Raw genomic sequence first — 114,220 nt, 5'->3', positions numbered from 1 at the left:
CTCGTTTTTGTTGGTCATCGGCAGGCCGAGGCTGGCCTGCGCCGAGGCGTTGATATCCAGGCTCAGGTTCCAGACGTTGCCGTTTTTCACCTTGTGGTCGATGGCCTTGTCCAGCATATCCATCGGCCTGAGCTGATTGGTGGTCAGCTGCTGCAGAAACTGCGGCAGCTCGTTATCGCTCAGGCTGAAGGTCATGCTGTTTTGCGACTGGCGCTGCAGGTTCAGCGGCAGCGACGCGCCGAAACGCACCACCGGCGACAGTTTGTGGTTGCCCTCCGGGCCGAAATTCAGGCTGTCCTCATTCAGGTGGCCGGTCAGCACGTTGACGCCGGCGGCGCCGAACACGTTCAGGCTGCCGCCGCCGTTGCGGGCGACGGTTACCGTCAGCCCGCTCTCCTCGCGGGTGAAGGCCAGGCTGTAGTCACGATCCAGATTCACCCGCGCGCCGACCGAACCGATAATCTGGTCGCCGGGCAGGGTGACGCTGGAGACAAAGCCGCTGTGGCCGTTGCCGAAGGTCAGCGCCTCGCCGTTTTTCAGCGCCAGCAGCTCCTCGCCGAGCCGCTGGGTCAGTTCCTCGCGGCTGCCGGTCTGGAACAGCGTGCTGGCGGTGACGTAGGTGCCGTGGTGCTGCTTGGAGAAGGCCTTGACCGTTCTTTTCATGCCGTCGTAATAGGCCTCAAGCTGGCGGGTGTTCTGGAAGCCCTGATCGGACAGTTTCTTCACCGGGTGCTGATCCCACTGTTCGTCACGCAGGCTGCGCACGGTGTCGCGCAGGGTGTTCAGGCGCTGCGGGTCGGACGCCGGAGCGGACTGACAGTCGCTCAGCGCCTGATGCAGCTTTTCCTGCGTCAGCAGATCGAGAAACAGGCGCGACTTCAGCAGGCCGATATCGTCGTGATAGTCGCGTTCGTCCTTCAGGTGGTTGATCACCACGCGGTGTTTCTCCATGGCGCTCAGGGTGTGCAGCGCGTCCTGCGCCGACTGCGAACCGTGGTTGTCCAGCAGGTGCCGCAGGGCGCCGGCCAGCTGCGGATCGCGCCGGCTGTGGCGGTTAAACTGGCCGCTGCGGGTGTGCAGCAGCTTGCTCGGGTTATCGATCACCCGGTTGTGCTCATCCACCACGCCGTAATGTTTGCCCACCGCGGCGCTGTGCAGGTTCAGGCTGCGCCCCAGCATTTCGCTGAAGCCGGCGATCTCTTTATGCAGCTGCTGGTGGCGGACGTCGTCGCTTTGCGCCAGCCCCAGCGCGCTGAGGCGGGTTTCCAGCGTTGACAGGCTGTTGAGCTCGGTGCCGCTGTCTGCGGGCGGCGTCGGTTTGGCGGCGATCTCGGCGGCCTTGGCGGTGATGTCGGCGGAGAGCTGCTGCTGGGCCTGATAGCAGGGTTTCAGCCCCTCGCGGCCGCTGGCGCGGTGGATAATTTCGTTGCCGAGGTTTTTCAGCGGACGCGGCATTTTGCCCTGGGGCTTAAACAAAAAGGCCTGCATGCGCTTTTTAAACGGGTTGTTCACCTGGCGGGTGTTATTGCCGCCGGCGCCGAACACCTCGAACTCGCGTTTATAGGTGATGCCGGTGCCGGGGATGCGGCCGCTCTTGCCGCTGGCGTCCAGCCGGTCGAAGGTCTGCTGCGAGGTGTCGCTGCGGTAGGAAACGGGCGCCGCCTCATCGGTGTCTTGCCAGCTGCCGTGGTGCCAGGTGGCGGAGCGGCCGGCGGCGTCCGCCGCCACCAGGCGGCCCTGCGCATCGTTGTGCAGGCTGGTCAGCGCGCCGAGATTCGGCGGCGGCGTCACCGGCTGCCAGGCGGCCGCCGCCTGGTCCTGCTGCCAGTTGCCCGAACGCAGCGCCGGCGGCAGCCAGCCGGCCGGCTCCAGGCAGAACAGCTGCCCGTTGCCGGTCAGGCCGAACAGCTGATGGCTGGCGTTGCCGGCCAGATCTTTCAGCCTGCCGGCCGGCGTTTGGGCGTCGGGCAGGCCTTCACGTTTGATGGGGAGCGGCGGCATGCGCTCGCGCCGCGCGCCGGGGATGATTTGGTGCAGCTGTACGCTGCCGTCTTCCCGCAGCGAGGCCAGACGCCCGTTGCCCAGCGCGGTGACGGTCTGGGTCCGGCTGTTCTTGTCCAGCCCGGTCAGGGCGAGATCGGCCTCCACGCTGTTGCGCACCCGCGTCAGATGAAACAGGTTGCCCTGGAGAGAGGCCTTGTTGCCGGCCTGATTGATCTTCAGCGGTTTGACTTCGCCGTCCTCCACTTTATACGCCTGGCCGTCCTGGCCGCGGATCAGGCGGTCAGCCTTTTCTTCGCTGGCCTCCCAGTGGCCGGTGACCTCATCGCGAAAGTGCACCTTGCCTTCAATCAGCGCCAGCTTGCCCAGCCGGCCCAGATCGACGACGTTGTGCGGCCGCGGCGCGCTGAGGCGCAGCCCCTTCTGATAGTCCATCACCATGCTGTCGGTCAGGTTCCAGCCGGGCGTGACGCCGGTGTCGCCCAGCTGGCAGCTGAATTCGTGATTGTGGCGGTTCTTCACCAGCGCGTGGATGCGATCGTCGCCGTCGTTCAGCAGCGCTGTCAGCTGTGCGTCAGGGTCGGAGAACAGATGGCGAATCTGGGTATCGCGGCCGTCCTGCTCCAGGTCCAGGGTCGGCGGCATGTCGCCGTCCGGCAGCGCGGCGCGGTGCAGGCGGCCGCCGTCGTCGAACGCCAGCAGTTCATTGCCGCGCAGGGCGATGGCGGCGGGGTAAAACGGCTGCGGCGTGCCGTTGCCTTCTCTATCCACCTGCAGTTGCAGCGGCCGGGGCGCGCCTTCCGCGCCCGCGGCGCGAAACAGCAGTTGCTGCTCGCCGGCGGCCTTGTCCGCCGTCAGCGCCAGCAGCGCGCCGTGGCGGTTGAGCGCATAGGCGGAGACTTTCTGGTTGAAGGTATGTTCGGTGCGGCCGCTGCTGAGGTTCAGCAGCCGTTTGTCGTCCTGCAGCGCAAACAGCTGGCCGTTGCCCTGGCGGCTGAGCTGGCTGAAGGGTTTGGCGTCGATATCGTGCATCAGCTGCCATTCGGCGGAGGTGTCGGGCGCATAGCGGTATAAGCGATCGCCGTGCAGGCGCAATGCCTGCTCGCCCTGACCGGTGCGGTAGATGCCGGTGAGTTTTTCCCGCAGCGCCTGCGCCGGCCTGTCGACCGTCTTGGGTTCGTCGCCGCCCCAGCTGACGCTGCCGTTATTGCCGGCGACGGGCGTCTGCTGCGGCGGCACCGACAGCCGGTGGCTGAAGGCGGTAAACGCCAGCGGATCTTCGTGCAGATTAATCAGCCGGTTCTGCCGATCGAGCAGCATATGGCCGTGTTCAGTACCGTTGTCATGCCAGCGGTAGCGCTGGTTATTGGCGTTGAGGGTGCTTTCCAGCAGCGGGCCCAAGGCTTCGCCGGCGTCGATATTCAGCGTGCCGTCGTCCCGGCGGCTTAGCCCCGTCAGCTGGGCGGCGGGCGTCTGGGACTGCCACTGGTGTTGGGTACTGCGTTCCATCTGGCGACGCTGCGTTTGCCTTTGCGTCAGCGCCGCCTGCTCCTCCGGCGTAAGGGCCGGCGGCTCTTCGGTTGCGCCGCCGATGTCGCCGAGCCGGCTGTTGAGCTGCATCGCCCAGTCGCCGGCCTCCGAGGACAGCGCGCCCAGCTGCGGCGCGGCGTTCGGGCGCTGGCGCAGGCCGGTCGGCGGGCGGGCTGATGTCGGCAGGGTGGGATGCTGCGTTGACGGGGCGCCGCTGCCGCGGACGGTGTTGCCGCTGCGGGCGGCGTTCTCGTCGCCGGTCCGCCGCACCCGATGGAACAAAGCGCCGATGCTGCCGCTGATGGATGTCGTCATAGCCTCTCCTTATCTCGCCGATAGCCGCCGCGTGCGGAGGACGGGCCTCCGCCGCCGCCGTCAGGGGTTAACCTGTACCCGGGTGTAGTCCGTCGGACCGTTGCGCAGGTCCGGCTGCCACCAGATGGTCAGGCTGTTGTCGCCGGACTGCGGCCGGCACTCGACGCTGGCGCAGCCAGGCGGCGCTTTCGGCGCGCAGGCGGCGAGCAGCATGGCCGCCAGCAGGGCGGCGATATAGCGGATAACCATAGTCTTCTCCTTAGCGGGCGCTGGCGATCAGGGAGGCGCGCCCCGGCCTGACCACGGCATTTTTTTCAAACGCGACGTACACCTCTACCGATTCGCCGGGACGCAGCTGCGAATGCGGCCAGGCGGCGACGGCGAGGGTGCGGTCGCTGCGGCAGGCGGCTTCATCAAAGCGCCGGGTGACGTTGCTGGTATTGGTGATCACCCCGACGGCGATTTGCACCGAACGGTTGCCGTACCACTGGTGGCGCTGCGCATCGTTGCTGAAGCCGGACGGGATGCGGCACAGCGTGCTCAGGGTCTGGCCGCTGCCGCCGGCCGTCATGCCGCTGGGCTGACGGTTTTCCGCCAGATCGCGCATTGCGGACTCCAGCATGCCCTTCATGTCGGTGTACTTGTGGCGGCGGTTGATCTCTCCCATGGCGCTGTTGAGCTGGTCGCGGTTTTCGCTGGCAATATAGCGGGAAGGATCCACCTGATCGCCCACCAGGTGCGGCGTGATGATAAACAGCCGCTCGCGCTGCGAGGTTTCATGCTGCGAGGTGGTGAACAGTTTGCCGATCAGCGGAATGCTGCCGAGGATCGGGATGCGCCGCTCATGATCGCCGCTCTCTTTGGTGTGGAAGCCGCCCATCACCAGCGAGCGTTTTGCCTGCACCAGCGCCTGGGTGCTGATGGCGCCGTTGCGGGTGCCTTCGGCGTCGCCGTCGTCGTTTTTGTTCAGTTTGCCGTCCTCAACGTCGACGATCAGCTGCACCGACGAGGTGGCGCTGCTTTTCCCGCCGATGGCGCGCGGCGTCACGCGCAGGCTGGTGCCGGCGGTGACCGCCTGGATATCCGCCACCCGCTCGCCGATGGCGCGCACAAAGGCGGTGTCGCTGAAGTCGATCACCGCCGGCTGGTTCTCCAACGTCATAATGGACGGGTTGGCGATAATCGACGCGGTGCCTTCGCCCTCCAGCGCCTGAATATCGGCGAAGAAGCGGCGAAAATCGGTGACGAACAGCGTGCTGGGGCCGGAGAGCAGCGTCGAACCGCCGGTAACGTTGCCGAACTGGCCGGCCCAGCTGCTCGACAGGCGCGCCATCTCGCTGCGGTCGATATCGACGATCAGCGCGTCGATCTCGATCAGTTTCTGCGGCACGTCGATCATGCTGACCAGCGACTGATAGGCGCTGCGGTACTCCGGCTTGTCGCGCACCAGCAGGGCGTTGTTGCGCACGTCCGCCGAGACCTTGCCGGCCAGGCCGCCGAGCGGATTTTTATCGCCGGCGCGGCCGTGGCTGGTGCCGCGCCCCACCAGTTGGCTGAGGATGCCCTGCGACTGGGCGCGCATCTGATCCATCTCGCTTTCGCCGCCCTGGCTGCTGTTCATGCCGCTGGCGCTCGGGCTGCTGCTTTGTCCCAGCAGTTCATTGAGGATGGTGGCCACCCCCGGCACCAGCAGGGTCTGATCGCGGTATTTGATGGTGCGGTCGGCCACCGAGGCGTACTTCAGCGGGAACGACATCATCTCTTTGTTATCGTCTTTGGGCTTTTCCGATTTTTTGGTGAAGTCGGCGATCATGGCGACATATTCCGGCGGCCCGGTGACCAGCACCACGCCTTCGTCCGGCAGTTCGCCCCAGCCGAAGCGCGGGTCGAGCAGGCCGACGCCCTTCAGCGCCTGTTTGATATCCGGCGCCGCGTCGGGCGAGATTTCCAGCCGCCGCGATACCTGCGCCGACTGCGCGCTGACGTAGAGCGTGTCGTTATAGACAAACCATTGAAAACGGTATTCCAGCGCCAGCCGGTTCAGAAATGCCTCCGGGCTGCCGGAGCGCAGTTTGCCGGTGATGTTGGCTTCGGGCAGCGAGCTGTCGTACAGCGTCACGCCGAAGCTATCGGCAAAATCTTCCAGGATGATGCTCAGCGGCGTGTTGTCGGCGGAATAGGCGTAAGCGCCGTTCTTCCACTCGCCGGGCGTAGCGGCCTGTACGGCGCCGATGCCGGCGCACAGCAGCAGCGCCGCCAGCGCCAGACGTCGCAGATGGGGTATCGCGGGCAGGGTTAGCACCACTCCTTACTCCTTGCTGTCCATGGTTGAGATGGGTTCAGACGATAAAAAAACGGCGGTTGATGACAAAGTGGTCTGTTAGCCCGAGATACCCGGGCCTAGCGTAACGAGGGGCGCTTCGGCGGCTAACGCCGCTACGACCCCATCGCCACGCTCTCCCTAATAACTGGCTTTGTCAGTTGTCTGACGGCAGCCTGGCGCTGCCGTGGGGCCGTTAGTTAATGGCGTCGATAATGGCTTTACGCATTCCGAACTTGAACTGCGTGTACTGCGAGCTGGCCCAGCTGGTGTTGGACATGTCCTGCAGCTGGTTCTGGAAGGCGTACATATCGCTGAGGCTGTAAGGCTCGCCCGACATCTCTTTGGCGAACTGATAGGTCTCGTTGTGGCTACGGTTGGCGGTGCTGGCCAGGCGGCGTTGTAATAAATCGTCGGAATACATAACGGGCTCCTCGGGATGAAAGGTTCCTCGTTGAGTGGCGTGCGTGGTGCGGCGGTTCCATCCGCAAAAAAAATTCTTCAGCCGGCCTCGGCGTCCGCCGCGCCCAGCGCCTGACGCAGCGCCTGCCAGCTGATATGCAGTTCGCCCTGTTCGGTGGTCAGCAGCAGGGTGTCCGGCGGCAGCGCGTCGTCGACCGCCGGCTGCCAGCGCAGCTCCGGCCGCTGCGTCAGCCAGTGCGTCGCCGCGGCGTGCCGCTCGCTATGGCAGTACAGCGTGGCGGCGACGGCGGACGGCTGTTTGGCGCGCAGCTGCGTCAGCAGGATATCCAGCTGCCCGGCCGGCGGCACCTGGTCCAGCAGGCGGCCGAGCGCCTGCGCCAGCAGCGCGTCGGCGGCGTCGAGCAACTGCTGCTGCTCGGCGCGGCGCTGTTGCTGCCAGTCGCTAAACAGTGTCTGGGCCTGCTGCCAGAAGGTCTCCTGCGCGCCCGCCAGCAGCGCGTCGCGCTCCGCTGCGGCCTGTTGGCGCAGCGCGTCGGCCTGCGCCCGGGCCTGGTCGAGCAGGGACTGTGCCTCGCGCTCGGCGTCGGCGATCAGCTGTTCGGCCTGACGGCTGACGGCCAGCGTGTCGCGGCCGAGCAACACGGCCTGCGGCGCCGGCGGCTGACGCAGGGGAATTTTTCTAAGTTGCCACATGCTGATGCTCCTCGCCGTTCTCCGCCAGCGCGCGCTGACACTGCCACAGCGCCGCTTCCCACAGCGGCTGCAACCGCCGTGGCTCCAGCGCCGGCGGCGACGGCGGACAGCGGCTGACGTCATCATGTTCAAACGCCATGCGCAGGCGCGGCCAGCAGTCGGGGTAGTGCGCCTGCAGCAGCGTCAGGCTGGTGATCGCCGGCGTCTGGCCGGCGGGCGGCGTCGGCAGCCAGCTTTCCGGGCGCAGTCCTTTGGCCAGCCGCCGGCACCAGATTTTCAGATCGCCGGGCAGCGCCGTCTCGCCGGTGCAGATTTCGGCGACCAGCGTCAGCAGCAGCGCGCGGGCGTCGGCGTCAAGGGTGAGCAGCGTCAGCAACTGCGGCTGCGGCCGGGGCAGCGGCGTATCCGTCACCCCAAGCCGCCGGCGCAGCGCCGCGCCGTGCACGCGCGCCAACGCGGCGGCCGGCTCGGGGAACGGCAGCGCTGGCCGCCAACTGGGGTGCGCGTCGCGCCAGAAGCCGCTGTGCCACCAGTTGAGCCAGCGCAGCGTGACGTCGGCGTCACTCATGAGGCTTTGCCCGCGTTCGCCGTTGCGCCTTTTTTCGCCGTGCGCCGCAGCGCAACGATGCCGAGGCCGATCAGCAGCAGCAGGCTCAGTACGCTGAACAGCGTCTTCACCAGCGAATACTGGCCGGGCGTCAGGGCGAAGGGGCCGAGATTGACCACCGGCGTCTGGTCGCGCCAGGCCTTGGCCGGCACGAAGACGATCGCCAGATCTTTATCTTCCCGCCCCACCAGGCCGGGAATGCTGGTGGCCACCAGACGGCGGATGCGCGGTTCGATGCTGTCGGGATCCAGCGAGTCGGCGTATTTGATAAACACCGAGGCGGAGGCCGGCTGCACCGGCTCCCCCGGCGCAATGCGCTCCGGCAGCACCACGTGCACCCGGGCGACCACCACGCCGTCAATCTGCGACAGCGTCGATTCCACCTCCTGCGACAGGGCGTAAATATAGCGGGCGCGCTCCTCCATCGGGCTGGAGATAACGCCGCTCTTCTGAAACACTTCGCCCAGGTTGGTGCGCGCCTTGCGCGGCAGGCCGGCGGCGTCGAGGATGTTTACCGAGCGCTCGATATCCGCCGCGGCGACCAGCACGGAAACGCCGCTCTTCTCCACGCGCTTGTCGGCGGCGATATGGTAGTGGTTCAGCGCCGCGACGATGTCGTTGGCGTCGCTCTCGGACAGGTTGCTGTTGAGCACGGTTTCATCACCGCAGCCGCTCAGCAGCAGGGCGCACAGCGCCGCCAGCAGGTATTTCACCAGAGGTTGTCCCATAGCCGTTACTGTAGGTTAGTGAGTTTATCCAGGGTTTGCGTGCCCTTGGCGATGATCTTGGCGTTCATCAGGCTCTGAATGTAGTAATCGGACAGGGCGGCGTTGGCCTGGCTGAAATCCGTCGGGTTGCTGGAGCGGGAGGCAACCTCCAGGTTGCGGAACGCCTGCTGCTGCGCGCGCTGATTATCGCTGATGGCGCCGCCGAGGCCGCTGAGCAGGTTCTCCTGGCCGTCGCCGGCCGGCGCATTGAGCGCGGCGCTGAAGGCGTGCATATCGTCCTGATTGGCGTCGGCGACGCCGCCGGCGGAAGTGGTGAGCGGAGCGCCGGCCAGTGACGGGCCGTTATGGGGTATTTTCATCGCAGATTCGCCTGTAACGAGGGGGAAAAGCAGGAGGACGCGGCTGCGCCCTCCCGGCGCGGCATCAGTACTGAATTTTGACCTGCGCGGCGGCGGAGCCCGCCTGAGCCGCACTGTCGGCGATGCCGTTGATGCGCTGGTTTTCCGCATCCAGTTTGGCCTTGTCGACCTGGTTTTGCTGCATTTCCGCCTGCACGCCCTGCATCTGGCTCATAAAGCTGCTGCCGCTGGTGGCGCCGGCAAGTTTCGTGGCGAAGCCGGCGCCGCCGGTGATGCCGTTGGCCAGGCTGGTGCCGATCGATGGTAATGACATAAATTTCATAACATTTCCTCTCATATCATAGGATGATAATGCGGGTACTTCGCTGATTGAGTGGCGGAGGAAAGGGGGCGGTTCCGGCGGCGAACGATTTTTTTTCGGCGACCCGCCGCGCGGCGGCGGCGTGGTTCGTCAGGCGTGTATATTGAGCTGCTTCAGGCGGTGGTAGAGCGTGCGGCGCGGGATGCCCAGTTCGTGCACCACGTCGTCGATGCGGTGGTCGTGGCGGTTCAGACAGTCGTGGATCAGGCTGCGTTCGATGCGTTTGAGACGCTCCTTCAGCAGCACCGCGCCGCTCTCCTGCGGCAGCGCCTGGTTGAGCGGCGGCAGGCCGAGGATAAAGCGTTCGGCCGCCGCCTTCAGCTCGCGCAGATTGCCGGGCCAGCAGTGCAGCAGCAGCGCCTCATCCAGCGCGGTGCTGCGCGGCGGGTGCGGCATGCCGAGCCGCAGCGCCGACTCGATGGCGAAGCGGCGGAACAGCGGGATAATCAGTTCGGGGCGCGAGCGCAGCGTGGGCGTCTCCAGCTTGATGGTGTTCAGGCGGAAGCAGAGATCGCGGCGGAAGCGGCCCGCCTCCACCAGTTGCTCCAGCGGCGTCTGCGCGGCGACGATCACCCGCAGGTTCAGGCTGATGGGTTTGGTGCTGCCGAGGCGCGTAATGGTGCGGGTTTCCAGCACGCGCAGCAGTTTAGCCTGCACCGTCAGCGGCATACTGTCGATTTCATCGAGGAACAAAATGCCGTTGTTCGCCGTTTCGAGATAGCCGGCGCGGGCGTGGCTGGCGCCGGTGTAGGCGCCGGCCTCGACGCCGAACAGCTCGCTTTCCGCCAGGCTTTCCGGGATGGCGCCGCAGTTGACGGGGACAAACGGCCCGTTGCCGCCGGAAAGTTCATAGATGCGCCGGGCCAGCGTGTCTTTGCCGGTGCCGGTTTCCCCTTCGAGCAGGACATCCACGTGCAGCGGGGCGACGATTTTGGTTAACTTATGCAGATAACCGTGGATATCGTCGGGCGGCGCTGCGTCTGAGGCAGACGCGTGTGAGGCGTGACGTTCCCTGGCGCAATCGGCCGGTGCCCGCACGGGCATTCTGGAATCAACAGGCTTAACCATAACTTCTCCGATTATTCTAAACCAGCACAGAGCCCGCAGGTTTATGCCGGTTTAATTGTTGAGCTTCCTGAATCTTTTCTGACGACGTAAGACTGACAAAACATTACAAACTATTAGCGTTTGGTTACTTTCCTCTATTGCCTTCCCTGTCAGCTATCAGTCCAGGATGATTGTTCGGTAGTCTTTTTCCTGCTTCTTGTAGTCATTTCCCTACAGCGGCGCGGCAAGGCCCGCTGGCGCGCCGCCTGCACGTACGCCCCGTCACCACTGCGCTGTCAGATGAATTTTTTATGTCTGCGCCCTGCGTCACGCCGAAATCCGGCAAAGATGGAACCTGAGCGGCGGTAATGACACTCAGCTAGCGAGCCTCAGCCCGTTGAACGTCATAAATGTCAGGAAATTGTAAGTATGTTCTGGCGGGGACAGCTCGATACTTTTGCAGCGTTAATGATTAACCGGAGGTCTTATGAACGCGAGGTTGACTGGCAGTATGGCTGGAGAACGGAACGTCCGCGCGCCCGCAACGGGCGGCGCCGGTTGGATGCAGAACAGAGGAGGGTAACCTGATGACACTCAATATATCCGGTTCAGGCGGTACTCCGCCGCTGGTGGGGCAGCTGATTGAAAACGCCAGTGAAAGCATAGAAAAACTTGAACAGGCCGTCTCGCTGCCGCAGCAAAACGGGGCGGTGAAATTCAGCAATGGCGGCAACGCGGAACTGATGCCGCAGATGACGGCGCGCGAGGGGGCGGCGCAGCCTGCGCAGCAGGACGGGCTGATGCAGAAGCTGCTGATGCTGCTCGGTCTGCAGCAGCTGTTGGGCGGCGGCCAGACGCAGCCGGCCGAACAGGCGTCACGCCAGCCGGAAAACAGCGCGCCGGCCGGGCAGTCGTCGTCATCGGGCGGCGTGGGCGGCGTGATCCAACAGGTGATGCAGATGATGCAGCAGCTGATGCAGATGATCCAGCAGGTGATGGGCGGTAAAGGCGCGCAGGGCGCTGACGGCGTGCAGAACGGCCAGAATGGGCAGCCGGCCACGTCGGCCCGCAGCCAGCCGGAGGCGCCGGTATCCGGCGGGCAGTCTCAGGGCGGCGTGAACGGCCTGGTCCAGCAGCTGATGCAGATGATGCAGCAACTGATGCAGATCATGCAGCAGCTGGCGGGCGGCGGGCAGAAGAGCGCGGCGTCGGGCGAGGGCGGCAATGCGGAATCTAACGGCGCCGCTCAGCCGGCACAGCAGCAGGGCGGCAACATGCTGAGTAAACTGCTGGGGCCGTTGCTGCAGATGGTCGGGCTGGACGCGCTGATGTCGAAACTGGGCGGCACGCAGAACAACGGAGGCTAACGTTATGGTGAGCAATATCTCCGGCCAGGGGGTGTTTCCCCGTCAGGCCGGCCAAACGCTGGAGAACCCGGCAGAGGGCCTGAGTGAAACGCTGCAGACGCCGCAGCTGCGCATCGGGACGGTGAATTTCGGCAATGCGCCGGCGCAGCAGGCGGAGCAGCCGGAAGAGATGCCGCAGAGCGGCGGCCTGTTCCAGCAGTTGCTGATGCTGATCGGGCTGCAGTCGCTGTTGCAAAGCCCGCAGGCGGATATGTCGGCGATGTTTGGCGGTCAGGAAGGCGTCAGCGAGACGGAAAAGGACACCAGCGTGCCGCCGACCGATGACAACCTGCAGGGGCGGCCGCCCGGCGATACCCGCAGCGCGCAGGAGATTATCGACGCTAACCCGGTGCTGAAGAACCTCGGCGACCAGAAGGATATCAAGCGCGACGAGCTGAAAAAGCGCTTTGGCGACTGGACCGAGGATAACCCGGATCCGGCCAGCCGGGCTGACGCCGCTTACAATATGGCGCGGGTGCTGAACAGCATCAAGGGGCTGAACAACCGCGAGGGCGGCTCGCGCGGAGATTTGGCGAATAATGGCAAGATTGACGGCATCACCAAAGACGGCGACGCCCGTCACGGCACCGAAGCCGGCGTATTGAAAGATATCGCCGAACAGGGGCTGAAGGCCTTGCCGAGCAACGGTAATCTGCCGCAGACCAACGACAGCCACGTCCGGCTGGACGGCACCAACAAGGATAACTTCCAGTGGGCGATGGGCGAGATCGGTAAGGCGCTGTCCAATATTCCGATCCTGAAATCCGTGCTGGCGCCGATGTTCAACAATATGGGCGAAGCCCGCAGTCTGGGAGATGTGTTTACCGGCGCGCTGAAGGGGATTGGTGAAGGGGCGATGAGCGCCGCCCGCGGCCCGGTCGGCTGGGCGGTGACGGCCGCGACGGATACCGCGCAGATCGTGATAGACAATGTGAAAAATAAGAAATAAGCCGTTAAGGCACCGGGGAAAGCGCCCCTGTACGGTAACGTGCAGGGGCTTTTTTTGGCGTGCGTCAGGCCGGCAGTTCGCCCTGACCGGTTTTGATGATATTGGCGAAGTTCAGCACCTTATCGACGTAGGTGGCGTCACCGGTGCCGGTTTTGGAGATATCGCTCAGATCGTTGAGGTTGACGTTGTTCGGGCCGGAGTTGTAGGCGCGCAGCGCCGCGCCCATATTGCCGTCAAAGGCGTTCAGCTGCTCCTTCATGTACAGCGCGCCGGCCATAATGTTATCCCGAGGGCTGTTCGGGTCGGCGTCCGGCCCCAGCAGATCGGGGTTTTTGCGCTGCAGATCGGCAAAGGTATTGCTGTTGACCTGCATCAGCCCGCTGTCCTGCAGGCCGTTGCCGCCGTTCACCGTGCTGGCGCCTAGGCTGCCGCGCGACTCCTGCCAGATTTGCGCCGCCAGCACCTCCGCCGGCACGCCGGTTTTATCGGCGGCATTCTGGATATCGTCTTGATACGGCTTCAGCGACTCAGGCAGATGCAGGCTGCCGGAAGCGCCGGAGGCGGACGTGGTGCTTTCCGTCGCGCCGGTTGCCGGTTGCTGGCTGGTTTGCTCCGGCGCGGTCTGCGGGGTAACGCCCGGCGTTGACGAGCTGCCCTGCTGCGGCGTCTGCGAGCCGCCGTTCTGGCCGTTGGACAGCAGCTGCTGCGCCAGCTGCATAAACGGCGGCACGATCTGGCTGAACAGCATTTGCAGCAGGGTGGCGGAAATGGCGCTTTGCAGCTGCTGCTGGATATCGCCGCCGCCGAGCAGGCTGTCCATGTCGGTGCCTTGGGCGCCGCCGTAGCTGATCGGCAGCGGCGCGCCGCCGTCTGAGGCGTTGAGCACGGATTTCTGCGACAGATTATCGCTCAGGTTGCTGAAGTCTCCGCTCTGCCCGAAGGGCTGCGGGACGGGGTTGGATGATACAGAGAGCATCGGTGTCTCCTTGCTGCGGGTGAGTATCGTGATTGAGTGGCCGCCGCGGGCGGCGGGTTCCTGCCCGGTGTCGCCTCAGGCCTTGCCGAAGGTGACGTCCAGCGTCATGGCGTCGGTATGGCGCATCGGGTTCTGGCCCTCCGGCAGCCGGTCATCGTCCGGGTGCATATAGGTCATACCGGTGCCGAGCGCGTCGGTCATAAACTGGCCGCCCTTGCGCATGGTGTCGCTGGAGCCGTCGTAGTAACCGGCAATGGTTTTATTGCCGGCGGAATCGGTGCTGACAATATCTGCCGGTGCGCGGTCGGCAATGCTCTGCCGATCGCCGATTTCAAACCCCTGATGGTCGGTGGCGTGAATGGCGGCGTTGCGGCCGTCGATATCGCTGGTATTGACGAAGCCGTTATAGAACTCCAGGCGGCTGGCGTCGTCCCGGTAGTTGCCGTCGGCGTCGGCCTGTTTCAGCAGGCCGGTAAAGTCGTTCTGATAACGCATCTGGCCGCTTTCCCCGGGGTTCAGGGTGATCTCGCCAACCAGCTGATTGTGCTGATCAAACTGGCCGATATTGATGTCGTGATCCTGCGTATTGGTGATATTGAAGGCGCGCGGCCCGCTGCCGGCCGACGGGCCGCCGGCTCCGTTGGTGGACGATGACTGCGTCACCGGCGTGGCGGCGTGGTCGTTATTCAGCGCCGCAGCGTCGTTGCCGGATGAGGGCGAGGTTGCGGAGGCGTTGGTATTGTGCTGCGTCGTTTCCTGCTCGCTGCCGCTCTGGCCCTGCATCATCCGCGACAGCTCCGCCATCAGCTGGTTTATCAGCGTGCTGACCAGCTGGCTGAGGGTATCGCCGGGGTTGGACTGCCCGTCGGTCGGCGTCGACGAGGCGCTGGTCAGTGGCGCGCCGAAATTGACGCTGTGCCCGGAACCCGGCGTGGCGAACTGCACCGCGCCGCCGGAAGCGGCCTGCTGGGAGAAGTCGGCGGAGGTCCAGGCATCATCCGCAGCCGGAGCGCCCGGCCATCCCGTGCCCGGGCGGTAGAGGGAAGAGATGTCGACAGACATGATGAGATCCTCGGGTTGGTAAATGGCCATAGTGAGTGGCGGCAAACCGGGGGCGGGTTCCCGAGGCGGGTTGAAACTGTGGGGAATATCTCAGGGCGACGCCGTGTCGGCGGGGAAGCGTGAGGCCGCAGAGCGTATCTGCGGCAGGATGGGCGCCGGGCCGATGCCGGCCGTGCGCTTAGGCGTTGATAAACTCGGCGATCGCCGCAGGCACGCTGGGGCGGCCGTTTTCCAGACAGGTGGCGACGAAGGTGGCGTCGGCATAGACCTGGCCGTTAACCCGGATCTGCTGCACAAAGTTCACCCGGTTGCGCTTATCGTTTTTCGCCAGTTCGCAGGTGACTTCCATCTTGTCGCCCTTGGTCAGGCTTTTGCGAAAGCGCAGGCTGTATTCCAGCACCATATACAGCCGTCCCTGCTTGAACTCCTCTTCGATATCGATGCCCAGCGCCTCTTTCATAAAGGCGTGGCGGGTCCACTCCATATAAAAGGGGTAGTAGAGGCCGTCAACCACGCCCTGAAAATCGATATGCGCTGCGTCAACCTCATAATTTTTTATATACATGGAATCGTCCCTTATGGTTGATGATGCTGATGATTTCACTCGAAATTAAATCACGATTAACCACCGGCGTTAAGTGAACTTCGCGATCTTCCGTGATATTGGCAGCAATGGGGCGGGGCGGCGTCAGCGCGGCGGAAAGCCGCGCGTCATGCCAGGTAAAGTGGGGCGTCAGCTTTTCTTCACAAACTCGGATTTCAGTTTCATCTGGCCGAAACCGTCAATTTTGCCGTCGACAGTGCAATCCTCTGTGAGCTGATGGGCGCTTTCCACGCAGGGTCTCTCCCGTCAGGATGAGCAGCCTGTCATTAAGCGTGAGCGCTATGTATTGATATTATTTGTCGCCAGCCGATGTTTTTGGTGGATTGTCAGCAGAAAACTCACCCATTATTTTTATATGTAACTTGCGCGTTAATTTTTATGCTCGCATGTGTCTGTGAGAAAAATTACCAATAAAGGGATTTTCTTGTGTTTATTGTTATTTGTCTAGGATTTTTCCTGTAATAGTGCTCGGCTTGTCACTCTTTTATCATTCTGTGATATTTTCAATTCCATTTTTAACCTGATTGATTTTTGGGGCGCTATGGCTCGCTGGTGCTTGGTTTGTCCCTATCTATGGTTTTTACGAACGGAAAGTCGGGTACGTAGCGATAATATTGAGTGTGCCAATTAGTTTTGTGGGTGCTATTTGTTTTTTAAATAACTTGTCTGTATGGAATGGGCGGTGCGGCCTTCCCAAATCATGCTGATGTTTTAGAACGCGATATATTTGAAAACCTGTCTTAGTCAGGTGTGCATAACAATGGTTTTAGCGACCTGATGGGCCTTGGTTGACGGTTATGGACGGTAGTTTTGTCAACTATAACAATGTAGCGGGGAGTGCGTCGGGTTGGCGGTTGAGGGGATTTGACCATGGCTTCGGTCGCGACCTGCTGATGTGGGCTTCTCCCCGGCATACCGATGTGCGCATTTATTTGGAGAGTGTATTTACCATGATGCCAGAATGAATGTGGTCAATATTCGTTATCAGCGCGTAGGAGTAACGTATCGCCGCAGCTGAAGGTCACCGTGCTTGATGGGATGCAGGCGCCATCATAATAAAAAATTAGCCGTAATATAGTACGTATTAAACGTGATATTACTCTCCCGCAATCAATAAACATAGTGATTGCCCATTGGGTTTAATGGACATTAATCCCGATAATATACCGAGAATGATTATGCAAAATAAAAATATTTATGTGACGCAACCCTATTTGCCGGACTTGAAAGAGTTTATCCCTTACATGGAAAGTATTTGGGACAATAAAATACTGACTAACGGTGGGCCGATGCATGAGCGTCTTGAAAAAGAATTATGCGATTACCTGGGGGTGAATGAGGTAGCGTTATTTAATAACGGAACGATCGCTCTCCTGACTGCGCTGCAGGCGTTAAGAATCACCGGTGAAGTGATTACTACACCCTACTCATTTGTCGCCACGGCACACTCGCTGTTGTGGAACGGCATAAAGCCTATTTTTGTTGATATTGACCCCGTTACGCTAAATATGGATCCGGATAGCATTGAGGCGGCGATCACTCCACAAACCACGGCCATTATGCCGGTGCACTGCTACGGTAATCCTTGCGATGTGGATAAGATTCAACGGATAGCGGATAATTATAATCTTCGGGTGATTTATGATGCTGCACACGCCTTTGGCGTTAATGATGCGGGGGGCAGCGTGTTACGTCACGGTGACCTGAGCACTATCAGCTTCCATGCGACAAAAGTGTTCAATACGTTTGAAGGCGGCGCAATTATCTGCCCGGATAAAAAGACCAAGACCCGGATTAATAATCTGAAGAACTTTGGCATTGTTGATGAGACTACCGTTGTTGCTCCGGGAATCAACGGAAAGATGAGTGAGATTAACGCCGCATTTGGGCTGCTGCAGCTCAAGCATGTTGATAGCGCGATTGCCAGAAGAAAAGAGATCGATATGTATTACCGGGAGGCGCTAACCGGGGTTGACGGTATTACTCTTATTGCACCGACCGGACAGTTACGCGCCAATTACTCATATTTTCCTATTTTGATTGAAGACGATTTCAGAATGGATCGTGAAGCACTTTACGCCTTCCTGAAGGCGCGGGATATTTTCTCTCGCCGTTATTTTTTCCCGTTGATCAGCGAGTTTCCGATGTATCGGGGAATGCCGTCATCGGCCAAAGAGAATTTGCCGGTGGCGAATAACGTGGCCAGACGTGTGTTATGTCTTCCTATTTATCCAGACTTAAGTCATAGCGATCAGACGCGAATCATCTCATTAATCAAGGGGTAAGGATGACAGGTTTAATCAATGGAGCGGGTGAGCAGTATGGAAAATCAGCGTAAAATCGTCCATCTGTGTCCTGACGATAAGTTTATTGATAATGCGATCAGGATGTTTGAGGACGCGTTCCCGCAAGAGAATATTGTCTGCGTTTATACGAAAGGGCGTCCGGCTAACTATGTCAAAAACGGTATAGACTATCACGTTGGCGTGAAGGACGTCCTGTTAGGCATTAATAATGGTGTGATGAACCATGCCCGGATCGTGGTGGTTCATTCGCTGAGTAGCGCATGGTATCGGACTCTTGAGCGCCTGGCCAAAAATGTCCCCATTATATGGTTGGGCTGGGGGGCGGATTACTATGATATTATTTCCCCTCATTGCGGGATGCTGCTCGATCAAACCGCTGAGCTTGAAGGCAGAATACGGGCAGGAAAAAATAAAACGATTAAGGCGTATATTCAGCTGTTGTTTGATTCGATGTACCGCAAGGTTAAAGTCATCGAGCGTATAAATTATTTTGTCCCGGTGATACCTAACGAGTACGCCACGTTAAAATCAGCGAGGAAGTGGAGGGCGTTTCCTGCTCAGGCTGATTGGAACTATAGTCCTACTGGTCAGGAACTGGCGGATTATGTCAAGGCTCATGGCGTGGCAGAAGAAATGGGGCGCGATATCCTGCTCGGCAATAGTGCCACCAGTTCTAATAATCATATTGAAGCATTTGATATTATTGATGTTTTTAATTTATCCAGGCGGAAGTTGGTGGTGCCGCTGAGCTACGGGGATGCGCAGTATGGACGTGAAATAAAGCATATTGGTGAGGCGCGCTTTGGTGAGGGGTTTGATGCGCTAATTGACTATATGCCCATTGATACTTACATGAAAAAGATAGCGCGATGCGGGTTTGTTGTTATGAACCACGTGCGGCAACAGGCCGTCGGTAATATTATCATTATGCTTTATATGGGGGCTAAAGTATTTCTGAGAGCCGAAAACCCGACGTATCGCTATTTCAAATCGATCGGCTTGACCCTGTTTTCTGTACAGGACATGGCAACAGATCCCTCTCATTTTGATACGCGGCTTACGTCAGAAGAGGTCATAAAAAATCGTATAATTCTCGACAGGTTTTGGTCAAATCACGCTTTGCTTGAAAAAACAAAGATATTGATAGCGACGGCTGCCGGCCCAGGGGCGATACGGTGAACGCTAAAAAAATCTCTGCATTTGCTGTGGGGCCCGTAGGCGCGGCGCTGCTTGGCGTTATTACACTGCCATTGATGACCTGGCTGTATTCGACGGAGGATATAGGACGAATCGGCATACTCAATATTGCCATATCATTTGTCGTGCTGCTGTTTGGTTTAGGGTTGGATCAAGCCTATGTCAGGCAGTACCATGAGGAAACGGTGAAGCCCGCGTTGCTAAAACTATCTCTGCTTCCTGGGCTGCTGCTTTTGTTGGCGATCTTCATTCTTTTATTTTTTACCCCGTTAAGCTTGTCTTCCGTTCTCTTTGACCTTCATGACCCTGCGGTTGGCACGCTCTGTGCGTTGATACTGCTGGCGTGTTTTGTCTCTCGCTTTTTATCACTGGTTTTGCGCATGCAGGAACGAGGGGGGGCCTACTCTCTCAGCCAGGTGCTGCCGAAGTTAATGATATTGATGGTTATCGGCTACTTTTCGCTGGCGTATCGCCTGCATGACTTTATTCAGCTGATGCTGGCCAATACCGTTGGATACTGCAGCGTCTTATTGATTTTACTCTGGTCGACCAGGCATGACTGGCTGCCGGCGATCAAAGAAAGGTTTGATTACGGCAAGTTGCTGGGGATGCTGAAGTTTGGATTTCCTCTGATTTTAGGCAGCCTGGCATTTTGGGGAATAACCGCCATGGATCGCGTTTTCCTCAGGGCATTTTCGACTTTTGAGCAACTGGCGGTATTTACCGTTGCCGCCAGTTTCTCCAGCGCGGCAAGTATTGTACAGAGCGTGTTTTCTACCGTTTGGGCGCCGATGGTTTATAAAATCGCCGATGATAAAACGCAGGGGGTAAACCTGGTAAATACCGTCTCTAAATATATGCTGATGGTCGTTGTCACTTTTTTCTGTCTTGGAGGGCTTTTCTCCTGGGTTGTGGATTGGTTTTTGCCTGAAAACTATCGGGAAGTTAAATATATTGTTATCGCCTGCCTGGGGTTTCCACTGCTATATACCCTGTCTGAGGTGACCGTCGTCGGCATCGGCATCAGTCGCAGAACGGTGTATTCAATGCTGGCCTCATTGTTGGCCCTGCTGGCTAACTTAGGGATCAATGCATATATGGTGCCCAGGTTTGGCGCCGCTGGCGCTGCCGTCAGTACGTGTTTTACCTTCTGGTTATTTTTAATCCTCCGGACCGAATTTTCTATCATTAGCTGGAATACATTCCCCAGAATGGAGATGTACCTGTTTAGCGGCTTGTGCGTGGTGGGCGCGTCTCTGGGCGCCCTGTTTGGCGATGCCATACGCAGCGAGTTGATTGGCTACTGGCTGCTGTTGCTGGTTTTATTCATGGCCAGAAATTGGCGTCTTATGGTGACTACGGTGAAAAAATACCACCTGATTTAAATCAGCGTCGGGTTTATTGTCGGGAAGATGACATTTTTAACTTCCCTTGGTCGGGATAAGCTTTTGGATATGGACGTAAGCATAAAAATGAAGAGTCAGACTTATAATATTGCCGCTACAAGGAAGTTTGAATTTTATCACGAGCTTTATATTGAGAGCATGCTGGCGAAATTCTACGAAAGGGTATACTTCGCCGTCATTACGCTGCAGCTTATTTTAGGCATCGTGATCATTTTCATTGGCCATCAGTCGGGGGCGGCCGGTATTTTGCTGCTTGCATTGGTCACAGTGATGATGGTCGTCAATCCACAGAGGAGATCGCTGAAGGCGAGACGCCGAGAAGCGCAGTATGTCGATATGATCGCCCTGATAGACACGTACAGTGATGATGAGCTAAGTGCCCATATTTGTGCGATTACCCGGGACAACGCCTGTGGGCGGGGGCTGGTTGAAAAAGCTGCCTATCTGCAGGCCGCCCACTACTTCGGGGCCATGGAGCTTGCCGCTGACGTTAAGAGGCAGCTTGGCTGCACCGATAAACTGGTTGCGTCACTTGCCGGCGGGCTTCCTTTATAGGTGGTGCGCATAGCAGTTGGTCAATGTGCGCATGCTAACGATGTTGTTACGCAGTACCGATGTAAACCGGCCTTTTATGGCCGGTTTTTTTTCGTCTGTTCAGCGGCATATCGGTGATTTTTACAGCCGTTAGTTTTTCTTCACAAACTCGGATTTCAGTTTCATCTGGCCGAAACCGTCAATTTTGCAGTCGATATTGTGGTCGCCTTCCACCAGGCGGATGCTTTTCACGCGGGTGCCGATTTTCAGCGTGGATGAGCTGCCTTTCACCTTCAGGTCTTTAATCACCGTTACCGCATCGCCGTCGGCCAGCAGATTGCCGTTGGCGTCTTTCACGACCAGCGCATCGTTATCGGCTGCGGGTTCGGCGTCGTTCCATTCGTGCGCGCATTCCGGGCAGACATACAGGCCGTTATCAACATAGGTGTATTCGGACTGACATTGCGGGCAGGCTGGGAGTTGCATAGTTATGGCCTCAATTTTGGTTAATAACAAGTCTAATCAAGATGTTAATCGGGGACTTCCCCTGCGCCGCCGCTATCGGCTTCGGCAGCGGGCGATAATGTGTCTGATGGTAACATTAAATGTGCATGACATTATAATGTTATTGGGATTATCATGCCCGATTGAGAGATAACCGAGAGCCAGACAACGTAATGACGGAACCTATCCGCCCGGCGGCGATTGCCCGGGTTTTACCGCATCGTTACCCCTTTCAACTGATCGATCTGGTGCTGTCGGACCCGCATGAAATGGCGCAGGGACGGGTGAGAGCGCTGAAAAATATCAGCGCCAACGATACCTTACTGCAGGGCGGCGCGCTGACCGCGGGCCGTTTTCCTTCCGTATTGCTGCTGGAGGCGCTGGCGCAGGCGGCGGGGATGCTGGTTCATCATCGCCTGACGCTGCTGGAAGCGGGGCAGCCCTGCTATTTCGCCGCGATCCGGCGCGCGCACTTTTACGCGGCGGCCCGGGCGGGCGATCGCCTGCATTTGGATGTTCGTCTGCTGCGCCAGCGCCGCAATATGGTGCGCTTTTCCGGCGTGGCGACGGTGGCGGGGAAACGTCTCTGCGTGGCTGAATTTACCTGCGCCAGCTGATGGGCGCGCATGATCAGGGGACCCCGTGACTCGCATTGTTGATGATATTTTGCAAACGCTGCTGGACAGGGATCCGCTGGGGCAGGAGATCCACCGTGAGGCGGATGAATACGGCGATATTATCGTCACCGAACACAAGCAGTATCGCATGCTGCGCTTTGACGAGCTGTATGAGCAGAGCAAGGTGAGCATGCGCGCGCCCGCCTCGCCGATACATCACTATATCAAAGCGATGCTGATGGCGATTGCCTGGCGGGAAGAGGGCGACGTGCTGCTGCTGGGGCTGGGCGGCGGCAGCCTGCTGCGGGCGCTGCACGCTTACGATCCCGAGCGGCGGCTTGATGTGGTGGAACTGCGCTCCCGCGTGCTGGCGGTGGCCCGCAGTTATTTCACGCTGCCGGAGGCCGGCTGCGTGAACTATCACATCGACGACGCCGGCCGCTATCTGCGGCGGGTGCCGATGCGCCGCTACGGGTTTATTTTTTCCGATCTCTATTCGGCGTTCAGCATGTCGCCGCAGCAGGGCACCGAAGCGTTTCTGGAACGCTGCCGCGACGCGCTATGCGACGGCGGCTGGCTGGTGCTCAACTATCTGGAAATGCCGCACAGCCAGACGCTGCTGTACCACGCCCTGTACCGGGTGTTTACCGACGTCTTTTTCTGCGAAACCGGCAGCGGCAACGTGGTGATCTACGCCAGTTACGCAACGAATGCCTACCGGCTGCAGGCGCTGCAGACGCAGGCGCTGCGGCTGAGCCGCGACGGCGTGGCGGAGGTGGGCCATCTGGCGCGCTATCTGACGCGGCTGTAGTTTTCTGGCGAAGTTCGGCAGGGATGGTATTATAATTGGATTATCATAATCAGGATGGTAACACCATGGAAAAGAAGACCGCGCGTTTAACCGTTTTGATCGATCCGGAGAAGAAGAAAGCTCTGGAGACGCTCTGCCAGCAGCAAGATGTTACCCCCTCGCAGGTGGTCCGGCAACTGATCCGGGATTATCTGCAAAAACATCACGTTGACTACCCTTCCCAGACCTCTCAGGCCAATCCCAAGGTCGAGACGCGCTGATTGCCAGGGCAACTACGCCGATTGGCCGGGGACGTTGCGTCCGCCTGCCGCTGTCGGCGCCGTTGCCCCTGCACGTTGTCTGATTATTCCTGCTATTTTCTCCTGATTCGCGTGCGATGGCCGCCGTTTGCCGTTTTTCCGGCACTATCTTCATACTGAAATTTGTTTAAGGATTTTCTTAAAAATCGTCGGGCGGGCCTCAGGCGTTGCGGAATGATTTCGTCTCGTAATATTATCATATTAGTTACATATCATTATAACGTCGTATCCGCTGTTCATCACGTCCCGACCCAAGGAGAGCAGGTTGCAGATAATCTCGCGTAATCGTCATGCCATCATGATCATGCTGTATTTGGCCCGGCATCCGGGACGGGCGGCGTCAACCACGGAGATCGGCGCCGAGCTCGGGATCTCCGTGTCCTATCTGGAACAGTTATTCACCGTGCTGCGGCGCGACGGGCTGGTGCGCAGCGTCCGCGGGCCGGGCGGCGGCTATCTGCTGGTTAAGCCGGCTGATGAAATCACCGTGGCGGAGCTGTTTGTGCCTTTCCGCAAAGACGCCGACGTCAAGCATGAGCTGTCCGCAGCCAGTGCGGAATTTGTCGCGCTGTGGGCGCAGTTCTGCCAGCAGGCCAACCAGTTTTTCAGCACGCTGACCCTGGCGCAGATTGCCGGCGTCGCGTCGGCGGATGGCCGGCTGCCGCATCCTGCCGGCGGCTAGCCGTCGCAGCCAGGAGCCGTGCGGGCGGCCAGCGCCTCCGGCAGCGTTGAGTAGAAGGCTAGCCGGCCGTCAATCGGCCGTATGCGCGCCCGCGCCAGCGTTTTCAGCGGCTGGAAGGGAATATCCGTCACGATCAGCTGCTTACCCGGCGGCAACGCATCAATAAAGCGCTGCAGGGCGCTCAGTCCGCCGGCGTCCAGCACCGGCACCGCATCCCACTGTAGGATCACCGTCTGATACGCGCCGCTGCGCGCCAGCACCTCATCAAACACCCGTTCGGCGGCGGCAAAAAACAGCGGGCCGTTCACGCGCAGCACCAGCGCATCCGCATCGTGGCTGAGCGTGCTCAGGCGCGTCATCCGCGCGATGCGGCGCATAAACAGCAGCGAGGCCAGTACGATGCCGATGGTAATGGCGATCACCATATCGAACAGCACCGTCAGCGCCATGCACAGCAGCATCACGATAATGTCATCCTTGGGCGCCCGGCGCAGCAGATCGACCACCTTATGGGCCTCGCTCATATTCCAGGCGACGAGCAGCAGCAGGGCGGCCATCGCGGCCAGCGGCAGAAAGGAGAGCCAGGGCGCCAGCAGCAGCAGGGCCAGCAGCACCAGCAGCGCGTGGATCACGGCGGCCAGCGGCGAGGTGGCGCCGGCGCGCACGTTGGCCGCCGAGCGGGCGATGGCGGCGGTGGCGGTAATGCCGCCAAAGAACGGCGCGATCAGGTTGCCCAGCCCCTGGCCGAGCAGCTCGCCGTTGGCGCTGTGTTTCTTGCCGGTCATGCCGTCCAGCACCACCGCGCACAGTAAGGATTCGATAGCGCCGAGCATCGCCATGGAGAAGGCGGCGGGAAGTAGGGCGGAAAGCGTCTGCCAGCTCAGCGTCATCGGCCGGCCGTCCGCTGCCGGCAGCGTCCACGGCAGCTGCAGCTGGGGCAAAATGGCGGGAATACCGGCGCCCTGGCTGCCGTCGGCCAGCTGATAGCTGAAGCTGGAGCCGATGGTGGCGACCTGATGGCCGGCCAGGCCAAGCAGCGCCATCACGGCGGCGCCGGCCGCCAACGCCGGCAGGTGGCCGGGCACGCGCAGCCCCAGCCGCGGCCAGACAATCAGCACCAGCAGCGTCACGGCGCCAATCAGCGTATCGCCGATATCCGCCGCGGGCAGCGCCTGCAGCAGGACGCCCAGCTTATCCACATAGCCGGCCGGCAGCGCCGTGAGCGGCAGGCCGAAAAAATCCTTCACCTGCAGCGTGGCGATGGTGATGGCGATCCCTGAGGTGAAGCCGAGCGTAACCGGCAGCGGAATATACTCAATCAGACGGCCGACGCGGGTCAGCCCCATCACCACCAAAAACGCGCCGGAGAGCAGGGTGGCCAGCAGCAGGCCGGCCAGGCCGAACTGCTGCGCCACCGGATACAGGATCACCACAAAGGCGGCCGTCGGCCCCGAGACGCTGTAGCGCGAGCCGCCGGTGACGGCGATCACGATGCCGGCAACCGCCGAGGTGTATAAGCCGTACTGCGGTGGTACGCCGCTGGCGATAGCCAGCGCCATGGCCAGCGGAATGGCGATAATGCCGACGGTGATGCCGGCAATGGCGTCTTTCAGCAGGCGCTGTCGTGAATAGGGTTCCTGCCAGCAGGCGGCGATGAGGGCGCTGAAGGGGCGTACGCGGTTGATCTTGTGTGTATTCATCTCAGGTAATAGCCAAATCAAAAAATAAAACGACATGGCGGGCCGGATGGGGTCCGTCTCGGTTACAGGCGATCGGGTAAATATTCTCCATAATGAAATTAATGTGTTAATTTCATTATAATGTTATTTGCATATTATGCTGCTATCATCAACCTAAGCAGGGGTGAAGTAAAGCGTGAAGCTCGCTCTTGATGCCTATGGACAGGGTAAATAAACCGCCAAGAGGGTCCGTTATTCCTAACTGAGGAAAATATATGGATTTTTTGCATGCGCAGTTACACCTGAAAACGGGCGACGTGGTGGAAGTGCATTGCGACCGCCCGTGCACCATCCTGCTGATGGATGACGCGGCGTTTGCGGGCTATACCCACGGGCAGCCGGGCCGTCACCACGGCGGCCATTGCGACGAACTGCCGGCGCGTTTCACCGCGCCTGCCGACGGCGTATGGCATGTCGTGATTGATGCGGGCCAGTTTAATTCCGCCCTCACCCACAGCATTAATATTTATCCGGTTAATTAGTCGTGCGCCTTCGCACCGCGAGGGCGCTTCCCTTTCCCGTTGCTCTGAGCGTCAGATAATGAAAATTGGTTACCTGTTCCCCGTGGCGATTATTATCGCCGCCGTTGTGTTACTGGCCTGGTTTATTCTCGGAGGGTATGCACTGCCGCAGCGCTGAGGCGGATTGATAATGATTTGTGGGGGAGTGAAGAGGGGATGGGGGGCCGGCTCTTACATATGGCCGGCTTGATGATCTATTGCGAACTGTCTTCGAGCTGTACCGAGACCTCTCTGAAGCCCTCGGGCTTTACTACGCTAACCCGATAGTGGGCGTTGGCAGACATCCAGCACTCACCGGCAACAAGACACTCAGGCTGCCGTTGGTAACCGGCGGCGGTCAGATAATCGCTGATTTGCCGGGTGTCATCGGCGTCGTAAAACGTCACCGTATATATCAGGGCCTGCGGCCCGGATACGTTGGTATAGTCAAATTGATAGTGGTCTGATATACGCGGCATTTTCTTGAGCAGTTCCGGGGTATAAAACGCGTATTCTCTAGTGTCCTGCTCGGTGTATTGCGCGTAGCTGGCGAAATTCATGGTGATTGTGGGCCAATAGTAGGCAAATATGCCAACAACGGCAGCGAAAACTACGAACTTTTTCATGCCTGTTTCCTTCAGTTTTTACTCATCCTTGAACGTTCCTTCCCTGTTGAACAAATTTCCTTCTTACGTTGCGACGGCCTATGCAGCATAGCCGTGCGCTTTTATCTGTGATTCCTTGCGGCTGGAAGGGAAGGTGATTGTCTGTTTTTTGTCCGACATTGACCAGTGCAACATGCCGAACTTGCAGGCTGCGGACAACGCCATTGCCCGGCGGCTTAATCTATGGAAGGATGCGGCGCAACGTGCGGCAGGGCCGCTAACCGAGGGTGAAGAATGATAAACAGCGCGCTGTGGTACCGGGAATTTGGCGCGCCGGAAGCGGTGCTCCGGCTGGAAAACGCGCCGCCGGCCGCGCTGACGGCGGGGAACGTGCGGGTCGCCATGCGGCTCGCGCCGGTGAACGCCTCCGATTTGATTCCGCTGAGCGGCGCCTACCGCCATCGCGTCGTGCCGCCGGCCGTCGCCGGCTATGAGGGCGTCGGCGTGGTGACGGAAACGACGCCGGGGGCGGAGCATCTGCTCGGCAGGCGGGTGCTGCCGCTGCGGGGCGAGGGCACCTGGCAGCGCGTGGTCAGCTGCCCGGCGGCGCTGGCGGTGCCGGTGCCGGACGCGATAACGGACCTGCAGGCGTCCCGCGCCTATATCAATCCGCTGGCGGCGCTGCTGATGCTGGATTTGTATAACCCGGCGGGGCGGCGGGTGCTGCTGACCGCCGCCGGTTCCGACTGCGGCAGGTTGCTCGGCCAGTGGGCGCTGCAGCGCGGCGCGGCAGAGGTGGCGGGCATCTGCCGCTCCCCGGCGCATGCCGACACGCTGGCGGCCTGCGGTATTACCCCGGTGGCGCAGAGCGAGCGGATGCGCATTGACCAGCTGGCCGCCGCGGCGGATATCGTGTTTGACGCCACCGGCGGCGCGCTGGCGCAGCAGCTGCTGGAGGCGATGCGGCCGGACGGGCTGTTTGTCTGTTACGGCCTGCTTTCCGGGCAGCCGTTTACGCTGCAGCGGCGCTATCCAACGGTGCGCTGGTTCCATATCCGCAACTGCCTGGCCGACATCGGCACGGCGCAGTGGCAGGCCCTGTTCGGGCGGATATGGCCGCTGCTGGCGCAAAGCCGCTGCGGTGGGGCGCACATTTATTCGCTGGAGGAGTGGCGGGCGGCGCTGGCGCTGTACCGCCAGCCGGGGCGGCAGGTTAAGCCCGTGATGGATCTGCAGCCGTAAGATTCAGGCTGGCGAGCAGCTGCTCCTGCGCGGCCGCCAGCTGCTCGCGGTCGAGAAACGCCGTCGCCTGCAGCGGGAAAAACTGCAGCGAATGCAGGCCGATGCAGCCGAAGGCGGCGGTGAGATAGGGGGTGAGAAAATCCGGCTGTCTGGCGCGTTCGCCGCTGAATACCCCGCCGGCGGCGATGGCGATATACACCGGCTTGTCCTGCAACAGGCCGATCTTCTCACCGTCGGGGGCGCTGGCGATGGTGCGCCCCATGCGCAGCACCTGATCGAGCCACGCCTTCAGCACCGACGGCACTGTGAAATTGTTCATCGGCGTGCCCAGCACCAGCGCATCCGCCTGCTCCAGCTCCTGAATCAGGGTTTCCGATAGGTGCAGCGCGCCGTCCGCCGCCGGCGTACCGGGCGCGGCCAACGCGTTCGCGTAATCGTCGCCGGCATGGGCTATCGGCGCCAGGCCCAGATCGCGGCGCGTGATGCTAGCGTCAGGGTTGGCGGCCCGCAGCCGCGCCAGCAGGGCGGCGGAAAGCCGGCGGCTGTGCGAATCGCGCCGCGGGCTGCAGTCAATGTGCAGTATATTCATCGTATCCTCTCCCATCGCGGGCGGCAGCGCCCGTTAATCAGCATAGTCGCTGCCGTTACTGACGCATGCCGATCGCCAGGCGGTTAAAGGCGCTCATCAGGGCGATGGCGAAGGTCAGATCGGAAATTTCCACCTCGCTGAAGTGCGCGCGCAGCGGTTCGAAGTCTTCGTCGGGCGCATGGGTGGTGTCCACGTGCGTCAGCGACTCCGTCCAGGCCAGCGCGGCGCGTTCACGGTCGCTGAAGCGTTCGCTGACGCGCCAGCCCGCCAGCCCGTCCAGTTTGGCCTCCGCCATGCCGTCGGCGCGCAGCGCTTTGGCGTGCATCTCCAGACAAAAGGCGCAGCCGTTGATCTGCGACATGCGCAGCCAGACCAGCTCGATCAGCGCTTTGCCCAGAGGGCTGTTTTCCAGCGCGTTTTTGGTGGCGATCAGCCCCTGATAGGCGTCGGGAGAAAGGGTGTTGTACGGCAGGCGTTTTGGTGCGCTCATGGCGGATCTCCTGATAAAAAGTTATCGCTTTATTGCGTAGCCGCTACTGTAAGCGGCTAATGGCCTATAACATAGGTGCAAGAACTGAATAAATTAATGGGACATCCGCGATGGATATACAGCAGCTGCGGCCTGACCAGCAGCACGACGCGCCGCTCTACCTGCAGCTGTACCGGCGCTACCGCGAGGCGATTGCCGCCGGCAAGCTGCGTCCGGGGGACCGCGTGCCGTCGGTGCGCAGCCTCGCCAGCGAACTGAATCTGGCGCGCGGCACGGTAGAGACCGCCTATCAGATGCTGGTGAACGAAGGCTACTTTGTCGCGCGCGGCGCGGCCGGCACCGTGGTGTCGCCGCGTCTGGGCAAGCTGGCCGAACCGCTGGCGGCCTCGGTGCCGCCGGCTGTCGCCTCGCCTCATCCGCACGCCGTCAGCGGCGATGCGCTGTCGTTCCAGATGGGGCTGCCGGCGCTGGACGCCTTTCCGCGCAAGGTCTGGGCGCGTCTGGCGGGACGCTGCCTGCGCACGCTGGAAATGCAGGCGATGTATTACCCCGACCCGGCGGGCTATGGGCCGCTGCGGCACGCCATCGCCGCCTACCTGGGCATTTCGCGCGGCATCGCCTGCTCGTATGAGCAGGTGTTTGTCACTGCCGGCTATCACGGCGCGCTGGAGCTGGTGCGCCACACCCTGCTGCGGGCGGGCGACACCGGCTGGTTCGAGGATCCGGGTTATCTGTTTGCCCGACAGTATCTGGAGCGCGCCGGCCTGCGGCTGGCGGCGGTGCCGGTGGATGAGGAGGGGCTGAACGTGGCCGCCGGTCGCCAATGCGCCGATGACGCGCGCTTCGCGGTAGTGACGCCGACCCACCAAAGCCCGACGGGCGCGGCGCTGTCGCTGCCGCGGCGGCTGGAACTGCTGGAATGGGCGAGCCGCCGTCAGGCGTGGATTATTGAGGACGATTACGACAGCGAATTCCGCTACCACGGCCGGCCGCTGCCGGCGCTGAAAAGTCTGGATCGCGACGGGCGCGTGCTCTATACCGGCACCTTCAGCAAGGTGCTGTTCCCCGGCCTGCGGCTGGCGTATCTGGTGGCGCCGGCCGGGCTGGTCAGCCTCTTCCGGGACAGCGTCAACCATCTGCCCGGCCCCGGCTCGATGCTGCCGCAGGCAATGGTGGCCGATTTTATGGCGCAGGGGCATTTTGGCCGCCACCTGCGCAAGATGCGCGCGCTGTACGCCGCGCGGCGCGGTTATCTGGTCGATGCCCTGCAGCAGACGCTGGGCGAGCGTCTGCATATCCAGCCGCAGGCCGGCGGCATCCACGTCTTGGCGCATCTGCCGGCCGGGCAGGATGATAAAGCGCTGGCCATTGCCGCCGGGGCCGACGGGCTGTCGCTGCAGGCGCTGAGCGACTGGCGCGCCGCGCCGGCGGCGACGGGCGGGTTGCTGATGGGCTTTGCCAATTTCGCTACGGCGGAGGAGGCGACGGCGGCGGTGCAGCGGCTTAAGGCGGTGATGGCGTGAGGTATCGCCGCTTTACCCGGCAGGACGGCGGCCGCCGTTTTGTTTCTTTTGCGTCGTTATCCCGGGAAGGAATAATGACAATGGCCCCGCATGGGTTATTGTTGAATAAAAGATGCTATTGCCGGCATTAATCGCGGCTTTCCTTTTTTTAACGCATAAAAGGTTAATTCACCGCACCTGGCGCTATTTAAATTAATGAAATGATAATCACAGACGTTTCATTATGACACAGGTTGCATTAGGGGCATTAAAAGCAAAGGCGGAGCGGCTCTCCTTGCCGATTCCTGTTGAAATGTTGGCGTCCTGGGAAAATAGCCAAGAGGCGTGGTGTGTAAAAGATATTCACGGGGTCGTGGTTTATCTTAATGATAAATATCAAGAGTTTATCTCTTTGTTGCAGGGGTGCTCGGCGGTGTATCCGCAAGGCGTCAATCAGCATGATGAGCGGGTGTTGCGCGAGGTGAGGACAGTGATTGCCGTTGGCGTCTGTTTTGACCACGGATTGAATCGCTGTTTTCCTTTTTATTGTGAGCGCAGCCCCTATTTTAACCGACTGGCGGAGGTGGCCGGTATTATCAGTCACGTCCGGCCGGTTATTTCTCTTTCTCCCTCTTTTTTTTAAACGCTAACCGTTGGGGCGAAATGAGCGGCCAGAGGCCGAGCGATCTGTTTTCCGCCAAAGAATGGAACATCATTTTCCTATTGCTGCAGGGCTTTTCTGAAAAAGAAATGGCTCAGTGTCTTAATAGAACATTACGCACCATTAAGTTTCATAAGACGAATATATTACAAAAAACCCACTGCGCGCATACGCGGGATTTTGTGCTGCTGGCCCGTCGCCACGGCTGGCAATACTTTATTCCGCCGGTTTTTTTACAGCCTGGCTATTTTATCCGGCCCTGAACGTTTCACGTTGTTCCGGGAAAAAACTGTACCTTTGATACAGTCTGTTTTTTGGCCGCAGCCGTTACTCTGCCGCCTGTCGCCTTGCTGAATGATAAAGGCGCGGGAGCACTATTTTCTTGATGGAATATGTCAGAGGTACGGCTATGAACGATGTTAATAATCAACAGTTTCCCATACTGCTGGTGTCGCTGCATGAAGATGCGTCAGCTGACGATCGTGCGTTGGAGCTGGTGAAGCAGGCGCTCTCTTCACACAACCATTATGTCTTACAGACGGCAGCAACGAACAACCTGCTGGATGTTATCAAACATGAAATCGGCATCGGTTGCGTGATTATTCACGAGTGCGAAAGTGTCGCTGAAGCGGAACGCAACCGTATAATCAGCAGAATTATTCAGGGCATACGCACCTACAACAGCCGCATTCCCATTTTTTTTGCCGCGTCACGGCCGATTCTGGGCCGGCTGCCGACGGAGGTGATCAAAGAGATTCACGAATACATCAATATTTATGAAGACACCGCCAGGTTTATCGCCGGACGTATTCATCTGGCGATTGAGCACTATCGGCGCGGCCTGCTGCCTCCCTATTTTTCCGCGCTGAAGGGCTACGCCAGCGACAGCCCCTACTATTGGGATTGTCCCGGCCATCAGGGCGGCGTAGCGTATCTGAAGCATCCCGTCGGCCGCGAATTTATCAATTTCTTCGGTGAAAATATTATGCGCGCCGATATCGGCATCGCGACGCCGGAAATGGGCGACTGGCTGGAGCACAAGGGGCCGCCGGGCGAGTCTGAGCGCCGGGCCGCCGAGATTTTTGGCGCCGACCGCACGTTTTACGTGACCGGCGGCTCTTCGCAGTCGAACCAGATCGTCGGCCATTCGCTGCCGCTGCACGGCAAAATTGCGCTGGTGGATCGCAACTGCCATAAGTCGGTCAACCATGAGCTGACGGTATGCGGCGCGCATCCGGTCTATTTCCAGCCCGAGCGCAACGGCTACGGCATTATCGGCCTGATCTCGGCCGACCAGTTCAGCGCAGAGTCTATCCGCAACAAAATCAACGGCAGCGCGCTGGCGCTGCGCGCCAGCAGCCCGGACGCCGAGTACGCGGTGATCACCAACTGCACCTACGACGGCCTGATCTATGACGTTGCGGCATTGACGGAAAAGCTGGGCGCATCGACGCCGCGCATTAAATTTGATGAGGCCTGGTACGCCTACGCCCGTTTCCACCCGCTCTACCGGGGACGCTTCGCCATGGATGTGCCGGCCTCGCCCCGGCAGCCGACGCTCTATGCGGTGCAGTCCACCCATAAAATGCTGGCCGCCTTTTCCTCGGCGTCGATGATCCATATCCGTAATTCGCCGCGGGCGCCGGTTGATTATGACGTCTTTAACCAGTCTTTCACCATGCACGGCACCACGTCGCCGTTCTATCCGATCATCGCCTCGATGGACGTGGCGACGGCGATGATGCAGGGCCGTGAAGGGCGGACGCTGCTTAACGGCGCGATTAATGACTCGATTGAGTTCAGGAAAACCCTGGTGACGGTCGGTAATAAAATCAAACAGGATATTCCCGGCGACTGGTTCTTTGACGTCTGGCAGCCGGAGCGGGCAGAGGTGGACGGCGACAGCGTGCCGTTTATCGACGTCCCTACCGAGCAGCTGGCGAACAACGCCGACTACTGGACGCTGAAGGCCGGCGAAGCGTGGCACGGCTTTGGCGAGATGCCGGAAGGTTACGCCATGCTGGATCCGATCAAGGTGACGATCACCTGTCCGGGGCTGAACGCGCAGGGCGACATGAGCGAATTCGGCATTCCCGCGCCGGTGGTGGCTAAATATCTGGATATGCAGCGCATCATTCCGGCCAGAAACGGCGATTACACGCTGCTGATTTTATTCGCTTTGGGATCGACCCAGGGGAAATGGAATACGCTGATCGACTTGCTGATGATGTTCAAACGCTACCATGACGACAATACGTTGCTGCGCGACATATTGCCGGAGGTTTGCCGCAGTGATGAACGTTATACAACCCTGGGGCTGGCCGACCTGTGCCGGGAAATTCATCAGGCCAATGGCGAACTGAATATTGCCCGCCTGTCTGACCGAGCCTGCGCGCTGGCGGCGACGCCGGTGATGACGCCATCGCAGGCCTACCGTCATCTGGTGGAGGACGGCACCGAGCTGGTCGCCGCCGGGGACATTATGGGGCGGGTGGTTGGCGTGATGGTCACCCCTTATCCGCCGGGTATCCCGATGATTATGCCCGGAGAAAAAGTGACGCCGGAGGCCGGCGCCATCGTCGAGTATTTGGTGGCGCTGCAGACCTTCGGCCAGCGTTTCCCCGGCTTTGAGCACGAACTGCAGGGCGTGGAGATCGACGATAACGGCAGGTATTGGGTGCGCTGTATTAAAGAGAGCGCGCTGAATCCTTCGCTGTACGCCTAGTCACCGTCGCTTCGCTATAGCGGGCGCCGCGACGCTCGCTATTGTCCCCCTATTGATGTTCGTCATTCATAAGGAAAATACTATGTCTTCCGTTTCCGCCGCCTCGGTGAAAAAGATGGGGCTGGTTTCTCTTACGCTGGTTACCGCCTCAAATATGATGGGATCCGGCGTATTTATGCTGCCGACCAATCTGGCCGGCATCGGTTCGATCTCGCTGTATGGCTGGGTGATTACGATTATCGGCGTGGTCGCCCTGGCGCTGGTGTTTGCCAAAAACAGCCTGGTGACGCCGCGCAACGGCGGCATTATCGCCTACGCCAACGACGCCTTCGGGCCGTTTATCGGTTTTCAGACCACCATTTGCTACTGGATCAGCGCCTGGGTCGGCAATGTGGCGCTGCTGGTCGCCGGCGTCGGCTATCTGAGCTACTTTTTCCCGCTGCTGCACAATCCGCTGGCTAGCTCCATCACCGCCATCGTGATTTTATGGGGCTTTATCGCCCTGGCGTCGCTGGGGGCGAACGTGGCCGGGCGCTCTCAGTCGTTCACCGCCGGCTGTATGCTGGTGGTGGTGCTGGGCATCGGCTTTATCGGCTGGTTCTGGTTTAAGCCGGTGCTGTTCAGCGAGGTGTACAACAGCACCGGCGGCAGCGACGTCTCCGCCATCTTCTCGGCCGCCTCGCTGGCGCTGTGGGGGTTTTTAGGGGTGGAGTCCGCCGTCGTTTCCACCGGACAGGTGGAGAAGCCCGAGTCGACGGTGCCGAAGGCCACGGTGCTGGGCCTGCTGATTGCCGCGGTGTGCTACGTCAGCAGCTGTACGGTAATTATGGGGCTGGTGCCGCATCAGGCGCTGGTGGGTTCCGCCGCGCCGTTTGCCGACGCCGCGCGCTATATGTTCGGCGCCATGGCGGGGGAGATTGTCTCCGCGCTCAGCATTATTGCCTGTTTCGGCTCTATTTCCGGCTGGCTGATTTTACAGTCAGAGGCGCCGAGAGCCGGCGCGTCCGAGGGGCTGTTCCCGCGCTTCTTCGCCGAGGTGAATAAAAACGACGTGCCGGTGAAAGGGCTGATTTTTACCGGCGTGCTGATGACGGCGGTATTATTAACCACCGCATCGCCGAATTTGGCGAAGCAGTTTCAGGTGATTGTTTTGATGTCGGTGTTCGCGTCGCTGCTGCCGTATATTTATGCGCTGGTGGCGCTGCCGATTATTATGGTGGCCAAACGGCTGAATAAAGGCGGCGGATTTATCTTTTATCTGTTGATGTCGGCGATCGGCATTTTATACAGCCTGTTTGCGCTGTTTGGCTCGGGGGCCAATGCGATGTTCTGGGGCGTATTGATGATGATGCTCACCATACCGCTGTATGCCTTTGTCGCCGCCGCCCGCGCCAAACGGGGCGCCAAGACGCTCTATCTCGACGATCCGCAGTAATCGTCGCCCGTCACCCGTCCCGCTGTTCCGGCGGGTGACGCGGCTCAGTAGGGCGGTGATGCTGAACCGTCCGCTTGTCTGTTGAGCCGCGCGCTAATCTGCGCCTTGGCGTAGCGGACAAAATCTTCGACCGCCGGCATGGCCGCCGCCCAGTCCTGCGTCGCCAGTCCCAGATACTCCTGTCGCGCCGCCTGCAGCGTGGCGGCATGCCCGGCGGGCAGCTGCGGCAGCAGCCAGGCCGCCGCTTCTTCCTTGCCGGTAATCGCCTCATGGACCACGCTGTACCAGATGCGCGCCAGCGTCAGGATAATATTGCGTTCATCCCCCAGCAGGTCCGCGCTTTCCTGCCACAGCGCCAGCGTATCCTGCAAGGTTTGCCGCAGATCGCGCGGCGGCACCGCAGGATACAGCCGTGCCGCCTCATCGCCGACCAGCGCCACGCTGGCGTGACGCGCCTTGGTCAGCAGAATGGCGATATCCGCGTCCTGTTGCGCCGGCTCATAGATCCCCGCCTCAATATCCTCGCGCTGCCATTCACCGAACTGCAGCTCTCTGACCGGCGGGTAGCGCCACGGCACCAGCTGTGCATACACCAGCATGGTGACTTCCAGCGCCCGTCGGCCATCCGCTGCGCCGGGGGGCGCGGACAGCGCCAGCAGCGCCGGCATCAGGCTCGCCCGCAGCGCGTTATCCAGCGGTGCGCGCAGCGTCACCAGCAGATCGAGATCGCTGTAGGGGCGCAGTCCGCTCTCCACGGCGGAGCCGTACAGATGGATCGCCATCAGGTTGCCGCCGAGCCGGCGGGTAAGGAGGTCGACGACGGCGTTGATTTGTTGTCGGGCTGAGTCTGTCAGAGGCGTTGTCATAGGGTGATTCCTGGCGTGTCCGAGCTTGAGTGTAGCGCGATTTTTGCTGTGTATGTCATGGCTGCTTTGCCATGGCATCAGAAATTGCGGAATAGATTAGCAGAATATATATAGCATTATTTTTATAAAAACTAATGCTATTTAATGAAAGGGATAAGTTATTACCTAATGGATATTTATAAATAAGCGTCTGTGGTGTTTGAAGATTTGTGCTCTGGTAGGGGGCGAGGCTTGCGGGGTTAAAATGTCTGCTTTACCATATGAAATCGTATGGCGTTTTTTGAGTGTAAATTAAACGAGTTATTAGAAAAGGATTATTTAACGGATAGCGATTCCGCCGGATATTTAAGGACAAATAATATGAAAAAACTCTCCTCTTTGTTATTGCTGTGCGTCGCCGTGATTTTTTCCTCCAATGCTACGGCGGGGCGCCAGGGCTGTGAAATCAAGAAAAGCAAAATCCGCACCCAGATGGAATACGCCAAACGCTACGGTAACTATAACCGGCTGGCGGGGCTGGAGCGGGCGCTGGCCCGGGTCGAGGCCGCCTGTTCCGACGGTTACAGCGGCGCCAGCTATCGCCTGGATGGCTATAGCGGAGCCAGCCGCCTTGACGGCTACAGCGGGGCCAGTGGGGTCAGCGGCCGTCTGGATAAAATCAGCGGTAAGGAAGACAAGGTAAAACGGCGCGAGCTGGAGCTGGATCGGGCGATCGCCAGCGGCGATATGGAGAAGGTGCGCGACAAGGCGCACAAGCTTAATGAAGCCAAACAGGAGTTGGCGGAAGCGCGGCGCTGGTAATCCGGCGGTAACAATAAAGCAGAAGGGTGGCCCCTTCTGCTTTTTTATCGTTTTTAGCCGTTGGAATAGGCCACGCCTGCCCGTGCGCGGCGGTTCAGCAGCACCACCAGCAGCGCCAGCGCGGCAATGATCGCCCCCATCACCGGCACAAAGGCGTAGCCCAGCCCGGCGGACACCACCGCGCCGCCGGCGGCCGCGCCCAGGGCGTTGCCGAGGTTAAACGCGCCGATATTGACCGACGAGGAGAGGCCGGGCGCTTCGCTGGCGACGCGCATCACCCGCATCTGCAGCGGCGGCACCACGCCGAAGGTGGCGATGCCCCAGATAACCATGCCCAGCGCCGCGCCGATCTCACTGCGCGCCAGCAGCGGCATCAGCAGCATCACGGTCAGCAACAGCAGCAGAAAGCCCTTCAGCGTATTACTTTCCGAACGGTCGGCGAACTTGCCGCCGAGGTAGTTGCCGATCGAGAAGCCCACGCCGGTCAGCATCAGCATCAGGGTGACGAAGGTCGGCGTGGCGGCGGTCAGCGTATGCAGCACCGGCGCAATATAGGTGTAGAGGGTAAACATCGCCCCGGCGCCCAGCACGGTGGTCAGCAGCGCGGCCAGCACCTGCGGACGCAGCAGCACCGACAGCTCACGCTTCACGTCCGGACGTTCGCCCGCTTCCCCTTTCGGCAGTGAGAACCACAGCCCCAGCATGGCGATCACCCCCAGCCCTGCGGTGGCCAGGAACGACATGCGCCAGCCGATGGTGGCGCCGAGCCAGGTGGCGGCCGGCACGCCGCCGATATTGGCGATGGTCAGCCCCATAAACATGGTGGCGACGGCGCTGGCCTGTTTTTCTTTAGCGACCACGCTGGCGGCGACCACCGAACCGAGGCCGAAGAACGCGCCGTGGTTCATGCTGGTGATAATGCGCGACAGCATCAGCGTGGTGTAATCCGGCGCGATGCTCGACAGCACGTTACCCAGGGTAAAAATCGCCATCAGGAACACCAGCGCGTTTCTGCGCGCGCGGTGAGACAGCAGCAGGGTCATCAGCGGTGCGCCGATCATCACCCCGACGGCGTAGGCGCTGATCAGCATCCCCGCTTTGGGTATCGAGACGTCCACCCCTTCGGCGATCACCGGCAGCAGCCCCATCGGGGAGAATTCGGTGGTGCCGATGCCGAACGCGCCCACCGCCAGCGCCAGCAAAGGATAATTAATTTTCATGTAGCAACTCCATTAGCCGCTGCCAAAGCGCGGAAAGATAGTGAAAGTGGCGAAAGTATGACATTGGTCACAGCAAAGATAAGCCGGCGGCGGGGGAAAAGATTTTTGCTGATTTGCGCACAATAAGGGGGAAACTGGGCGTGTTTTTGCAAAAGGGCCAGACGGGAAACGGCGGCCCGGGCAGGCCGCCGTGGATAAGCGTTACGCCGCGAAGCCGCCGTCGATGGTCAGGCTGGCGCCGGTGATAAAGCCGGCTTCCGGGCCGGCCAGATAGGCGACAAAGCCGGCGATCTCTTCATCCTTGCCGTAGCGGTCGAGGGCCATCAGCTGTTTCAGCTGTGCGGCGAATTCGCCGTCGTCCGGGTTCATATCGGTATCCACCGGGCCGGGCTGCACGTTATTGACGGTGATGCCGCGCGGGCCAAGATCGCGCGCCATGCCCTTGGTCAGGCCGACCAGCGCGGATTTACTCATGGCGTACGCCGCGCCGCCGCCAAACGGCACGCGTTCGGCGTTGGTGCTGCCGATATGGATAATGCGGCCGCCGTCGTTCATATGGCGCGCCGCTTCCTGGCTGGCGATAAAGACGCTGCGCACGTTAACCGCCAGCATGCGGTCCAGATCGTCCAGCGGCAGCTCTTCGATGCCGCCCATCGCAAACACCCCGGCGTTGTTCACCAGAATGTCCAGCTTACCGAAGTGCTGCGCCGCCTGCTGCACCGCCCGGCGCAGCGCTTCGGCGTCGGCGCTGTCGGCCTTGATGGCCAGCGCCTTGCCGCCGGCGGCGCTGATGGCGTCCACCACGGCGTTAGCCTTATCGGCGGAGGAGACGTAGGTCAGCGCCACCGCCGCGCCTTCGCGCGCCAGGCGCTGTGCGATAGCGGCGCCGATGCCGCGCGAACCGCCCTGAATAAAGGCGACCTTGTTTTGCAGAGGAAATGTTGTCGTCATGCTGTTTCTCCTTAAAGGGGTGAACCTACACACTGGGGGCCAGTATCGGAGATGTGCCGGGTGGGTAATGTTCAGAAAGAGCTATGCGCGCGGAAAACGGCCGCTTTTGCCGTTTTCCGCGCGCGGTGCGTTATTCCTGCGGCAGGCGGCCAATAAATGCCGTTATCGCCTGTTCAAGTCGGGCGTTTTTTTCGCTGAGGGTAAGCAACTGCCGTTGGATATCGTCGGCATCCGGGGCATGTCGACAGGCGGCTTCCAACCGTTCGTAAAGCGGGATCAATGCCTCCGCAGCGATAATCTGGGCCGACCCGGTCAGGCGGTGAGCGCAAATCGCCAGCGCCGCCCAGTCTTGCCGCTGGCATAGCTCCGCCGCCTGCGCCAGATCCTGCCGGTTGTCCTCCTGGGCGCGCAGCAGCATCTGTTGTAAAAAGGCCGTATTATTCATCGCCAAATTTTGCAGCGCCGGCAGGTCAATCAGCGTTTCCAGCGGCGCGGCGGCCGGGGAACGACTCGCGAGGGTTGCCAGCATTTCTTCCAGCTGCGGCAGACGCAGGGGTTTGAACAGGCAGTCATCCATACCGGCCTCCTGGCAGCGTACGCGCTCCTGCGGCTGTGCATTGGCGGTCAGCCCCCAGATGGCCACCGCGCTGTTGGTGGCCCGGATACGTTTGGTCAGGGTAAAACCATCCATAACCGGCATATTGCAGTCGGTAATCACCAGATCGTAATGACCTGACTGCCAGAGCGCGAAGGCTTTTTCACCGTCCGTCGCCTCATCAACCGCATGCCCTAAGGTATTCAGCTGGCGTCGCAGCAGTAAGCGGTTGGTGGCGTGATCGTCGACAATCAGGATCTTCAGCCGGGCTTGTGCGCTGGCCGTGGTGTTATGCGCTGATGTGTCGGGCACCCTGCTGCGCGCCGGCACCGTCAGCCGCACCGTCACCGTTGTCCCCTGGCCCGGCTGGCTGTCCAGCGTCATCGTGCCGTGCATTTTCGCCAGCAGCTCTTTGCTGATCGCCAGCCCCAGACCGGTGCCGGTCTGCATTTTTCCCGCCTCCAACTGGCTGAAAGGCTGGAACAGTCGCTGCCGCTCATGGCTGCTGATGCCGATGCCGCTGTCCTGCACCCGCAGTATCAGCGTTATTTGTCGCTCGCTGTCGCCGGCCGGCACGGCTTCGGCATAGACGTTCACCTCTCCCCGCTCGGTAAATTTAATGGCGTTGCTCAGATAGTTGGACAGTACCTGCCGCAGACGCTGCTGATCGACCCAAATCTCCTGATCGGCGGGCAGCAGGGAGTGGTATTGCAGCGTTAACTGTTTGTTGGCCGCCAACGCCTGGAATATCTGCACGGTTTCAACCAACAGCGTATCGGGGTCGACCCAGTCGGGCAGCAGATCCAGATTGCCCGACTCAATTTTCGCCATATCCAGAATATCGCCGATCAGGCCCAGCAGCGATTGCGCCGAGGTATAGGCCAGACGAATAGCCTCATCGTCGTCGTCATGGGTAATGCGTTTTTTGCGATCGTGGCGCACCAGTTCCAGCAGCCCAATAATGGCGCTGATCGGCGTGCGGATCTCATGGCTCATGGTGGCCAAAAAGGCGCTTTTCGCCCGACTGGCTTTGTCCGCGTTCTCTTTTTCCGCCTGGAGCTCCAGCAACAGATTTTCATGCTCGGTAATATCCTGCCAGCCGCAGATCAGTCCTGCGACGGCATCGTGGTTATCGGTATACACCGTGCACCAGTGGGACACCGTCCGCTGCTGAACGCCGTCGTACAGCTGCAGTGTGCGTGTCAATGCCTCTGGCATGGGAGGAGGGGCGTCATCCATCAGCGGCATCAGCGTCGGCAGTACGTTTGCCAGCGGATGGCGCTGGTCGAACAGCGGCAATTGCAGATGCTCTGGGGGAACGCGGGCAAAGAACGCGCTGAACGCCTTATTGCTGCTGATAATTTCCCCTTGCCGGTTGATCACGTAAATGGGTCTTGGCGCGCCGTTTAGCAGGGTATCGCGGAATTTTAGCTGGGCGAGCAGGTTGGTTTGCGTTTGCTGACGCACGCGCGCCTGTCGTCGCAGATAGAGCACCCAGCAGAGCGCCACCACCACCAGCAGCAAGGCGAGAATAGCGATGCCGTAAAAGCGGGCGCTGTAGAGGCGCCAGGTTTCTAAGTGCACCTTCGGCGCCGCCTGCCACTTGTTGATGATATGGCTGATATCGCTGGGTGGAATATCGGCCAGCGCTTTATTCAGGATACTGCTTAGCTCCGGGGCGTTGCGGCGCGTAGCGAATCCCAGCCATGCGGGGGATTCATCCAGGCGAAGGGCGATTTTGAGCTGGCCGCGGAAGTAGCTTTCCATCATGTAGTTGACCCCCAGCTGATTATGAATGGCGCCGTCGACGCTGCCTTCGCTCACCTGTTGCATCGCCAGACTGGCGTTGGCGACCTTGACCCAGCGGATGCCCGGATAGCGGCGCGCCAGCGCCGCCTGCATGCTGTTGCCGTCAACCACCGCCAGCGTCAGCGAATTGTTTAAATCCTTTGGCGCGCCGGGGCCATTGCGCACCACCAGCACAAACGGCGTTTGCAGGTAGGGGCGGGTAAAAATCAGCTGCTGCTCGCGCTCAACGCTGTAGCTGATGGCGGCCAGAAAGTCCGCCCGATCGGCATCCAGCAATTCGACCATTTCGCCAACGCTGTCGGCGATAACCGGTTTGAAGTTCATCCCGGTACGCAGATGGATCAATCGCAGCAGATCGGCGCTGATGCCGGAGAAATTGTGGTGTTCGTCCAGCGTGGTGAATGGTCCGTAAAAGGGGTTGATCACCACCCGCAGCTGCGGGTGCTGTTGCAGCCAACGCTGTTCCTGGGCGGTGAGCTTCAATGGTTTACGCAGCGTCGTCAGATCGGGGGAGTTCAACCACTGCTGAATAATGGCATTGCGCCGCAGAGACGAGACATCGTGCAGTGCGGCGTTGAGCGCCAGCAGCAGCGTGCGGTCTCTCTTGCGTACGATAAAACGGCTGCCGATAGGTTGATTCGGCAGCAGAGCGACCACGCTCAACGTGTTGATGTAGTTACGCTCAATCAGAAAGTTGGCGGTGAGAAAGTTGCCGATAAAATAATCGGTTTTGCCGGCAACCACCGAGGAGATTGCGCTTTGGTTGGAGGGAAAGCGCTGAATAACCGCCTGGGGATAGTGCGCTTTAATCACGCTATCGGCAAGGTAGCCTTCGGCAACGGCCAACCGCAGCGCTTGGGTCGTAGGAATGGGGCGGTTAGCCCGGGATTCCAGCCCGACCAGCGCCGGCGTGTTGGCGATATAGCTGCGACTGGCGGTTAGCTCCAACCCTTCAGGAGGCAGAGCGCCGTCGTTATCCGCCAACAGATCCGCTTTGCCCTCGGCGATGGCGGCCAGCGCGGCATCACGGCTGCGATAGAGCGTGACCTGGGGGATTAGCCCCAGATTACGGGTGATAAGGCTGAGATAATCAGCGGTGATGCCTTCGCAGGTGTCCGGGGCGCTCAGCATATCGAACGGCGGCATCGTGGGTTGCGCGATGGCGATGCGCAATACGCGTTTTTTCCCCAGCCAGCGCCAGGCGCTATTAGGTAACGCCACTTCCAGTTTTGGACCGCTTTCGCGGCTGAACAGATTTAATGCTGGCTGACTGGCAGAGTCGGCCGCGCGGCATGTTGGCAGGAAGATGATGCACAACAGCAGTATCACCAGACCTCGGATGTACATTTGGACTATTCTAGGTTATTGCGGCGGGCGAATTCAAACAGTTCCAGCTGGGTTTTACAGCCGATTTTTTCCATCAGCCTGGTTTTGTAGGTGCTGACGGTTTTATTGCTGATATTCATTTTTCCAGCGATGCGGACGTTTTCCATACCTCTGATCAAATAGCGGAAAACCTGAAACTCCTGCTGGGACAGCGTAAGCAGTTTATCTTTATCTTCCTGATAGGCGTTAAGTGCCGAGACGTTTTTATTCATCGGGAAGTAGCCGTAGCCGCTCATGGCGGCATTAATTGCCGCGACGATATTATTGAGATCGTTCTTTTTACTGATAAAGCCGTTGGCGCCGGCTTCTATTCCACGCTGGGCGTAAAACTCGGGGTTCTTGGCGGAAACAATAATAATAATCCCAGGGTAGCTTGCGGCGCGTAGTTTTTTGATAACCTCTATACCGTTCATTCCGTTGATGTCGATATCGAGGATGAGAATATCCGGATAATATTTGTCGACCAGCGTGAGCGTTTCCGTGCCATCCCCTGTTTCGGCTAACAGTGTATGTCCTTCATTTTCAATCACAAACTTGATCGCCATCCGTGCAAGCGGATGATCGTCGACAATGATCGCACTGGCCATAAATCCCCTTGAAATTAACGTTATGAGAAAGTTCTCACGCTGATTTTTGGCAGATTAACAGAAAAGTATAGCGATATTAATACCCACCTCTGTAGGACGAGAACCTACGCATGTAGGACACATCCTTCTTATCTTGGGTTGCCTCTCTTATGGTTCGGATTTGTCCGGCGAACATACACTGACCCCGCTGAATTAAACGCCGTTGAGGCAGTTTGGCATCTCCATCTAGCAAAGCATTTTTTTGAACAACGGATGTAAAGGCTAATGATTTGCATTACGGCCAATGCGTCCGGAATTAATTAAATCGGACATTACCCAAAAGGAAGTTTATTTATGAAAAAACATTTAGTTGCAATGCTGATCACCACCGCTACCGGCCTGGGCATGATGTCTGGCGCCAACGCTGCGGACGGCACCATCCATTTCACCGGCGCGATTATCGCCGATGCCTGTACGGTTGACGCCGATTCTCAGGATATGACCGTTAACCTGGGCACCGTATCCAGCACTGCATTCGGCGCAGCCGGTGATAAGGCCTCCCCAACGCGCTTTACCATTAACCTGGGTTCTTGCCCAACCACCCTGACCAGCGCATCGGTGAAATTCGACGGCGTTGCGGACAGCGCCAACAATGACCTGCTGCAGCTGGATGCTTCCGCCGATCCAACCGATGATGCCAGCGGCGTAGGCATTGAGATTTCGGATAATACCGGCACCGCGATTCCGTTGTTCACCGCTTCAAAAGAGTACCCGATTGATGCGACGACCAACTCGGCCAGCATGGACTTTACCGCACGTTACGTGGCGACCGCGGCGACCGTTAACGCGGGCGCGGCTAACGCGACCTCTCAGTTCACCGTGAACTACCAGTAATAGCGATGATGATACCGGCGCTGACGCGCCGGTTTTTTCGCCGTAAGCCAGGGTCAGACACTGGCAGCTTTGGCTTGTTCTTTCTTGCTTTTCTCACGCCCGGGGCGGCTTTGACAGAGGCCGAGACCGGAAACGGGGAACACCGTGGAAACAAAACATAGGTTATGCAAATGAAAACGACCTTTGTCAAAAAGATCGCCCTGGCGCTGTGCGTATTTAGCTTCTGGTCCGGCTATGCGCAGGCCGGCGTCGTCGTCGGGGGCACCCGCGTGGTATATGACGGCGCAAAACGAGAGGCATCGCTGTCGATCAGCAACCCGGATAAAACGCCGTATCTGATTCAGTCCTGGGCGGACAACGACGGGCCGGACGGCAAACAGAAAGCGGGCGCCAAGCCGCCGTTTGTGGTCACCCCGCCGCTGTTTCGCCTTGAACCACGCGGAGAGAACCTGCTGCGTATTATCCGCACCGGGGGCGCACTGCCGGAGGACCGCGAATCGGTGTTCTGGCTGAATGTGAAATCGCTCCCGTCTGCGCCGCAGGGCGAGCGCAACGTGCTGCAGATCGCCGTTAAAACGCGCATCAAGCTGTTTTACCGGCCGGGAGGATTGCCGCGCATGTCGGAGGACAGTTACCAGCAGGTGAGCTTCCAGCGCCAGGGCAACCAGCTGCAGGTCAGCAACCCCACTCCTTATTTCCTGAGTTTCTTCTCGCTGAAGGTCAATGGCCAAACCGTGGACACCACCAACGTGATGGTGCCGCCGAAGGGCAGCGCGAGCTACCGTCTGCCGGCGAGCGCGGCGGGCGGCCAGGTGAGCTGGCAGCTGATTAACGATTACGGCGGCACCAGCAAAGTGTTTGCTTCCCCACTGAAATAGCGGCCGCCACGGTTGGTTAGGGAGATTTTCAGGTATGACCATCAATGTATGTTCGGCTTTACCCCGCGTCAGCGGACCGGAAGGGCGTCCGACGCCGTTGGCGGTGCTGATTGCCGTTGCCCTGAGCGTGCCGACGCAGGCGCAGGCGCGCGATGAATTTAACGTGCGCGCGTTGGAAATTGACAATCCGATGAGCGTGCCGGCGGATTTGTCGCAGTTTACCCAGGCCGGGGGGCAGGCGCCCGGCGACTATCGCGTCGATATTATGATTAACGGTGAGCCGCAGGATACCCAGAATATCAAGTTTGTCGCCGGCAAGGGCGGCAGGCTGCAGCCGGAGCTGACGCCGGCCCTGCTGGCGGACTGGGGGGTTAATCTGGCGTCGCTGCCTGCGTTTCAGGGAGTCGCGCCAGATACGTCGATTGACGATCTGGAAAAATATATTCCGCAGGCCACCACCCATTTTGACTTTTCCCGCCAACGTCTGGAGATCACCGTGCCGCAGGCGTCGATGAACCTGACGGCGCAGGGCGCGGTCGATCCGAAATACTGGGATAACGGAGTGCCGGCGCTGCTGCTGGGATACAGCTTCACCGGCGGCAATAGCTGGAGCGACGCGGCGCAAGGCCGTAACGACAACTATTTCCTGAACCTGCGCTCTGGCATTAACTTGGGGGCGTGGCGTCTGCGCAACTACAGCACCTGGAACTACAGCAGCGGCGGCGGCAGCGGTGACGGCGCGCAGAGCCAGTGGGACTCCATCAACACCTATCTGCAGCGCGACGTGCCGGTGATTAAAGGACAGTTGACGCTGGGGGACAGCTATACGCCGTCCGACGTGTTCGACAGCCTGCAGTTCCGCGGCGCACAGCTGGCCTCGGACGACAACATGCTGCCGGACAGCCTGCGCGGCTTTGCGCCGACGGTGCGCGGCATCGCCAACTCCAACGCCAGGGTGACCGTCCGCCAGAACGGCACGGTGATCTACCAGACCTACGTGCCGCCGGGGGCGTTTACCATTAACGATCTGTTCCCCACCTCGGCGAGCGGCGATCTGCAGGTCACCATCACCGAGGCCGACGGCAGCGAACGCAGCTTTATTCAGCCGTTCGCCAACGTGCCGGTGATGCAGCGCGAAGGGCGGGCGAAGTACGCGTTTACCGTCGGTAAATATCGCGCGCCGAATCACTACAACGAGGAGCCGATCCTCGGCCAGGCGACGCTGATTTACGGCCTGCCGCATGATGTGACCGCCTACGGCGGCTTCCAGACCTCCGACAACTATAACGCGCTGGCGTTTGGTCTGGGCTTTGGCCTGGGCGAACTGGGGTCTCTCTCGCTGGACGCCACCCAGGCGTATACCACGCTCAGCGATGGCAGCAATAAAGAAGGGCAGTCGTACCGTTTCCAGTACTCCAAATCGATCGCCGCCACCGATTCTACCGTGACGCTGGCCGGCTATCGCTACTCCACCAAAGGCTTCTACACCTTCAGTGAAGCGGCGGACTACCAGTTGTTTAATGACAACAACTTCTTCAATATGCGCAACAACAAGCGCAGCAAGCTGCAGCTGAATCTGACCCAGAACCTGATGGGCGGCGAGTGGGGCGCGCTGTCGTTCTCCGGCTATCAGCAGGATTACTGGAACGCCGCGGGCTACGAGCGCAACCTGAGCGTGGGCTATAACAACGGCTGGAACGGCATCAACTACTCGCTGCTGTATACCTACAGCGCCTACCCCGGCCGGCAGAATGATAACAACCAGCAGCTGGCGCTGAACGTCAGCATTCCGCTCAGCCGCTGGCTGCCGAACACCTACGCCAACGCCAGCGCCACGGTGGATAAAAGCGGTCGCGCGCGCTATCAGACCGGCTTCAGCGGTACCGCGCTGCCGGACAATAACCTCAGCTATAGCGTGACGGAAAGTTACGGCACCCACGGTGAAGGCAACAGCGGATCGTTGAACGGCAACTACCGCGGCCCTTATGCGCAGGTCAACGGCGGTTACAACTACAGCCGCGGTTATCAGCAGTTGAGCTACGGTTTACAGGGCGCAGTGGTGGCGCATCCGTACGGCGTAACGCTGTCGCAGCCGCTGTCCGGCGAGATGGCGGCGCTTGCTCTGGTGCGCGCGCCGGGAGCGGATGACGCCAAGGTGCAGAACCAGACCGGCGTCTATACCGACTGGCGCGGCTATGCGGTGGTGCCGTATCTGAACCCTTACAAACGCAGCCGCGTCGCACTCGACCCCGGTTCGCTCGGCGACGATGTGGATATCGACACTAACGTACAGAGCGTGGTGCCGACCGCCGGCGCGCTGGTGCTGGCCAACTTCAGCACCCGGGTGGGGCAGCGCGTCTTGATGACGCTGACGCAAAACGGCCGCCCGCTGCCGTTCGGCGCTACGGTATCCGTGGATGGCGATGAGGCCAACACCGGCATTGTCGGCAACGATGGTCAGGTTTATTTAAGCGGGATAGCCAATCAGGGCAGTCTGACGGCGAAGTGGGGTAACGGCGCGGATAAAACATGCCGGGCCAGCTTCACACTGGATAATGATGCGAAAAATAAAAGCGTATCGGAGAGCGTATTAACGGTTAACGCCCGGTGTTTATAAACGGCGTTGCAGATCAATAATGTTCTATTTTCTCAACATTAAAAGACGGGTTTCTGGCGTGGCATTCGCTAACGATTAGCGAGTTATTATTAGACGCAAGGGGGGGCGCCGGAATGGTGAATGCCTCCGTGATATTCACGATGAAATATAACTAGATCCTTCGCTAATAAATAGTTAAAGGCGGTTATTTATTTTTAATGAGCCCATGTTTCTGATGTGTGGTCATTATTGAAAAGGGAATATTCTCTTTATTCCCCGTGATGGTAAGTAGGCATATTTATACCGGTTCCGTTTGCATCGTGCCTGAACAAGGAGGTTCATTTCTCTGTTCCCATTTTCCCGTTGCGTTGTGGGAACAGAGATTTCTTTTTACACGGCAAAGGGCCACCACTATTTAACGACAAGGAATTCTCATGAAGAAAACGACGGCAGCACTCAGTTTGGTATTGGCCGCTTTTACCGCCGGCGCGCAGGCGGCCGGTCAGCCTGAAAGCTGGTACGCCGGCATCAAGGCCGGCTGGTCAGATTATTACAACGCTTCCATTCCACAGGGCTTCAGCCCGGATGCCGTCGGCGGCAGCCGTTACGGCATCAAGGGCAGCAACGCGGTGGGCGGCGTGTTTCTCGGCTACCAGGCCAACGACTGGCTGGCGCTGGAAGGCGGCTATGACTACCTCGGCAATATGGAGATCACCAGCAGCAACGGCAGCGGCGGGCGGCTGAAAGCGCAGGGGATACAGCTGGGCGTCAAACTGAGCGCGCCGCTGACGGCGAGCTGGGATGTATATGCGCGCGGCGGCGCGATGGGCTGGCGCAGCGATGTGCAGCGGGCCGGCGGCTCCACGGTGGATACCGGCCTCAGCCCGATGGCGGCGTTGGGCACCGAGCTGGCGCTGAGTGACAATCTGGCGCTGCGGCTGGAGTATCAGTACACCGCCAACGTCGGCGAGGGCGGCGGCAGCGGCGTGACGGCGGATAACGGCCAGACCAGCCTCGGCCTGCTGTACCGCTTCGGCGCGCCGGAGCAGACGGCAGCGCCGATCGTTCCACCGCGCGAGCCTGAACTGGAGGTGAAAACCATCACGTTGAAGGCCGACACGCTGTTTGCCTTTAACCGCGCCGATCTGACGCCGGACGGCCTGCAGGAAGTGCAGATCGTCGCCGAGGGGCTGCGCGCCCAGCGGCTGGATAATCTGCGCGTCGATGTCTACGGCTACACCGACCGGCTGGGGGCGGCGGATTACAACCTGGATCTGTCGCAGCGTCGCGCCCGCACGGTGGCGGAAGCGCTGAGCGATAGCGGTATTTCTCCGGCCAATATTAATGCGCGCGGCATGGGCATCAGCGACGCCATGACCGGCAGCCAGTGCGACGGCGTTCATCAGCGTGACGCATTGATTGACTGCCTGTCGCCGGAGCGCCGGGTAGATATTAACGTCCGCGGCGAGAGCGCCTACGTTTTCTAAACGCTGATGCGATCGGGGGGCGTGCACGTTAACGGCGGCGGAGGCGGAATGATGCGGCGTAACCTTCAGTATTGTGCTGGCCGTCGGGCATTGGCTGTACTGCACGTGTTGCTGATTGGCCTCGTCGCCGCGGCGGCGGGCGCCCTGTTGGGGCTGCTGTCCGGCCTGGCGATTAACGCGCTGGCGTCGGAATGCGCCGTCGCCGCGTTAACGTCAACGTTTCCCCTGATTCACGAGCTGTATCTGGCATTTTGGCTGGTTCTTTGAGGGAGCTTCCGCTCCCATTGCAAGAGAGTTTCTCATGATGATTGCCCTTTTCCATCAGCGCGGGCGCGCCTTACGCCTGTGCGGCTGCGCCGCATTTTCTCTGTTGCTGAGCGGCTGCCTGTCTGCTCCGGAAGAGACGACGGCGCCGACGCCGACGGTGCAGGCGGCCCCAGCGCCGGCAGAAGCAACGGTAGCGCCGCCGCCTAAATCCGTGAATTCCATTGAGCAGTGCCGTAAGGCGCTGGATTCGCTGCAGAAGATTAATCCGCAGTCATACCGGCAGAAGAAAGCGTATTTTGACTCACTGCTCGGCTCCGTCGCGCAGTACAGCGCCGTGCGCGGCGAGGTCAGCGGCGGCACCAAAGACACCATTGACGCGCTGTACAAGTTCAAAACCAATAAGGTGTGCGCCGATATTGAAAATGAAGTAATGAACGGCCTGGTGCGGCGGGCGGAGAGGATGACGCCATGAAAGCGCGCTTAACGTTACTCTCTTTTTGCCTGCTGGCGGCGCAGGCCTCGGCCGGCGGGAACGCTGTTGATAATGAAGGGCTGCAGACGCTGACCTCGATTACTCAGCAAAACAGCGATATTCCGGCGCTGTTGAACTATGCCGAGCGGACGCCGGCGTTGCCTGCTCCTACTTCTGCGCCGACGGCGCCTGCGGTAAAAAACGGCGAGGCTTCACGGCTGATGAAAACGCTGCGCGAGCAGCAGGCGGAGATGGGGCGGCAGGAAAAAACAATCGCTGCCCTGCGCGCGGAGCTGCAGGCGTTGAAGCAGCGTCCGCCGGTCAATGATGCGGCGTTGCAGGAGGTGGAAAAGCTGCAGCAGGCGCTCAAGCAGCAGCAAGCTCACTGGCAGCAGCAGAAAGCCGCCATGACGGATGCGCAACAGCGGTTTACTCAGGCCGAGGAGGCGCTGCAGGGTAAAGAGCGTGAGCTGCAGGACAGCCGGCAGCTGCTGGCAAAGCAGCATGCCGAGCTGAGCACCCTGACGCTGCAGATGAATAACGGGCGTGAACAGCGGGAAGCGGCAGAGCGTCGGGCGCATGACAGCGCGGAGAAGCTGGCGGCGCTGCAGGCGGAAAAACAGCCGCCGGTGCTGGATAGCGAGCCGCAGCAGCAGGCCTATGCGGTCGGCGCTTCGCTGGGGGGCGATATGCTCAAGCTGCTGGCCGATCGGGCGGCGCAGGGCGTATCTCTGGATCGTGAACGGGTGCTGGCGGGCGTTCACGACGCCTTCAGCGGTAAATATCGGCTGGATGAAAAGGCGCGTAATAAAGCCTTGTATGACAGCGCCGTCGCCGTCAATCAGCATCAGCAAAAAGAGAAGGAGCAGGCGCTGGCCGCAGGTAAACGTTATCTGGCCGATTTTAAAAAAAAGGGCGCGAAGTCGCTGCCTGACGGCGCCTGGTATCACATTGAGTATGCCGGCAGCGGAAAAATTGAAGCGGATAGCACGGTGGATGTCGTTATTAAGGAAAGCCTGCCGGACGGTACCGTGATTAGCGATATGGAACACAGTGGCAAAGTTTTATCGCAACGGCTGGATGCTTATCCGGCCGTGTTCCGCGCCGCGCTGAGTAAGCTGGAAAATCACGGCAGCTTGCAGCTGATGGTTCCGCCGGAAAAAGCCTATGGCGATCGTGGTCTGCCGCCGAAGATCCCGCCAGGGGCGACGATGATCTATCAGATTCGTATTGTAGACGTGCAGAAAAAGTGATTTAGGTGTCATGGAGCATTATTCCAAGTGATTGTTTATAAAAGTCAGGTTTCATGAGTAAAGGTTTTTGATAGTGATATAAAACCAGATTAATGCTATGCGGTTAAGCTATGGATTATTGTTTTTAGTATGTTTTAAATGACAGTTTGATCTGGTTTTATTTTTCATATGCGAGGTGTTTAATATTTCTGCGGAATTTTAACTTTTCATTAAATAATATGCTAAAGCATAAAGTAAAGAGGTGAGCGGATGATAAAGCGAATGGTGTATATATTTTTGTTGGGTGTGTCTTTTACTCCACTACAGCTAATGGCTGCATGCAATTGGTATACGGGGAGTCTTGGGACAATGAATATTAATGTTGGAACGTTAAATAACCTGGCAGAACAAAATATAGGGGCGGTTGTTTTCTCCAGAACTGTTTCCCTTGATAGTGTTGGTAGTCATTTCGGTATCCGGTGTGGCGCATATACGCGCTTTAATATTTATGGCAGCATGAGCGGAAGTCCGGAAAGTGGGTATAGTGGTGTGTATCGGACAAATATTCCCGGACTGGGGATTCGTGTCAGTATGTGGAGCGATACAATTTACCATGAAACACCAACCACGCCAACAGTCGCCCCTTTTACATGGCGGATATTTTATAATACCAGCGAAAATTTTGACTATAATTATGGCTCTGGATATATACAGGTAAGAGTTGAATTAATAAAGACAGCGGAGTTTGTCGAGTCAGGAAATCTTAGTTATCAGGTTAATAATATATTGGTCGCAGAACAGTTGCCTGTGCAAAACCTTAATGTTACAGGACGGGTGATCGGTGGGTGTTCTGTCAGTAACAGCGCTATTAATGTTCCCTTGGGTATTGTTCCTAGCAACCGTTTTTCTGGGCCGGGAGACACCGCTCAACCTACGGACTTTAATATCTCTTTACGTTGTAGTGTAGACACTAGAGTTAGCGTCAGGTTTGACGGTACAGCTGATGGTTCTGGCGCTACAGGTGTTATTGCCCTGGATCCGCCAACGAGCGGTAGTGCAGCTGAAGGCGTAGGGATACAGATTATTTATAATGATCTTCCCGTACCAATAGGTTCGGATATTTATGTGTTAACGCCAAGCAGTAATGGGAATATTGATGTGCCATTTATAGCTCAATATTATCAGACGAGAGATCGTATAAATAGTGGTCAGGCGAATGGTACGGTGACATTTACAATGTCATATGATTAGGTGGCTAATGTTATATTTGATGTAAACTGTATTGTAAGTGGTTGTTGCTTTTTTATGGGGCATGTATTTTATGTGTCCCATTGCAATGATTAATTAATTATCTTACACCACAATAAAAATAAACAGGATGCCGGTATGCAAAAGGTATTGTTGGTTGATTTTACCCATTCTATGACACAGACCTTTCACTATTTCTTTAATGCCTATTATTCCGGGCGCGTTTTATATGATGCTATGTCACCACCGGATATTGGCGGCATGATCAGACGACGGCCGGACGTTAACCGCGAAATTGTGCTGTTTTATCTGTCGCGCAATATGACCCACTCGCCGCAGCAGTTACGCATTATATCTTCATTTTTCAACGTCTATCCGGACGTTAAGGGGGCGGCGCTGGTGGACAATAACCGAGCGGTGGCGGGCAGGCTTTACCGGCAGTTGCCGCTGTCGGTGATTTATCAGGGGGAGCCGTTGTCTGATATGGTGCGCATGATTAACCGCGTGCTGCAACACCGTAAGGTAATCAGCGAAAGACTCTGTTCCTATGAGGAAGAAGTGCGTGATTTTCTATGGGAAGAGAGAGTACGCCTGCTGACGCTGCAAGAGAAGAACGTCATGATTGATGTGCTGCAAGGGTTACCGCTGTGCAGGATTGCGCGTAATCATAATATTAAAATGAAAACTGCAGCCAGCCATAAGTATAATGCCTTTCGTAAACTCGGCGTGTTGCGAAAAATCGACTTGCTGCAGTTAAGGATTGAGTGGTTTTGACTCTGCCAATGCGCTTCTCAGCGTCGCTCGACGTAGATTTTATATCTTTGCGTAAACCGGTAGTGTTTATAAAAGCAAAAAATACTGAGAGAGAAAAGACAGACCGCGCTAATGAACTCCATATTAACCTCCTTGACGTTTGGATATTTAACTTACTCCTTCTGTGTCACTTAATGATTTGGACTATTCTTTTATTTTTGTAGGACCTTGCCGCGTGCCGTGGGACGGCGGCCTACTTTATTGGTCATCGTCCTACATTTTTAGAACTTTATGCAAAGCATGCGCCTGCCTGAGCACAGGAAGGCATCCTTTCTCACCGCAGTAAGGAGCGGAGGAAGAGAAGGGGGCAGGTTTTTTTGGGGATGTTTCTTGTGGATAGGAATATTCTTTTGCAAAACGTGCTGTCACCCTGTTTTGGTAGGGTGATAACTCTATAGGTTTATAAGTCGCATGATTTAACAGCACTTTTTTTGCATTACACGGCGTTTTTTGTCTTTTATTTCGATTACTCCTATGGAAATATCTTATTATTGATAGGTTGGAACGATCGACATTGTATTATTTGATCAGTTTTTTCATTGGTTTTACCGATCGTTTTTTTATTATTGATCGTTAATGTTGATCGTTATTTGTTTGCACAGTATGATTCAAAAAAACGCGATGAGGAATAAAGCTGCGCCGCTTGTTGCATTAGGCCTCCGTGGCTGGTTTAAGGGAAGATAATAGTGATGGTTATTTTTCATTTTCTCTGTTATTAACTGTTTTTCTGGCGTCATTATGGTATGTCGTATTATTTTGACGTATCCCTCATCTCTACGCTTTTTAATTGTCACCTTTTTTAATATATTTTTCTGACTGTTGTTTTTGCGGCGAAAATAAAATCGTGGATGCGCCGTGCAGCAAAATAAGCAAATAAAATAACAGCGTGTTTTACTGGTTGTCGATGTTTTTCGATATCGCCGGCATTAATGGTAATGATTTATGGACATTTTTTTCACGGAAGAAACGGGCGGGGTTGATAAGAATCGCCAGACTGCTTTCCCCTTGTACGGTAATGACAACTATTATATTTACAGCCTGAGCCTGCTGCTGGAGGATCTGCTGGCGGATGAGGACGCGACAGAGCGGCAGCTGCCCGCTATCTGGGTGCTGAGCGGGTTTCAGGATGTTTTATCCTATATCCAACAGATGAAGAGAAATGCGGAGAATATCGTGATTGGCGATGAGCGGCATTATCGCCTGTTGTCCGGTATTGCCAGCATTGGCGACATGTTTTTTATCCATGCTTCATTGCCCGTCGTGGAAATCAAAGAGCGCTTAAGATTTGTGATCCGCCGTAAGGCGGACGGCAAAATGCTGCGTGAATACCGTTATCACGATACGCAGGCATTTTCCGCCGGGGCGAGAAAAACGATTAAGCTGCTGCTCAAAGGGCTGCCGACCTGGCGCGTGGCGCAGGAGTGCAGCATTCATCACCGTGCCGTCAGCGTATATAAGCGCAACGTGATGCGGCGGCTGAACGTTAATAATACTCAGGAGCTGGTGATTAAGTGCCGGCTGATGGAGCTGCAGTGGTAGCACGCCCTACGGCGCAAGATAATGATGATAGCTATGCAGGCCTTACGGCCTGCATTTTTTTATCTGCCGTCAGGCAGCGGGTGAAGCGAGACGGCTTACCGCCTGCTCTAACGCGGCGATATCATCGCTGGCCAGCCAGGGCTGGATGCTGACGATATCCTCTTCCGGCAGGTCGTAAATCCGCAGCGCCAGCAGGCGCGCGATGGTTTCGTCTGCAAAGCGCCGTTTAATCGGCCGGGCCGGGTTGCCGCCCACCACGGTGTAAGGCGCGACGTCGCCCGTCACCACGCTGCCGGCGGCGACGATCGCCCCTTCGCCAATGGTGACGCCGGGCATCAGCATCGCGCGCATGCCGATCCAGCAACCGTCGCCGAGCCGCGTATCGCCTCTGGGCTGGTAAGAGGCCTGAATGCTGGCCATAAACGGGTAAAGGCTCAGCCAGTCGGTGCGGTGGGTGTGGTTGCCGCCCATCAGAATCACCGTTTCCGCGGCGATGCAGACAAAGTTGCCAATCAGCAGGCGGTCCAGCTTGCCCAGCGGCTCCCACTGCCGGCTGTAGGCGTCGCCGTGCAGATAGCGCACCACGTCGCGTTCAAAGCCATTGTCCCAGCAGTCGCTGTAATAGCTGTGGCTGCCTTTAACGATAATATTCGGGTTGGTCACCGTTTGGTGTAACAGTTCGATCTTTGACCAGTGTTTTTCTGACATGGAACTTCTCGATTAATACATTGAAAAGGCCACGGAACGTGTTGTCTGTGGCAGTGTTTCCGTTCATCAACACTGCCGGATCAAGCGATAAGCGCTCGTTTTAATCGCGGGTTAACGGGCATTTCATCCTCCAAAGCGGCGGGCATTGTAGCAGTAACCACACACTTCGTCATGACTATCTGCCGGGCGGCCAATAAAAAGGCCGCCGATAAATCGGCGGCCCTGTGTTTAGCCTCGGCAGCGTCAGGAGGCGTTGGTTTCTGCCTGACGAAGCGCCTTGCGGCGCAGCCGCAGTTTTTTCACCAGATGGTGGGCCTCCTTGGTGCTGGCCACCGTCGGCGGGGAGCCGCGCAGCGGCTTCTTGGCCGTTTCGCGCAGCGTCAGCACGGTGATAATGCCGATTACCCCGGCGCCCATCATATAGTAGGCCGGCATCATGATATTGCCGGTGGTGTCCACCAGCCAGGCGGTGATTAACGGCGTGGTGCCGCCAAACAGCGAGACCGACAGGTTAAAGCCGATGGCCAGCGCGCTGTAGCGCACGTCGGTGACGAATAACGCGGGCAGCGTGGCCGGCATGGTGCCGCTAAAGCAGGAGTGCAGCACGCCCAGAATCACCAGGCCGCCAAACACCGCCAGCAGATTGCCGGAAGCCAGCAGCATAAAGGCGGGAATGGCGAGCAGGATCAGCCCGGCGGCGCCCAGTGCGATCACCGGACGGCGGCCGATACGGTCAGTGGTGTAACCCCAGAACAACGTCAGCGGCATCATCACGAACATGATCACCATCACCAGCAGCAGGCTGCTGAGCTGCCCCAGCCCCAGAATGCCGCTGAGGTAGCTTGGCATATAGGAGGTCAGCATATAGTTGGAGACGTTAAACAGCAGCACCAGCCCTACGCATTTCAGGATAGAGACGCGGTACTTCTTCAGCATCTGCAGCAGGCTAAGACGCGGCTTGCTGTGCTCCAGCGCTTCCTGCTGCGCCATATGCTGCTGGAAGGCCGGCGTTTCTTCCAGCTTCAGGCGGAAGTAAAAGCCGATTAACCCCATCGGTGCGGCGATAAAGAACGGAATACGCCAGCCCCAGTCCATCATTGCCTGCGCGGACAGTGCGGAGGTGAGGATGGTGACCAGGCTGGCGCCTAGCAGGTAGCCGCCGATGGTGCCGAACTCTAAAAAGCTGCCCATAAAGCCGCGGCGTTTATCCGTCGAATATTCGGCGATAAAGGTGGCGGCGCCGGAGTATTCACCGCCGGTGGAGAAGCCCTGCAGCAGGCGGGCCAGCAACAGCAGCACCGGCGCCAGAATGCCGATGGAGGCGTAGCTGGGGATCAGGCCGATGCAGCAGGTGCCGATGGCCATCATGATCATGGTGATGGCCAGCACTTTCTGCCGGCCGATGCGGTCGCCCATCCGGCCGAACACGATGCCGCCAATCGGGCGGATCAGGAAGGCGGCGGCGAAGGTGCCGAAGGAGGCGATCAGCTGCGCCGCCGTGCTGGCGTTAGGGAAAAACACTTTACCGATGACCAGCGCCAGGTAACTGTAAACGCCAAAATCAAACCATTCCATGGCATTGCCCAGCGCAGCGGCGCCGACGGCTCGTTTGAGCATATCACTATCAACAATAGTAATGTCGTCAACGGTCAATTCCGGCGATTTATTGTTGAGAGGGAGGTGCTCATTCGGTAGTGTGGTTGGAGAGTGTTGGGAGGTCATATTTTCCTCAAAATAGTTGCGTGATATTTATCGTATTTGTTGTCCTGATGTAAAATAAGAACATAAAACTAACGTAATAACGTCAGGTTGGGGATTATTCGGGGGCGCTACTCTAATATACCCGCAGCGAGAATTGCAAGTTTCACGGGAATATTCATTTTATTCAGGTGGTTGTTTCTGTGGTTACTACAAGATGTGTCACGAGGTTTCATATTATCACCGTTTGTTGTGATAATGTGTAAATTAGCCTCCGCCAATATCCCTGCCTGTTTTCAGGTTTTTTATTGTATTTGTTATTGACGCTGGCGATGTGGCAAAAAATGGTTTTTTTATATTATTTTTATCGCGTCGCGGTTGTTTTTTTATAATATGACGTGCAGGCAGATATTCGCACGGCATAAAAGTGATATAATATTCCTGATTTATTTAGCGATTTTATCCGGGAGTTTTATTATAATCGTCAACTATCCGTCAGCCGTTGCAGAGCCTTATGCCCAATTCGCATAGCCCGTTAACCGATCCTCAGTTTGTTGCCGAATTACAGCAGCAGATGCTGCAATTCGCTCGCCTGCAGCTTAATGATTTTCATCAGGCGGAGGACGTGGTGCAGGAAGCCTTTGAAGGCGCAATGAAAAACGCGGGTTCGTTTGCCGGCAGGGCGGCGTGGAAAAGCTGGGTGTTTGCGATTCTGCGCAATAAAATCGCCGATACGCTGCGTAAGCGCTATCGCCAGGCGGAGGTGCAATCCGTCGATGAGGAAGATCGGCAAGACTTTGAGGCGCTGTTTGACGCGCAGGGGCACTGGCCGGCGGATGAACGGCCGCAGCGCTGGCATCAGCCGGACGAATCCTGCGAGCAGGCGCAGTTTTGGCAAATCTTCGAGCTGTGCCTGACGCAGGTGCCGGCTAAAAACGCCCGGGCTTTTATGATGCGTGAATTTATCGGCTTGGAAACGCAGGAAATATGCCGTGAAATGGCGCTGTCAGTGACTAATCTTAACGTAGTGCTGTGGCGGGCGCGTATGCGCCTGCGGGAGTGTTTATCACAGCGTTGGTTTAGCCGTGAAGGAGGCGAACATGCTTAACTGCCACCGTGCGACCCGCCTGATGTCCCAGGCGCAGGATGCGCCGCTGCCGTTGACCCAGCGGGCGGCGCTGCGTTTCCATCTGCTGTTTTGCTCCGGCTGTCGCAACTTTCAGCGGCAGCTGGTTGATCTGCGCGGTATCACGTCGGCTTTCGCCCAGGGTAAAGATCGGTCGACCAAGCGCTAGGCCATGCGCTTCAGCGCCGGCGCAGCAGGTGGTCAAGCGACAGCCTGCCGCCGCCGTAGCTCATCAGATAGATCTGCGCGCTCATCCACATAATATGCACCGGCCAGGCGTCCGGGTAGACGAAAACCTGAATCACCAGCGTCATCACCCACAGCGCCAGCGCGGAAAAGCGCGTCGCCAGGCCGAGCAGCAGCAATAGCGGGAAAAGGTGTTCCGCCACGGCGGCCAGGGTGGCCGCGATGGCCGGCGGCAGCAGCGGCAGCTGGTACTCGGTGGCGAACAGCGCCAGCGCACCGCTGGTCAGGTGCGGTATCCCCAGCCGCAGCGGCTCGCCGCCCAGAATATCGATCGTCAGCCCTTCAACCTTACTCTGCCCCGACAGCCAGAACGTGGCGGCCAGCGCAAGGCGCGCCAGCAGGCCGAGCAGGCTTTCCTGGACGATTTTCTGACTCCTTGCCGCCAGCGTATGCAGTAATTCCATGTTATTTCTCCTGCCGGCCGGATACGCAGAGGATCAGGCCGTAATGGTGTAAGCGCCGTAAGGCCGGGCGGGCGTCAAACTGCGCATCTTGCGCCAGCGCCGCCGCCAGCGCGTGCGTCAGGGGCCGTTCTGCCTGCAGCGCGCGAATAAAGCGCAGTTCTGCCGCATCGATGGCGATCAGACGCACGTCATCCTGATAGCGAAACAGTAAAACCTGTTCGGGGCGCCAGGGATCCAACTCCGTCGGCGCGGGATCCTGCTGATGCGCCGCCCACAGGCTGAACACGGCAAACGGCGAACTGAACAGGCGCAGCGAAGGATGCAGCCGCAGCGTGCTGTCGGCGGACAGCGTTGGTTCCGCGCCGCGCGCCGGCTTCCCATCCGCTGCGTGCAACGCTTCGATGCACAAGAGTTCAAGCTGCGTCAGATCCGCCAGCCACGGCCACTCCGCCAGCGGCGGAAAGTCGGCCAGCCAGGCGGGCAGCCGCGCGCCGTAACCGGCCAGCACCGGCGACGTCGGCGGATGCTGGCGGATAAACTCGGCCGCCATGGCGCGGAAGAAGTCGTCGCCGAGCTGCTGCACCAGCACCGGGCAGTTTTCCGCCAGCGCGTTAATCAGCGAGGCCATCACGTTGTTGCGGTAAACGGCAAAGCGGTAGGACGGATCGCTGCCGTTCCAGGTGGTTAACCCCGCCGGCGCGGCGACGTCGCCGTCAAGCAGCGCCTGATACAGTGCGCGTTGCATCCTTCACCTCCGGTGTCATCAATGCCTCCGCCTGACGCGCCTCATCCAGCAGCACCGCCAGCGGCGGCAGATTGCTGTCCCATTCGATCAGGGTCGCCACGTTGCCGACCGCCGCCAGCGCAGCGCGATACAGCTGCCAGACCGGCGCGGCGACGCGGCCGTCGTGGGAGTCAATCAGCAGGCGGTCGCCGGCGGCGTCCTGATTTTCCGTATGGCCCGCCAGGTGAATTTCGCCCACCTGGTGCAGCGGCAGCTCGTGCAGCATGGCCAGCGGGTCGCGGTGGTGGTTGACGCCGCTGACGTAAAGGTTGTTGACGTCCAGCAGCAGGCCGCAGCCGCTGCGTTTTACCATCTCGCTGATAAAGGCGGTTTCACTCAGAGTGGAGGCGGCAAATTCAACGTAGGTGGCCGGGTTTTCCAGTAAAATCGGCCGCCGCAGCGCATTCTGCACCTGATCGATATGCGCGCAGACCCGCGTCAGCGTGGCCTCGGTATAGGGCAGCGGCAGCAGATCGTTGAGAAAAAAACCGTCATGCGTCGACCAGGCCAGATGTTCGGAGAACATCTGCGGCTGATAGCGTTCCACCAGCGCGGCGACGCGTTGCAGGTGGTGGCGATCGAGCGGCGCTTCAGCGCCGATCGACATCCCCACGCCGTGAATGGACAGCGGGTAGGCCTGACGGATGGCGCCGAGGGCCTGATGAAAGGGACCGCCGTCTACCAGATAATTCTCCGCGTGGATTTCAAAAAAGCCGACGTCGGGGCGCGTCTGCAGGATCTGGCCGAAGTGCTCCGGCTTCAGACCGACGCCGGCCCGCGGCGGAAGACCGCCCATCATGCTATGACCAGGCGCATCACGCTTGACGGCAGGCGGGGTATAAATTGTCATCGCTATTGCTCCTGTTGATGGGCGGCGAGAGCCTGCTTACATCTCTTTAAACGCTTCCAACTGACCAAAACCGGTCGACGAGGTCGGCGATTTCATTTTTACGCAGCTGCCGGTGGGCACCAGCTTCCAGGCATTGCCCTGGTAGTCGGTTTTGGCCGTACCGGCGCAGGTGGTGCCGGCGCCCGCTTTACAGTCATTTTTGCCCTTCAGCGATACGCCGTAGCATTTCTCCATATTGCTGCCTTCGGCCGCCACGGCTACGGTGCTTGCGGTGGCCAGCACGCTGCCTAACGCCAGCGCCAGCAGTGCGGTTGTAGTTGGCTTGTTCATTATTTCTTCCTCATGGTTGTAAAACGGATCGTTGTGTTGGCAGAAGCAAAGTGGCTTCTGAGGAGTTAGTCGCAGCGGGCGCGGATTTCTTACAGAAAAAATGAATTTTTATTTAAAATTATTCAATAACAGCGTGTTAGGTGGGGGTTGGGCGGGTTGGCGGGGCGTGTATTTAGCGATGCTGATGGGCGCGGCGGATGGCCTGCGGCGGTAGTCCGAACAGCCTGACGAACGCGCGGCGCATTCTTTCCGGATCGCTGAAGCCGACGGCCTGCGCGATGTGCTCAATGGGTTCGCTGCCTTCCTGAATCCGCAGGCGGGCCGCTTCAACGCGCAGGCGTTCGACCGCCTTGGCCGGCGTTTCGCCGGTTTCCTTCTGGAACATTCTGCCGAACTGACGGACGCTCAGATGCGCCGCCTCGGCCAGGCGTTCAACCGGCAGCGGCTCGTGCAGATGGTCGCGGGCGAAGGTGAGGGCGATGCGGATCCGATCGGAGGCCGGCTCCATGCGCGACAGGGAGGAGAACTGCGACTGGCCGCCCGGCCGACGGTGGTAGACGACCAGCTCGCGCGCCACCTCACGCGCCAGCTCCACGCCGCGATCGGCCTCCAGCAGCGCCAGCGCCAGGTCGATGCCCGCCGTTACCCCGGCGGAGCTCCAGATCGGTCCGTCGGCAATAAAGATACGATCCATATCGACCTGAATGGCGGGGTAGGTTTGCTGCAGCCGGTGCGCCAGACGCCAGTGGGTGGTGGCGCGCCGGCCGTTGAGCAGCCCGGTTTCGGCCAGTAAAAACGCACCGGTGCAGATACTGGCGATGCGCGGCGTGATGGCGGCTACGGCCGCCACGGCGCTGACCTGTTCGGGCGCCGTCATCGACGCGATGTCGCCGCCGACAACGATCAGCGTATCCGGCGTCGCCTGACTGACAGGCTGGCTGCCAACCGGCACGCCGGCGTCGCTTGGCACCATGCCGCCGCAGTGGGACAGCACGTCAAGCGTGTAGAACGGTTGGCCGGCGACCTTTCTCACCATATCAAACACGGCGAGCGGCCCTGCCAGATCGAGGATCTGGTGCCCCGGAAAAACAAAGAATCCAATGTTATGCATGGTGGCGTATTTTAAGGGAACTACGTCCTTTGCGCCACCGGCGTCTGCTTCCATAATCAGCGGCAGAGCTAGATTTTACGTTGACGAACACCGGAGGTCGCCGAGATGACGAAGCAGAGTGAAAGCAAGGTATCAGATGAGCAGCAGCCCGCTACGGGCCACACCCGCCGCGATGTGCTGAGGCTGGGCAGTCTGGCGTCGCTGGGGGCGGTTCTGGGGAGTGGAGCGCTGCTCAGCCTGCCGGCCGCCGCGCAGACGCCGGCCGACCGTCAGGCAGGAGGCAACGAGGCGGGCAGTATGGCGCCGGACCAGCCGCTGAATATCGTTATGGCGGTTTACCAGGGCGGCACGCTGCTCGACTTTGCCGGCCCGAGCGAAGTATTCCACCGCCTGCCGAACACCAACGTGCGCTACGCCAGCCTGAACGGCGGCCCGGTTACGCTGGAGTTTGGCGTAGTGTACGGCGAGACCGAGCGGCTGGCGGATATCGACAGGGCGGATCTGCTGTTGGTGCCGGGCGGACCGGATCTGAGCGAGCCGACCAAACCGGAGTATCTGGCGCAGATAAAACGCCTGGCCGCGGGGGCGCAACACATCACTTCGGTTTGCACCGGCTCGCTGGTGCTGGCCGCCGCCGGCGTGCTCAAAGGTAAGAGAAGCGCCTGCCACTGGGCGTTTGTTAACGATCTGGCCGACTATGGCGCCATTCCGGATCCGGCGCGCTTTGTGGAAGATGACAACGGCCGCTTTATGAGTGGGGGCGGCGTGACGTCAGGCATTGATTTCGCGCTGCGGGTGGCGGCGAAACTGCGCGGCCGGCTGAACGCCGAGTTTGCCCAGCTGATTATTGAATACGATCCCGATCCGCCGTTCCGCGCCGGCCACCCGCGCGTGGCGCCGCCGGAGGTGATGGCGCTGGCGAAAAAGAAAATGCCCGGCGGGCTTAAGGGGCTGCAGAAGATCCCCGGCGTTATTTAGACGTTGTCAGAACATTGCCCCTCAGCGGGGAGCGTGACCGGCCTTTCAGGCCGGTTTTTAATTATCGGCGGGGAAGAGACAGGCCTGCCTGAAGTGCTGAAATAGGATGATGTAGCGGTTTTTACTAAGGATTTCTGAGTACTAAAATTGCGGGTGCTATAGTTTCCGACTATTCTGCTTAATCATTGTTAGCCGTCGGATTTATTGAAATATTATGTTTGGTGCGGAAAAAAGCCGTTTATTGCGTGCAAATCTGGAGCATTTGCTCCGTAGTAAAGGTGAAACGCAAGTTTCCATTAGTGAAAGTACCGGGCTTAACCGCACAACCCTGTTTAAGATATTGGACGGCCGCGTCACCAGCGTACAGAAACAGACGCTGCGTAAAATATCCGATTTTTTCGGCGTCACCATGTATGAGCTACAGCATGTCGATATCGCGACGGCGGAAAAAATCGATGCCAGTATTTCCGTTCACGGCAATATGAATGCGGCGGCGCTGCCCGTTATTCCCCTGACGTCGCTGATCGAGCAGGTGCGCACCGGGCGTTCCGTCGGGGAGTTAACGCTCTCCTGGCCGCTGACCTACTATTATGGCCACGGGCCTAACTTGCTGGCCGTATTGGTGGATAGCAATCCGCCTGAACGCTATCGCTGCGGCGATACGCTGATTATTCGTAAAGGTGTTTATAAAAGCACTAACCTGAAGCTTCTTTTTAAGCGCGGTGCGGGTTTTTTTACCGATGCGCCGGCCTGCGTGGACGACATTGCGGCTGACATCACCGTATTAGGAGATATTCTTGAAGAACGTTATGGAAACTGAAGCTGAATATAAATTGATGGGGTTTGAACCCAATACTCATATGGCAAGGATCCTTATCCGGTCTTCAGGGAAGGTCTTGAATATTCATGCCAACGATCTGGAGCGCAGTGAGATATCGCACAGCTTATCTGCGCATGAAATAAAAGCGTTATATCGCCATATCTATATGGACGGGCTGGCGCCTAAAACCGAATACCAGGTACAAGATCGCAACGACCGCTCCTGGAGCACCTATGCCGTTTTTGTGCTGGCATTGGCCATCTTCTATCAGTTCAGCAATCTGGCGGCGATCAAGCCGGTGTATATCAGCTATTTCGATATTGTGGTGACGCCGGGCACGTTTATTTATCCCTTTACCTTTCTGGTCATTGACCTGCTCAATGAGTTTTATGGCTTCCGCCTGGCCAAGCGGGCCATTTTGTACTCGGTGGCGTCAAACGTGGTGATTACGCTGTTGTTATACTTATCCACCAAGCTACCGGTTATCCCGGGCTGGGGACTAAATGAGGCGTATAATGACTTTATGATGCAGCTGTACGTCGTGCTGTTTGCCTCGACGATGGCATTTATTACCTCTGAGCTATCCAACTCATGGATACTCTGCAAGGTGAAGGCCATGACCAACGCCCGCCACCTGTATCTGCGCATCTTCCTGAGCACCTTTGCGGCGTCCATTATCGACAGCTTTGTTTTCTGCCTGCTGGCCTTTTACGGCAAGATGGAGACCAGCGTGATCGTGAAAATGGCCATCATACAGATGATGATTAAATCGGTTTACGCGGTGTTAAACGTCTTCCCGGCCTATTACGCGCGTTTCCTTTACCGAAAATATATTCTTCATACCGAGTGAGACGACGTTTGGCCTTGTTCTCCATGCCGACAGGCGATGCCTTCCCTGATACAGACTGATGGCCGGCACGGGATGACGTTTCCCGTCGCTGGCTCCGGCTAAATAGCTGCTGAACCCAATATTAAGAAAAGCTCGTGGTTTTTCACGTGCTGTATACGCGGTTATCACCGCTGGCGGGCTGTGCCGCAGGGGAAAAGGCCTGTTAATCATAAATAAATCTGTTTTGTCATGCGGGTTTTGGACGTGGCTACAATATTGCTCCGCCTGTCGTTTTATTCTATCCATTTGATAAATAACTGTTTTGTTTTTTTATTGTTTTGTGGGGCATCATTTTTGTATTCATATGTTGCTTTTACGGGTAAGGAAAACTACATTGTTATGCAAGATAAAGATATCAAGGGTTATCCGTCGATAGCCGGCTAACGTAATACCAGGGAAGCACCGATAAAAGGGCGCGGAGCATATTACAGTCCTGTTATTCCAATAAAGTAAGTTTGAATCATCCATTGGCGTGAGCGTCCTGCTCACGCGCTTTTCTTTTCCCAGACCGGCCACGTCCATCTTGGCGCCGTCGCTGCTTGGGCCAGTTAATCATCGTTCTCTGCATCATGAAAAATCCCGCGCTACTTGTCCCTTGCGGATGCACCGTTATTACGCCGGTACGATGGATGGTGTATGGCACGTTGTCCTGCCGCTTCGCCGGCCACGATCGCTGCATAGCCAGGCAGACTGTGCCATCAACAACAACAGTTATCCATGTCACACTGATTGTGCTAATCAATGTATTTTCGGCATCTTTTTATAAACAAAACTGATTGTTTTTTTCGCTTTTCATTTAAGAAAAACCTCAGTATTTTAATTTATTTCATTATTTTCATTCGTTTGCATCGTTTTCTCTATGGGTTTTATGCGCGCTGATTTACTCATCCGACGACTTTTTCCATTAGCTGTGTATATGCTTTTTGACCTAATCAATCAGTGTGGCTAATGCAATTTTGCGGAGTGTTAACCCATGAGTACGGCAGAACAGAAAAAAGTCGATTTAGTCATTGTTATTGATACCAGCGGCTCAATGGCCGATGAAGCAAAAGCCCTGAGCGCGGCGCTGGGCAACGCCGTCGAAGAGGCGAAAAAATCGTGCCCTTCTGACTTGCGGGTCGAGTTTTTGGGGATTGAGGGCACCTTTGCCGGCACCAAGTTTGACAAAACGGTGCGTAATTACCTTACCACTACGGCCAAGGCTGCAGGCAGCGCGTTAAAAGGGCGTTTACGCGACAGCGTGGCGAATGCCGGGGCGCAGGAAGACGTAGCCCGCGCGGTTGAAGACATCAGCAGCCATTTCGACTGGCGTGCCGGTGCGGAAAAAAATATCTTTGTGCTGGGTGATGAAAGCCTGGAAGGCGGGGAAATGGTGCTGGATGCGGCGCGTATCAAAGCCTGCGATGACGCTATCGCCACCGCGCTGGCCAACGGCACTAAAGTGCATTCTTATCTGGGCACCCCGCACGTCACCACACCTTACCCGACGCCGGCCGATGAAGAGGCTAATATCAAGGAATACAAACGCCTGGCGCTGCGCACCGGCGGTGAGCACTATATCTACACCAAGGGTATCGCTGATTTTACCCAGGTGCTGAAAGACACCATCTGCGCCAGTAAAGTGCCGCAGCAAGAGAGCATTGAGGATAAACAAGACGAAGCCGACAAGCTGGAAGGCAAGGAGCCGGCGAAAGATAAGCAACCGGCAGGCAACGGCGGCAACCTGTGTGAGCAATTGCCGGAGATCGTCAAAGCGGTAAATACGCTGGCGGATGTGCTGAAAGGGTTGGTGGATGCCTGCGGCCCCGGTAAGGCGGGCAACGCGGGCAGCGCGGGCAATACCGGCTGCAAGTGTCACGACCACGCCGCGCCGGTTGAAACGCCGCCGTCGCCTCCGGCGCCACAGCCCGCACCAGCCGCGCCGCCATTTACAGAATCCACGGATTTTTCAGGCAATAAGTTAAATAACTGGCAGTTCGGCCCGGCGACGCCTGAGCATGAGTTTTATACCGAAGATGGCAAAAGCCTGATTCGCTTCCCGACCACCAACGTTAAAGGGCAGACGCATAACGGCGTGCTGCTGTATAAAAAATATACTGAACTGCAGCCTGGCAAGCGCTATCGTTTCAGCGTCCGGGCGCGCCGGGATAATGATTATAAAGTGATCCCGGAGCTGTCGCTGCGCGTTGCCGGTGGTGATATTACCCCGGTGACGGCATTACGTAACAAAGGCGAGTGGTTGACCCTGAGCGGGGAGTTTACCGCCGCACAGGGCGAAAACTTACTGGAAATCTTCAGCCATAAGGCGAGCGGTGACGGTAACGACTTCAGCATTACCGATATCAAGGTAGAAGAGATCTGATGTCGCAGATTGCCGCCGGGCCTGATGAGCGGGTTCCGGTGGCAATCAATGCGCTATAGGCCATTTGCCTGGGTGATAAATAATGATGTCCGAACCTTCAGACGCTATTGATTCAACCTACCCGCTGTCAGGCTTTCGTTTCACTGTGAGCATTGGCGATGAGACCATGCAGGAGAGGGACGCCGATAAAACGCAGACCCGCATCGGGCAGGCCGCTGTGCAGCCGACGGAGTTTAATCAACAGGACTCCAGCGAAGCATAATACCGCTGGTTTTAACGCTGACCTTGCCGAGGCTGCCGATATGGGCGGCCTTTTTTATTTGCGCCGCCGGCATCGGAGCCGTTGGTCAATAACCCTTTCGCCGCCGCCCGATCAGGCGCTATTATTTTGTCTCCCCGCCATCCCACCGTGATAAGGATTGCTTGCCGCTATGCCTGTGAATGTTGATCTGAACGGTCTGTACGCGTTTCGCGCGCTGGTCGAATACGGCAGTTTCCGCAGCGCCGCCGAGTCTATCTGCCTGTCCCAGTCGGCGCTGAGTCGCCGCATAGAAAAGCTGGAAGCGGCGCTGGGCGCCCGGCTGTTTGACCGCACTACCCGGCGCGTGACTCTGACGCTGTACGGGCAGACGTTTGCCGAACGTTCCGATCGGCTGCTGGCGAATTTTGAAGAGGTGATGGCCGACGTCAGCCAGGTCAGCCAGGAGCGGACGGGGCTGGTGACGGTGGCGACGGTGCCCTCGGCGGCCTATTACTTTATGCCTGAGGTGATCCGGCGCTTTCAGGCGAGGTACCCGCGCGTGCGGGTAAAGCTTATCGACAGCAGCGTCGGCAACGTGATTGAGGCGGTGATGAACGGCCAGGCCGATTTCGGCATCTGCTTTTCCGGCCATCCGCTGCCGAATACGGAGTTCTTACCGCTGGTGGAAGATGCCTACGTGGCCGCCTGCCGGCGCGACAGCCCGCTGGCGGCGCGCAACAGCCTGACCTGGCGCGAGTTTTATCAGCAGGAGTATGTGGGGCTGGATAAAGTCTCCGGCAACCGCAACCTGCTCGATCAGGCGCTGGGGGAGATTATCCCCGCGCGCCCCAGCCTGTGTGAAACCCGGCATGTGACCACCCTGCTGGGGATGGTGGAAGCGGGCATCGGCATTGCCGCCGTGCCCGCCATGTCGATGCCGCCCTCAGAGCACTCCGTTCTGAGGGCGCTGCCGCTGACCGAGCCGGCGGTCACACGCACGGTCGGCCTGCTTAAGCGCAGCGGACGCATCCAGTCTTACGTCGCCGCGGAGCTGGAACAGCTGATTACTGAACGGTATCACGCCGCTGAGCGGTCTGCGTCGCCGGAACCGATTTAAGCCCGGTCGCGGCAACGGTCTGCTGCGCCGCTGGCGAAGCGAGGAAGTCCAGCAGCGCTTTACCTTCCTGACGGTGCTCTGCATGGGCGGTTACCGCACCGGCAAAGCGGGTGATGTACTGCACGCTGTCCGGCAGTTCGCCGATAAAGGTCACGCCGGGCACCGGCAGCAGCTCGCTGACCTGCTGAAAACCGAGCGCATATTTACCGCCCGCCACTTCGCCCGCCACCGGGACGCGCTCCACCTTATGCGCCTTATCTTTCATCTGCGCTTCAATCCCCAGCGTTTTAAACAGCTGGCTGCTGACGTAGCGGCCGCTGGCGCTGTCGGAGTAGGCCACGGAACCGGCCTGCAGCAGGGTGGCGCGCAGCGCGTCGCGGCTGCTGATATCCGGCTTCGGCTGTCCCTGTTTGACCACCACGCCAATCGGCGAGTCGGCCAGCTCCACGCGGGAGCCAGGCTGCAGCCAGCTGCCTTTTTCCAGGTTTTTCAGCGCGTCGCCCACCATGATCACCACGTCGGTTTTTTCACCGCGCGCCAGCCGGTTAGGGATCGCCTGGGCGGATTGGCCCATCGAGGGGCCGGACACCAGAATGATCTTGTCGCCGCTCTGGGCTTCAAACTGCGGCGCCAGTTTTTCCAGCGCGGCTTTAAAACCGCCGGAAATCATCACGGTAACGTCTTTGGCCGCCGCGGCGGTGCTGAGTGAGGAGAGCACCAGCGCGGCAAGCAGGGAAGGATAAATTTTATGCATGCGTAATCTCTGACTCCGGGGTTAATGAGAGGTTTGCAGGGTCAAGCTGCGGCGGCGGTACAGGTACAGCGTCGCCAGCAGCGCGCACACCGCGGCAAAGCTCATCCAATAGCCCGGTGAGGCCTTATCCCCGGTGAACTCAATCAGCGCGGTGGAAATCACCGGCGTAAAGCCGCCGAATACCGCCGTCGCCAGGCTGTAAGCCAGAGAGAAGCCGGCAACCCGCACTTCCGTCGGCATAATTTCCGTCAGCGCCGGGATCATGGCGCCGTTGTACAGGCCGTAAATAAACGACAGCCACAGCAGGACGCTCAGCATCATGGAGAAGGTCGGGGTGGCGGCCAGCAGGGCCAGCGCCGGATAGGCGGTGGCCAGCGCCAGCAGCGTCATTGCCACCAGCACCGGTTTACGGCCGAAGCGGTCCGACAGCGCGCCGCCCACCGGCAGCCAGATGAAGTTGGAAATGGCGACCAGCAGCGTTACCAGCAGGCTGTCGGAGGCGCTCAGCATCAGCACTTTTTTGCCGAAGGTCGGCGCATAGACGGTAATCAGATAAAACGCCGTGGTGGTCATCGCCACCATTAGCATACCGGCGATAACCACCTGCCAGTTGGCTAACAGCGTGCGGAAAACCTGTCGCATCGCCAGATGGTTGCGGCGGGCGCTGAATTCCTCGGTTTCCTCCAGCTTACGGCGTAGCACAAAGATAAACGGCACGATGGCGCAGCCCAGCAGGAACGGCATACGCCAGCCCCATTCGCGAATCGCGCTCTCTTCCAGCGCCGCGTTCAGGGCAAAGCCGATGGCCGCCGCCACCATAATGGCGACCTGCTGGCTGCCGGACTGCCAGCTGGTGTAGAAGCCTTTACGGCCCGGGGTGGCGATTTCCGCCAGATATACCGAGACGCCGCCCAGCTCTGCGCCGGCGGAGAAGCCCTGCAGCAGACGGCCGATCAGCACCAGCAGCGGCGCCCACAGCCCGATGCTGTGATAAGAGGGGATCAGCACGATCAGGAAGGTGCCGGCGGCCATGATCGACAGCGTAACGATCAGCCCCTTGCGGCGGCCGACCTTATCGATGTAGGCGCCCAGCACCACCGCGCCGATGGGGCGCATCAGAAAGCCGGCGCCGAAGACGGCGAAGGTCATCATCAGTGAAGCGAATTCACTGCTGGCCGGGAAGAAGGTATGGGCGATATAGGTGGCATAAAATCCGAACAGGAAAAAATCAAACTGCTCAAGAAAGTTGCCCGACGTGACGCGCAGTATCGCACCGGCGCGCCCCCGGGTTGTCATGGGTGAGGTCGATGAGTGCATGGTTGTCTCCAGTCTGTGAGTGACGCTTTTAGCTGCGCCTGGCTCTGGAGACTGCCGGAAGGGCGGTAACTAAATAAGTGCAATTTATACATGGATTGATGTGCCGGACACATCAATCGGCAGCGGGGGAAGGAAATGAGCCATGTTAACAAAGAGTTAAAACTATCCGCGTCGATGTTTATTGTTTAGCAAGGTAATTGTTAGGTTGCTATTTTGTGACGGAGTTCATAGGCGGGAGAGGCGGAGTACCGCCGATGAAAAATCGGCGGTAACGTGCGGGACATAGTTGCCGGCTGGTGCTATTTTCATGCTCAGTCAGGCCTGAAAAAACGCCGCTGCGGGTTTGATCTCCCTAATAACGTCACCCAGTAAATCAAGGAATGAATATCCAGATGAAACATTTTCGTCTTTGCCTTATCCCCGTGCTTGCCGCATTTTCACTGCCGGTTTTTGCCCACCCGGCGACGCTGGATACCATTAAAGATGCTGAAAGCCGGCTCCACGGCCGAGTCGGCTATGCCGAGTTGGATCTCGTCAGCGGAAAAATGATGGATAGCTATCGCTCTGATGAACGCTTCCCCATGATGAGCACCTTTAAAGTTATTCTGTGCGGCGCGGTGTTAGCGCGGGTTGATGCCGGGCAGGAACAGCTTGATCGCCGTATCCGCTACCGTCAGAACGACCTGGTTGAGTACTCGCCGGTAACGGAGAAACATCTCGCAGAGGGGATGAACGTGGGGGAATTATGCCATGCCGCGATCACCATGAGCGATAACACGGCGGCAAACCTGTTGATCTCTACGCTCGGCGGGCCGTCGGGGCTGACCGCATTTTTGCGGAAAACGGGTGACTCGGTGAGCCGTCTCGACCGTTGGGAAACGGCGCTGAATGAAGCGTTGCCGGGTGACGAGCGTGATACCACCACGCCTGAGTCCATGGCGCGGACGCTGCATAATTTGTTAACGGGCGATGCCCTGAGCGCTGAGTCACGTCGGCAATTAATGCGCTGGATGGAAATGGATAACGTCGCCGGACCGCTTTTGCGTTCGGTGTTGCCGGCAGGGTGGTTTATTGCTGACAAAACCGGTGCGGGTGAGCGTGGTTCGCGTGGCATCGTGGCGGCGCTGGGGCCTGATGGTAAACCGTCGCGTATCGTCGTGATTTACCTGACGGGAACCAAGGCAACGATGGACGAGCGCAATAAGCAGATCGCCGATATCGGCGCTGCGCTGATAAATCACTGGTAAATACGGCCTTTTATTACCCCGGGCCGGTGACCTTTTTGCTGCATATCTAGGAGCAGGTGGCCGGCTTTATACATACTGATGCCGTGCGCGTCGGCTGACTGTCTGGTCACCGGCCAATCACCGTGCGGCGGAAGTTCGCCGTTGCCGAGGCGGTAACATTACCTTCAATGACGCCCGGCGGTCATTTCTTTTAGCGCGAGTTACAGGATGGCGACATATTTTATGCCGTCATTATTCTGTTTCAGCGCCTCGAGGCTACGCGGAATATCATTAAACGCAATGTGCTGGATGGGAGGCAGGGTCAGTTCGCCGCGTCCCATCTGTTGGAGCATCATCTCCCCGCCTTGACGCAGCTTGCCCCATTGGGCCGGGGTACCGTAGGGGTGAATCGCCGCCAGAGCGACTTCATGCAGTGAGATGCTGGTGGTAAACGCCGGCAGCGGGGACGTTTCGATCCGATCCTGAATACATACCAGATGCCCGTAATAGCCGAGCAAACCGGCCAGAGACAGGGCGCTTTGCTGATTCACGGTGTCGAAAGCGGCGTAGAGCGGCTTGCCGCCCAGTACCTCTTTCAGCGCCTGTTGCCACGACGCGTTGCGGTAATCAAATGCATGAATCACGCCGCGGGCGCGCAGCCGATCGTGGTGAATGGCGCTGGCCGTGACGTAGACATGGGCGCCCGCCTGAATCAGCAACTGGGTCAGCAGCCCGCCGGCAGCACCGCCGGCGCCGCTGACCAGAACGTGCTCACCGGCGAGATTAGGAACCTTGTGCGCCGCCTGCCAGGCCGTCAGTCCCGGGCACGGCAATGCCGCCGCGCTGGCATCGCTGATAAGATCAGGGACGGCGATCGGGGCATCGGCGCTGACCAGGGTATGGCGGGCAAAACTGCCGTCAAAACGCAGATCGGTGTGGTACATCACCCGGCTGCCCGGACGCAGATGGGTGACGTTGCGGCCAACGGCGCTGATGACCCCCATACCGTCTACGCCGGGAACCTGATCGGGCCGCCAGGCAGCGGATAAGCCGGCCATGAGTTTCCAGTCCACGGGATTAAGGCCAATGGCCCGGTTTTCAATCAGCACCTGGTTGTCCCCGGGTTCCGGCAGCTCTTTTTCCTGGCGCTCAAGCAGAAGGGGAGAGGCGTGATTTTTCCACAGCCAGGCTTCGGTTTTGATCATTAGGTTATCCTCCAGATTGCCCATTTTGTTGTATTAAAAGCCGTGATGAAAAGGAAACGCATGCGGCAGCAACCAGAGCCGGCCTTTTGCCGTAACAGGTTCGCCATCGGAATACCGAACAAGGGGGCTCTTGACGAGCGGACGTATGCGTTAACACGGGCATGATAATGCGAGATGGCGCAAAGATTATTCCGTACGCAGCAATTATCTATTGCTATTAGTGGTATTTATTGCGGCATGCTGGCCTGAAACGCGTTGCAGCGCGGTGGACGCTGGGCGTGGTAATGGCGTGCGTATTCTCAAGGACGGGGGAGGGGCCGCCGGGTATGCACTGCCGGCGGCCCTCGTGCGCTCCATGCCGCCGGATTATTGGCGATAGCGGGTCAGGCCGCCGGCTTCCAGCTGGCGGATTGCCGCTGCCCAGTGTTTTTGCGTTATTTCGTCGCTGCCGCTGCGAAAACGGGCCGACTGCTCCTTGACCTTTTCGACCGCGGCGGGAGGTGCGTAGCGCACGTTGTCCCGCCCGCCGGCGAGCGCCGCCACCTGAATGTTGCAGGCGCGCTCCAGGCCGTGCAGCTCGCGGAACGCGTGCTCAATAGTGACGCCGCCGGCTAACAGACCGTGGTTGCGTAAAATCATCACGTTGCTGTGGCCCAGATCGTTGACCAACCGCTGCTGTTCATCCAGATCGAGCGCGACGCCTTCGTATTCGTGATAGGTAATACGCGAATAATAGGCCAGCGCATGCTGTGAGAGCGGCAGCAGCCCGTCCTTCTGCGCCGATACCGCGGCGCCGTCTTTGGTGTGGGTGTGCAGCACGGCCTGCAGATCGGGACGCGCGCGGTGTATGGCGCTGTGGATGACAAAACCCGCCTGATTGATGCCCAGCCCGGAGGGATCGGAAATAATGTTGCCGTCCAGATCGATTTTCACCAGGTTGGAGGCGGTGATTTCACTGAATAGCAGTCCGTAGGCGTTGATCAGGAAATGTTCTTGCGCACCCGGCACGCGCGCCGAGAAATGCGTGTAAATATGATCGGTCCAGTTATACAGCGCCGCCAGCTGGTAAGCGGCGGCCAGTTTAAGGCGTATCTGCCACTCTTCCTGGCTGATGCCCTGTGTGACTTCATCATTTCTGGCGGTTGGAGTAGACACCAAAGACATACATAGCTCCCATTAATTAACGGTAGGTTGATAAGCGTTGGCCGCGATCACCAGTCGATTCCCTGGCCCAGTATTTTCAGGATGTCTTGCCGGTGCTGGATCAGTAGCGGATCGTCACGGTGGCGCGGATAAGCCAGCGGCACCGTAAACTGCGCCAGGATCCGGCTCGGACGCGGCGACAGGACGATCACCCGATCGCTCAGCAGCAGCGCCTCTTCAACATCGTGCGTCACCAGCAGGCTGGTATAGCCCCGGCTTTGCCAAAGGTTAATCAGTTCGCGCTGCATACCGATACGGGTCAGCGAGTCCAGTTTTCCCAGGGGTTCATCCAGCAACAGCAGGCGCGGTTCGTTGAGCAGGGCGCGTGCCAGCGCGGCGCGCTGCGCCATGCCGCCGGACAGCTGCCGGGGATAGGCATGGGCGAACTCACCCAGGCCGATACGGCTAATCAGCCTGTCGGCCTTGTGCTCCTGACCGCCGAGCCTTTGCGCCTGCGGCCCGAGCAGCACGTTCTGCCGTACCGTCCGCCATGGGTAAAGCGTGGGATCCTGAAAAACCAGAATTCGCTCGGGGCTGGGGGCGTCAATAGGTTGAGCGTCGGCCAGCAGGCGGCCGCTTTGCCGCGCCTCCAGCCCGGCCAGCAGGCGCAGGAGGGTGGATTTCCCGCAGCCGGATGGCCCCAGCAAAGAGACGCTCTCGCCGGCGGCAATGCTAAGGCTGATGTTGTCCAGCACGGCGATGTCCCGGTTATCCAGGGCGAAGTTGTGGCTGACGTTCTGCACGTCTATCGTGATGCCCGCGCTGGTTATCTGCGCCTGGGCGGCCTGAGCTACCATTTCATCACTCCTTGTTGCCAGCTGAGCAGACGGTTGCGTACGAAAAACAGCAGGCTAATCAGCCCCGAACACAGAAAGGCCATCACGATCAGCGCGGCATACATATTCGGGTAGGCGGCCCAGCCCTGCGCCCACTGTAAGTAAAAGCCGATACCGGCCTTGACCCCGACCATTTCCGCGACGATCAGCACCGAGAACGAGGCTCCCAGCCCCATAAACACCCCGACAAAAACGTTAGGCAGGGCGGCGGGAATCGCCACGTGGAAAATCAAAAAGCGTTGGCTGGCGCCCAGGGTGCGCGCCACGTCGTAATAGGCCTTATCGATATTGGCGACGCCGGACCAGGTGAGAACGGTTACCGGAAACCAGGTTGCCAGTGCGATTAAAAACACGCTGGCGCCAAAGCTGCTGGGGAAGATAAACAGGCACAGCGGCAGCAGGGCGGTCGAAGGCACCGGCCCCAGCAGGCGCAGGATCGGATGCACCCAGTAGCCGATGCGCTGCGACCAGCCGATAGCCATGCCGCTGATAAAGCCGGCCAGGGTGCCAATCATCACCCCCAGCAGTAATAACGACAGCGAGTGGTACAGGCTGTTGAGCAGCCGCGGCCAGTCGGTGAGGTACACCTCAATCAATGCCTGCGGCGGGGCGAAAAACGGCAGCGGCAGCGCGCCGGTTTTCGCCGTGAGCAGCTCCCACAGGCTGAACAACAGCGGCAGAGCGATCAGCCATTGCCCGGCGCGCAGCAGGCCGCGCCCGCGCCGATGCCAGCGCCGGTAGCTGAGCGCCAGAACCAGCAGCGTGACGCCCAGCGCCAACTGCAGCCCGCTCCAGGCCTGGCTGTACGGCCACGAGCGGCCGTGGTCAGGCCAGAAGGTGGTGATAAACCCGGCGGCCAGCCAGCATGCCGCCGCCAGCAGGCCGGTGAGCCAGAGCGGCCGCGCGGCGCTTTTTTCGCGTTTCTCGGCCCGGTCAAGCAAATACGTTGGCATAAATACTCTCGGCAAACTGGTGGGGATCGGTACTGGGCTTAATCACCTGCACCCGCTGTAAATCGCTGACGTATTGCGTCAGTTCGTTGACAAAGGCCGGCCCGACCGCGTGATGACCGTGCGCCTGGCCGTGGAGAATGCCGGCCACTTCTTTGACATTGGTGTTCAGCGCGTGGGCCATAAACGCATCGGCCACGCTTTCGGGGTGTTCTGCCGCGTAGCTGTGGGCATCCAGCAGCGCCTGCGTCAACGCCGCCGCCACGGGCTGGCGATCGCGCGCCAGGGATCCGCTGACGCCGACCACGCAGCAGCTGAGGTTGGCGTATTCGCCGCTCATATTGCTGGCCAGCAGCCGGTACTTACCGCTGTCCAGCAAGCGGTAGCTGAATGGCTCGCTGCCGCTGATGGCGGCGATCTCCTGTTTATCCAGCGCAACGCTCAGTAAATCCGCCGGGTAGACTTTCCACTGCACGTCGGCGATGGGATCGACGCCGTGGCGTTTGAGCAGGATGGCAAAGAAGTTCTTGTCGGGGCCGGCCATGTCGGTCACGCCGATCGTTTGGCCCTTCAGCGTGTCCAGACGGGTAAACGGGCTGTCTTTGCTGGTCAGTAAATTCAGGCAGCCGCCGTGGGTGCCGGCGGTGAGTTTCACATCAAAACCCTGTTCCAGCGCCTTCAGCCAGCGCAGGGCCATACCGATGCCCGCATCGGCCTTGCCGGTGGCGATCGCTTCCAGGAGCAGGTCGGTCGAGCTGCCGAAATTGACGAACTCAACGTCCAAATTATATTTGCTGAAAAAGTGTTGCTGCTCCGCCACCGTGACGGGCGCGATGCACACCGCGCTCTGGTTAATGGCCAGCTTCAGCTTATACGGCGCGGGCAGGCGCAGCGCATGGCCCTCCGCCTGCGGCATGGCCGACATATCGTGGGCGAATAGTCTGGGCGAGATGCCGGCTAACAACGGCGCCGCCAGCAGGCCGCTGCTCAGACTGAGGAAGCGACGGCGTGAATACCGGGCAGTGTGTTTCATGGCTGGTCTCCCTGCGGTTGTTGCGTCAACGGCGGTATGCTGAACCCCCGGTCAAAGGTGCGGGTAACGTCAAGCGGCTGCCGAATCAGCCCGTTAGCCAGATAAAAGTCGGCGGTGGCTTGCTGTTGGTGAACGGTTTGTTCATCAATCCGTTGCCAGCGTAGCCGGCGGCTGGCGAACTGTTCGCGCGCAATATCGGGCGGGAACCTGATGATTTTCCCCAGCGTTTCGCCGTAGCTGTCGAGATTGGCGTAGGCCCAGCGCTCCGCCTTGGCCAGACGATTGAGGTAATCCTGCAGAGCCTGGCGTTTGGCGCTGTCGCCGAGTGCGGCATCGGTGGCCGCCAGGAAGGTGTTGCCCGGCAGCAGGCCGGCGCCGCTGACCAGCACATGCCCTTGCCCGGTTTTCACCAACTGGGTCGTGTAGGGTTCCCAGGTGGCCCAGGCGTCGACCGAGCCGCTGAGCAGGGCGATCTTGGCATCCACGGGGCCTAAAAAGACCAGTTGGACGTCCGCGGTGGTCAGGCCGGCCTGCTGCAGCGCCTTCAGCGCGACAAAGTGGCCGATGGAGCCTTTACCGGTGGCGATGCGTTTGCCTTTCAGATCCCGGCCGCTTTTTAGCGGCGAGTTCTCCCCGACCAGAACCGCCGTGCCCGCCGGATTGCTTTTATCGACCGCAACGGCTTTCACCGGTGCGCCTTGCGCAAGGGCAAACAGCAACGGCGCATCGCCAATGATGCCGGCATCAACCGCGCCGGCGTTGAGCGCTTCGGCAAGCGGGGCGGCGGCAGGGAATTCGGCCCATTTGATCGCGTAAGGGAGGTTGCTGAGCGCGTTGGCCGCCTCCAGTTGTGAACGCATACCGCCTTTTTGATCGGCGATACGCAAGGTAACCCGCGTCTCGGCGGCCAGCGCCTGGCCGGTCAGTGCGAGCAGCAGTACAGCACCCAGAGTGTGTTTAAGACGCCACATAGTGATCCTTATCCTTCGGTGTAAAGTCAGTGCCCTGCGCGACGCCGGTCAAGGCCGCTTTGCCGGCGTTAACCCATGCGCTGTCGTTCTGCGGAGTATGTACCCGGCCGCACAGCACGTTGCGGTAGTGACGCTCCAGCGGGTTGTGGCGCGTCAGGCCGTGGTTACCGGTCAGCGCCAGCGCTTTGCCCACCGCATTGACGGCGTTTTCGGTGATGGTGATTTTCGCCAGATTGGCCTGTTCGGTGGTGAAGGCCTGCGCGGCCGCCTGACGCAGCAGGCTTTGGTTGACCAACAGCATTTCATCGATCTGCCCGACGTTTTCCTGCACGCGGGGCAGCGTGGCCAAAGGGACGCCGAGGCTGGCCGGCACGCGCTGCTGCAACCAGCCGAGCAGCCAGCGACGCGCCGTCTGGGCAATGCCGTCATAAATGGCCGCCAGCAGGGCCGTATGGGCGTTGGCGGCGGTCTGGATCCGCGCCGTATTGGGCGCCGGCGGCTGACCGGCCGGGTAAACGCTCACCGCATGGCTGAGCGGCACCTCAACGTTTTGCAGCACCACTTCATGGCTGCCGGTGGCGCGCATTCCCAGGTGGTTCCAGCTGGGGGTAAGGGTGATGCCCGCGCTGCTGCGCGGCACCAGCCAGGTGCCGACCAACGGGGTAGCGTCATCGCTGCGCGCCCAGACCGCCAGCCAGCTCAGCCCCTCAATGCCGGTGGTATAAAGCTTATGGCCGTTGAGCCGCCAGCCCGTCGGCGTGCGCGTCGCCACGGTGTGGGGCAGGCCGCCGCGCGTCGGGGAGCCGAGTTCCGGCTCTACCCGCAGGCTGTTGAGCAGCGCGCCGTGCCGCACCGCGCTGTGACTGACGGCGCTGCGCAGCGGCTCTGGCCAGTCGGTATCGGCAGCCAGGCGCAGGTGATGCAGATACTGCATGCAGACGATGAGCGCGGTTGAGGGTTCGCCCTGCGCGATGGCGCTGACCACCTGCTGCAGGACGGCAAGGCTGGCGCCCGCACCGCCGTAATCTGGCGCGCAGGCTAGCCCCAGCAGGCCATGCTGGTGCAGCCAGGCCAGATTGGCGTGCGGGAACGCGCCGCTGCGGTCGAGCTCGGCGGCCTGCTGCGCCAGCTGCGCGCGGATTTGTTCAAGCGGCGGGTGAATGTGCTGCTGCCCAAGCGACGGCGTAGAGCGGAGCGATGGCATGCGGAATCCCCTTGTCGTCAGGCGCTTTGTCTGGCGTCGCGCTGGGCGATTTTGGCGCGGGCGATCGGCAGCAGCTCTTTACCGTATTCCTCGGCATCGTTAAGCGGGTCGAAACCGCGAATCAGGAAATTATTCACCCCCAGATCGTAGTAATCGAGCAGGGCGTCGGCGACCTGCTCCGGGGTGCCCACCAGCGCGGTTGAGTTGTGCCCGCCGCCGTACAGTTTGGCGATGCCGGTCCACAGGCGTTTATCCACCACGTTGCCCTGCGCTGCGGTGGCCAACAGGCGTTGCGCGCCCACGCTGTTGGGCTTGTTTTTCGCCCCGACGCCGCGCTGCGCGACATGTTCTGTGGCGACGTGCAGGATTTCTTCCGCTTTTTCCCAGGCCTGTTTTTCTGTGGCGGCAATGATGGGCCGGAAGGAGACGCTGAAGTCGAGCTGGCGCTGGTGTTTGGCCGCTTCAGCCCGCACGCGCTGGATGGTTTCCTGGGTTTGCGCCAGCGATTCGCCCCACAGGGCAAAGACATTGGCGTGTTTGCCGGCGACGGCGATGGCCGCGTCTGACGAGCCGCCGAAAAAGATGGGGATATGCGGCGTCTGGAGCGGTTTGATGGCGGAAAAGGCCTGCTCGACCCGGTAGAAATCATTGTGGGCATCGAATGGCCGATCCTGGGTCCAGGCCTGACGCACGATGTCTAAAAACGCATCGGTGCGGGCATAGCGTTGATCGTGATCGAGATAGTCGCCGTCGCGGCGCTGCTCTGCGTCATTGCCGCCGCTGATGATATGCACCGCCAGACGACCGTTCAGCAGATGCTCCAGAGTGGCGAATTTGCGCGCCGCCAGGGTAGGGGCAACGAACCCCGGCCGGTGCGCCAGTAAGAATTTGATGTTCTGCGTCGACAGCCCGGCAAGCGCGGTGACCAAAAAACCGTCGGGTTGATCGGACCAGTGGCCGACCAGCAGCCGATCAAAGCCGGCAGCCTCATGAACTTGCGCAAAGCGGACAATATAGTCGCTGTCGAATATCGGGCCTGCCGGGGGGATGATTTCCGAAGACAGGCGGTGGCCGATCATGCCTAAAAATTGGACGCTCATTAGAACTCCTTGCCAGGATGCGTGATAGGGCTTGGCCGCTGCCTACGGATTGGCGATAAGCAGCGCTGTTTTTATACCCTATACGCAAGGTTCTAATGATCTAAATGCATTTTTATCATATCTTAATATGCATATAATTTATTATTGGGCTAACTCATTATTTTTATTCAATTAGTGCAACAGTTCCTGCACGATCTTCTCGGCAAAAAAAGTGGTGGGTTGCTGCAGGTTACCCAGCCCCCGGCTGCTGACCTGCCACAGCTGCACTTTCGGCTGGAAGTCGGCCAGTTCCATCACGGCGATCTCATGCTGATGCGGGCTGTGGATTAACGCGGCCTTCGGCACCAGCCCCAGCCCCAGGCCTTGTGCGACCAGGCTGATTTGCAACTGTGCGCCTGCGGTTTCCACGTTGATTTTCAGCCCCAGACTTTGCGACTGTAAATCGCGGGTTAGGCCGGCGCGCAGGCCGCAACCGTCGGGGTTCAATATCCAGCCGTGGTGGGCGCAGTCGCTGAGGCGGGTGGCGCTGAGATTGAGGTGCTTACTGGCGATCACGACAACCTCCAGCGGGCACAGCGCTTTTGCCTCCAGGCTGCCATCGAAGGTTTGCTGCGCCGGCCCCATGGCGAGCAGGCTGTCCAGCTCAACGTTTTCCAGACGTTTGAGCAACTGCCCGCCCCAGCCGCACATGACCTGCGGGCGCAGCTGCGGGTAATGTTGGCCGAGGGCCGCCAGCGCCGGCTGCAAGGCAATTTCACTCAGACTTTGCGGGATCCCCAGCCGCAGCGGGCCGCTGGGCTCTGCATCCTGATTAAGTAAGCTTTCCAACCGCTTGGTCTCACGTTTGATCGTCAGGCACTGTTCATACACGCGGCGGCCGATGGCGGTCAGTTTCAGCGGTTTGGTCTGGCGATCCAGCAGCGTGGCGCCCAGGCTTTGCTCAAAGCTTTGCAGGCGGCGGGTGATGGCGGACTGGCTGATGCCAAGGTGTTCCGCGGCCCGGTTCAGCGAAGCAAACTGCACTACTGCCAGCAGCGCATCAATATCGTCTGTACGCATGGGTTTCCTGTTTATGTGTATTGTGCATTTTAGTTTATCAAAAAAATGCATTTAGTTAATGTTTGGTTCTCTGTTAGCGTGCTAGGCAGGCCTCAGACAGGAAAGCCTTATGACAACGCCATTACCTTTAGACCGTTTACGTCAGTTCATCAAACATCTGGAGCAACTGCATCAGCAGCCGCTGAGCGATGCGGCGCGACTGGCACAGGCAGCGCCGCGGCTGGCCGAGCTGGTGCGGCAGGATGACTGGCTGGCGGAAGAATACGCCGCTCCTCATCCTCAGCACTATCAACAGTACCTGCTGCATATGGATGCCGAGCAGCGCTTTTCCATCGTCAGCTTCGTTTGGGGGCCGGGACAGATTACGCCGATCCATGACCACCGCGTGTGGGGGCTGATTGGCGTGCTGCGCGGCGCTGAAATTAACCAGCGCTACGTGCTGGACGCCCAGGGGATGCCCCGAACCGCGGGCGACGCCGAGCGGTTAACCGTCGGCCAGGTGGCGAAGCTGTCCGAGCAGGACGGGGATATTCACCAGGTCCGCAATGCGTTTAGCGATCGCGTTTCGATCAGTATTCATGTGTATGGCGGCAATATCGGCGCCGTCAGGCGTGCGGTGTACAGCGAAAGTGGCGTCGTGAAGCCCTTCGTTTCCGGCTACTCCAATCCGCAACCGACTCATATCTTGGACTTTTCTAAGGACGTGTAACTATGACTGCCTTTGTTTACCGTGATTTTCCCACGCTGCGCGCCGCGTTAGTGGCTGGTCAGGAACTGGCGTTGATCGATGTGCGTGAAGAAGCCGAGTTTGCGGCAAGCCACCCGCTGTTTGCGGTGAATATTCCGCTGAGCAAACTGGAGCTGGAAATCTATCGGCGTATTCCGCGCCGTACCACGCCGATCGTCGTTTATGACGCTGGCGAAGGGTTGGCTGAGCAGGCGGCAGGGCGATTGCGGCAGTTCGGCTACGACGATGTTGCCCTGCTGAGCGGCGGTCTGGCGGGCTGGCGTGCCGCCGGCGGTGAAATTTTTCAGGACGTGAATACGCCCAGCAAGGCGTTTGGCGAACTGGTGGAAAACCGCAGGAACACGCCATCGCTGACCGCAGAGCAGGTTAAGGCGCTTATCGATCGCCATGCCGATGTGGTCATCGTTGATGCGCGCCGCTTTGATGAGTATCAGACCATGAGCATCCCCACCAGCACCAGCGTGCCGGGCGCGGAGTTGGTGCTGAGGATCCATGCGCTGGCGCCGAATCCTGACACCCGGGTTATTGTTAACTGCGCCGGGCGTACGCGCAGCATTATCGGCACCCAGTCGCTGATTAATGCCGGCATCCCCAATCCGGTGGCGGCGTTACGCAACGGCACCATCGGCTGGGGGCTGGCGGGGTTTGCGCTGGAACACCAGCAGCAGCGCCGCTACCCGGATAGCGCGGATAATCTGGCGCAGGCCCGACAGCAGGCGCGGCGGGTAGCCGATGAGGCCGGCGTAAGGCGCATTGACCGTGAAACGCTGGCGTTATGGCAGCGGGATACGGCGCGCACCACCTACCTGTTTGATGTACGCAACCCCGAGGCGTATCGCGCCGGGCATGTGGCGGGCAGCCACAGCACGCCGGGCGGGCAGCTGGTGCAGGAGACGGATCACTATGCCAGCGTACGCGGCGCCCGCGTGGTGCTGGTGGACGATGACGGCGTGCGCGCCAATATGAGCGCTTCCTGGCTGGCGCAGATGGGCTGGGAGGTCGCGGTGTTAGACGGCCTGACTGCCGATGATTTTAGCGAGCAGGGCGATCCCGCCGCCGTGCTGCCGCCGGCGCCGCCGGCAGATGAAATCACTCCCGCGCAGCTGGCTGAACTGCTGGAGCAGCCGGGGACGGTGCTGTTGGACTTTACCACCAGCGCCAACTACGTGGCGCGCCATATTCCCGGCGCGCACTGGGTTATCCGCTCGCGGCTGCCGTTGGCATTGGAAAACCTGCCGCCGGCCGAACGCTACGTGCTGACCTGCGGCAGCAGCCTGCTGGCGCGCTATGCGGTTCCGGACGTGGCCGCGCTGACCGGCAAGCCGGTACGGCTGCTGGCCGGCGGAACGCAGGCGTGGATCGCCGAAGATCGGCCGCTGGTGAGCGGGGAAGGTCGCCTGATCTCACCGCGGATCGATCGTTACCGCCGTCCGTATGAAGGGACGGACAACCCGCGTGAGGCGATGCAGGCGTATCTGGACTGGGAGTTCGGGCTGGTGGCGCAACTGGAACGTGACGCCACGCATGGCTTTAACGTGCTCTGAATCATCAGGCAAGACATGGCCGGTAAAGAGGAACGGTAGGATGAAGGTTGCTGTGTTAATTCGGGCCGCGGGGCTGAGCGCCGCGCTGCTGATGACATCGTTGGCGCACGGGGCGATCGGCGATGCCAGCTTGGTGCTGGGCGATCAGGCGCGCGGGCTGCGCAGTCTGGTTGAGGCCGCCGGCGTGATGAAAGATGCGCCCTATCAGTATCGGTGGGCCAATTTCCAGGGGGCGGCGCCGCTGTTTGAAGCGCAGCGCGCAGACGCCGTAGATACCTCCTATGCCGGGGATCTGCCGATCTTAATGGCCGCGGCGGGCGGGGTGGATTTTAAGTTAATTCAGACCAACGTGGGTTATGCCCAGTCTAACGGGATTATCGTGCCCAAAGATTCACCGCTCCACAGCGTCCGCCAGTTGCAAGGGCAGACGGTGGTGGTGTCGTCGGCGCGCGGCAGCATTTCGCAAAATCTGCTGTATGCGGCGCTGCAAGAGGCCGGGCTACAGCGGGAAGATGTACAGATCCAGTTTGTGATGCCCACCGACGCCAGCGCGGCATTCAATACCGGCAGAGTCGCCGCCTGGGCGGTGTTTGATCCCTATCTGGGCGTTGCGGAGCAGAACGGTGCGCGCCTGTTGCGCGATGGCCAGGGATTAACGCCGTCGCTTGGCTTTTTGACCGCCACCACGCGCTCACTGGCCGACCCGGACAAGCGGGCGGCCATTAAAGACTTTGCCGAACGCGTCGCCAAGGCGCGGCAGTGGGCGCTCGACAACCCGGAAGAATACGCCAAGGTTTACGCACGGCTGACGCGTCTGCCGCTCGATACCGCCCGACGCATTGCGAGCCGTACCTCCAAAGGTGTGCATAGCGTTAGTCAGCAGGATATCGACAGGCTGCAACCGGTGGCTGATTTGTTTTATCAGTTAAAGATATTACCGAACCCTGTGCAGGTGGGCGCTTTGGTTGATAAGTCATTGAGATAATACGGCCGGCATAGGCGATGTCTTCGGGGGCGGTGTCCGATGAAGAACCTTCCCCGGAAAATGAAAAATCCGCCGCAGGCGATTTGTATAAATAGGGGGAGTCGGACTGTCGGCAGTTGGGGTGCCCCTATCTTTTTTTCAGGCTTTTTGTTAGATGAATGCGCTCTCTTTTTTCTGATAGAACCTCATTGTGTTGCTACTCCTGCTGGATTTATTCGTTATCATAGTGAATACTCATTGAGCGGGTGCTGATAAGCTATAACTTATTGTTAATAAGCATGAATAATTCAATTTATTATTAATTTTCGTTATGGTTTTCAGGGTGAAATAAATGTGATGGTGGTATATTTAAAATGGATATTCGTAATGAGGTTGATAACGGTGGTCAGGTGGCAAAAGTGATGTTTCTTGTCCTGTTTGTTGCTCTGTTGCCATTTTTTTTCATAATTGGTATTTACGTTCAAGATCCAACATCTACCATGTTGAATAACGTTGCCTCTATTACCCGTCACCTGCCTGCAATTTATTCATTTAAAAGTCCTTTATTAAGCAAGGTGATGGATGTTTATGTGAAAACATCACCATTTGTTGCTTTTGTTTTGTTTTTGATTACAAACAAAAAACTTAGGTTAAAAAAAGATAAGTCAAAATGGTATTTGTTAAGACTCTATCTTTTGTTCTCTTTTTTTTACATGGTATTGATTTATAGCTTCTTGCTTACTAATAAAGAGTTAACTAACTCGGCCCGGGTACTTAACCTCATGTCTACAAATGACATTTTCTTGTCATTCTTTTATATTAGCCTGTACTGTGTTATTTTTTTGTTTACTTATTTATATCTTTGGTTTTTTATCGGTACGTTTAGGGCCTTTAAAGAAAGGTGGTAAAACCACCTCTCTTTACTTTATTAATTCACTTGGCGAATTATTTCTTTATTTATCCTATCGGCCATTCCTGCATCAATAAACGAAGCTAAGTAGCTTATTCCTATGATTCCAAATATATTTAAAGCTGTTATTGCCAGGCCGGGGAGAGACATTGCACCAATGATGGCGCCAAACAATGCGATAGCCAGACTTGCCGCCATACCACTCAGAACCCAGGATTCCACCTCTAGCATTAGGGGAGCCCAGTTCCCTGTTTCATATCCCTCTATGCTCTTCTTTCGAACTTTATCAACCTTTATTGCTACATCAGCGACTTTGAACGCCCTACTTAGATTCCCAAGCTTGTTTGCCATATCGTTGGCATTCAGGAGTTTCCACGCATTACTCAGCGCCTCACTGTCACCTTTTTTTATTTTCATTCCTGGGTTGGCCAGGATTTTATTTAGGGATGCCATGGCATCGGTATGGCTGCGAATGGTTTTTCCTTGAAAGTTTCTAACGTTTTCGGCGATTTCCTTTGACACTGATTTGTATTTTTCACCAATAACATCGCCGATTTTACCCCCCATGTCAGCGAGCAGTTCACTGGCTTTTGTTAATGCCTCTTTCTCGTCTTTTTTTAAATTTTGCTCTTCTATGATTTTACGGACTAAATCAATCTTAGCTAGCTCAAATTTGGCTCCAAGAGTTGCTTGTCGTGCGTTGGTTATTCTTACGCCCGAGTCTGAGTGATTAGCCCAGAAAGCATTATCCCTAATGATTTTATGCAATGTAGTGATGCGAGAATCAGAAATATCACCACCATATTGTTCTGTAATATTACTATAACTTTTAGTACCGCTGTTACCGCTGTCATTGAGTAAATCCGCAGGTGCCGGACCCAAATTGGTTCTGGCAGGATGTATATCATCATCGACCATAACGAAACCTTGAGTGACGGCCATGATGTTTCGATCTTCATCAATATAATAAAAAAGAATATGTTGCGGGTTTATACCTAGAGCTTTGGCTCGTGACTCACCGACAATTTGGAGCCGTGAAGAACGTTTTCCGCCAGACGAAGAACTCCCTCCATTTCCCCCAGCATTTCCACTGGGTCCTGTTGGGCCTGGGCGACCGCTTGAACCCGAAACTGTCATGCTGTCCTCATTGCGTGGTGCAAGCAGCTTAAACTTTGTGTTTGTATTAAAAAACATGTTTACCTCCGTAAACTGACTATAAATTATCCTTAATTAATACTGTACATATATACAGTATTGGGTAATTTACAAGCACTCCACGTCGATGTCAACCCAAGGGGACGGAGGTTACTCGCTTGAGTTATTCTCATTATCCGGCGAACTGGGATGGTTTTCTGAACTTGCGTTTTCATGTCGGGATTTCTGCTGTCGTCAAATGTATTATGGTGAGCGTTTTCACTGTCGTTATTACCTGTAATCTCGACCAATTTATATAGTGAATGACAGTGAAGGTTCGTATAGAAAAGTGTTATTTTTATTCCGCTTTCCCTGGGCTCCTGACACTCTTTACCTGGGCGGTATAAGGAGAGGGAGTGCAAAGATTGAATAGGGAATTTTTTCTAACAAGGAGACCTTTATGAAACGACCCTATGTGATTCTTTTTGTCTCTATGCTGATTGCGGCATTGATGACATCGGCATGCGCCCCTAAAACCAGCGTTGAGCGCCATGCACGACAGTATGTTTACGCGGCAGATGAGGGTTTCGATCCGCATTTTCGTATTAAAAAGTCCGACAGCGCCCGGTTGATGGTGCCGTTCTTCCAACAGTTCCGGGAGATGGGGATCAAGGACAGGGCGGCAGGTGTGTCCCGGGATGAGGCAATGAAACGGGTTTCCCTGTTCCGTAGTGAAGATTTCCTGACATCCATTCAGGGGAAAACAACGTTTGCGGGGCGGACTTACAATGATGACCGAAACCTTTCACCAAAAGAGCGTAAGGCCATGGGGGACGCGATTGAGGGTACCTATTTGGACGGCTATGAGGGCAGGCCGTAACGACATCTGTCTAAGTTAATTTATGTCAGTGTAATCGGCCCTTTCTTCTGCAGCGAACCCTGCATTTCCCCATATAGCGCACGCCTCCTCACGGGAGGCGTGCGTTCGATCAGAGCGATTTCTGTGACGCCAGCGGTTTTTGCGCCCGGCTGAAGGCCAGTTTGAGCAGCCAATACAGCAGGCTGGCGACCACCAGGGAGTTGAGCGTCGGCACGCCCCATTCGGTCGCCAGGCCGACGGCGCCGCCGACGATGCTGGCGACGATCGCCGCCCAACCGATGGCCGCTGTTTCATCCGGCAGCCGGCCTGCACGGCGGCTTTCGTCCAGGATTTTGCGTTGGCTGCGCAGCAGATAGTAATCAACCAGCATGATGCCGATAATCGGCGGGAAGACGACGCCGAGCAGCGTCAGGAAGTCGACGAAACGGTCGAGAATGCCCAGCACCGACAGCGTGGTGCCCAGAATGCCGATGGCCAGCGTGGTGTAGGTGTACTTGAGCTTTTTGCCGGTGATGCCTTCCACCGCGTTAACGATGCCTAATGACGAGGAGTACAGGTTAAGATCGTTGACGCGCAGGGTGGAGAACACCACCACCAGCAGACCGGCGCCGCCGGCCGCTTGCGACATGATGGTCACCACGTCGGCGGTGCCCAGCGTTTTGGCGATCAGGATCGCCAGGCCGTTAACTACGAATTCGCCGGCGACGATAGTGAAGACCGTGACGCCAAGCACGTGCTTGCCGCTTTTGGCATAGCGGGTCAGATCGGGCGTCATCAGGCTGGCGACGATGGCGCCGCCGACGACGATGGTGATGCCGGCGCTGATGGTCAGCGGTTCGCCCGGTGGTGCGAGCTGGATAATTTCATGCAGGTTATGGCCGGAAAGCGTGGTCAGCGAAATATAGGCCACCAGCATGATGAACATCGGCACCGCGATGCGCGCGGCAATGCGCAGCGCTTTAAAGCCGAACGCCACCAGGATGGTCAGCAACGAGCCGGATAGCCCGGCGGCCAGGCCAAAGCCCAGTTTATTGCCCAGCGCGAAGTCGAGCGACTTGGCGAAAATGGCGTTTTGAATGCCGAACCAGCCCAGCAGACTGACGGCCACCACCACGCCGATCAGCACCGATCCCAGACGGCCGAAGCCGCACCAGCGCGCCAGCAGGCTGCCGGATATCCCCTCGCGCATGCCCGCCAGCCCCAGGCCGTAGGTCACCACGCCGAAGATCAGGCTGCCGACGAAAATGGCGCTGAAGGCATCGGCCAGCGTCATGGCGTTGCCGAGCACGGCGCCGAGCATAAATTGGTCCAGTGCGGTCAGCATGCCCATATGCACGATGGCGACGCTGAGAAACGACACTCTTTTATCCTGCGGCACCCGGGTGAGCGGATAGTCTTCGATCTTTATCACGGTGAGAGCTTCCTTGTGGTTCAGATAAACTGAATGCCCTTGGTTATCAGGCGGTCGGGGATGTAGTTATCCAGATTAGCGTAGTGGCAATACTCTTCGAACTGCTGCTGGGTATGCACATCGGCTTTCTGGTAAATGGTGTAAATGCGGTTTTCGATGGTTTTATTGCTGACGCTATAGATTTTGGCGATCTCTTTCACCGTAAACCTTTGCAGCATAAGGAAAATAACATCAAGCTCGGCCCGGGTGAACAGCGCATGATTGACCTCGCTGGTCAAGATGCTGGGCTTTTGCTGATTGATGTATTTCAGCGGCGACAAGCTGTTCAGCGGTTTGGCGTTCCAGATCACGCCAATAATCTGCTCGTCGTCGTTATAGACCGGCAGCTTTTCGCTGATAAACGGCGTCAGGCTGTCTTTACCGTACCAATAGTGCGTTTCGATCACCGTGACCCGATCGCGCGCCGCCTCTGTCATTTTATCGTGCTCGATAAAGTCGGCGGCAGAGTCGGCCCAGTCGGCGGGGAATTCGTGGTCATATTTGCCGGCGACGTCGAAGTTCAGCGGCGTATTGGTATAGAGATAAGCGGCGCGGTTCATATAGAGGTGGCGGGACTGCCGGTCCTTGATGCCCCAAGGTTCGCTCAGGTGCTCCATCATGGTGACGAGGCCCTTAAAATAAGATTCATCATTTTTCTGCGAAGAGCCCATACCCACCTCAGGCCGCGCTACAGGTTTTTCGCCAGATAATGGCGGGTGTGGCGATGCGCATAATCCCCCAGCTCGCCGTAGAGCCGGTAGCCCAGTTTTTCGTAGAAGCCTCTGGCCTGGAAGTCGAAGGTATCGACGTAAGCCATATGGCAGCCGCGCTTACGGGCTTCTTCTTCGGCCAACTGCATCAACTGGCGGCCGTAGCCGCTGTTGCGGCACCGATCGCCGACCCACAAATATTGCACTTCCAGGCCGCCCCACCAGGTGCGCGCCACCAGGCCGCCGACGATTTGCTGATTGTCGTCGGTGACGGTCAGAAACAGCGGATGAATATCTACGGGCTGCGTTTTATGGTTGTGCGCCCACAGGCTGTCTATAACGAATGCTTCATCCTGCGGATTAGGGTTGTCGGTGATGTTGATATTCATCTTTAACTTAACTCTCTGATTAATTTATTTTAAATTGAATTTATCGTATTTTGGCCAACTGATTTTAATATCACTTTGGTTTATATATTTCAAGGGTGATTTTCACCCTGTTCCATCAGGTGAGGGGACGCTTATAGTGAATGCCACGGGGTGAAGAAAACAGTGAAACAGGCGCCGCCTAAACGCTGAAATGCCTCGCCTACATCCTCTTTTCCTAAACTTGCGCCTCACCAGGGTCCCATTAGGAAACTTACCCATACATTGAAAACCCCTCCATCATTGGTTATGTTGCGAGCATGTTTAGTTGAGGGAACAGGTATGGATACTGTTGAAGAGTTGGATGGAACTTACTTTTATAAAGGCGTCGCGAACCTATCAGCGCATGAGTTGCTGTTCTGGATCATGATTGATACCGTCGAGGAACAGTTAGGCGTTCAAGATGTTTTAGGCGTCGCCGCATTAATTCTGGGTGATAATTCTATACACGTACCAGGTAAACCGGGCACAGCAACACCAGGAACGTCACACGCATCGTTATTCTTCCGCAAACACTTAAACGTGCGCTTCAAACGCGCAATTTTACCAACGGTAACAAAAGGCTCAGTGCGAAAATTCAAGGTCAGAATGGTTAACAACCTCGGGGTGTTTGTCGGCCGTGCCGTGCCGGTTCTTGGCTGGGTGATTTTGGCTAACGACATCGCCCAAATCACGGTAAAAGCCACCACGCGCTACAACAAGATTGCCCGTGGAGAGGATAAGTTATGGTAAGTGATGAGGAGGTGCTGGCCTTCTTTCGTGAAGAGCTATCCGTTCTCGCGACCTTCACGTTTAAGACTATCCCGTTAGAGCTGGATGACCCGTTGCAGGAATATGCCGAGGACGATGAAGTAAAGTTTGCCATCGGAAAATACGATGAGGTGTTCGGTGTCGATGTCTCTGCCCTGGATTGGAACAAATACTATCCCTGGCGGCATGAATGGTTCTTCAGGAAATGGTTCACCAACAAACCGTTGGTACAAAGCAAACCACCGTTGACCGTACGCATGTTTGCAGAGTCTGCCAGAGCGGGTCGATGGTTGTACTGACAATGTCGTCACTTGAGCAAACCGTTTCTGTCCGTTATTGTTACCAAGGCTTGGTAATCCTTACCAAGCTGTATTTTGCTTTTTGCTATTCATCACTTCCGGCTGCCGTGGCCGGTTTTTTTTGCCTGAATCCTGCTGTTATAGCGGACAGCCTGAACCATGAGCTAAGGCTCCGCCGTCATGAAATGTTTGTACGGCTGAAAAACTGCCTGCTGCTTGCTCAGGAAAAGCATGAGATTGCACAGTCTGCGGATTGTGAGGCCGTTGCCAGGTTTTACTTTACGGTGCAGCAGGGGATGGTGACCCGCGCCCGCGACGGGGAAACGAAGGCCCAGCTGGATACTACGGCTAAATCGGCGATGCTGCTCTGGCCGGCGTTGACTGGTTCCCTGACGTAGTTTTGATTTGGGTTAACTAGCCTTGAGGCATTGCTGAACAATGACATATGTAGGTTTGGTCAATGAGATTTTGCTGGGGAGACGTATTTTTTATAAGGTAACAAATAGATAATCGTGTGGCTGTTTTTACCAACCACCTTGGTATGGCCGCATCAACGATAGGCGGTTTGCGGTAAAATAGGAGGAGAGGGGCATTTCTTTCTACGCTTATCTTCTTCTATTCTCATATTGAACTCCTGTAGTGCATCTTGCACTATTATTTTTTCAGCACTTACTATTGTCATCCAGAATCCTACGGCCAGGGAAATAAGGCTCATTAAGTTAAAACTAGTGCTTCCCCCCCAATTACCTAGCTTACCCAGTCGGCCGAAAATAAAACATCCTACGCTTGAAAAAAGCAGAAAAACACCAAGTAACTCGATGAAATACAGGGCAGCACAACATAAGAAGAATAGGCTTATTGTCACCCAAATGATAGCTTTAGCTCCTGCATTACCCGTCATAAAAAACCATGAGATCAGAAATAATAATATTATAGTGATAAGCATCACTATGCACATGGGGACCTCTTTTTTGTATATGGTTTATTCTAATTTTTTTTCGTTTTAATTATAAAGTTCCTGTGTGCACTAATATTGTTCAATAGGGTTTTATAGCTATTAAAATAATGATAACTAAAGCGATTATGTGTATTTTTTGTTTATGTAGGGCTATTGTTGTATTTTTAACCCCCTCGGTGAGGGATAATCTTGATTACTATATTATTCAGGCGTGGAGGTGTCAACAGGAATAGAAGTCGGGTAATGAATAGCATGCCAATGTGGTGTAAATGTATGTATACGGCATATTTATAATGAGAGCATGAATTTTTATGTTTTTAGGTTGATTTTTTATTTTGTGACTGCAGGTTTAAAAATTCTCAATCTGAGCTTGTTTTTACTAAAAATATTCAGGTTGATATTATCCCCGGATATTGTCCTGATGTATAACCGTGAGGTATAATTATTTTATCATCAAGTGATACATGGATGGGGGCGGTATCTTTTTAGGGACGATTTTTTCTGCAGAGAAAAAGGCCATTTTGTTTTTTTTGGTGTTTTTACATTTTCTCCTGCTGAGCGGATTGTGGATGGCGATTTCATTATGTATTTCGCTACGAGGAGATATAACAGGAATCGTCCGCTTGGAAAAAAAGGGGCGAGCATATGATCCTGTGGCGCTCAATTTTAAGCTTGTTAACTCATCTGAACGCCCGGTGATATTGAATCATATAGAATGGGGCGATGGAAAAAGCGTTTTAGGGCGAATTATTCCAGATTGTTTACCCATCAGAATTGATAGCAGGGAGTCCAGGTGTTTACATATCCCTTTGAGTGGTAAGGGTGGTTTGGTGAGTTGGCTCGCGGGGGAAATTGATTTTTTCGGCTTGGATATAGATGGTTTAACATATTGGGTTGTTTTATCCACCGGGAATAAATATCCAGTTAGAACCGGAAGTAATATCAGTGCTGCTCTTTCCAGAGTTATGAGTAGGATTGTTTTTTTATGGAATGGTTAGTTTGTATGAGTTTTGTTTGCTGAATGCCTAAACACATCAATATTAAGTCTGTTAGTTAAGGCGGATTGCGGTATTTCTATTTGGTTAAATGTAGATTTTTTTAACAAATCATCTGTGATTGGTTTTCTTGTCTTTTTATTCGTATTTTCATATTTAAGAATTAAGGGATGTTAAGAAGGGGGGGTTAATGGCTGGCTGTTATTACGTTACCAAAAGGATCCGTCTTGGAGAAGCTAATTACATATATGTGTCGAGTTGCAATAATATTCCGCACCTTAGCAAACTTGAAGATTTAGGTCATTTTAATTCTCCATTTAGGGCAATGAGAGAGGCAAAAGAAAAAGGATACAGGCAGGTTTCGGTATGCCCTTGCAGTCAATGTCAAAATACCCGGTAATTTGAACCCGCCCTGATGGTATGTTAGACAGAGCGGGAAGGATGCGTCAGGGACTTTGACAATGTTTGCACGAGCAAACAATAACCTTTTCATACCCTCTTTTTAATGCTTCCTTTTCTGCATCTATAGGCGTGTCGAACAGTCCAAGGTATTCTCTGTAAATAATGCATGGGATATCTTTGCACCAACCAGCATGTATATCATGCATTCCCTTCGAGTTAACTATTCGACAGATGTAGTAATAATCACACATAGCAGACATTATGTTCACCATTAAAGTTGATTAGGTTGTAAAGAGTGTCGGCCCTGGTAAATATATTTTTGTTTTATAATTTTAAGGAAATTGACTAAATCTTCGCTGAGTCAGAAAGGGGCGCTGACTATCATCCGTTTTTGGCTGTGTGGTTTTCGTGGTGCGATTATTATTATGTGAGCCTTGATGTTTTTTTATCCTACTAGTCTTGGTTATAACATGATTACCTTGCTCTGGCATTTATCCGTCCTTTTATCCTGAGCGTGTAAAATAGTGACTAAATAATTTAGTCACCCTGGATTTTCTGTCAGCTTGGTTGGAATAATCAAGCAATGATCATTTTGCGTTCTTCTATAAGGCTATCGACGATTGTCGGATCCGCCAGCGTCGAAGTATCACCCAGATTACTGGTATCGCCGGCGGCAATTTTGCGCAGGATACGCCGCATGATTTTGCCGGAGCGGGTCTTAGGCAGTGAGTCGGCCCAGTGCAGGATATCCGGCGTCGCGATCGGCCCTATCTCTTTACGCACCCAGTTGCGTACTTCGGTATAGAGCTCTGGCGTCGGTTCTTCGCCGTGATTCAGCGTGATGTAAGCGTAAATCGCCTGGCCTTTAATATTATGTGGGGTACCGACCACTGCGGCTTCGGCGATTTTCGGGTGGGCAACCAGCGCCGATTCGATCTCCGCCGTTCCCAGGCGGTGGCCGGACACGTTCAGCACATCATCGACGCGGCCGGTGATCCAGTAGTAGCCGTCTTCGTCGCGTCGTGCACCGTCACCGCTGAAGTACATACCCTTAAAGGTCGAGAAATAGGTCTGTTCAAAGCGCGCGTGGTCGCCAAACAGCGTACGCGCCTGACCGGGCCAGGAGTCGACCATCACCAGGTTGCCTTCGCAGGCGCCTTCCTGCGGCGTACCGGCGTTGTCGACCAGCGCCGGCTGTACGCCGAAGAACGGCTTCGTGGCGGAACCGGCCTTCAGTTCGGTGGCGCCGGGCAGCGGGGTGATCATAAAGCCGCCGGTTTCGGTCTGCCACCAGGTGTCCATGATTGGGCATTGGCCGTTGCCTATCTTTTCGTAGTACCACTCCCAGGCTTCCGGGTTAATCGGTTCGCCCACCGAGCCCATAATGCGCAGCGAGTCGCGTTGGGTGCCTTCAATCGCCTTGTCGCCTTCCGCCATCAGCGCACGGATCGCCGTTGGCGCGGTATACAGAATATTGACCTGATGCTTGTCGATAACCTGCGACAGGCGGTTAACGCCAGGGTAATTCGGCACGCCTTCAAACATCAGGGTAATGGCGCCGCAGGCCAGCGGGCCATACAGTAAATAGCTGTGGCCGGTGACCCAGCCGACGTCGGCGGTGCACCAGTAAACGTCGCCATCGTGGTAGTCGAAGACGTATTTGAAGGTCATCGCCGCATAGACCAGATAGCCGCCGGTGGTGTGCAGTACGCCCTTCGGCTTACCGGTCGAACCGGAGGTATAGAGGATAAACAGCGGATCTTCAGCATTCATCTCTTCCGGCGGGCACTCGGCAGACACGCCGGCGGTCAGCTCGTGCCACCACAGATCGCGCCCTTCCTGCCAGTAACCGGGCTTGCCGGTACGCTGGAAGACCACCACGTTGTCGACGCTGGTTACGCCCGGGTTTTTCAGGGCATCATCCACATTCTTTTTCAATGGCACCGAGCGACCGGCGCGCAGGCCTTCATCGGCGGTGATCACCAGGCGGGCGTTGGAGTCGATGATGCGCCCGGCTACCGCTTCCGGAGAGAAGCCGCCAAAGATCACCGAGTGCACCGCCCCGATGCGGGCGCAGGCCAGCATCGCAACCGCCGCCTCTGGCACCATGGGCATATAGATCGCCACCACGTCGCCTTTTTTCACCCCCAGGCCTTTGAGCACGTTGGCGAATTGGCACACATCGTGATGCAGTTGTTTATAGGTCACATGCTTGGACTGGTCCGGGTCGTCACCTTCCCAGATAATGGCGGTTTGATCGCCGCGGGTGGCCAGATGGCGATCCAGACAGTTGGCTGCCAGGTTGAGGGTACCGTCTTCAAACCAGCGGATGCTGATGTTCCCCGGTGCGAAAGAGGTGTTTTTTACCTGAGTATAAGGCTTGATCCAGTCAACAATCTTGCCGTGCTCTCCCCAGAAGGCGGCCGGGTCCTGCACCGACTGCTGATAATACTGCTGGTATTGTGCCGGGCTAATCGGGGCACGTTCTGAAATTGCGCTGGAATTAAAAGGTCGAAACGATTCAGCCAACATATCACTTCCTTGCCGCTATAAATTAAACACCATGCCAATCATAAGGTTGGCTTCTGTATCTTATTATAAGAAAAACGCATTAGTATATAATTTTTTGCCATTATGATTGATTTCCTTAAAGTGTTCCTTTTGTAAAGTCGTTTGTTTTCAGTTGATTGCTGGTGTTTTTGTCATGCTTGTTTTTTAATTGTGAGAGAGGATGGATTTCTACGAAGGGTTTCTTACAAAGTTAAACGGCTTAATGATTCGTGATTCTTATTAGTTTTGTTTAGGTAGCATTTAGTTTTAGGTGTGTATACACGGTAGGTTGGCGGGGAAGCCTGCGGCAGGTTTCTATATGCAGGGTTGTGTGAAAAATGTTCGACAACCACGTGCGCCACGTTATGTATCGCTGATGATGAGTCGTGGAGTGGGTTGATTGCGTAGAGCGGTACGAAAAAACTCCAGAACTCTTTGCTGTTTTCTCCTGAAGGGGACCAGGCTATGGATTCATTGCGGAGCTTTGGGGGAGGCGGCCATACATTACTGAGGCCTGGGAAGGTGGCGGGAAGCATCAGTGCTGTTGATTAAATGAGCAGTTGGGTAACTTTCGCTGTGGTAGAGGCTGATGGCTATTTTTATCGATGGCACCAGAGAAGCGTTATGGATTTCGCAGAGGGGAGCGTAATGCTTTTTGCTGTCCGAGCGGGTGGTAAACCAGTTATGTAAAAAATGCTTTACGGTGCTATCGTAACTGATTTTTAAGTTTTGTTTAATTATTGCACGGCGGCTATTGAAAGTAACATCCCTGGCAAATATAGTTTCGAGAGGTAACGGATTGTCTGTCTATGTTACCTTTCCTGGTGTTGTTAATTATTTTTGCCCCTCACCTAGAGGGGCTTTTTTATTTATTTTCAATTTGTTGCATGCATTTTCTCATCGGTGTGTTTTTTTATTTTTGGTTGGGTGTTTTTTGATCTAATTGTACGTTCTGCTTTACGAATTAGATTTTTTAAAGTTAAGTTGTTTTTGATTATTTATTGAGGTGATAGTTTGTTTTGGTTATCATTTCAATCGAAAACTAACCCCCTAGTTAGTTTGTTAGTCTGTATTCGGATATTGAGATTTTTTGCCCCTTGGCAGTTAGGGGCATTTTTTTACTAGGTTTGGGATTGTATCGGCACATCAGCAGATGTGGTGCTGAAAGCTACGATGCAACGTATCTTATTACTCTGCAGACGTGGGACGTCTGCTGTTGTGATGTGAATCCTGATGAGAGATAAATACCGAATACTTCCGTTTCGCCCGGCGCTGTTTTCAGAGAGAAGCCCACAGGTGCAGATTCAGGGTTGGAGAGCTGCAAAATACCGTGATTAATCTCCCTTATCACGTGCCGCACGGCGATACAGCGTGCTGCGCGCGACGCCCAGCGCCTGCGCCGCTTTACTGATATTGCCGTCATAGCGCTGCAGCGTTTCACTGATCAGCCGTTCATCGTGACGTTCGCGCAGCGGCAGCGCTGGCGTGTGACGATACTCCGCCGGCAAATGTCTTTCGCTCAGCTCTTCGCCCTCATCGGCCAGCGCCAGCAGCACGCGCAGCAGGCTGCGTAACTGGCGCACGTTGCCCGGCCACGGCTGCCGCGCCAGCGTCGTCAGCAGCGCCGGTGACAGCCGGACGCCGCGCTGCGCGGCGCCCAGCTCCTGCCACACATCGTCAATAAAGCCCGCAATGTCCGGCCAGTCGCGCAGTGGCGGAATGGTCAGAGCAAACTCCTGCAGGCGATAGAACAAATCTTCACGAAACTCACCGTCGGCCACGCGCTGTGTCAGGTCGCGGTGCGTGGCGCAGATCACGGCAAAATTAACCGGCCAACTGCGGCTGGAGCCGAGCGGCGCCACCTCTTTTTCCTGCAGCACGCGCAGCAAACGGGTCTGCAGCGCCAGCGGCATATCACCGATTTCATCGAGGAACAGCACGCCGCCATCCGCCTCACGAATTTTGCCGATGTAGCCGTTTTTACTGGCGCCGGTAAACGCGCCTGGCTGGTAGCCAAACAGTTCGGATTCGATCAGCGCTTCCGGGATCGCCGCACAGTTGATGGCGATAAACTTGCCGGTGCGCCAGCGACTCTGCTGATGCAGCGCGCGGCTGACGTACTCCTTGCCGCTGCCGGTTTCGCCATAAATGCACAGCGAAACGCCGGCATCGAGCAGCCGCACCATTTTTGCGCCGTCACGCCGCAGCGCGCAGGGCAGATCGTATGCGGCACTGTCCGGCACGCTGAAGTGGCTGCGCTGTGGCGCGCGCAGGCGGAACCAGTAGCGCTGCATACCGATGTCGACGGCGGCGGGGATCGTGTTGGCCTGCTGCGACAGCTGTGGAAACAGCTGCTGAAACGTCAGGCTGGCAAAGCGATCGGCGCTCAACGCCAGTTCGCGCATGGCCAGCCGGTTGGCCGCCACCAGAACATTGTCAGAGAACACCAGCAGCAGCTCATCACTGGTGTCGATGCCCTGCTGCAGCGGATGCAGGCTGAGCAGCCACTGCTGTGGATGCAGGCTCTGCTTAACCCAGAGATATTCAATCTGTTTTGCCGCCGCGGCCACCCGGCTGAAGGTCTGCGGATGAGGAAAGTGCGCCGGACCGGAGACATCAATCACGCCGGCAACCTGGCCGTTTGGCATCTGCAGCGGCATTGCGGCGCAGTACAGGCCCTGATTGTGCGTCAGAAAATGCTGTCGGCCGTGAATTTCGCAGCCATCGTCAATCGCCAGCGCCGTGCCAATCGCGTTGGTGCCGCGTCCGCATTCACTCCACAGATTTCCGGGCGCCAGGGCAAAGCGCTGGGCTTTCTCCAGCGCCTGCGTGTCGCCAAAGGTATTAAGCACCAGCCCGCTGGCGTCGGATAAAATCACCACCGACTGCGTCTCCGCCATCTGCTGCGCCAGCTGTCGAATTACCGGCTGGGCAAACTGTTGCAGGCCGGCGTTGTTGGCTAATACATCGGCCAGTTCGCCCTGGCGTACGCGCGGGAAATCGTCGGCGTTGCGTTCCAGCCCATACAGCTGGCTGCGAAACCAGGAGTCGCTTAACAGTGGGTTGGCGTGCACGTCAGACGCGGCGGAATTTCCCTGCATACGTGACCTCATACCTCGGTGTAAATGTTGCAATACTGTAGCGTAATGGTTCTTTTACTGTTGCGATACGCAACACAGATACGGCTTTTTCTCTGGAGTGCCGGCAGGTTTAATGGCGGGGTTGTGAGCTAATTGATTGAAGATAAATAAATTTATAACGACATCGACGGGTTGAGAAAAAATTGGCACGCGCGCTGCTATGAAGGATGTGGGCAGTTGCGCTGCCCGTTCAGAACCTCTGACCTGATAATAAGGAGTTTGCGATGCGTTATGCACATCCCGGTACGCCCGACGCGCTGGTGACTTTCCAGGCGGCCTACGGCAACTACATCGCCGGCAACTTCACCGAGCCGCTCAGCGGCCAGTACTTTATGAATACCTCGCCAGTGGATGGCAGCGATATCGCTCAGTTTCCGCGCTCCGACGCGCGTGACATTGAGCTGGCGCTGGACGCGGCTCACCAGGCCGCTGACGCCTGGGGTAAAACCAGCGTACAGCAGCGCGCGAATCTGCTGTTGCAGGTGGCGGATCGCATGGAAGCTAACCTGGAGAAGCTGGCGGTGGCGGAGAGTTGGGATAACGGTAAACCGATTCGCGAGACGCTCAACGCCGATCTGCCACTGGCGATCGACCACTTCCGCTACTTCGCCGGCTGCCTGCGAGCGCAGGAGGGCAGCGCCGCCGAGATCGACGAAACCACGGTGGCCTATCACTTCCACGAGCCGCTCGGCGTGGTGGGGCAGATCATTCCGTGGAACTTCCCGCTGATGATGGCGGCGTGGAAGCTGGCGCCGGCGCTGGCGGCCGGTAACTGTGTGGTGCTGAAACCGGCGGAACAGACGCCGCTCGGCATTACGCTGCTGATGGAGCTGATTGGCGACCTGTTCCCGCCGGGCGTGCTGAACGTGGTGCAGGGCTTTGGCCGCGAAGCCGGTGAAGCGCTGGCAACCAGCAAGCGCATCGCCAAAATTGCCTTCACCGGTTCAACGCCGGTCGGGCGGCACATCATGGCCTGCGCGGCGGAAAATATCATTCCCTGCACCGTCGAGCTGGGGGGCAAATCTCCCAATATTTACTTCGCGGATGTGATGACGGGCGAAGAGGATTTCATTGATAAAGCGGTGGAAGGCCTGGTGCTCGGCTTCTTTAATCAGGGCGAAGTGTGCACCTGCCCCTCACGCGCGCTGATTCATGAATCAATCTATCAGCCCTTTATGGAGCGGGTGTTGGCGAAGATCGCCACCATTCGCCGCGGCGATCCGCTCGATACCGACACCATGATCGGCGCCCAGGCTTCACGCCAGCAATTTGACAAAATCCTCTCCTATATCGACATCGCCCGCCGCGAAGGCGGTCAGATTTTAGCCGGAGGGGAGCGGGCGCTTATCGCCGCCGAGCTGGATAACGGATTCTACATCCAGCCCACGCTGATCAAGGGCAACAACCAAATGCGTTGTTTCCAGGAGGAGATTTTTGGGCCGGTGATTGGCGTCACCACCTTCAGCGATGAGGCAGAGGCGCTCGCCATCGCCAATGAAACGCAGTTTGGGTTGGGGGCGGGCGTGTGGACGCGCGATACCAATCTGGCGTATCGCATGGGGCGCGGCATTAAAGCCGGCCGCGTCTGGACCAACTGTTATCACATCTATCCCGCACACGCGGCGTTCGGCGGTTACAAGCAGTCTGGCGTCGGGCGTGAAACCCACAAAATGGCGCTTAGCGCCTATCAACAAACCAAAAATCTGCTGGTCAGCTATGACACAGCGCCGTTGGGCCTGTTCTGAGTCCACATCCGATCAAATGGAGAGTGAAAGATGAATATGCAAATCAAAACCACCATGAAAGCCGCAGTGGTGAAATCCTTCGGGGAACCGCTGGTGATTGAGCAGGTGCCGGTGCCGTCCGTCGGGCCGGGGCAGATTCTGGTGAAAATCGCCGCAACCGGCGTGTGTCACACCGATCTGCACGCTGCCGAAGGCGACTGGCCAATCAAGCCCAATCCGCCGTTTATTCCGGGCCATGAGGGCGTCGGCGAGGTGGTGGCCATCGGCGAAGGGGTGAAGCACCTGAAAATGGGCGACCGCGTCGGCGTGCCGTGGCTCTACTCGGCGTGCGGCCACTGCGAGCACTGCCTCGACAGCTGGGAGACGCTGTGTCTGTCGCAGCAGAACGCCGGTTATTCGGTCAACGGCAGCTTTGCCGAGTATTGCCTGGCCGATGCCAACTACGTCGGCATCATTCCGGATAACGTGGCGTTTAATGAAGTGGCGCCGATCCTGTGCGCCGGGGTGACGGTCTATAAAGGCCTGAAGATGACCGATACCAAACCGGGCGACTGGGTGGTGATTTCCGGCATCGGCGGCCTGGGGCACATGGCGATTCAGTATGCGGTGGCGATGGGGCTCAACGTGGCGGCGGTGGATATCGACGACGACAAGCTGGCGTTTGCCAAGCGGCTCGGCGCCAGCGTGGTGGCCAATGCAAAACAGGTCGATCCGGCTCAGGTGTTCCAGGAGAGCTTTGGCGGAGCGCACGGCGTGCTGGTGACGGCGGTGTCGCCGAAAGCGTTTGAACAGGCCATTGGCACGCTGCGCCGCGGCGGCACAATGGTGCTCAACGGCCTGCCGCCGGGCAAGTTCGATCTGTCGATTTTCGACATGGTGCTGGATGGCATTACGGTGCGCGGCTCGATTGTCGGCACGCGTAAGGATCTGCAGGAGGCGCTGGATTTTGCCGGTCGCCATAAGGTGAAAGCCAACGTCGCGGTGGAGCCGCTGACCAATATCAACGATATCTTTGCGCGCATGCACGCCGGCAAGATTGAAGGGCGTATTGTGGTGGATATGTCGCTGTAATTCACGCTTGGCGGACAGCGGTGGGGTAGAGCGCCGCTGCCCGCCGTTGTCTCTACGCTATGGCGCCGCCGTGGGCCAAACGAACGCCACACCTGACGCTGCAGATAGCGTTACCTTCAGCGGAATATTACGTTATGGTGCTGATGCCAAACGTCGTGCAGCTTCGATGACAGAGGCCCGTCTTCTGGAATGTTCTTCCGCGCTATCAGTACCTGTTAACATACGAGCAACCTGCGGAACCGCGGACCACCATCCGGCCAGTGCCAGCACCAAAAAAGCCAGGTGATCTGCCTCAATGGCTTGGGTTACGCAACCTTGTTGCTGTCCGTCGGCTACTGCCTTGATCTTGTATCCATAGTATTCGCGGCGTTGTTCTTCGTCTGGAACCTCACCGCTGAACGTCAACCCCTCCCAGCGCATAAGCCGGCTCAACTCAGGGTTTTCAAGATGGTAATCGTAAACTCGTCCGGCATAATCGCCAATATTTTCGACTGCAAAGGATGTGACAGGTAGCACTGATGCTACTTTGGCCAACTCGCGTCGCAGCACGGCAGAAAACAGAGCACGCTTGTCGCCAAAGTAATTATAAATACGCTCCTTGTTAACGCCGGCCAGCTTGGCAACACGTTCCAGGGTGGTGCCATCAGGGCCGAAACGGGCAAATTCGCTTGTAGCCGCATCCAGAATTTTACGTTTAGTTCCCTCAATATCCCACGCCATCTTTTTACTCTCTCATCTATTGGTTGTTGCCGCCGCGTAATCATACTATAGTCAAATCCAACTAAAACGTTGGAGTTTTGGTTTCATGTTGAAAGGAGTCTGGAACAATGAAGAATACTGTCCTTATTTGTGGACATGGTCCTGGTATATCCCATGCTCTTGCGCGCCGTTTTGGCAAGGCGGGTTACCCTGTTGCGCTGATTGCGCGCAATGCTCGGCGCCTTGCTGATGCGGTAGCAGAATTGACGTCTGAAGGTATGAATGTTCGATCTTTTCCTGCTGACGTGAGCAAGAACGATGCAATACGAAGCGCTATTACGGATGCACGTGAAATGCTGGGCCCTATTGGTATTTTGCACTGGAACGCTTTTCTTGATACTGAAGGCGATCTGTTGTCCACATTGCCTGAGGAGCTGAACCAAAGCTTCTCGACCCGAGTTACCGGTTATATCACCGCAGTGCAAGAGTGTCTGACCGACCTTGTTGCTTCTAAGGGGGCGGTACTCGCTACCAGCGGTATTATGGCGCTTGATACACCGCAAATTAACGCTTTTGCCACTCAATATGCAGCACTTGCTATCGGCGTAGCCGCGCAACACAAAGCCACAAACCTTTTGGTGCAAACTCTTGCACCACATGGCATCTATGTCGGTGAGATTATCGTCAATGGCTTTGTCACGGGGACGCCGGGCGGCGATGGAGAAAGTCATACGATCGCTCCGGAAGACGTCGCTAAACAGTTTTGGGAACTCTATACCGCACGACAGGTACATTCCGTCATTATTGGAAAGACGGTGTCAACCACGGAGGTTGGATACGATGACTGAACATTCACAGGTTACTGCTCCGACGAATCATGGTTCAGGAGAAGCTGCGCGCCTTAATCAAGCGTATTCGGCGAACGGAAAGGTTGTCATACTCATGGTTGTTGTTGCGTTGTTGGTGTTGAGTCAGCTTTATCTGTCCATTCCTTTGTTGTCGTATGTCGGCCAGGCTTTCAGTCCGTCGACGCCGGGAGCGGTCACATTCGCTTTGGCCACCTGTTTTAGCCTGGCTTATGCCGGAGGATTTTTGCTCTGGGGACCATTATCCGATCAGTATGGTCGGCGTCCAGTGATTCTGATCGGGCTAAGCGCACTGTCCGTGAGCACTCTTGTATGTGCGATGGCGCCTTCGCTGCCATGGTTAGCGGGATTGCGAATAATACAAGGACTGGCAGCATCCAGTTTTGCCCCCGTAGCGTTGGCCTATCTTGCCGAAGCCATGCCGGCACGCCACCGGGCAACCGCCATTGGGGCAATGTCTACGTCTTTCCTCGTGGCAGGAATTTTTGGACAAGTGCTAGCAGGTTGGATGGCGTTAAGATGGGAATGGTTTTGGGTCTTCCTGGTCACCGGGGCCTGTTTGATAATCATGATTCCATTTATTTCTGTGATGGTAAAGGAACCAGGGCGCACCGTTGTTGATGGGCATCTTGGGCATCGTTTCGTCGCATTGGGTAAACTGGTTACACAACCCACTATCCTGCTACTGTCATGTGCGCACATCATGCTTCTTTTGTCTTTCGTTGCGATGTATACGGCATTGGGGCCGCATATGATGGGATTGGGTCTTGATCCGGCCAAGGTCATCATGCTGCGTCTGGTCGGACTGCCGGGAATGTTCATGGCCTTGTTGGTCGGGCCGTTGGCTGCGCGGATAGGCATGCCGGGTGTTGCCAAAACAGGTTATTTGGTGGCTGCTGCAGGATTGGCCGTTGAGGTCATGTTATCGCAATCTCTTGTTGGTATAGCGATAGGCAGCTTGATCTTTGTCACTGGTGTGGCTCTCGCTGTTCCGGCGATGATCACGCAGTTTGGAGAACTGGCGGTACCTAACCGCGCCGGAGGCATGGCGCTTAATGGGTTTGTACTGTTTGTTGGCGCCAGTATTGGCCCACTTATCGTGACATGGGTGCCTGGTTTTACTCCGATGCTGTTAGGGCTTACGGTAGTGCTTTTATTGGCGATAGCGTGTATTGCTGGTAGCGCATCGCTTGCTGCAGCGAGAAAGAAATCATAACTCGGTATTATTTCACTTAACTGATGACCCCATAGGATTAAACTCAAGTCCGTTTTTTCCGATGGGGGCGTATATCAATATTGGATGGCTATTGTGCTTAAACATTTTGTCCTTTCAGCCGTTATGATCAATGTCATGAAAGAAGTGTGGGGCACATAATATTCATTTTTTGATAAGCAATAAATTTAAGACCCTATAATATCTATGAAAAACATTATTTTCCTCCCAGTGCTGAGGGGTGTTTAGAAAGGAAGAGTCGACAACTCCCAAAAAATTCAGGAAAAGCCTCAATAAGTGAATCCTCCATGGGGGATGGCGTGCTGTGGCATGGCAGGGGGGAGCGTATAAGGGGGGAAGCTGGCTTTGCAAGCAGAGTTTGATGACGATTCCGTATCCCAGAAAGCGAAAAACCCGCCATAGGCGGGTTTTTCTGAATATGGTGCCCGGACTCGGAATCGAACCAAGGACACGGGGATTTTCAATCCCCTGCTCTACCGACTGAGCTATCCGGGCAACGGGGCGCATTAAACCGTAAAGGCCGGGAGCCGTCAACGGCTTTCTGCCGCAATGCGTTTGGTTGCTCCATTTTTAGTCAATCCGTTGCAACCCGGCAGGGCGTTCACAGACTCTGCCGCCGCTGTCGTTCCCGCACTCTTTCCCCGTCTGCCGCCTGTCTGCCCCTTTTTACTGCCGCCTGCCAGTTTTAACGAAAATTTAACCATTAATCATGCGTTTCCCGTTGAACAATGGCTTTTTTGTGCTCAATGTCACTTTAATAACATTGCTGGTCTGATATGTTCCTATAATAACATTTTTATATGTATGGCTATGCGCCCTGACAGGGCGGCATACAATTTCCCGGGGAAGAAATATGAAGTATCTCATTGGTATATTAAGCATTTTGGTTATTTATGCTTTGGCAGTTTTGGTGAGCAATAACCGTAAAAATATTCGCTACCGTCCGCTGGGTGTGATGTTGTTGTGCCAATTTGTTATGGCATTGTTACTGCTGAAAACGGACGCCGGCAATACCGGCATCGCCGCCGTGGCCGGGGTATTCGGCCATCTGCTGGCCTACGCCAATGAAGGCGTCAACTTTGTGTTCGGCGGCCTGCTGAATAAAGGGGAGATCTCGTTCTTCCTGTCGGTATTACTGCCTATCGTGTTTATCTCCGCGCTGATCGGCATTTTGCAGCACTGGCGCATTCTGGGCTTTATCATCAAGTATATCGGCCTCGGGCTCAGCAAAATCAACGGCATGGGGCGTCTGGAATCCTATAACGCGGTGGCGTCGGCGATCCTCGGCCAGTCTGAAGTGTTTATCTCGGTGAAGAAACAGCTCGGCCTGTTGCCGGAGCATCGTCTGTATACGCTGTGCACCTCGGCGATGTCGACGGTCTCGATGTCGATTATCGGCGCCTATATGGTGATGCTGGAGCCGCGCTACGTGGTGACGGCGTTAATCCTGAACCTGTTCGGCGGCTTTATCATGGCGTCGCTGATCAACCCTTACCAGGTGAACCCGCAGGAAGACCTGCTGGACGTCAGCGAAGGGGAAAAGCAGAGCTTCTTTGAAGTACTGAGCGAGTACATCCTCGACGGCTTTAAAGTGGCGGTGATCGTCGGCGCGATGCTGATTGGCTTTATCGCCTTAATCGCCATGGCCAACGCCATCTTCGCTGCGCTGTTCGGCATCTCTTTCCAGGATATTCTCGGCTACCTGTTCTCGCCGCTGGCGTTCCTGATCGGCGTACCGTGGCATGAGGCGGTGCAGGCCGGCAGCCTGATGGCAACCAAGATCGTCAGCAACGAATTTGTTGCGATGCTGAACTTCTCGCAGGGTGATTTTAACTTCTCCGAACGCACCGTGGCGATCATCTCGGTATTTATGGTGTCGTTCGCCAACTTCTCCTCCATCGGCATCATCGTCGGCGCGATCAAGGCGCTGGACAGCAAGCAGGGGAATACCGCGGCGCGCTTTGGTCTGAAATTGCTGTACGGCTCAACGCTGGTCAGCTTCTTGAATGCGACGGTGGTGGGGCTGCTGTTTTAAGCCAGCCACATCGGGGCAGTTTGGCCGCCGGGCGGCCAATTTTTTACACACAGGGAAAGTAAGCATGAAACTATTAAAATCAGTCAGTAAAGTGACGTTATTAGCAGTGATGATATCCGGTGTCTGCCACGCCGCCACGGTGAATCTGCGGGTGATGGAAACCACGGATATGCACGGCAACATGATGGATTACGACTACTACAAGGATCGCGCCACGGCCCAGCACGGGCTGGTGCGCGCCGCCACGCTGATCGATGCGGCGCGGGCGGAAGTAGACAACAGCGTGCTGGTGGATAACGGCGACGTGATTCAGGGCAGCCCGATGGCCGACTATGCCGCGGCGCACCTGAAGAAAGGCGACGTGCACCCGGTTTATCAGGCGATGAACCGTCTGGACTACGCGGTGGGCAGCGTGGGTAACCACGAGTTCAACTACGGGCTGGATTACTTGCAGCAGGCGCTGAGCGGCGCCAAGTTCCCGTACATCAACGCCAACGTCTACCATGCCGACGGCGAGAAGCCGTACTTCAAACAGTATCTGATTGTCGATACGCCGGTGAAGGACAGCGAAGGTAAAACGCATAACCTGCGCATCGGCTATATCGGCTTTGTGCCGCCGCAGATCGCCCTGTGGGACCGCGCCCATCTGGAAGGCAAAGTGGTGGTGAAAGACATCACCGAAACGGCGAAAAAGCTGGTGCCGCAGATGCGTAAAGAGGGCGCCGACGTGGTCATCGCCATTGCCCACTCCGGCATCTCCGCCGACCCGTACAAAGCGCTGGCGGAAAACTCGACCTACTACCTGTCGCAGGTGCCGGGCATTAACGCCATCGCCTTTGGCCACTCCCACGGGGTCTTCCCGAGCGCCAGCTTTGCTGCGCTGCCGGGCGTGGATATCGCCAAGGGCACGGTAAACGGCGTGCCGGCCGTGATGCCGGGCCGCTGGGCCGATCATCTGGGGGTGATCGATCTGGTGCTGGAAGGTGAAGAGGGCAAATGGCAGGTGACGTCCGGCAAGGCCGAGGCGCGTCCTATTTATGACAGTAAGGCGGGTAAGTCGCTGGTGGCGGCGAAGCCGGAGCTGGTCGAGGCGCTGAAAAATGCCCACGACAGCACGCGTGAATACGTCAACAAGCCGATCGGCAAGCTGGCCGCCGGCATCGACTCCTATCTGGCCCTGGTGCAGGATACGGCGGCGATGCAGGTGATCCGCGATGCGCAGCGCGCCTATGTGGAACGCATGATTCAGGGCGATCCGGATCTGGCCGATCTGCCGGTGCTGACCGCCGCCGCGCCGTTTAAAGTGGGCGGCCGCAAAAACGCGCCGGATGACTTTGTCGATATCGCCAAGGGCGATCTGAGCTTCCGCAACGCGGCGCAGCTGTATCAATATGCCAACACCCTCGCCGCCGTGCGCGTGAAGGGCAAGGATGTGAAGCAGTGGCTGGAGTGCTCGGCGGGGATGTATAACCAGATCGACCCGAACAGCGAAGCGCCGCAGTCGCTGCTGAACTGGGACGGTTTCCGTGCCTACAACTTCGATATGTTCGATAAACTCAGCTACCAGATCGATGTGACCAAGCCGGCGCGCTATGACGTGGACTGCAACCTGATCAATCCGCAGGCGCAGCGCATTGCCTCGGTCACCTATCAGGGCAAGCCGCTGGATGACAATGCCGAGTTCCTGGTAGCGGTGAACAACTACCGCGCCTTTACCGGCAAATTCCCCGGCACCGGCGACAAGAACGTGGTGATCAATGCGCCGGATGAAGTGCGTTCGATCATCGCCGACTATATCAATCGCCAAACCCAGCAGCACGGCCAGTATGCGCCGGTGGCGCAGAACGGCTGGAGCATTGCGCCGATCGCGTCGGAGAAAAAGCTGGATATCCGTATGGAGACCTCGCCTGATGAGCATGCCGCGCAGCTTATCAAGCAGTCGGCGCAGCATCCGATGACCTATGTCGGCAAAGACGACATCGGCTTTGCGATTTATAAGGTTGACCTGCAGAGTCCTTCTGCGAATAAAAAATAATTTAGTACTCAAGAAATAAATAACACACGGGCTTTACCGGAACAGGTAAAGCCCGTAAACGCGCACCATCAACCGAGGGCGCCAGCCCTCTTTATTACTTAACTTCAATACCTGGGCGAAATAGAAAACGGAGCTTTTCTATGAAAAATAAAAAAATGGGATGTAAAAAAAGTAATTTGTTAATGATGTTACCTCTGGCGGCACTGGCGGCTTTTAATGTCGATGCGGCGGAAAATAAAAAACTCGGCGGCGTTTTTGCCGATTTTGTTGACGACAGCCATGCCGACCTCTCCTTTCGCCACGTATTTAAAAACCTGAGCACGGAAGATTACGGCTCGCGCTCCAACCAGACCGCGTGGGGGCAGGGCATTACGCTGGATTACCAGTCGGGCTATATCAACGATATGCTCGGAATGGACGCATCCTACTATGGCGTGGTCAAACTGGCCGCCAGCGATGACTTCTGGGGGCGCAGCGTGTTGTATAACGACGACGGCCGGGCGAAAGGCTTTAACAAGCTGGGGCAGCTGTATATGAAGGCGCGCCTGGGGGATGATGATACCTACCTGCGTCTCTACGGCGGCTGGCAGCAAATTAAAAAGTGGGGGGCGCTGAACAACTCTACCCGCGCCATTCCAAGCACCTATCTGGGCTGGCGTGGGGAAACCGGCAGCGGGCCGCTGCGCCTGCGCGGCGCCTATGTCACGCGCTACAGCGACAGGGATTCCCCGGATAAAGTGCACTTCCGCACCGCCGATAAAAAGCAGATCAGCCAGATTGCAACCGGCGAGCTGAGCTATACGCAGCGCGAATACGCCGCCCGCTACTTCTTCGGTGAAAGCCATAACTATCTCCAGCGCCACGGCCTGGAGATTGACTGGCGGCCGGCGATGCTGGCGGACTACCGCGCCGTGCTCGGCACCCAGCTCTATATGAACCACGGTCTGCAGGACTGGACCAGCATGTCGCCGAGCAAGAAAACCTTCGACCGCGATGCTTACCATGCCGCGCTGTCGGTGAACTGGCAGGCCGGACGCTGGAAAAACAAGGCCGGCTTCTCCTATACGCGCGCGCAGCTCTCTCAGGGACTGGGACGTTTCGAATGGCACCTGGCGAAGCTCAGCCGCGGCACCTTTAACTCGATGGCCGACAGCTGGGGCAACGACTATGTCGGCAACAACGAAAAAATGGTGGCCTGGACCTTTGGCTACGCCGTCACGCCGGAAGTTGAAATGGGGATGGTGACCAACTACGGTTGGGGCATGAAGTACCAGGGGCACGGCATCCAGCGCGGTGAAACCCTGATGTACTCGCGCTGGACGCCGTCCGCGGTGAAAGATCTCAGCCTGCAGCTGTCCGGCGGGCCGTCCTGGAACTACCAAAGCCAGAACAACCGGCCGAAGCTGACCGCCGACGGTAAACCGATGCGGGCACAGAACCACTCGATCGAACTGCAGGTCGATTACAAGTTTAATCTGTTCTAACGCCTCCTGATTCAGCGCAGAGAACTGCGCTGAATCAGCCATATAAATATACCCGTCATACTTCAAGCTGCAGATGCGTTGGCTGCGCTCAGTCACCCGAATCACTGACCTGAGTCAGCTCATCGGGATTCCTTCCCTTGCCGCCTTCCTGCAACTCGAATTATTTAGGGTAACTCCCCGTCATACTTCAAGCTGCAGATGCGTTGGCTGCGCTCAGTCACCCGAATCACTGACCTGAGTCAGCTCATCGGGACTCCTTCCCTTGCCGCCTTCCTGCAACTCGAATTATTTAGGGTATACGCAGCCTAAACGGTTGTTTGTTTTAACCTCATCGAATAATCAATAAGTGATATTTTCCCCTCTGACTGAGGCGCGTTTGCTGCCGTCTTGATGCGTATAAAAAAACATGTAATCATTGCGCAAATTTTCACTGCCGCAGAGGATTACAGGTATGACGGGGTTTATGACGTCAGCGCGATTACGCGCCACACATCTGCTGATATTTTGCGGTTTCCCGAGCGTTCCCCGCGACTACGCCGCCAGTTTCCCGCCGGCTATGCGGTAAGCCCATCTTTATGCTCGCTGTTAGGCATTATTAAAAATAGCGCTATCACGCTGATTTTACTGATGTCTATCGGTTGCTGCTGAAGCCAGTTCCCGATAACCTTGCGCCGCCTGTTTCGCGTCCGCGGGTCGCCGCAGGCGTTATTTACCGGGTAACTGCGGGTTATCTTGTCAGGTGCCGGCGGCACCGCCTCATCCTGCACAGTTTGAGAGTCAGCTCTATGAAAGAATTGAAAATCGCAACCAGCGCCAGTTTGGTCGCCAGCATTGAAACCCTGCGCCAGGTTGTGCGCGTCGAACACACCGACTATACCGACGTGGCGGCGGTGGTGGTTTCCGTCGACGACGTGAGCGACGGCGTTCTGGCGCGCCTGCAGGCGACCGGGTTTAACATTCCGGCCTTTGTCGCGGTAGAGGGCGAAGAGCAGCTTTCACCGGATTACCTGCCGCTGGTCACCGGCGTTTTCACCCTGAGCGGCGCCAGCAAGGCGTTTTATATGGCGCAGCTGGAAGCCGCGGCGGATGCCTATGAGCAGGCGCTGCTGCCGCCGTTTTTCAAAACGCTGAAAACCTATGTGGAAATGGAAAACGCCACCTTTGCCTGCCCGGGGCATCAGGGGGGCGAGTTCTTCCGCAAACATCCGGCCGGCCGCCAGTTCTATGATTTCTATGGCGAAACCCTGTTCCGTTCCGATATGTGCAACGCCGACGTGAAGCTGGGCGATTTGCTGATCCATGAAGGATCGGCGAAGGATGCGCAAAAGCACGCCGCGCGGGTGTTCAACGCTGATAAAACCTACTTTGTGCTTAACGGCACCTCCGCAGCCAACAAGGTGGTGACCAACGCGCTGCTGACGCGCGGCGATCTGGTGCTGTTCGATCGTAATAACCATAAGTCCAACCATCACGGCGCGCTGATTCAGGCGGGCGCCACGCCGGTCTATCTGGAGACCGCGCGCAATCCGTTTGGTTTTATCGGCGGCATCGACGCCCGCTGCTTTAACGAGGAGTATTTACGCCAGCAAATCCGCGAGGTGGCGCCGGACAAGGCCGAGACGGCGCGGCCGTTCCGGCTGGCGATTATTCAGCTCGGGACTTACGACGGCACTATCTACAACGCCCGGCAGGTGATCGACACCATCGGCCACCTGTGCGATTACATTCTGTTTGATTCCGCCTGGGTGGGCTATGAAGGCTTTATCCCGATGCTGAAGGAGTGTTCGCCGCTGCTGCTGGAGCTGGACGAGCACGATCCGGGCATCTTCGTCACCCAGTCGGTGCACAAGCAGCAGGCGGGTTTTTCACAGACGTCGCAAATCCACAAGAAAGACGACCATATCAAGGGGCAGAAGCGCCACTGTAACCATAAGCACCTGAATAACGCCTTTATGCTGCATGCGTCGACCAGCCCGTTTTACCCGCTGTTCGCCGCGCTGGACGTCAATGCCAAAATGCACGCCGGCGAGGCGGGGCGGCGCATGTGGATGGACTGCGTACTGCTGGGGATTGAAACGCGCAAACAGCTGCTGCAGCGCTGCAGCCAGCTGCGGCCGTTTATTCCGCCGCAGGTGGACGGGCAGCCGTGGCAGAGCTTTGACAGCGAGCATATCGCCGGCGACGCACGCTTCTTCACCTTTGAGCCGGACGCGGCCTGGCACGGCTTTGCCGGCTATGCGCAGGAGCAGTATCTGGTCGACCCGTGCAAGCTGCTGCTGACCACGCCGGGTATTGACGCCCAGACCGGACAGTACAGCGAGTTTGGCGTACCGGCGGCGATTCTGGCCGACTTCCTGCGGGAAAACGGCATCGTGCCGGAAAAATGTGACCTTAACTCAATCCTGTTCCTGCTGACCCCGGCGGAAAACCCGGCCAAAATGGCGCTGCTGGTGGACAAGCTGGTGCAGTTCGAGCGCTACATTGAGCAGGATGCGCCGCTTAGCGAGGTGCTGCCGACGGTCTACCGCAAGCATGAACGCCGCTACCGCGACTACAGCATTCGTCAGCTGTGCCAGGAAATGCACGATCTGTATGTCAGCCATGACGTGAAACAGCTGCAAAAAGAGATGTTCCGTCAGGCGCACTTCCCGCCGGTGATGATGAACCCGCAGGACGCCAACGTGGAGTTTGTCCGCGATAACGTCGAACTGGTGCCGATTGCCCAGGCGGCAGGGCGCATTGCCGCCGAAGGGGCGCTGCCTTATCCGCCGGGCGTGCTGTGCGTGGTGCCGGGAGAAGCGTGGGGCGGCGCGGTACAGCGTTATTTCCTGGCGCTGGAAGAGGGGATTAACCGCCTGCCGGGCTTTTCGCCTGAGCTGCAGGGCGTGTATGTCGAGAAGAAGGACCACGGCTGGAAGCGGATCTTCGGTTACGTGGTCAAGCCGTAGTAACCGCCGCATGGCGTGAGGAAAAAACAGGGGCGCATTGCGCCCCTGTTTGCGTTACTAACGGCGACGATAGCTCTTCTGGGCGGTGTTCACCTTCACCAGATAGCGCCGCGACTCGCTGGCCGGGTGCTTGGTGGTCAGGGTGGTGTACACATCGCCCGGCTGCATGTCGTTGATGACGTCAAACGCCTTGCTGCGGTTGCTGGAGAACACGCGCAGCACGCTGCCGGCGCCGCCGTTGTAGGCGGTGATCACCGCGTAGCGCCGCGAGGTCGGGTTTTTGATGCCGCCCAGGTAGTTGTTCTGCAGAATCGCCAGATAGGCGGTGCCGGTATCGATATTATTCGCCGGATCGAACAGGTAGCTGCGGCTTGGCTTGCCCCATTTGCCGTGCATCTGGAACACGTCCTTGCCGGCGGTGTGCTGCACCACCTGCATCAGGCCGAGCGCGTCGGAACCGCTGACCGCATACGGGTTAAAGCTGGATTCGGTCTGCATAATCGCCAGAATCAGCGACTCTTCCACGCCGTATTTCTCCGAGGCCTTACGCACCATCGGCAGGTACTTGTGCGCACGTTTGTCCAGGTGGTTCGGCACCAGCTGAATGGTGATCGAATAGATCACGTGCAGGCCGGAGGTGCGTTTTTGCAGCTTGTTCTGCACCAGATAGTCGGCGAAGTGCGCCGCGCGCCACTCCCAGCGGATCGGCTGGCCGTTGTTATCCACTACCTGGCCGTACAGGAACGGTTCCTTACTGATCTGGATATCGTTGGCGTCGGAGTAGAGATCGACCGAGCTCGGGTCGTCGCCCATCAGCAGGGTGGTGACGATCGCCTTGCGCAGGCTGGCGGCCGGATCGGTCGGCGAGATGGTTTCA

At 57.5% G+C, this 114,220-nt stretch carries 105 protein-coding genes, 1 tRNA gene and 2 pseudogenes (2 of these 108 only partly in view); 56 read left to right on the top strand and 52 right to left on the bottom strand.

Annotated elements, in window-relative coordinates; all coding sequences use genetic code 11:
- From I6G83_RS03440 to I6G83_RS03395, 10 genes are all read right to left on the bottom strand, one after another.
- A protein-coding gene (locus tag I6G83_RS03440; protein ID WP_062779262.1) for an AvrE-family type 3 secretion system effector crosses the window boundary here: on the bottom strand, positions 1–3,846 show its 5' portion. It extends 1,152 nt beyond the left edge of the window; only the first 3,846 of its 4,998 coding nucleotides appear in the window; it begins with the start codon at positions 3,844–3,846; its stop codon lies beyond the left edge, outside the window.
- A gap of 60 nt (positions 3,847–3,906) precedes the next feature.
- Positions 3,907–4,095 carry an HrpT family type III secretion system protein gene (gene hrpT, locus I6G83_RS03435; protein WP_015673946.1) on the bottom strand — a complete coding sequence of 63 codons (189 nt, stop codon included), beginning with the start codon at positions 4,093–4,095 and terminating at the stop codon, positions 3,907–3,909.
- Between the two features lie 10 nt (positions 4,096–4,105).
- Positions 4,106–6,151, bottom strand: coding sequence for a type III secretion system outer membrane ring subunit SctC (sctC, locus tag I6G83_RS03430; protein ID WP_082394700.1), 2,046 nt, complete (start codon positions 6,149–6,151; stop codon positions 4,106–4,108).
- A 211-nt stretch (positions 6,152–6,362) separates the two neighbouring features.
- On the bottom strand, positions 6,363–6,590 hold the full coding sequence (locus I6G83_RS03425; RefSeq protein ID WP_015673944.1) for an HrpF protein: 228 nt from the start codon (positions 6,588–6,590) through the stop codon (positions 6,363–6,365).
- Positions 6,591–6,667: 77 nt separating this feature from the next.
- Positions 6,668–7,282 carry a type III secretion system stator protein SctL gene (sctL, locus tag I6G83_RS03420; RefSeq protein ID WP_062779260.1) on the bottom strand — a complete coding sequence of 205 codons (615 nt, stop codon included), beginning with the start codon at positions 7,280–7,282 and terminating at the stop codon, positions 6,668–6,670.
- The gene (locus tag I6G83_RS03415) at positions 7,269–7,850 is read right to left on the bottom strand and encodes a hypothetical protein (protein WP_062779257.1); all 582 of its coding nucleotides are present in this window, start codon (positions 7,848–7,850) and stop codon (positions 7,269–7,271) included. The genes sctL and I6G83_RS03415 overlap by 14 nt, the downstream gene beginning before the upstream one ends.
- Positions 7,847–8,617, bottom strand: a complete 771-nt coding sequence (gene sctJ, locus I6G83_RS03410) for a type III secretion system inner membrane ring lipoprotein SctJ (protein ID WP_015673941.1) — start codon at positions 8,615–8,617, stop codon at positions 7,847–7,849. The genes I6G83_RS03415 and sctJ overlap by 4 nt, the downstream gene beginning before the upstream one ends.
- 5 nt (positions 8,618–8,622) lie before the next feature.
- The gene (locus I6G83_RS03405; protein ID WP_054307229.1) at positions 8,623–8,976 is read right to left on the bottom strand and encodes an EscI/YscI/HrpB family type III secretion system inner rod protein; all 354 of its coding nucleotides are present in this window, start codon (positions 8,974–8,976) and stop codon (positions 8,623–8,625) included.
- A gap of 64 nt (positions 8,977–9,040) precedes the next feature.
- On the bottom strand, positions 9,041–9,298 hold the full coding sequence (locus I6G83_RS03400) for a hypothetical protein (protein WP_054307228.1): 258 nt from the start codon (positions 9,296–9,298) through the stop codon (positions 9,041–9,043).
- Positions 9,299–9,427: 129 nt separating this feature from the next.
- The gene (locus I6G83_RS03395) at positions 9,428–10,381 is read right to left on the bottom strand and encodes a sigma 54-interacting transcriptional regulator (RefSeq protein WP_054307227.1); all 954 of its coding nucleotides are present in this window, start codon (positions 10,379–10,381) and stop codon (positions 9,428–9,430) included.
- 590 nt (positions 10,382–10,971) lie between these two features.
- Here I6G83_RS03395 and I6G83_RS03390 point away from each other — a divergent pair.
- Both I6G83_RS03390 and I6G83_RS03385 read left to right on the top strand, forming a co-directional pair.
- On the top strand, positions 10,972–11,751 hold the full coding sequence (locus I6G83_RS03390) for a hypothetical protein (RefSeq protein ID WP_054307226.1): 780 nt from the start codon (positions 10,972–10,974) through the stop codon (positions 11,749–11,751).
- 4 nt (positions 11,752–11,755) lie between these two features.
- Entirely contained in the window at positions 11,756–12,739 is a 984-nt protein-coding gene (locus I6G83_RS03385) for a hypothetical protein (RefSeq protein WP_054307225.1), read from the top strand.
- Between the two features lie 64 nt (positions 12,740–12,803).
- Here I6G83_RS03385 and I6G83_RS03380 read toward each other — a convergent pair whose 3' ends face one another.
- The 4 genes and pseudogenes from I6G83_RS03380 to I6G83_RS03365 all read right to left on the bottom strand — a co-directional run.
- Positions 12,804–13,715 (bottom strand): lytic transglycosylase domain-containing protein, encoded by a 912-nt coding sequence (locus I6G83_RS03380; protein ID WP_054307224.1) that lies wholly within the window; start codon positions 13,713–13,715, stop codon positions 12,804–12,806.
- 75 nt (positions 13,716–13,790) lie between these two features.
- Entirely contained in the window at positions 13,791–14,777 is a 987-nt protein-coding gene (locus I6G83_RS03375; protein WP_062779254.1) for a hypothetical protein, read from the bottom strand.
- A 178-nt stretch (positions 14,778–14,955) separates the two neighbouring features.
- Positions 14,956–15,342 carry an acyl-CoA thioesterase gene (locus tag I6G83_RS03370; protein ID WP_054307222.1) on the bottom strand — a complete coding sequence of 129 codons (387 nt, stop codon included), beginning with the start codon at positions 15,340–15,342 and terminating at the stop codon, positions 14,956–14,958.
- 168 nt (positions 15,343–15,510) lie between these two features.
- Positions 15,511–15,585, bottom strand: a pseudogene (locus tag I6G83_RS03365) (PhnA domain-containing protein); the annotation flags it as partial.
- Positions 15,586–16,559: 974 nt separating this feature from the next.
- Here I6G83_RS03365 and I6G83_RS03360 point away from each other — a divergent pair.
- The 4 genes from I6G83_RS03360 (at position 16,560) to I6G83_RS03345 (ending at position 20,845) form a co-directional block, all read left to right on the top strand.
- The gene (locus I6G83_RS03360; RefSeq protein WP_054307917.1) at positions 16,560–17,666 is read left to right on the top strand and encodes a DegT/DnrJ/EryC1/StrS family aminotransferase; all 1,107 of its coding nucleotides are present in this window, start codon (positions 16,560–16,562) and stop codon (positions 17,664–17,666) included.
- A 36-nt stretch (positions 17,667–17,702) separates the two neighbouring features.
- Positions 17,703–18,866 carry a TDP-N-acetylfucosamine:lipid II N-acetylfucosaminyltransferase gene (locus I6G83_RS03355; RefSeq protein WP_161805816.1) on the top strand — a complete coding sequence of 388 codons (1,164 nt, stop codon included), beginning with the start codon at positions 17,703–17,705 and terminating at the stop codon, positions 18,864–18,866.
- Complete coding sequence (locus tag I6G83_RS03350) at positions 18,863–20,269, top strand: lipopolysaccharide biosynthesis protein (RefSeq protein WP_054307915.1); 1,407 nt, start codon at positions 18,863–18,865, stop codon at positions 20,267–20,269. The genes I6G83_RS03355 and I6G83_RS03350 overlap by 4 nt, the downstream gene beginning before the upstream one ends.
- A 63-nt stretch (positions 20,270–20,332) precedes the next feature.
- Positions 20,333–20,845, top strand: coding sequence for a hypothetical protein (locus I6G83_RS03345; protein WP_138111879.1), 513 nt, complete (start codon positions 20,333–20,335; stop codon positions 20,843–20,845).
- A gap of 129 nt (positions 20,846–20,974) precedes the next feature.
- Here the strand turns inward: I6G83_RS03345 and I6G83_RS03340 are convergent, their stop codons facing one another.
- Positions 20,975–21,310 (bottom strand): zinc ribbon domain-containing protein YjdM, encoded by a 336-nt coding sequence (locus I6G83_RS03340; RefSeq protein ID WP_015673928.1) that lies wholly within the window; start codon positions 21,308–21,310, stop codon positions 20,975–20,977.
- Positions 21,311–21,501: 191 nt separating this feature from the next.
- Here I6G83_RS03340 and I6G83_RS03335 point away from each other — a divergent pair, with 191 nt between their 5' ends.
- From I6G83_RS03335 to I6G83_RS23760, 4 genes and pseudogenes are all read left to right on the top strand, one after another.
- On the top strand, positions 21,502–21,945 hold the full coding sequence (locus I6G83_RS03335) for a hotdog family protein (RefSeq protein ID WP_054307771.1): 444 nt from the start codon (positions 21,502–21,504) through the stop codon (positions 21,943–21,945).
- Between the two features lie 25 nt (positions 21,946–21,970).
- The gene (locus I6G83_RS03330; protein ID WP_054307770.1) at positions 21,971–22,756 is read left to right on the top strand and encodes a spermidine synthase; all 786 of its coding nucleotides are present in this window, start codon (positions 21,971–21,973) and stop codon (positions 22,754–22,756) included.
- Positions 22,757–22,821: 65 nt separating this feature from the next.
- Positions 22,822–23,016 carry a ribbon-helix-helix protein, CopG family gene (locus tag I6G83_RS03325; protein ID WP_015673925.1) on the top strand — a complete coding sequence of 65 codons (195 nt, stop codon included), beginning with the start codon at positions 22,822–22,824 and terminating at the stop codon, positions 23,014–23,016.
- 343 nt (positions 23,017–23,359) lie between these two features.
- A pseudogene (locus I6G83_RS23760) lies at positions 23,360–23,626 on the top strand (RrF2 family transcriptional regulator); the annotation flags it as partial.
- Positions 23,627–23,733: 107 nt separating this feature from the next.
- Here the strand turns inward: I6G83_RS23760 and dauA are convergent.
- Positions 23,734–25,437, bottom strand: a complete 1,704-nt coding sequence (gene dauA, locus I6G83_RS03315; RefSeq protein WP_054307768.1) for a C4-dicarboxylic acid transporter DauA — start codon at positions 25,435–25,437, stop codon at positions 23,734–23,736.
- A 254-nt stretch (positions 25,438–25,691) separates the two neighbouring features.
- Here dauA and I6G83_RS03310 point away from each other — a divergent pair, with 254 nt between their 5' ends.
- Positions 25,692–25,958 (top strand): DUF1883 domain-containing protein, encoded by a 267-nt coding sequence (locus I6G83_RS03310; RefSeq protein ID WP_054307767.1) that lies wholly within the window; start codon positions 25,692–25,694, stop codon positions 25,956–25,958.
- Positions 25,900–26,115, top strand: coding sequence for a YoaK family small membrane protein (locus I6G83_RS23700; protein WP_371851012.1), 216 nt, complete (start codon positions 25,900–25,902; stop codon positions 26,113–26,115). The genes I6G83_RS03310 and I6G83_RS23700 overlap by 59 nt, the downstream gene beginning before the upstream one ends.
- A gap of 76 nt (positions 26,116–26,191) precedes the next feature.
- Here I6G83_RS23700 and I6G83_RS03300 read toward each other — a convergent pair whose 3' ends face one another.
- Positions 26,192–26,602 carry a hypothetical protein gene (locus I6G83_RS03300; protein WP_054307766.1) on the bottom strand — a complete coding sequence of 137 codons (411 nt, stop codon included), beginning with the start codon at positions 26,600–26,602 and terminating at the stop codon, positions 26,192–26,194.
- 273 nt (positions 26,603–26,875) lie between these two features.
- Here I6G83_RS03300 and I6G83_RS03295 point away from each other — a divergent pair, with 273 nt between their 5' ends.
- On the top strand, positions 26,876–27,823 hold the full coding sequence (locus I6G83_RS03295) for a zinc-dependent alcohol dehydrogenase family protein (protein ID WP_054307765.1): 948 nt from the start codon (positions 26,876–26,878) through the stop codon (positions 27,821–27,823).
- On the opposite strand, the gene I6G83_RS03290 is transcribed toward I6G83_RS03295, so the two are convergent.
- The gene (locus tag I6G83_RS03290; RefSeq protein ID WP_054307773.1) at positions 27,795–28,412 is read right to left on the bottom strand and encodes an FMN-dependent NADH-azoreductase; all 618 of its coding nucleotides are present in this window, start codon (positions 28,410–28,412) and stop codon (positions 27,795–27,797) included. The genes I6G83_RS03295 and I6G83_RS03290 overlap by 29 nt on opposite strands.
- A gap of 55 nt (positions 28,413–28,467) precedes the next feature.
- Positions 28,468–28,902, bottom strand: coding sequence for a carboxymuconolactone decarboxylase family protein (locus I6G83_RS03285; protein ID WP_054307764.1), 435 nt, complete (start codon positions 28,900–28,902; stop codon positions 28,468–28,470).
- A gap of 110 nt (positions 28,903–29,012) precedes the next feature.
- On the opposite strand from I6G83_RS03285, the gene pdxR reads away from it, so the two are divergent.
- The 5 genes from pdxR to I6G83_RS03260 all read left to right on the top strand — a co-directional run bounded on the left by pdxR (position 29,013) and on the right by I6G83_RS03260 (position 35,225).
- A complete protein-coding gene (pdxR, locus tag I6G83_RS03280) occupies positions 29,013–30,425 on the top strand; it encodes a MocR-like pyridoxine biosynthesis transcription factor PdxR (protein ID WP_062779251.1) in 1,413 nt (470 codons plus the stop codon).
- A gap of 223 nt (positions 30,426–30,648) precedes the next feature.
- The gene (locus I6G83_RS03275; protein WP_054305809.1) at positions 30,649–31,047 is read left to right on the top strand and encodes a PAS domain-containing protein; all 399 of its coding nucleotides are present in this window, start codon (positions 30,649–30,651) and stop codon (positions 31,045–31,047) included.
- Positions 31,048–31,067: 20 nt separating this feature from the next.
- Complete coding sequence (locus tag I6G83_RS03270) at positions 31,068–31,328, top strand: response regulator transcription factor (RefSeq protein ID WP_054305810.1); 261 nt, start codon at positions 31,068–31,070, stop codon at positions 31,326–31,328.
- A 146-nt stretch (positions 31,329–31,474) separates the two neighbouring features.
- Complete coding sequence (locus I6G83_RS03265) at positions 31,475–33,790, top strand: Orn/Lys/Arg family decarboxylase (RefSeq protein WP_054305811.1); 2,316 nt, start codon at positions 31,475–31,477, stop codon at positions 33,788–33,790.
- Between the two features lie 82 nt (positions 33,791–33,872).
- Entirely contained in the window at positions 33,873–35,225 is a 1,353-nt protein-coding gene (locus I6G83_RS03260; protein ID WP_054305812.1) for an amino acid permease, read from the top strand.
- A gap of 44 nt (positions 35,226–35,269) precedes the next feature.
- Here I6G83_RS03260 and I6G83_RS03255 read toward each other — a convergent pair whose 3' ends face one another.
- Complete coding sequence (locus I6G83_RS03255; protein ID WP_054305813.1) at positions 35,270–36,091, bottom strand: ANT(3'')-I family aminoglycoside adenylyltransferase; 822 nt, start codon at positions 36,089–36,091, stop codon at positions 35,270–35,272.
- 360 nt (positions 36,092–36,451) lie between these two features.
- On the opposite strand from I6G83_RS03255, the gene I6G83_RS03250 reads away from it, so the two are divergent.
- Complete coding sequence (locus I6G83_RS03250) at positions 36,452–36,892, top strand: DUF1090 domain-containing protein (RefSeq protein ID WP_054305814.1); 441 nt, start codon at positions 36,452–36,454, stop codon at positions 36,890–36,892.
- 53 nt (positions 36,893–36,945) lie between these two features.
- Here I6G83_RS03250 and I6G83_RS03245 read toward each other — a convergent pair whose 3' ends face one another.
- The 4 genes from I6G83_RS03245 to evgA all read right to left on the bottom strand — a co-directional run bounded on the left by I6G83_RS03245 (position 36,946) and on the right by evgA (position 43,440).
- Positions 36,946–38,112, bottom strand: coding sequence for an MFS transporter (locus I6G83_RS03245; protein WP_054305815.1), 1,167 nt, complete (start codon positions 38,110–38,112; stop codon positions 36,946–36,948).
- A gap of 201 nt (positions 38,113–38,313) precedes the next feature.
- Positions 38,314–39,063, bottom strand: a complete 750-nt coding sequence (locus tag I6G83_RS03240; protein WP_054305816.1) for a 3-oxoacyl-ACP reductase family protein — start codon at positions 39,061–39,063, stop codon at positions 38,314–38,316.
- Positions 39,064–39,193: 130 nt separating this feature from the next.
- On the bottom strand, positions 39,194–42,814 hold the full coding sequence (locus I6G83_RS03235) for a response regulator (RefSeq protein ID WP_054305817.1): 3,621 nt from the start codon (positions 42,812–42,814) through the stop codon (positions 39,194–39,196).
- Positions 42,815–42,819: 5 nt separating this feature from the next.
- Positions 42,820–43,440, bottom strand: a complete 621-nt coding sequence (evgA, locus tag I6G83_RS03230; protein WP_054305818.1) for an acid-sensing system DNA-binding response regulator EvgA — start codon at positions 43,438–43,440, stop codon at positions 42,820–42,822.
- Between the two features lie 333 nt (positions 43,441–43,773).
- Between evgA and I6G83_RS03225 the strand changes: the two genes are divergently transcribed.
- The 10 genes from I6G83_RS03225 to I6G83_RS03180 all read left to right on the top strand — a co-directional run bounded on the left by I6G83_RS03225 (position 43,774) and on the right by I6G83_RS03180 (position 54,845).
- Complete coding sequence (locus I6G83_RS03225) at positions 43,774–44,313, top strand: fimbrial protein (RefSeq protein ID WP_054305819.1); 540 nt, start codon at positions 43,774–43,776, stop codon at positions 44,311–44,313.
- A gap of 170 nt (positions 44,314–44,483) precedes the next feature.
- Complete coding sequence (locus I6G83_RS03220) at positions 44,484–45,191, top strand: fimbrial biogenesis chaperone (RefSeq protein WP_054305864.1); 708 nt, start codon at positions 44,484–44,486, stop codon at positions 45,189–45,191.
- 34 nt (positions 45,192–45,225) lie between these two features.
- Positions 45,226–47,808, top strand: coding sequence for a fimbria/pilus outer membrane usher protein (locus I6G83_RS03215; protein WP_072186103.1), 2,583 nt, complete (start codon positions 45,226–45,228; stop codon positions 47,806–47,808).
- 413 nt (positions 47,809–48,221) lie between these two features.
- Positions 48,222–49,274, top strand: a complete 1,053-nt coding sequence (gene ompA / locus I6G83_RS03210) for a porin OmpA (RefSeq protein WP_072186104.1) — start codon at positions 48,222–48,224, stop codon at positions 49,272–49,274.
- A gap of 90 nt (positions 49,275–49,364) precedes the next feature.
- Positions 49,365–49,541, top strand: a complete 177-nt coding sequence (locus I6G83_RS03205; RefSeq protein WP_156484026.1) for a hypothetical protein — start codon at positions 49,365–49,367, stop codon at positions 49,539–49,541.
- A 34-nt stretch (positions 49,542–49,575) separates the two neighbouring features.
- On the top strand, positions 49,576–50,013 hold the full coding sequence (locus I6G83_RS03200) for a hypothetical protein (protein ID WP_054305822.1): 438 nt from the start codon (positions 49,576–49,578) through the stop codon (positions 50,011–50,013).
- Positions 50,010–51,266, top strand: a complete 1,257-nt coding sequence (locus tag I6G83_RS03195; protein WP_054305823.1) for an FKBP-type peptidyl-prolyl cis-trans isomerase N-terminal domain-containing protein — start codon at positions 50,010–50,012, stop codon at positions 51,264–51,266. Before I6G83_RS03200 ends, I6G83_RS03195 begins: the two co-directional genes overlap by 4 nt.
- A 348-nt stretch (positions 51,267–51,614) precedes the next feature.
- Positions 51,615–52,496 (top strand): fimbrial protein, encoded by an 882-nt coding sequence (locus tag I6G83_RS03190; RefSeq protein WP_161805780.1) that lies wholly within the window; start codon positions 51,615–51,617, stop codon positions 52,494–52,496.
- A 135-nt stretch (positions 52,497–52,631) separates the two neighbouring features.
- A complete protein-coding gene (locus tag I6G83_RS03185) occupies positions 52,632–53,267 on the top strand; it encodes a helix-turn-helix transcriptional regulator (protein ID WP_054305824.1) in 636 nt (211 codons plus the stop codon).
- Between the two features lie 981 nt (positions 53,268–54,248).
- Positions 54,249–54,845 carry a helix-turn-helix transcriptional regulator gene (locus I6G83_RS03180; protein WP_054305825.1) on the top strand — a complete coding sequence of 199 codons (597 nt, stop codon included), beginning with the start codon at positions 54,249–54,251 and terminating at the stop codon, positions 54,843–54,845.
- 69 nt (positions 54,846–54,914) lie between these two features.
- On the opposite strand, the gene I6G83_RS03175 is transcribed toward I6G83_RS03180, so the two are convergent.
- Both I6G83_RS03175 and proP read right to left on the bottom strand, forming a co-directional pair.
- Entirely contained in the window at positions 54,915–55,553 is a 639-nt protein-coding gene (locus I6G83_RS03175) for a CatB-related O-acetyltransferase (RefSeq protein ID WP_054305826.1), read from the bottom strand.
- Between the two features lie 243 nt (positions 55,554–55,796).
- Positions 55,797–57,275 (bottom strand): glycine betaine/L-proline transporter ProP, encoded by a 1,479-nt coding sequence (proP, locus tag I6G83_RS03170; RefSeq protein WP_054305827.1) that lies wholly within the window; start codon positions 57,273–57,275, stop codon positions 55,797–55,799.
- Positions 57,276–57,765: 490 nt separating this feature from the next.
- Here proP and I6G83_RS03165 point away from each other — a divergent pair, with 490 nt between their 5' ends.
- Both I6G83_RS03165 and I6G83_RS03160 read left to right on the top strand, forming a co-directional pair.
- Positions 57,766–58,359 (top strand): RNA polymerase factor sigma-70, encoded by a 594-nt coding sequence (locus I6G83_RS03165; RefSeq protein WP_054305828.1) that lies wholly within the window; start codon positions 57,766–57,768, stop codon positions 58,357–58,359.
- Positions 58,352–58,546, top strand: coding sequence for a zf-HC2 domain-containing protein (locus I6G83_RS03160; protein WP_054305829.1), 195 nt, complete (start codon positions 58,352–58,354; stop codon positions 58,544–58,546). Before I6G83_RS03165 ends, I6G83_RS03160 begins: the two co-directional genes overlap by 8 nt.
- 10 nt (positions 58,547–58,556) lie before the next feature.
- Here the strand turns inward: I6G83_RS03160 and I6G83_RS03155 are convergent, their stop codons facing one another.
- The 5 genes from I6G83_RS03155 to I6G83_RS03135 form a co-directional block, all read right to left on the bottom strand.
- Positions 58,557–59,027, bottom strand: a complete 471-nt coding sequence (locus I6G83_RS03155; protein ID WP_054305830.1) for a DoxX family protein — start codon at positions 59,025–59,027, stop codon at positions 58,557–58,559.
- A gap of 1 nt (position 59,028) precedes the next feature.
- Complete coding sequence (locus I6G83_RS03150; RefSeq protein WP_054305831.1) at positions 59,029–59,772, bottom strand: HvfC/BufC N-terminal domain-containing protein; 744 nt, start codon at positions 59,770–59,772, stop codon at positions 59,029–59,031.
- Positions 59,741–60,661: an MNIO family bufferin maturase gene (gene bufB, locus I6G83_RS03145; RefSeq protein ID WP_054305832.1), complete on the bottom strand. Its 921-nt coding sequence runs from the start codon at positions 60,659–60,661 to the stop codon at positions 59,741–59,743. Before bufB ends, I6G83_RS03150 begins: the two co-directional genes overlap by 32 nt.
- 36 nt (positions 60,662–60,697) lie before the next feature.
- Positions 60,698–60,991: a BufA1 family periplasmic bufferin-type metallophore gene (locus tag I6G83_RS03140; RefSeq protein WP_054305833.1), complete on the bottom strand. Its 294-nt coding sequence runs from the start codon at positions 60,989–60,991 to the stop codon at positions 60,698–60,700.
- A gap of 172 nt (positions 60,992–61,163) precedes the next feature.
- Complete coding sequence (locus I6G83_RS03135; RefSeq protein ID WP_054305834.1) at positions 61,164–62,102, bottom strand: GlxA family transcriptional regulator; 939 nt, start codon at positions 62,100–62,102, stop codon at positions 61,164–61,166.
- A 105-nt stretch (positions 62,103–62,207) separates the two neighbouring features.
- On the opposite strand from I6G83_RS03135, the gene I6G83_RS03130 reads away from it, so the two are divergent.
- The 6 genes from I6G83_RS03130 to I6G83_RS03105 all read left to right on the top strand — a co-directional run bounded on the left by I6G83_RS03130 (position 62,208) and on the right by I6G83_RS03105 (position 68,509).
- A complete protein-coding gene (locus I6G83_RS03130) occupies positions 62,208–63,080 on the top strand; it encodes a DJ-1/PfpI family protein (protein ID WP_054305835.1) in 873 nt (290 codons plus the stop codon).
- A gap of 214 nt (positions 63,081–63,294) precedes the next feature.
- Entirely contained in the window at positions 63,295–63,900 is a 606-nt protein-coding gene (locus I6G83_RS03125) for a helix-turn-helix domain-containing protein (RefSeq protein ID WP_062779245.1), read from the top strand.
- Positions 63,901–63,976: 76 nt separating this feature from the next.
- Positions 63,977–64,750: a queuosine precursor transporter gene (locus I6G83_RS03120; RefSeq protein ID WP_225365718.1), complete on the top strand. Its 774-nt coding sequence runs from the start codon at positions 63,977–63,979 to the stop codon at positions 64,748–64,750.
- Positions 64,751–65,762: 1,012 nt separating this feature from the next.
- Positions 65,763–67,151: a carbohydrate binding domain-containing protein gene (locus I6G83_RS03115; protein WP_054305838.1), complete on the top strand. Its 1,389-nt coding sequence runs from the start codon at positions 65,763–65,765 to the stop codon at positions 67,149–67,151.
- An 82-nt stretch (positions 67,152–67,233) separates the two neighbouring features.
- Complete coding sequence (locus I6G83_RS03110) at positions 67,234–67,413, top strand: hypothetical protein (protein WP_054305839.1); 180 nt, start codon at positions 67,234–67,236, stop codon at positions 67,411–67,413.
- 169 nt (positions 67,414–67,582) lie between these two features.
- Positions 67,583–68,509 carry a LysR family transcriptional regulator gene (locus tag I6G83_RS03105; RefSeq protein WP_054305840.1) on the top strand — a complete coding sequence of 309 codons (927 nt, stop codon included), beginning with the start codon at positions 67,583–67,585 and terminating at the stop codon, positions 68,507–68,509.
- Here the strand turns inward: I6G83_RS03105 and I6G83_RS03100 are convergent.
- Together I6G83_RS03100 and tcuC are read right to left on the bottom strand one after the other, a co-directional pair.
- Complete coding sequence (locus I6G83_RS03100) at positions 68,457–69,263, bottom strand: substrate-binding domain-containing protein (RefSeq protein ID WP_054305841.1); 807 nt, start codon at positions 69,261–69,263, stop codon at positions 68,457–68,459. The genes I6G83_RS03105 and I6G83_RS03100 overlap by 53 nt on opposite strands.
- Before the next feature lie 21 nt (positions 69,264–69,284).
- Complete coding sequence (gene tcuC, locus I6G83_RS03095) at positions 69,285–70,580, bottom strand: MFS transporter (protein WP_054305842.1); 1,296 nt, start codon at positions 70,578–70,580, stop codon at positions 69,285–69,287.
- Between the two features lie 392 nt (positions 70,581–70,972).
- Here tcuC and I6G83_RS03090 point away from each other — a divergent pair, with 392 nt between their 5' ends.
- Positions 70,973–71,827 (top strand): broad-spectrum class A beta-lactamase RUB-1, encoded by an 855-nt coding sequence (locus I6G83_RS03090; protein WP_072186106.1) that lies wholly within the window; start codon positions 70,973–70,975, stop codon positions 71,825–71,827.
- Positions 71,828–72,027: 200 nt separating this feature from the next.
- On the opposite strand, the gene I6G83_RS03085 is transcribed toward I6G83_RS03090, so the two are convergent.
- The 9 genes from I6G83_RS03085 to I6G83_RS03045 form a co-directional block, all read right to left on the bottom strand.
- Positions 72,028–73,011: a zinc-binding dehydrogenase gene (locus I6G83_RS03085; protein ID WP_054305866.1), complete on the bottom strand. Its 984-nt coding sequence runs from the start codon at positions 73,009–73,011 to the stop codon at positions 72,028–72,030.
- Positions 73,012–73,377: 366 nt separating this feature from the next.
- Positions 73,378–74,175, bottom strand: coding sequence for a class II aldolase/adducin family protein (locus I6G83_RS03080; RefSeq protein WP_054305843.1), 798 nt, complete (start codon positions 74,173–74,175; stop codon positions 73,378–73,380).
- A gap of 47 nt (positions 74,176–74,222) precedes the next feature.
- Positions 74,223–75,011, bottom strand: a complete 789-nt coding sequence (locus I6G83_RS03075) for an ABC transporter ATP-binding protein (protein WP_054305844.1) — start codon at positions 75,009–75,011, stop codon at positions 74,223–74,225.
- Complete coding sequence (locus tag I6G83_RS03070; RefSeq protein ID WP_054305845.1) at positions 75,005–76,003, bottom strand: ABC transporter permease; 999 nt, start codon at positions 76,001–76,003, stop codon at positions 75,005–75,007. The genes I6G83_RS03075 and I6G83_RS03070 overlap by 7 nt, the downstream gene beginning before the upstream one ends.
- On the bottom strand, positions 75,984–77,033 hold the full coding sequence (locus I6G83_RS03065) for an ABC transporter substrate-binding protein (protein WP_054305846.1): 1,050 nt from the start codon (positions 77,031–77,033) through the stop codon (positions 75,984–75,986). The genes I6G83_RS03070 and I6G83_RS03065 overlap by 20 nt, the downstream gene beginning before the upstream one ends.
- A complete protein-coding gene (locus I6G83_RS03060; RefSeq protein ID WP_054305847.1) occupies positions 77,030–78,004 on the bottom strand; it encodes an ABC transporter substrate-binding protein in 975 nt (324 codons plus the stop codon). The genes I6G83_RS03065 and I6G83_RS03060 overlap by 4 nt, the downstream gene beginning before the upstream one ends.
- Positions 77,991–79,208, bottom strand: coding sequence for an acyl-CoA dehydrogenase family protein (locus I6G83_RS03055; RefSeq protein WP_054305848.1), 1,218 nt, complete (start codon positions 79,206–79,208; stop codon positions 77,991–77,993). The genes I6G83_RS03060 and I6G83_RS03055 overlap by 14 nt, the downstream gene beginning before the upstream one ends.
- Before the next feature lie 17 nt (positions 79,209–79,225).
- Entirely contained in the window at positions 79,226–80,308 is a 1,083-nt protein-coding gene (locus I6G83_RS03050) for an LLM class flavin-dependent oxidoreductase (protein WP_054305849.1), read from the bottom strand.
- 171 nt (positions 80,309–80,479) lie between these two features.
- Positions 80,480–81,367, bottom strand: coding sequence for a LysR family transcriptional regulator (locus I6G83_RS03045; protein ID WP_054305850.1), 888 nt, complete (start codon positions 81,365–81,367; stop codon positions 80,480–80,482).
- A gap of 109 nt (positions 81,368–81,476) precedes the next feature.
- On the opposite strand from I6G83_RS03045, the gene I6G83_RS03040 reads away from it, so the two are divergent.
- The 4 genes from I6G83_RS03040 (at position 81,477) to cui (ending at position 85,531) form a co-directional block, all read left to right on the top strand.
- A complete protein-coding gene (locus tag I6G83_RS03040) occupies positions 81,477–82,076 on the top strand; it encodes a cysteine dioxygenase family protein (protein WP_054305851.1) in 600 nt (199 codons plus the stop codon).
- A gap of 2 nt (positions 82,077–82,078) precedes the next feature.
- The gene (locus I6G83_RS03035; protein ID WP_054305852.1) at positions 82,079–83,659 is read left to right on the top strand and encodes a rhodanese homology domain-containing protein; all 1,581 of its coding nucleotides are present in this window, start codon (positions 82,079–82,081) and stop codon (positions 83,657–83,659) included.
- Positions 83,660–83,711: 52 nt separating this feature from the next.
- Positions 83,712–84,644 (top strand): ABC transporter substrate-binding protein, encoded by a 933-nt coding sequence (locus I6G83_RS03030; RefSeq protein WP_232238942.1) that lies wholly within the window; start codon positions 83,712–83,714, stop codon positions 84,642–84,644.
- 353 nt (positions 84,645–84,997) lie between these two features.
- On the top strand, positions 84,998–85,531 hold the full coding sequence (cui, locus tag I6G83_RS03025; RefSeq protein ID WP_054305854.1) for a colicin immunity protein Cui: 534 nt from the start codon (positions 84,998–85,000) through the stop codon (positions 85,529–85,531).
- Between the two features lie 20 nt (positions 85,532–85,551).
- On the opposite strand, the gene I6G83_RS23635 is transcribed toward cui, so the two are convergent.
- Entirely contained in the window at positions 85,552–86,727 is a 1,176-nt protein-coding gene (locus I6G83_RS23635; RefSeq protein WP_269151414.1) for a colicin-like pore-forming protein, read from the bottom strand.
- A gap of 400 nt (positions 86,728–87,127) precedes the next feature.
- Between I6G83_RS23635 and I6G83_RS03015 the strand changes: the two genes are divergently transcribed.
- Positions 87,128–87,547: an Exc2 family lipoprotein gene (locus I6G83_RS03015; protein ID WP_054305856.1), complete on the top strand. Its 420-nt coding sequence runs from the start codon at positions 87,128–87,130 to the stop codon at positions 87,545–87,547.
- Positions 87,548–87,656: 109 nt separating this feature from the next.
- Here the strand turns inward: I6G83_RS03015 and I6G83_RS03010 are convergent, their stop codons facing one another.
- From I6G83_RS03010 to I6G83_RS03000, 3 genes are read right to left on the bottom strand one after another with little or no spacing between them, the layout of a single operon-like run.
- Entirely contained in the window at positions 87,657–88,958 is a 1,302-nt protein-coding gene (locus I6G83_RS03010) for a cytosine permease (RefSeq protein WP_054305857.1), read from the bottom strand.
- A 20-nt stretch (positions 88,959–88,978) separates the two neighbouring features.
- Entirely contained in the window at positions 88,979–89,668 is a 690-nt protein-coding gene (locus tag I6G83_RS03005) for a helix-turn-helix transcriptional regulator (protein WP_054305858.1), read from the bottom strand.
- A 17-nt stretch (positions 89,669–89,685) separates the two neighbouring features.
- Positions 89,686–90,096, bottom strand: coding sequence for a GNAT family N-acetyltransferase (locus I6G83_RS03000; protein ID WP_054305859.1), 411 nt, complete (start codon positions 90,094–90,096; stop codon positions 89,686–89,688).
- A 318-nt stretch (positions 90,097–90,414) separates the two neighbouring features.
- On the opposite strand from I6G83_RS03000, the gene I6G83_RS02995 reads away from it, so the two are divergent.
- The 3 genes from I6G83_RS02995 to I6G83_RS02985 are packed head-to-tail and all read left to right on the top strand — an operon-like array spanning position 90,415 to position 91,579.
- Positions 90,415–90,864, top strand: coding sequence for an STM2901 family protein (locus I6G83_RS02995; protein WP_054305860.1), 450 nt, complete (start codon positions 90,415–90,417; stop codon positions 90,862–90,864).
- Complete coding sequence (locus tag I6G83_RS02990) at positions 90,858–91,181, top strand: DUF1493 family protein (protein WP_054305861.1); 324 nt, start codon at positions 90,858–90,860, stop codon at positions 91,179–91,181. Before I6G83_RS02995 ends, I6G83_RS02990 begins: the two co-directional genes overlap by 7 nt.
- Positions 91,169–91,579: a TetR family transcriptional regulator C-terminal domain-containing protein gene (locus I6G83_RS02985; RefSeq protein WP_161805781.1), complete on the top strand. Its 411-nt coding sequence runs from the start codon at positions 91,169–91,171 to the stop codon at positions 91,577–91,579. The genes I6G83_RS02990 and I6G83_RS02985 overlap by 13 nt, the downstream gene beginning before the upstream one ends.
- Positions 91,580–91,731: 152 nt before the next feature.
- On the opposite strand, the gene I6G83_RS02980 is transcribed toward I6G83_RS02985, so the two are convergent.
- Positions 91,732–92,082 carry a hypothetical protein gene (locus I6G83_RS02980; RefSeq protein WP_152972186.1) on the bottom strand — a complete coding sequence of 117 codons (351 nt, stop codon included), beginning with the start codon at positions 92,080–92,082 and terminating at the stop codon, positions 91,732–91,734.
- A 521-nt stretch (positions 92,083–92,603) separates the two neighbouring features.
- Here I6G83_RS02980 and I6G83_RS02975 point away from each other — a divergent pair.
- Positions 92,604–93,137, top strand: a complete 534-nt coding sequence (locus I6G83_RS02975) for a hypothetical protein (protein WP_152972187.1) — start codon at positions 92,604–92,606, stop codon at positions 93,135–93,137.
- A 975-nt stretch (positions 93,138–94,112) separates the two neighbouring features.
- Here the strand turns inward: I6G83_RS02975 and acs are convergent.
- Both acs and I6G83_RS02965 read right to left on the bottom strand, forming a co-directional pair.
- Positions 94,113–96,068 carry an acetate--CoA ligase gene (gene acs, locus I6G83_RS02970; protein WP_156484025.1) on the bottom strand — a complete coding sequence of 652 codons (1,956 nt, stop codon included), beginning with the start codon at positions 96,066–96,068 and terminating at the stop codon, positions 94,113–94,115.
- A gap of 1,352 nt (positions 96,069–97,420) precedes the next feature.
- Complete coding sequence (locus I6G83_RS02965) at positions 97,421–99,187, bottom strand: sigma-54-dependent Fis family transcriptional regulator (protein ID WP_054306248.1); 1,767 nt, start codon at positions 99,185–99,187, stop codon at positions 97,421–97,423.
- 263 nt (positions 99,188–99,450) lie between these two features.
- Between I6G83_RS02965 and exaC the strand changes: the two genes are divergently transcribed.
- A complete protein-coding gene (gene exaC, locus I6G83_RS02960; protein ID WP_054306249.1) occupies positions 99,451–100,971 on the top strand; it encodes an acetaldehyde dehydrogenase ExaC in 1,521 nt (506 codons plus the stop codon).
- A 30-nt stretch (positions 100,972–101,001) separates the two neighbouring features.
- On the top strand, positions 101,002–102,042 hold the full coding sequence (gene adhP, locus I6G83_RS02955; protein ID WP_054306250.1) for an alcohol dehydrogenase AdhP: 1,041 nt from the start codon (positions 101,002–101,004) through the stop codon (positions 102,040–102,042).
- 132 nt (positions 102,043–102,174) lie between these two features.
- On the opposite strand, the gene I6G83_RS02950 is transcribed toward adhP, so the two are convergent.
- The gene (locus I6G83_RS02950; protein WP_054306251.1) at positions 102,175–102,762 is read right to left on the bottom strand and encodes a TetR family transcriptional regulator; all 588 of its coding nucleotides are present in this window, start codon (positions 102,760–102,762) and stop codon (positions 102,175–102,177) included.
- 107 nt (positions 102,763–102,869) lie between these two features.
- Between I6G83_RS02950 and I6G83_RS02945 the strand changes: the two genes are divergently transcribed.
- The gene (locus I6G83_RS02945) at positions 102,870–103,589 is read left to right on the top strand and encodes an SDR family NAD(P)-dependent oxidoreductase (protein ID WP_054306252.1); all 720 of its coding nucleotides are present in this window, start codon (positions 102,870–102,872) and stop codon (positions 103,587–103,589) included.
- A complete protein-coding gene (locus I6G83_RS02940; protein ID WP_082394665.1) occupies positions 103,582–104,823 on the top strand; it encodes an MFS transporter in 1,242 nt (413 codons plus the stop codon). The genes I6G83_RS02945 and I6G83_RS02940 overlap by 8 nt, the downstream gene beginning before the upstream one ends.
- Before the next feature lie 437 nt (positions 104,824–105,260).
- Here the strand turns inward: I6G83_RS02940 and I6G83_RS02935 are convergent.
- A tRNA-Phe gene (locus I6G83_RS02935) sits at positions 105,261–105,336 on the bottom strand.
- A gap of 54 nt (positions 105,337–105,390) precedes the next feature.
- Between I6G83_RS02935 and I6G83_RS02930 the strand changes: the two genes are divergently transcribed.
- The 5 genes from I6G83_RS02930 (at position 105,391) to speF (ending at position 113,343) form a co-directional block, all read left to right on the top strand.
- Positions 105,391–105,762: a hypothetical protein gene (locus I6G83_RS02930; protein WP_162490688.1), complete on the top strand. Its 372-nt coding sequence runs from the start codon at positions 105,391–105,393 to the stop codon at positions 105,760–105,762.
- Complete coding sequence (locus I6G83_RS02925) at positions 105,695–106,876, top strand: NupC/NupG family nucleoside CNT transporter (RefSeq protein ID WP_054307899.1); 1,182 nt, start codon at positions 105,695–105,697, stop codon at positions 106,874–106,876. The genes I6G83_RS02930 and I6G83_RS02925 overlap by 68 nt, the downstream gene beginning before the upstream one ends.
- Positions 106,877–106,940: 64 nt before the next feature.
- Positions 106,941–108,911, top strand: coding sequence for a bifunctional 2',3'-cyclic-nucleotide 2'-phosphodiesterase/3'-nucleotidase (locus tag I6G83_RS02920; RefSeq protein ID WP_054307900.1), 1,971 nt, complete (start codon positions 106,941–106,943; stop codon positions 108,909–108,911).
- Positions 108,912–109,093: 182 nt separating this feature from the next.
- Positions 109,094–110,395 carry an OprD family outer membrane porin gene (locus I6G83_RS02915; protein ID WP_232238941.1) on the top strand — a complete coding sequence of 434 codons (1,302 nt, stop codon included), beginning with the start codon at positions 109,094–109,096 and terminating at the stop codon, positions 110,393–110,395.
- Positions 110,396–111,180: 785 nt separating this feature from the next.
- The gene (gene speF / locus I6G83_RS02910; protein WP_054305183.1) at positions 111,181–113,343 is read left to right on the top strand and encodes an ornithine decarboxylase SpeF; all 2,163 of its coding nucleotides are present in this window, start codon (positions 111,181–111,183) and stop codon (positions 113,341–113,343) included.
- A 57-nt stretch (positions 113,344–113,400) separates the two neighbouring features.
- Here speF and mltC read toward each other — a convergent pair whose 3' ends face one another.
- A protein-coding gene (gene mltC, locus I6G83_RS02905; protein WP_054305184.1) for a membrane-bound lytic murein transglycosylase MltC crosses the window boundary here: on the bottom strand, positions 113,401–114,220 show its 3' portion. Its footprint extends 257 nt past the window's final position; the window shows 820 of its 1,077 coding nt (coding positions 258–1,077); the start codon falls outside the window, past its right edge — the gene reads right to left on this strand; its stop codon occupies positions 113,401–113,403.

Source organism: Serratia rubidaea, assembly GCF_016026735.1.
Lineage (GTDB): Bacteria > Pseudomonadota > Gammaproteobacteria > Enterobacterales > Enterobacteriaceae > Serratia_B > Serratia_B rubidaea.
Note: the sequence above shows the minus strand (reverse complement) of the source record. Positions and strands in the feature narration are given on the sequence as shown.

Excerpts from the sequence above, each read along its gene's own strand:
- I6G83_RS03150 (WP_054305831.1), bottom strand. The coding sequence starts at position 59,772 with ATGCAACGCGCACTGTATCAGGCGCTGCTTGACGGCGACGTCGCCGCG.
- I6G83_RS03175 (WP_054305826.1), bottom strand. The coding sequence starts at position 55,553 with ATGTCAGAAAAACACTGGTCAAAGATCGAACTGTTACACCAAACGGTG.
- I6G83_RS03275 (WP_054305809.1), top strand. The coding sequence starts at position 30,649 with ATGACACAGGTTGCATTAGGGGCATTAAAAGCAAAGGCGGAGCGGCTC.
- evgA (WP_054305818.1), bottom strand. The coding sequence starts at position 43,440 with ATGGCCAGTGCGATCATTGTCGACGATCATCCGCTTGCACGGATGGCG.
- I6G83_RS03390 (WP_054307226.1), top strand. The coding sequence starts at position 10,972 with ATGACACTCAATATATCCGGTTCAGGCGGTACTCCGCCGCTGGTGGGG.
- I6G83_RS03415 (WP_062779257.1), bottom strand. The coding sequence starts at position 7,850 with ATGAGTGACGCCGACGTCACGCTGCGCTGGCTCAACTGGTGGCACAGC.
- I6G83_RS03265 (WP_054305811.1), top strand. The coding sequence starts at position 31,475 with ATGAACGATGTTAATAATCAACAGTTTCCCATACTGCTGGTGTCGCTG.
- I6G83_RS03180 (WP_054305825.1), top strand. The coding sequence starts at position 54,249 with ATGGACATTTTTTTCACGGAAGAAACGGGCGGGGTTGATAAGAATCGC.
- I6G83_RS03075 (WP_054305844.1), bottom strand. The coding sequence starts at position 75,011 with ATGGTAGCTCAGGCCGCCCAGGCGCAGATAACCAGCGCGGGCATCACG.
- I6G83_RS03085 (WP_054305866.1), bottom strand. The coding sequence starts at position 73,011 with ATGATCAAAACCGAAGCCTGGCTGTGGAAAAATCACGCCTCTCCCCTT.
- sctL (WP_062779260.1), bottom strand. The coding sequence starts at position 7,282 with ATGTGGCAACTTAGAAAAATTCCCCTGCGTCAGCCGCCGGCGCCGCAG.
- I6G83_RS03360 (WP_054307917.1), top strand. The coding sequence starts at position 16,560 with ATGCAAAATAAAAATATTTATGTGACGCAACCCTATTTGCCGGACTTG.
- I6G83_RS03140 (WP_054305833.1), bottom strand. The coding sequence starts at position 60,991 with ATGAACAAGCCAACTACAACCGCACTGCTGGCGCTGGCGTTAGGCAGC.
- I6G83_RS03105 (WP_054305840.1), top strand. The coding sequence starts at position 67,583 with ATGCCTGTGAATGTTGATCTGAACGGTCTGTACGCGTTTCGCGCGCTG.
- dauA (WP_054307768.1), bottom strand. The coding sequence starts at position 25,437 with ATGAATACACACAAGATCAACCGCGTACGCCCCTTCAGCGCCCTCATC.
- I6G83_RS03295 (WP_054307765.1), top strand. The coding sequence starts at position 26,876 with ATGATAAACAGCGCGCTGTGGTACCGGGAATTTGGCGCGCCGGAAGCG.
- I6G83_RS02915 (WP_232238941.1), top strand. The coding sequence starts at position 109,094 with ATGATGTTACCTCTGGCGGCACTGGCGGCTTTTAATGTCGATGCGGCG.
- I6G83_RS03035 (WP_054305852.1), top strand. The coding sequence starts at position 82,079 with ATGACTGCCTTTGTTTACCGTGATTTTCCCACGCTGCGCGCCGCGTTA.
- I6G83_RS03165 (WP_054305828.1), top strand. The coding sequence starts at position 57,766 with ATGCCCAATTCGCATAGCCCGTTAACCGATCCTCAGTTTGTTGCCGAA.
- I6G83_RS03240 (WP_054305816.1), bottom strand. The coding sequence starts at position 39,063 with ATGACGACAACATTTCCTCTGCAAAACAAGGTCGCCTTTATTCAGGGC.
- I6G83_RS03100 (WP_054305841.1), bottom strand. The coding sequence starts at position 69,263 with ATGCATAAAATTTATCCTTCCCTGCTTGCCGCGCTGGTGCTCTCCTCA.
- I6G83_RS03395 (WP_054307227.1), bottom strand. The coding sequence starts at position 10,381 with ATGCCCGTGCGGGCACCGGCCGATTGCGCCAGGGAACGTCACGCCTCA.
- I6G83_RS03195 (WP_054305823.1), top strand. The coding sequence starts at position 50,010 with ATGAAAGCGCGCTTAACGTTACTCTCTTTTTGCCTGCTGGCGGCGCAG.
- I6G83_RS03375 (WP_062779254.1), bottom strand. The coding sequence starts at position 14,777 with ATGTCTGTCGACATCTCTTCCCTCTACCGCCCGGGCACGGGATGGCCG.
- I6G83_RS03000 (WP_054305859.1), bottom strand. The coding sequence starts at position 90,096 with ATGAATATCAACATCACCGACAACCCTAATCCGCAGGATGAAGCATTC.
- speF (WP_054305183.1), top strand. The coding sequence starts at position 111,181 with ATGAAAGAATTGAAAATCGCAACCAGCGCCAGTTTGGTCGCCAGCATT.
- I6G83_RS03250 (WP_054305814.1), top strand. The coding sequence starts at position 36,452 with ATGAAAAAACTCTCCTCTTTGTTATTGCTGTGCGTCGCCGTGATTTTT.
- I6G83_RS03355 (WP_161805816.1), top strand. The coding sequence starts at position 17,703 with ATGGAAAATCAGCGTAAAATCGTCCATCTGTGTCCTGACGATAAGTTT.
- proP (WP_054305827.1), bottom strand. The coding sequence starts at position 57,275 with ATGACCTCCCAACACTCTCCAACCACACTACCGAATGAGCACCTCCCT.
- I6G83_RS02940 (WP_082394665.1), top strand. The coding sequence starts at position 103,582 with ATGACTGAACATTCACAGGTTACTGCTCCGACGAATCATGGTTCAGGA.
- I6G83_RS03125 (WP_062779245.1), top strand. The coding sequence starts at position 63,295 with ATGTTTGGTGCGGAAAAAAGCCGTTTATTGCGTGCAAATCTGGAGCAT.
- acs (WP_156484025.1), bottom strand. The coding sequence starts at position 96,068 with ATGTTGGCTGAATCGTTTCGACCTTTTAATTCCAGCGCAATTTCAGAA.
- hrpT (WP_015673946.1), bottom strand. The coding sequence starts at position 4,095 with ATGGTTATCCGCTATATCGCCGCCCTGCTGGCGGCCATGCTGCTCGCC.
- I6G83_RS03385 (WP_054307225.1), top strand. The coding sequence starts at position 11,756 with ATGGTGAGCAATATCTCCGGCCAGGGGGTGTTTCCCCGTCAGGCCGGC.
- sctJ (WP_015673941.1), bottom strand. The coding sequence starts at position 8,617 with ATGGGACAACCTCTGGTGAAATACCTGCTGGCGGCGCTGTGCGCCCTG.
- I6G83_RS02930 (WP_162490688.1), top strand. The coding sequence starts at position 105,391 with ATGCGTTTGGTTGCTCCATTTTTAGTCAATCCGTTGCAACCCGGCAGG.
- I6G83_RS03200 (WP_054305822.1), top strand. The coding sequence starts at position 49,576 with ATGATGATTGCCCTTTTCCATCAGCGCGGGCGCGCCTTACGCCTGTGC.
- I6G83_RS03005 (WP_054305858.1), bottom strand. The coding sequence starts at position 89,668 with ATGGGCTCTTCGCAGAAAAATGATGAATCTTATTTTAAGGGCCTCGTC.
- I6G83_RS03285 (WP_054307764.1), bottom strand. The coding sequence starts at position 28,902 with ATGAGCGCACCAAAACGCCTGCCGTACAACACCCTTTCTCCCGACGCC.
- tcuC (WP_054305842.1), bottom strand. The coding sequence starts at position 70,580 with ATGCACTCATCGACCTCACCCATGACAACCCGGGGGCGCGCCGGTGCG.
- I6G83_RS03225 (WP_054305819.1), top strand. The coding sequence starts at position 43,774 with ATGAAAAAACATTTAGTTGCAATGCTGATCACCACCGCTACCGGCCTG.
- I6G83_RS03045 (WP_054305850.1), bottom strand. The coding sequence starts at position 81,367 with ATGCGTACAGACGATATTGATGCGCTGCTGGCAGTAGTGCAGTTTGCT.
- I6G83_RS02980 (WP_152972186.1), bottom strand. The coding sequence starts at position 92,082 with ATGACGGGTAATGCAGGAGCTAAAGCTATCATTTGGGTGACAATAAGC.
- I6G83_RS02950 (WP_054306251.1), bottom strand. The coding sequence starts at position 102,762 with ATGGCGTGGGATATTGAGGGAACTAAACGTAAAATTCTGGATGCGGCT.
- I6G83_RS03235 (WP_054305817.1), bottom strand. The coding sequence starts at position 42,814 with ATGTACATCCGAGGTCTGGTGATACTGCTGTTGTGCATCATCTTCCTG.
- I6G83_RS03015 (WP_054305856.1), top strand. The coding sequence starts at position 87,128 with ATGAAACGACCCTATGTGATTCTTTTTGTCTCTATGCTGATTGCGGCA.
- I6G83_RS03090 (WP_072186106.1), top strand. The coding sequence starts at position 70,973 with ATGAAACATTTTCGTCTTTGCCTTATCCCCGTGCTTGCCGCATTTTCA.
- I6G83_RS03160 (WP_054305829.1), top strand. The coding sequence starts at position 58,352 with ATGCTTAACTGCCACCGTGCGACCCGCCTGATGTCCCAGGCGCAGGAT.
- I6G83_RS03060 (WP_054305847.1), bottom strand. The coding sequence starts at position 78,004 with ATGTGGCGTCTTAAACACACTCTGGGTGCTGTACTGCTGCTCGCACTG.
- I6G83_RS03380 (WP_054307224.1), bottom strand. The coding sequence starts at position 13,715 with ATGCTCTCTGTATCATCCAACCCCGTCCCGCAGCCCTTCGGGCAGAGC.
- I6G83_RS03050 (WP_054305849.1), bottom strand. The coding sequence starts at position 80,308 with ATGAGCGTCCAATTTTTAGGCATGATCGGCCACCGCCTGTCTTCGGAA.
- I6G83_RS03155 (WP_054305830.1), bottom strand. The coding sequence starts at position 59,027 with ATGGAATTACTGCATACGCTGGCGGCAAGGAGTCAGAAAATCGTCCAG.
- I6G83_RS03370 (WP_054307222.1), bottom strand. The coding sequence starts at position 15,342 with ATGTATATAAAAAATTATGAGGTTGACGCAGCGCATATCGATTTTCAG.
- I6G83_RS02975 (WP_152972187.1), top strand. The coding sequence starts at position 92,604 with ATGGATGGGGGCGGTATCTTTTTAGGGACGATTTTTTCTGCAGAGAAA.
- I6G83_RS02965 (WP_054306248.1), bottom strand. The coding sequence starts at position 99,187 with ATGCAGGGAAATTCCGCCGCGTCTGACGTGCACGCCAACCCACTGTTA.
- I6G83_RS23700 (WP_371851012.1), top strand. The coding sequence starts at position 25,900 with ATGCGGGCCAGTTTAATTCCGCCCTCACCCACAGCATTAATATTTATC.
- I6G83_RS03185 (WP_054305824.1), top strand. The coding sequence starts at position 52,632 with ATGCAAAAGGTATTGTTGGTTGATTTTACCCATTCTATGACACAGACC.
- I6G83_RS02985 (WP_161805781.1), top strand. The coding sequence starts at position 91,169 with ATGGTTGTACTGACAATGTCGTCACTTGAGCAAACCGTTTCTGTCCGT.
- I6G83_RS03220 (WP_054305864.1), top strand. The coding sequence starts at position 44,484 with ATGAAAACGACCTTTGTCAAAAAGATCGCCCTGGCGCTGTGCGTATTT.
- I6G83_RS03190 (WP_161805780.1), top strand. The coding sequence starts at position 51,615 with ATGAATATTAATGTTGGAACGTTAAATAACCTGGCAGAACAAAATATA.
- I6G83_RS03040 (WP_054305851.1), top strand. The coding sequence starts at position 81,477 with ATGACAACGCCATTACCTTTAGACCGTTTACGTCAGTTCATCAAACAT.
- adhP (WP_054306250.1), top strand. The coding sequence starts at position 101,002 with ATGAATATGCAAATCAAAACCACCATGAAAGCCGCAGTGGTGAAATCC.
- I6G83_RS03055 (WP_054305848.1), bottom strand. The coding sequence starts at position 79,208 with ATGCCATCGCTCCGCTCTACGCCGTCGCTTGGGCAGCAGCACATTCAC.
- I6G83_RS02990 (WP_054305861.1), top strand. The coding sequence starts at position 90,858 with ATGGTAAGTGATGAGGAGGTGCTGGCCTTCTTTCGTGAAGAGCTATCC.
- I6G83_RS03270 (WP_054305810.1), top strand. The coding sequence starts at position 31,068 with ATGAGCGGCCAGAGGCCGAGCGATCTGTTTTCCGCCAAAGAATGGAAC.
- I6G83_RS03080 (WP_054305843.1), bottom strand. The coding sequence starts at position 74,175 with ATGTCTTTGGTGTCTACTCCAACCGCCAGAAATGATGAAGTCACACAG.
- cui (WP_054305854.1), top strand. The coding sequence starts at position 84,998 with ATGGATATTCGTAATGAGGTTGATAACGGTGGTCAGGTGGCAAAAGTG.
- I6G83_RS02925 (WP_054307899.1), top strand. The coding sequence starts at position 105,695 with ATGAAGTATCTCATTGGTATATTAAGCATTTTGGTTATTTATGCTTTG.
- I6G83_RS03340 (WP_015673928.1), bottom strand. The coding sequence starts at position 21,310 with ATGCAACTCCCAGCCTGCCCGCAATGTCAGTCCGAATACACCTATGTT.
- I6G83_RS23635 (WP_269151414.1), bottom strand. The coding sequence starts at position 86,727 with ATGTTTTTTAATACAAACACAAAGTTTAAGCTGCTTGCACCACGCAAT.
- I6G83_RS03325 (WP_015673925.1), top strand. The coding sequence starts at position 22,822 with ATGGAAAAGAAGACCGCGCGTTTAACCGTTTTGATCGATCCGGAGAAG.
- I6G83_RS03135 (WP_054305834.1), bottom strand. The coding sequence starts at position 62,102 with ATGCATAACATTGGATTCTTTGTTTTTCCGGGGCACCAGATCCTCGAT.
- pdxR (WP_062779251.1), top strand. The coding sequence starts at position 29,013 with ATGGATATACAGCAGCTGCGGCCTGACCAGCAGCACGACGCGCCGCTC.
- I6G83_RS03065 (WP_054305846.1), bottom strand. The coding sequence starts at position 77,033 with ATGAAACACACTGCCCGGTATTCACGCCGTCGCTTCCTCAGTCTGAGC.
- I6G83_RS02995 (WP_054305860.1), top strand. The coding sequence starts at position 90,415 with ATGGATACTGTTGAAGAGTTGGATGGAACTTACTTTTATAAAGGCGTC.
- I6G83_RS03255 (WP_054305813.1), bottom strand. The coding sequence starts at position 36,091 with ATGACAACGCCTCTGACAGACTCAGCCCGACAACAAATCAACGCCGTC.
- I6G83_RS03115 (WP_054305838.1), top strand. The coding sequence starts at position 65,763 with ATGAGTACGGCAGAACAGAAAAAAGTCGATTTAGTCATTGTTATTGAT.
- I6G83_RS03335 (WP_054307771.1), top strand. The coding sequence starts at position 21,502 with ATGACGGAACCTATCCGCCCGGCGGCGATTGCCCGGGTTTTACCGCAT.
- I6G83_RS03070 (WP_054305845.1), bottom strand. The coding sequence starts at position 76,003 with ATGCCAACGTATTTGCTTGACCGGGCCGAGAAACGCGAAAAAAGCGCC.
- exaC (WP_054306249.1), top strand. The coding sequence starts at position 99,451 with ATGCGTTATGCACATCCCGGTACGCCCGACGCGCTGGTGACTTTCCAG.
- I6G83_RS03260 (WP_054305812.1), top strand. The coding sequence starts at position 33,873 with ATGTCTTCCGTTTCCGCCGCCTCGGTGAAAAAGATGGGGCTGGTTTCT.
- ompA (WP_072186104.1), top strand. The coding sequence starts at position 48,222 with ATGAAGAAAACGACGGCAGCACTCAGTTTGGTATTGGCCGCTTTTACC.
- bufB (WP_054305832.1), bottom strand. The coding sequence starts at position 60,661 with ATGACAATTTATACCCCGCCTGCCGTCAAGCGTGATGCGCCTGGTCAT.
- I6G83_RS03245 (WP_054305815.1), bottom strand. The coding sequence starts at position 38,112 with ATGAAAATTAATTATCCTTTGCTGGCGCTGGCGGTGGGCGCGTTCGGC.
- I6G83_RS03215 (WP_072186103.1), top strand. The coding sequence starts at position 45,226 with ATGACCATCAATGTATGTTCGGCTTTACCCCGCGTCAGCGGACCGGAA.
- I6G83_RS03300 (WP_054307766.1), bottom strand. The coding sequence starts at position 26,602 with ATGAAAAAGTTCGTAGTTTTCGCTGCCGTTGTTGGCATATTTGCCTAC.
- I6G83_RS03130 (WP_054305835.1), top strand. The coding sequence starts at position 62,208 with ATGACGAAGCAGAGTGAAAGCAAGGTATCAGATGAGCAGCAGCCCGCT.
- I6G83_RS03290 (WP_054307773.1), bottom strand. The coding sequence starts at position 28,412 with ATGAATATACTGCACATTGACTGCAGCCCGCGGCGCGATTCGCACAGC.
- I6G83_RS03425 (WP_015673944.1), bottom strand. The coding sequence starts at position 6,590 with ATGTATTCCGACGATTTATTACAACGCCGCCTGGCCAGCACCGCCAAC.
- I6G83_RS03405 (WP_054307229.1), bottom strand. The coding sequence starts at position 8,976 with ATGAAAATACCCCATAACGGCCCGTCACTGGCCGGCGCTCCGCTCACC.
- I6G83_RS03400 (WP_054307228.1), bottom strand. The coding sequence starts at position 9,298 with ATGAAATTTATGTCATTACCATCGATCGGCACCAGCCTGGCCAACGGC.
- I6G83_RS02920 (WP_054307900.1), top strand. The coding sequence starts at position 106,941 with ATGAAACTATTAAAATCAGTCAGTAAAGTGACGTTATTAGCAGTGATG.
- I6G83_RS02945 (WP_054306252.1), top strand. The coding sequence starts at position 102,870 with ATGAAGAATACTGTCCTTATTTGTGGACATGGTCCTGGTATATCCCAT.
- I6G83_RS03110 (WP_054305839.1), top strand. The coding sequence starts at position 67,234 with ATGATGTCCGAACCTTCAGACGCTATTGATTCAACCTACCCGCTGTCA.
- I6G83_RS03310 (WP_054307767.1), top strand. The coding sequence starts at position 25,692 with ATGGATTTTTTGCATGCGCAGTTACACCTGAAAACGGGCGACGTGGTG.